At 67.0% G+C, this 115,343-nt stretch carries 104 protein-coding genes and 1 riboswitch (1 of these 105 running past the window's edge); of the genes, 50 read left to right on the top strand and 54 right to left on the bottom strand.

Going from position 1 to position 115,343, the window contains the following annotated elements; all coding sequences use genetic code 11:
• Together ABQE89_RS03570 and ABQE89_RS03575 are read right to left on the bottom strand one after the other, a co-directional pair.
• Positions 1–914: TIGR03564 family F420-dependent LLM class oxidoreductase (locus ABQE89_RS03570; RefSeq protein WP_448414219.1), on the bottom strand; the 914-nt coding region annotated here is incomplete at its 3' end.
• A 1,252-nt stretch (positions 915–2,166) separates the two neighbouring features.
• Positions 2,167–2,727 carry a hypothetical protein gene (locus tag ABQE89_RS03575; RefSeq protein WP_068199814.1) on the bottom strand — a complete coding sequence of 187 codons (561 nt, stop codon included), beginning with the start codon at positions 2,725–2,727 and terminating at the stop codon, positions 2,167–2,169.
• A gap of 88 nt (positions 2,728–2,815) precedes the next feature.
• Here ABQE89_RS03575 and ABQE89_RS03580 point away from each other — a divergent pair, with 88 nt between their 5' ends.
• The 8 genes from ABQE89_RS03580 (at position 2,816) to ABQE89_RS03615 (ending at position 10,375) form a co-directional block, all read left to right on the top strand.
• Positions 2,816–3,283: a GNAT family N-acetyltransferase gene (locus ABQE89_RS03580; protein WP_448414221.1), complete on the top strand. Its 468-nt coding sequence runs from the start codon at positions 2,816–2,818 to the stop codon at positions 3,281–3,283.
• The gene (locus tag ABQE89_RS03585; RefSeq protein ID WP_448414223.1) at positions 3,280–4,050 is read left to right on the top strand and encodes a hypothetical protein; all 771 of its coding nucleotides are present in this window, start codon (positions 3,280–3,282) and stop codon (positions 4,048–4,050) included. Before ABQE89_RS03580 ends, ABQE89_RS03585 begins: the two co-directional genes overlap by 4 nt.
• A 193-nt stretch (positions 4,051–4,243) precedes the next feature.
• On the top strand, positions 4,244–5,842 hold the full coding sequence (istA, locus tag ABQE89_RS03590; RefSeq protein ID WP_448414225.1) for an IS21 family transposase: 1,599 nt from the start codon (positions 4,244–4,246) through the stop codon (positions 5,840–5,842).
• Positions 5,839–6,639, top strand: coding sequence for an IS21-like element helper ATPase IstB (gene istB, locus ABQE89_RS03595; protein WP_448414227.1), 801 nt, complete (start codon positions 5,839–5,841; stop codon positions 6,637–6,639). Before istA ends, istB begins: the two co-directional genes overlap by 4 nt.
• A 38-nt stretch (positions 6,640–6,677) precedes the next feature.
• Positions 6,678–7,253: a hypothetical protein gene (locus tag ABQE89_RS03600; RefSeq protein ID WP_448414229.1), complete on the top strand. Its 576-nt coding sequence runs from the start codon at positions 6,678–6,680 to the stop codon at positions 7,251–7,253.
• A 687-nt stretch (positions 7,254–7,940) separates the two neighbouring features.
• Complete coding sequence (locus tag ABQE89_RS03605) at positions 7,941–8,891, top strand: hypothetical protein (protein ID WP_448414231.1); 951 nt, start codon at positions 7,941–7,943, stop codon at positions 8,889–8,891.
• A 97-nt stretch (positions 8,892–8,988) separates the two neighbouring features.
• Positions 8,989–9,252, top strand: coding sequence for a hypothetical protein (locus tag ABQE89_RS03610; RefSeq protein ID WP_448414233.1), 264 nt, complete (start codon positions 8,989–8,991; stop codon positions 9,250–9,252).
• 133 nt (positions 9,253–9,385) lie between these two features.
• Entirely contained in the window at positions 9,386–10,375 is a 990-nt protein-coding gene (locus tag ABQE89_RS03615; protein ID WP_448414234.1) for a hypothetical protein, read from the top strand.
• Positions 10,376–10,400: 25 nt separating this feature from the next.
• On the opposite strand, the gene ABQE89_RS03620 is transcribed toward ABQE89_RS03615, so the two are convergent.
• From ABQE89_RS03620 to ABQE89_RS03630, 3 genes are all read right to left on the bottom strand, one after another.
• A complete protein-coding gene (locus ABQE89_RS03620) occupies positions 10,401–10,607 on the bottom strand; it encodes a hypothetical protein (protein ID WP_068199820.1) in 207 nt (68 codons plus the stop codon).
• A gap of 417 nt (positions 10,608–11,024) precedes the next feature.
• Complete coding sequence (locus ABQE89_RS03625) at positions 11,025–11,675, bottom strand: 8-oxoguanine DNA glycosylase OGG fold protein (RefSeq protein ID WP_448414237.1); 651 nt, start codon at positions 11,673–11,675, stop codon at positions 11,025–11,027.
• 5 nt (positions 11,676–11,680) lie between these two features.
• Positions 11,681–12,322, bottom strand: coding sequence for a uracil-DNA glycosylase family protein (locus ABQE89_RS03630; protein ID WP_238886632.1), 642 nt, complete (start codon positions 12,320–12,322; stop codon positions 11,681–11,683).
• 306 nt (positions 12,323–12,628) lie between these two features.
• Between ABQE89_RS03630 and ABQE89_RS03635 the strand changes: the two genes are divergently transcribed.
• From ABQE89_RS03635 to ABQE89_RS03655, 5 genes are all read left to right on the top strand, one after another.
• The gene (locus ABQE89_RS03635; RefSeq protein ID WP_448414239.1) at positions 12,629–13,390 is read left to right on the top strand and encodes a TnsA-like heteromeric transposase endonuclease subunit; all 762 of its coding nucleotides are present in this window, start codon (positions 12,629–12,631) and stop codon (positions 13,388–13,390) included.
• Positions 13,387–15,453 (top strand): Mu transposase C-terminal domain-containing protein, encoded by a 2,067-nt coding sequence (locus ABQE89_RS03640; protein WP_448414241.1) that lies wholly within the window; start codon positions 13,387–13,389, stop codon positions 15,451–15,453. The genes ABQE89_RS03635 and ABQE89_RS03640 overlap by 4 nt, the downstream gene beginning before the upstream one ends.
• Positions 15,454–15,460: 7 nt before the next feature.
• Positions 15,461–16,492 (top strand): TniB family NTP-binding protein, encoded by a 1,032-nt coding sequence (locus tag ABQE89_RS03645; RefSeq protein WP_448414243.1) that lies wholly within the window; start codon positions 15,461–15,463, stop codon positions 16,490–16,492.
• A gap of 524 nt (positions 16,493–17,016) precedes the next feature.
• Positions 17,017–17,412, top strand: coding sequence for a hypothetical protein (locus ABQE89_RS03650; protein ID WP_448414245.1), 396 nt, complete (start codon positions 17,017–17,019; stop codon positions 17,410–17,412).
• Positions 17,409–17,723, top strand: a complete 315-nt coding sequence (locus ABQE89_RS03655) for a hypothetical protein (RefSeq protein WP_448414247.1) — start codon at positions 17,409–17,411, stop codon at positions 17,721–17,723. The genes ABQE89_RS03650 and ABQE89_RS03655 overlap by 4 nt, the downstream gene beginning before the upstream one ends.
• 10 nt (positions 17,724–17,733) lie before the next feature.
• Here the strand turns inward: ABQE89_RS03655 and ABQE89_RS03660 are convergent, their stop codons facing one another.
• Positions 17,734–21,288, bottom strand: coding sequence for a DEAD/DEAH box helicase (locus ABQE89_RS03660; RefSeq protein ID WP_448414249.1), 3,555 nt, complete (start codon positions 21,286–21,288; stop codon positions 17,734–17,736).
• A 126-nt stretch (positions 21,289–21,414) separates the two neighbouring features.
• Here ABQE89_RS03660 and ABQE89_RS03665 point away from each other — a divergent pair, with 126 nt between their 5' ends.
• The 7 genes from ABQE89_RS03665 to ABQE89_RS03695 all read left to right on the top strand — a co-directional run bounded on the left by ABQE89_RS03665 (position 21,415) and on the right by ABQE89_RS03695 (position 38,018).
• Entirely contained in the window at positions 21,415–24,825 is a 3,411-nt protein-coding gene (locus ABQE89_RS03665) for a helicase-related protein (RefSeq protein WP_448414251.1), read from the top strand.
• Positions 24,825–27,629 (top strand): DUF1156 domain-containing protein, encoded by a 2,805-nt coding sequence (locus tag ABQE89_RS03670; protein WP_448414253.1) that lies wholly within the window; start codon positions 24,825–24,827, stop codon positions 27,627–27,629. The genes ABQE89_RS03665 and ABQE89_RS03670 overlap by 1 nt, the downstream gene beginning before the upstream one ends.
• Positions 27,613–29,472, top strand: coding sequence for a GmrSD restriction endonuclease domain-containing protein (locus ABQE89_RS03675; protein WP_448414255.1), 1,860 nt, complete (start codon positions 27,613–27,615; stop codon positions 29,470–29,472). The genes ABQE89_RS03670 and ABQE89_RS03675 overlap by 17 nt, the downstream gene beginning before the upstream one ends.
• Positions 29,472–32,834 (top strand): Swt1 family HEPN domain-containing protein, encoded by a 3,363-nt coding sequence (locus ABQE89_RS03680; RefSeq protein WP_448414257.1) that lies wholly within the window; start codon positions 29,472–29,474, stop codon positions 32,832–32,834. Before ABQE89_RS03675 ends, ABQE89_RS03680 begins: the two co-directional genes overlap by 1 nt.
• Before the next feature lie 36 nt (positions 32,835–32,870).
• On the top strand, positions 32,871–33,680 hold the full coding sequence (locus ABQE89_RS03685; RefSeq protein WP_448414260.1) for a Hachiman antiphage defense system protein HamA: 810 nt from the start codon (positions 32,871–32,873) through the stop codon (positions 33,678–33,680).
• A complete protein-coding gene (locus tag ABQE89_RS03690; RefSeq protein WP_448414262.1) occupies positions 33,677–36,640 on the top strand; it encodes a DEAD/DEAH box helicase in 2,964 nt (987 codons plus the stop codon). Before ABQE89_RS03685 ends, ABQE89_RS03690 begins: the two co-directional genes overlap by 4 nt.
• 670 nt (positions 36,641–37,310) lie before the next feature.
• Entirely contained in the window at positions 37,311–38,018 is a 708-nt protein-coding gene (locus ABQE89_RS03695) for a cutinase family protein (protein WP_448414264.1), read from the top strand.
• Positions 38,019–38,105: 87 nt separating this feature from the next.
• Here the strand turns inward: ABQE89_RS03695 and ABQE89_RS03700 are convergent, their stop codons facing one another.
• The 3 genes from ABQE89_RS03700 to ABQE89_RS03710 are packed head-to-tail and all read right to left on the bottom strand — an operon-like array spanning position 38,106 to position 40,950.
• The gene (locus tag ABQE89_RS03700; protein WP_448414266.1) at positions 38,106–39,173 is read right to left on the bottom strand and encodes an ABC transporter substrate-binding protein; all 1,068 of its coding nucleotides are present in this window, start codon (positions 39,171–39,173) and stop codon (positions 38,106–38,108) included.
• Entirely contained in the window at positions 39,170–39,973 is an 804-nt protein-coding gene (locus ABQE89_RS03705; RefSeq protein WP_448414268.1) for an ABC transporter ATP-binding protein, read from the bottom strand. The genes ABQE89_RS03700 and ABQE89_RS03705 overlap by 4 nt, the downstream gene beginning before the upstream one ends.
• On the bottom strand, positions 39,970–40,950 hold the full coding sequence (locus ABQE89_RS03710) for a FecCD family ABC transporter permease (RefSeq protein ID WP_448414803.1): 981 nt from the start codon (positions 40,948–40,950) through the stop codon (positions 39,970–39,972). The genes ABQE89_RS03705 and ABQE89_RS03710 overlap by 4 nt, the downstream gene beginning before the upstream one ends.
• A 190-nt stretch (positions 40,951–41,140) precedes the next feature.
• Positions 41,141–41,334, bottom strand: a riboswitch (cobalamin riboswitch).
• A 92-nt stretch (positions 41,335–41,426) separates the two neighbouring features.
• Between ABQE89_RS03710 and ABQE89_RS03715 the strand changes: the two genes are divergently transcribed.
• Positions 41,427–41,774, top strand: coding sequence for a hypothetical protein (locus ABQE89_RS03715; protein WP_448414270.1), 348 nt, complete (start codon positions 41,427–41,429; stop codon positions 41,772–41,774).
• Here the strand turns inward: ABQE89_RS03715 and ABQE89_RS03720 are convergent.
• Positions 41,771–42,145: a nuclear transport factor 2 family protein gene (locus ABQE89_RS03720; protein ID WP_448414271.1), complete on the bottom strand. Its 375-nt coding sequence runs from the start codon at positions 42,143–42,145 to the stop codon at positions 41,771–41,773. The two genes, ABQE89_RS03715 and ABQE89_RS03720, sit on opposite strands and share 4 nt — an antisense overlap.
• 48 nt (positions 42,146–42,193) lie before the next feature.
• Here ABQE89_RS03720 and ABQE89_RS03725 point away from each other — a divergent pair, with 48 nt between their 5' ends.
• Positions 42,194–43,549 carry a flavin monoamine oxidase family protein gene (locus tag ABQE89_RS03725; protein ID WP_448414273.1) on the top strand — a complete coding sequence of 452 codons (1,356 nt, stop codon included), beginning with the start codon at positions 42,194–42,196 and terminating at the stop codon, positions 43,547–43,549.
• A gap of 12 nt (positions 43,550–43,561) precedes the next feature.
• On the opposite strand, the gene ABQE89_RS03730 is transcribed toward ABQE89_RS03725, so the two are convergent.
• The gene (locus tag ABQE89_RS03730) at positions 43,562–44,731 is read right to left on the bottom strand and encodes an MSMEG_1130 family ribosome hibernation factor (RefSeq protein WP_448414275.1); all 1,170 of its coding nucleotides are present in this window, start codon (positions 44,729–44,731) and stop codon (positions 43,562–43,564) included.
• 86 nt (positions 44,732–44,817) lie between these two features.
• Between ABQE89_RS03730 and ABQE89_RS03735 the strand changes: the two genes are divergently transcribed.
• Positions 44,818–45,597 (top strand): head GIN domain-containing protein, encoded by a 780-nt coding sequence (locus tag ABQE89_RS03735; protein WP_448414277.1) that lies wholly within the window; start codon positions 44,818–44,820, stop codon positions 45,595–45,597.
• Between the two features lie 34 nt (positions 45,598–45,631).
• Positions 45,632–46,300, top strand: a complete 669-nt coding sequence (locus ABQE89_RS03740; protein ID WP_448414279.1) for a hypothetical protein — start codon at positions 45,632–45,634, stop codon at positions 46,298–46,300.
• A gap of 11 nt (positions 46,301–46,311) precedes the next feature.
• On the opposite strand, the gene ABQE89_RS03745 is transcribed toward ABQE89_RS03740, so the two are convergent.
• The 3 genes from ABQE89_RS03745 to ABQE89_RS03755 are packed head-to-tail and all read right to left on the bottom strand — an operon-like array spanning position 46,312 to position 48,524.
• Positions 46,312–47,130 carry an acyl-CoA thioesterase domain-containing protein gene (locus ABQE89_RS03745; protein ID WP_448414281.1) on the bottom strand — a complete coding sequence of 273 codons (819 nt, stop codon included), beginning with the start codon at positions 47,128–47,130 and terminating at the stop codon, positions 46,312–46,314.
• A 38-nt stretch (positions 47,131–47,168) separates the two neighbouring features.
• Positions 47,169–47,801, bottom strand: a complete 633-nt coding sequence (locus ABQE89_RS03750) for a class I SAM-dependent methyltransferase (protein WP_448414283.1) — start codon at positions 47,799–47,801, stop codon at positions 47,169–47,171.
• Between the two features lie 33 nt (positions 47,802–47,834).
• Entirely contained in the window at positions 47,835–48,524 is a 690-nt protein-coding gene (locus tag ABQE89_RS03755) for a YwaF family protein (RefSeq protein WP_448414285.1), read from the bottom strand.
• A 78-nt stretch (positions 48,525–48,602) separates the two neighbouring features.
• On the opposite strand from ABQE89_RS03755, the gene ABQE89_RS03760 reads away from it, so the two are divergent.
• Positions 48,603–50,066: an MFS transporter gene (locus ABQE89_RS03760; protein ID WP_448414287.1), complete on the top strand. Its 1,464-nt coding sequence runs from the start codon at positions 48,603–48,605 to the stop codon at positions 50,064–50,066.
• On the opposite strand, the gene ABQE89_RS03765 is transcribed toward ABQE89_RS03760, so the two are convergent.
• Positions 50,063–50,491 carry a type II toxin-antitoxin system Rv0910 family toxin gene (locus tag ABQE89_RS03765; protein WP_448414289.1) on the bottom strand — a complete coding sequence of 143 codons (429 nt, stop codon included), beginning with the start codon at positions 50,489–50,491 and terminating at the stop codon, positions 50,063–50,065. The genes ABQE89_RS03760 and ABQE89_RS03765 overlap by 4 nt on opposite strands.
• Before the next feature lie 221 nt (positions 50,492–50,712).
• On the opposite strand from ABQE89_RS03765, the gene ABQE89_RS03770 reads away from it, so the two are divergent.
• The 4 genes from ABQE89_RS03770 to ABQE89_RS03785 are packed head-to-tail and all read left to right on the top strand — an operon-like array spanning position 50,713 to position 54,860.
• The gene (locus tag ABQE89_RS03770; RefSeq protein ID WP_448414291.1) at positions 50,713–51,894 is read left to right on the top strand and encodes an ABC transporter ATP-binding protein; all 1,182 of its coding nucleotides are present in this window, start codon (positions 50,713–50,715) and stop codon (positions 51,892–51,894) included.
• Positions 51,895–51,942: 48 nt separating this feature from the next.
• Entirely contained in the window at positions 51,943–53,130 is a 1,188-nt protein-coding gene (locus ABQE89_RS03775) for a polyamine ABC transporter substrate-binding protein (protein WP_448414292.1), read from the top strand.
• A 3-nt stretch (positions 53,131–53,133) separates the two neighbouring features.
• A complete protein-coding gene (locus ABQE89_RS03780; RefSeq protein ID WP_448414294.1) occupies positions 53,134–54,009 on the top strand; it encodes an ABC transporter permease in 876 nt (291 codons plus the stop codon).
• Positions 54,006–54,860 carry an ABC transporter permease gene (locus tag ABQE89_RS03785; protein ID WP_448414296.1) on the top strand — a complete coding sequence of 285 codons (855 nt, stop codon included), beginning with the start codon at positions 54,006–54,008 and terminating at the stop codon, positions 54,858–54,860. Before ABQE89_RS03780 ends, ABQE89_RS03785 begins: the two co-directional genes overlap by 4 nt.
• Before the next feature lie 10 nt (positions 54,861–54,870).
• On the opposite strand, the gene ABQE89_RS03790 is transcribed toward ABQE89_RS03785, so the two are convergent.
• The 3 genes from ABQE89_RS03790 to ABQE89_RS03800 all read right to left on the bottom strand — a co-directional run bounded on the left by ABQE89_RS03790 (position 54,871) and on the right by ABQE89_RS03800 (position 57,000).
• Complete coding sequence (locus tag ABQE89_RS03790; protein ID WP_448414298.1) at positions 54,871–55,737, bottom strand: EamA family transporter; 867 nt, start codon at positions 55,735–55,737, stop codon at positions 54,871–54,873.
• Between the two features lie 290 nt (positions 55,738–56,027).
• Positions 56,028–56,240, bottom strand: coding sequence for a DUF6400 family protein (locus ABQE89_RS03795; RefSeq protein ID WP_448414300.1), 213 nt, complete (start codon positions 56,238–56,240; stop codon positions 56,028–56,030).
• A 70-nt stretch (positions 56,241–56,310) separates the two neighbouring features.
• Complete coding sequence (locus tag ABQE89_RS03800; RefSeq protein WP_448414302.1) at positions 56,311–57,000, bottom strand: MBL fold metallo-hydrolase; 690 nt, start codon at positions 56,998–57,000, stop codon at positions 56,311–56,313.
• Between the two features lie 89 nt (positions 57,001–57,089).
• Between ABQE89_RS03800 and ABQE89_RS03805 the strand changes: the two genes are divergently transcribed.
• Entirely contained in the window at positions 57,090–57,593 is a 504-nt protein-coding gene (locus ABQE89_RS03805; RefSeq protein ID WP_448414304.1) for a DUF6328 family protein, read from the top strand.
• Between the two features lie 39 nt (positions 57,594–57,632).
• The gene (locus ABQE89_RS03810; RefSeq protein ID WP_448414306.1) at positions 57,633–58,490 is read left to right on the top strand and encodes a DoxX family protein; all 858 of its coding nucleotides are present in this window, start codon (positions 57,633–57,635) and stop codon (positions 58,488–58,490) included.
• Positions 58,491–58,514: 24 nt separating this feature from the next.
• Here ABQE89_RS03810 and ABQE89_RS03815 read toward each other — a convergent pair whose 3' ends face one another.
• Entirely contained in the window at positions 58,515–59,939 is a 1,425-nt protein-coding gene (locus ABQE89_RS03815; protein ID WP_448414308.1) for a GntP family permease, read from the bottom strand.
• A 28-nt stretch (positions 59,940–59,967) separates the two neighbouring features.
• Positions 59,968–60,492 (bottom strand): gluconokinase, encoded by a 525-nt coding sequence (locus ABQE89_RS03820; protein WP_448414310.1) that lies wholly within the window; start codon positions 60,490–60,492, stop codon positions 59,968–59,970.
• A gap of 198 nt (positions 60,493–60,690) precedes the next feature.
• Here ABQE89_RS03820 and ABQE89_RS03825 point away from each other — a divergent pair, with 198 nt between their 5' ends.
• The gene (locus ABQE89_RS03825; protein ID WP_448414312.1) at positions 60,691–61,587 is read left to right on the top strand and encodes an SCO6745 family protein; all 897 of its coding nucleotides are present in this window, start codon (positions 60,691–60,693) and stop codon (positions 61,585–61,587) included.
• Positions 61,584–61,913: a YnfA family protein gene (locus tag ABQE89_RS03830; protein ID WP_448414314.1), complete on the top strand. Its 330-nt coding sequence runs from the start codon at positions 61,584–61,586 to the stop codon at positions 61,911–61,913. The genes ABQE89_RS03825 and ABQE89_RS03830 overlap by 4 nt, the downstream gene beginning before the upstream one ends.
• A gap of 21 nt (positions 61,914–61,934) precedes the next feature.
• Here ABQE89_RS03830 and ABQE89_RS03835 read toward each other — a convergent pair whose 3' ends face one another.
• Complete coding sequence (locus tag ABQE89_RS03835) at positions 61,935–63,908, bottom strand: DUF7064 domain-containing protein (RefSeq protein ID WP_448414316.1); 1,974 nt, start codon at positions 63,906–63,908, stop codon at positions 61,935–61,937.
• Between the two features lie 90 nt (positions 63,909–63,998).
• Positions 63,999–65,507 (bottom strand): carboxylesterase/lipase family protein, encoded by a 1,509-nt coding sequence (locus ABQE89_RS03840; RefSeq protein WP_448414318.1) that lies wholly within the window; start codon positions 65,505–65,507, stop codon positions 63,999–64,001.
• 78 nt (positions 65,508–65,585) lie between these two features.
• Between ABQE89_RS03840 and ABQE89_RS03845 the strand changes: the two genes are divergently transcribed.
• The gene (locus tag ABQE89_RS03845; protein ID WP_448414320.1) at positions 65,586–66,269 is read left to right on the top strand and encodes a hypothetical protein; all 684 of its coding nucleotides are present in this window, start codon (positions 65,586–65,588) and stop codon (positions 66,267–66,269) included.
• Positions 66,270–66,286: 17 nt separating this feature from the next.
• On the opposite strand, the gene ABQE89_RS03850 is transcribed toward ABQE89_RS03845, so the two are convergent.
• Entirely contained in the window at positions 66,287–66,616 is a 330-nt protein-coding gene (locus ABQE89_RS03850) for a hypothetical protein (RefSeq protein WP_448414805.1), read from the bottom strand.
• Between the two features lie 135 nt (positions 66,617–66,751).
• Here ABQE89_RS03850 and ABQE89_RS03855 point away from each other — a divergent pair, with 135 nt between their 5' ends.
• On the top strand, positions 66,752–67,090 hold the full coding sequence (locus ABQE89_RS03855; RefSeq protein WP_448414321.1) for an RNA polymerase-binding protein RbpA: 339 nt from the start codon (positions 66,752–66,754) through the stop codon (positions 67,088–67,090).
• A gap of 34 nt (positions 67,091–67,124) precedes the next feature.
• Here the strand turns inward: ABQE89_RS03855 and ABQE89_RS03860 are convergent, their stop codons facing one another.
• From ABQE89_RS03860 to ABQE89_RS03875, 4 genes are read right to left on the bottom strand one after another with little or no spacing between them, the layout of a single operon-like run.
• Positions 67,125–67,898 carry a polyprenol monophosphomannose synthase gene (locus ABQE89_RS03860; protein ID WP_448414323.1) on the bottom strand — a complete coding sequence of 258 codons (774 nt, stop codon included), beginning with the start codon at positions 67,896–67,898 and terminating at the stop codon, positions 67,125–67,127.
• The gene (gene lnt, locus ABQE89_RS03865; RefSeq protein WP_448414325.1) at positions 67,895–69,538 is read right to left on the bottom strand and encodes an apolipoprotein N-acyltransferase; all 1,644 of its coding nucleotides are present in this window, start codon (positions 69,536–69,538) and stop codon (positions 67,895–67,897) included. Before lnt ends, ABQE89_RS03860 begins: the two co-directional genes overlap by 4 nt.
• A complete protein-coding gene (locus ABQE89_RS03870; RefSeq protein WP_448414327.1) occupies positions 69,531–71,117 on the bottom strand; it encodes an amidohydrolase in 1,587 nt (528 codons plus the stop codon). The genes lnt and ABQE89_RS03870 overlap by 8 nt, the downstream gene beginning before the upstream one ends.
• Positions 71,118–71,597, bottom strand: a complete 480-nt coding sequence (locus ABQE89_RS03875) for an FxsA family protein (RefSeq protein WP_448414329.1) — start codon at positions 71,595–71,597, stop codon at positions 71,118–71,120.
• 49 nt (positions 71,598–71,646) lie between these two features.
• Here ABQE89_RS03875 and ABQE89_RS03880 point away from each other — a divergent pair, with 49 nt between their 5' ends.
• Positions 71,647–72,348 (top strand): dienelactone hydrolase family protein, encoded by a 702-nt coding sequence (locus ABQE89_RS03880; RefSeq protein ID WP_448414331.1) that lies wholly within the window; start codon positions 71,647–71,649, stop codon positions 72,346–72,348.
• Between the two features lie 6 nt (positions 72,349–72,354).
• Here the strand turns inward: ABQE89_RS03880 and ABQE89_RS03885 are convergent, their stop codons facing one another.
• The 3 genes from ABQE89_RS03885 to cobN are packed head-to-tail and all read right to left on the bottom strand — an operon-like array spanning position 72,355 to position 76,752.
• Positions 72,355–72,747 carry a PPOX class F420-dependent oxidoreductase gene (locus tag ABQE89_RS03885; protein ID WP_448414333.1) on the bottom strand — a complete coding sequence of 131 codons (393 nt, stop codon included), beginning with the start codon at positions 72,745–72,747 and terminating at the stop codon, positions 72,355–72,357.
• Positions 72,744–73,142, bottom strand: a complete 399-nt coding sequence (locus ABQE89_RS03890) for a PPOX class F420-dependent oxidoreductase (protein WP_448414335.1) — start codon at positions 73,140–73,142, stop codon at positions 72,744–72,746. The genes ABQE89_RS03885 and ABQE89_RS03890 overlap by 4 nt, the downstream gene beginning before the upstream one ends.
• Positions 73,143–73,179: 37 nt before the next feature.
• Positions 73,180–76,752 (bottom strand): cobaltochelatase subunit CobN, encoded by a 3,573-nt coding sequence (gene cobN, locus ABQE89_RS03895; RefSeq protein WP_448414337.1) that lies wholly within the window; start codon positions 76,750–76,752, stop codon positions 73,180–73,182.
• Positions 76,753–76,845: 93 nt separating this feature from the next.
• On the opposite strand from cobN, the gene ABQE89_RS03900 reads away from it, so the two are divergent.
• Both ABQE89_RS03900 and ABQE89_RS03905 read left to right on the top strand, forming a co-directional pair.
• On the top strand, positions 76,846–77,673 hold the full coding sequence (locus ABQE89_RS03900; RefSeq protein WP_448414339.1) for a helix-turn-helix domain-containing protein: 828 nt from the start codon (positions 76,846–76,848) through the stop codon (positions 77,671–77,673).
• Between the two features lie 10 nt (positions 77,674–77,683).
• On the top strand, positions 77,684–78,085 hold the full coding sequence (locus tag ABQE89_RS03905) for a VOC family protein (RefSeq protein ID WP_448414341.1): 402 nt from the start codon (positions 77,684–77,686) through the stop codon (positions 78,083–78,085).
• A gap of 283 nt (positions 78,086–78,368) precedes the next feature.
• Here the strand turns inward: ABQE89_RS03905 and ABQE89_RS03910 are convergent, their stop codons facing one another.
• From ABQE89_RS03910 to ABQE89_RS03925, 4 genes are read right to left on the bottom strand one after another with little or no spacing between them, the layout of a single operon-like run.
• Positions 78,369–79,349 carry a glycine betaine ABC transporter substrate-binding protein gene (locus ABQE89_RS03910; protein ID WP_448414807.1) on the bottom strand — a complete coding sequence of 327 codons (981 nt, stop codon included), beginning with the start codon at positions 79,347–79,349 and terminating at the stop codon, positions 78,369–78,371.
• The gene (locus ABQE89_RS03915; protein WP_448414343.1) at positions 79,349–80,113 is read right to left on the bottom strand and encodes an ABC transporter permease; all 765 of its coding nucleotides are present in this window, start codon (positions 80,111–80,113) and stop codon (positions 79,349–79,351) included. Before ABQE89_RS03915 ends, ABQE89_RS03910 begins: the two co-directional genes overlap by 1 nt.
• Positions 80,110–81,300 carry an ATP-binding cassette domain-containing protein gene (locus tag ABQE89_RS03920; RefSeq protein ID WP_448414345.1) on the bottom strand — a complete coding sequence of 397 codons (1,191 nt, stop codon included), beginning with the start codon at positions 81,298–81,300 and terminating at the stop codon, positions 80,110–80,112. The genes ABQE89_RS03915 and ABQE89_RS03920 overlap by 4 nt, the downstream gene beginning before the upstream one ends.
• Positions 81,297–81,944, bottom strand: coding sequence for an ABC transporter permease (locus ABQE89_RS03925; protein WP_448414347.1), 648 nt, complete (start codon positions 81,942–81,944; stop codon positions 81,297–81,299). Before ABQE89_RS03925 ends, ABQE89_RS03920 begins: the two co-directional genes overlap by 4 nt.
• A gap of 123 nt (positions 81,945–82,067) precedes the next feature.
• On the opposite strand from ABQE89_RS03925, the gene ABQE89_RS03930 reads away from it, so the two are divergent.
• From ABQE89_RS03930 to ABQE89_RS03945, 4 genes are read left to right on the top strand one after another with little or no spacing between them, the layout of a single operon-like run.
• The gene (locus ABQE89_RS03930) at positions 82,068–82,991 is read left to right on the top strand and encodes a TauD/TfdA dioxygenase family protein (RefSeq protein WP_448414349.1); all 924 of its coding nucleotides are present in this window, start codon (positions 82,068–82,070) and stop codon (positions 82,989–82,991) included.
• A gap of 27 nt (positions 82,992–83,018) precedes the next feature.
• Positions 83,019–84,155, top strand: a complete 1,137-nt coding sequence (gene cobG / locus ABQE89_RS03935) for a precorrin-3B synthase (RefSeq protein WP_448414351.1) — start codon at positions 83,019–83,021, stop codon at positions 84,153–84,155.
• A 9-nt stretch (positions 84,156–84,164) separates the two neighbouring features.
• Complete coding sequence (locus ABQE89_RS03940) at positions 84,165–84,791, top strand: precorrin-8X methylmutase (RefSeq protein WP_448414353.1); 627 nt, start codon at positions 84,165–84,167, stop codon at positions 84,789–84,791.
• Positions 84,788–86,275, top strand: a complete 1,488-nt coding sequence (locus ABQE89_RS03945) for a precorrin-2 C(20)-methyltransferase (protein WP_448414355.1) — start codon at positions 84,788–84,790, stop codon at positions 86,273–86,275. Before ABQE89_RS03940 ends, ABQE89_RS03945 begins: the two co-directional genes overlap by 4 nt.
• 80 nt (positions 86,276–86,355) lie before the next feature.
• Here the strand turns inward: ABQE89_RS03945 and ABQE89_RS03950 are convergent, their stop codons facing one another.
• From ABQE89_RS03950 to ABQE89_RS03960, 3 genes are read right to left on the bottom strand one after another with little or no spacing between them, the layout of a single operon-like run.
• Positions 86,356–88,932, bottom strand: a complete 2,577-nt coding sequence (locus ABQE89_RS03950) for a multicopper oxidase domain-containing protein (protein ID WP_448414357.1) — start codon at positions 88,930–88,932, stop codon at positions 86,356–86,358.
• Positions 88,929–90,014, bottom strand: coding sequence for a DUF8744 domain-containing protein (locus ABQE89_RS03955; protein WP_448414359.1), 1,086 nt, complete (start codon positions 90,012–90,014; stop codon positions 88,929–88,931). The genes ABQE89_RS03950 and ABQE89_RS03955 overlap by 4 nt, the downstream gene beginning before the upstream one ends.
• Before the next feature lie 6 nt (positions 90,015–90,020).
• Entirely contained in the window at positions 90,021–90,716 is a 696-nt protein-coding gene (locus ABQE89_RS03960; RefSeq protein WP_448414361.1) for a helix-turn-helix transcriptional regulator, read from the bottom strand.
• Positions 90,717–90,776: 60 nt separating this feature from the next.
• On the opposite strand from ABQE89_RS03960, the gene ABQE89_RS03965 reads away from it, so the two are divergent.
• Both ABQE89_RS03965 and ABQE89_RS03970 read left to right on the top strand, forming a co-directional pair.
• Complete coding sequence (locus ABQE89_RS03965; RefSeq protein WP_448414363.1) at positions 90,777–91,538, top strand: DUF2249 domain-containing protein; 762 nt, start codon at positions 90,777–90,779, stop codon at positions 91,536–91,538.
• A 96-nt stretch (positions 91,539–91,634) separates the two neighbouring features.
• Complete coding sequence (locus ABQE89_RS03970) at positions 91,635–92,705, top strand: phosphotransferase family protein (protein ID WP_448414365.1); 1,071 nt, start codon at positions 91,635–91,637, stop codon at positions 92,703–92,705.
• On the opposite strand, the gene ABQE89_RS03975 is transcribed toward ABQE89_RS03970, so the two are convergent.
• Genes ABQE89_RS03975 through ABQE89_RS03990 form a run of 4 tightly spaced genes read right to left on the bottom strand, consistent with a single transcriptional unit; the run spans position 92,680 to position 96,093 of the window.
• Positions 92,680–93,414 (bottom strand): cobalt-precorrin-6A reductase, encoded by a 735-nt coding sequence (locus ABQE89_RS03975; RefSeq protein ID WP_448414367.1) that lies wholly within the window; start codon positions 93,412–93,414, stop codon positions 92,680–92,682. The two genes, ABQE89_RS03970 and ABQE89_RS03975, sit on opposite strands and share 26 nt — an antisense overlap.
• Positions 93,414–94,169, bottom strand: coding sequence for a precorrin-4 C(11)-methyltransferase (gene cobM, locus ABQE89_RS03980; RefSeq protein WP_448414369.1), 756 nt, complete (start codon positions 94,167–94,169; stop codon positions 93,414–93,416). The genes ABQE89_RS03975 and cobM overlap by 1 nt, the downstream gene beginning before the upstream one ends.
• Complete coding sequence (gene cbiE / locus ABQE89_RS03985; protein ID WP_448414371.1) at positions 94,166–95,344, bottom strand: precorrin-6y C5,15-methyltransferase (decarboxylating) subunit CbiE; 1,179 nt, start codon at positions 95,342–95,344, stop codon at positions 94,166–94,168. The genes cobM and cbiE overlap by 4 nt, the downstream gene beginning before the upstream one ends.
• Positions 95,341–96,093, bottom strand: a complete 753-nt coding sequence (locus ABQE89_RS03990; RefSeq protein WP_448414373.1) for an SDR family NAD(P)-dependent oxidoreductase — start codon at positions 96,091–96,093, stop codon at positions 95,341–95,343. Before ABQE89_RS03990 ends, cbiE begins: the two co-directional genes overlap by 4 nt.
• Before the next feature lie 34 nt (positions 96,094–96,127).
• Between ABQE89_RS03990 and ABQE89_RS03995 the strand changes: the two genes are divergently transcribed.
• Complete coding sequence (locus ABQE89_RS03995; protein ID WP_448414375.1) at positions 96,128–96,553, top strand: F420-dependent biliverdin reductase; 426 nt, start codon at positions 96,128–96,130, stop codon at positions 96,551–96,553.
• Positions 96,554–96,684: 131 nt separating this feature from the next.
• On the opposite strand, the gene ABQE89_RS04000 is transcribed toward ABQE89_RS03995, so the two are convergent.
• Positions 96,685–97,806 carry a M24 family metallopeptidase gene (locus ABQE89_RS04000; protein WP_448414377.1) on the bottom strand — a complete coding sequence of 374 codons (1,122 nt, stop codon included), beginning with the start codon at positions 97,804–97,806 and terminating at the stop codon, positions 96,685–96,687.
• A 39-nt stretch (positions 97,807–97,845) separates the two neighbouring features.
• On the opposite strand from ABQE89_RS04000, the gene ABQE89_RS04005 reads away from it, so the two are divergent.
• Positions 97,846–98,802: a 5'-3' exonuclease gene (locus tag ABQE89_RS04005; protein WP_448414379.1), complete on the top strand. Its 957-nt coding sequence runs from the start codon at positions 97,846–97,848 to the stop codon at positions 98,800–98,802.
• 3 nt (positions 98,803–98,805) lie between these two features.
• Here the strand turns inward: ABQE89_RS04005 and ABQE89_RS04010 are convergent, their stop codons facing one another.
• The 8 genes from ABQE89_RS04010 to pafA form a co-directional block, all read right to left on the bottom strand.
• Entirely contained in the window at positions 98,806–99,594 is a 789-nt protein-coding gene (locus tag ABQE89_RS04010; RefSeq protein WP_448414381.1) for a DUF4333 domain-containing protein, read from the bottom strand.
• Between the two features lie 58 nt (positions 99,595–99,652).
• Positions 99,653–102,412, bottom strand: coding sequence for a DEAD/DEAH box helicase (locus ABQE89_RS04015; RefSeq protein ID WP_448414382.1), 2,760 nt, complete (start codon positions 102,410–102,412; stop codon positions 99,653–99,655).
• Entirely contained in the window at positions 102,396–103,346 is a 951-nt protein-coding gene (tatC, locus tag ABQE89_RS04020; protein WP_448414384.1) for a twin-arginine translocase subunit TatC, read from the bottom strand. The genes ABQE89_RS04015 and tatC overlap by 17 nt, the downstream gene beginning before the upstream one ends.
• 49 nt (positions 103,347–103,395) lie before the next feature.
• The gene (gene tatA, locus ABQE89_RS04025; protein ID WP_448414385.1) at positions 103,396–103,644 is read right to left on the bottom strand and encodes a Sec-independent protein translocase subunit TatA; all 249 of its coding nucleotides are present in this window, start codon (positions 103,642–103,644) and stop codon (positions 103,396–103,398) included.
• Positions 103,645–103,673: 29 nt separating this feature from the next.
• Positions 103,674–104,639 carry a helix-turn-helix transcriptional regulator gene (locus tag ABQE89_RS04030; RefSeq protein ID WP_448414388.1) on the bottom strand — a complete coding sequence of 322 codons (966 nt, stop codon included), beginning with the start codon at positions 104,637–104,639 and terminating at the stop codon, positions 103,674–103,676.
• Positions 104,636–105,646, bottom strand: a complete 1,011-nt coding sequence (locus tag ABQE89_RS04035; protein ID WP_448414389.1) for a helix-turn-helix transcriptional regulator — start codon at positions 105,644–105,646, stop codon at positions 104,636–104,638. The genes ABQE89_RS04030 and ABQE89_RS04035 overlap by 4 nt, the downstream gene beginning before the upstream one ends.
• A gap of 89 nt (positions 105,647–105,735) precedes the next feature.
• The gene (locus tag ABQE89_RS04040) at positions 105,736–106,623 is read right to left on the bottom strand and encodes a type IV toxin-antitoxin system AbiEi family antitoxin (RefSeq protein WP_448414391.1); all 888 of its coding nucleotides are present in this window, start codon (positions 106,621–106,623) and stop codon (positions 105,736–105,738) included.
• Between the two features lie 154 nt (positions 106,624–106,777).
• The gene (gene pafA / locus ABQE89_RS04045; RefSeq protein ID WP_448414393.1) at positions 106,778–108,136 is read right to left on the bottom strand and encodes a Pup--protein ligase; all 1,359 of its coding nucleotides are present in this window, start codon (positions 108,134–108,136) and stop codon (positions 106,778–106,780) included.
• Positions 108,137–108,272: 136 nt separating this feature from the next.
• Between pafA and ABQE89_RS04050 the strand changes: the two genes are divergently transcribed.
• Genes ABQE89_RS04050 through ABQE89_RS04060 form a run of 3 tightly spaced genes read left to right on the top strand, consistent with a single transcriptional unit; the run spans position 108,273 to position 111,039 of the window.
• The gene (locus ABQE89_RS04050; protein WP_448414395.1) at positions 108,273–108,533 is read left to right on the top strand and encodes a hypothetical protein; all 261 of its coding nucleotides are present in this window, start codon (positions 108,273–108,275) and stop codon (positions 108,531–108,533) included.
• On the top strand, positions 108,530–110,134 hold the full coding sequence (locus tag ABQE89_RS04055) for an alpha/beta hydrolase (protein ID WP_448414397.1): 1,605 nt from the start codon (positions 108,530–108,532) through the stop codon (positions 110,132–110,134). The genes ABQE89_RS04050 and ABQE89_RS04055 overlap by 4 nt, the downstream gene beginning before the upstream one ends.
• Before the next feature lie 20 nt (positions 110,135–110,154).
• Complete coding sequence (locus ABQE89_RS04060) at positions 110,155–111,039, top strand: alpha/beta fold hydrolase (protein WP_448414399.1); 885 nt, start codon at positions 110,155–110,157, stop codon at positions 111,037–111,039.
• Positions 111,040–111,043: 4 nt separating this feature from the next.
• Here ABQE89_RS04060 and prcA read toward each other — a convergent pair whose 3' ends face one another.
• The 4 genes from prcA to dop all read right to left on the bottom strand — a co-directional run bounded on the left by prcA (position 111,044) and on the right by dop (position 114,509).
• Entirely contained in the window at positions 111,044–111,790 is a 747-nt protein-coding gene (gene prcA / locus ABQE89_RS04065) for a proteasome subunit alpha (protein ID WP_448414401.1), read from the bottom strand.
• Positions 111,787–112,695 carry a proteasome subunit beta gene (prcB, locus tag ABQE89_RS04070; RefSeq protein ID WP_448414403.1) on the bottom strand — a complete coding sequence of 303 codons (909 nt, stop codon included), beginning with the start codon at positions 112,693–112,695 and terminating at the stop codon, positions 111,787–111,789. Before prcB ends, prcA begins: the two co-directional genes overlap by 4 nt.
• Positions 112,692–112,886 (bottom strand): ubiquitin-like protein Pup, encoded by a 195-nt coding sequence (locus ABQE89_RS04075; RefSeq protein WP_192697877.1) that lies wholly within the window; start codon positions 112,884–112,886, stop codon positions 112,692–112,694. Before ABQE89_RS04075 ends, prcB begins: the two co-directional genes overlap by 4 nt.
• Before the next feature lie 114 nt (positions 112,887–113,000).
• Positions 113,001–114,509 carry a depupylase/deamidase Dop gene (gene dop, locus ABQE89_RS04080; RefSeq protein ID WP_448414405.1) on the bottom strand — a complete coding sequence of 503 codons (1,509 nt, stop codon included), beginning with the start codon at positions 114,507–114,509 and terminating at the stop codon, positions 113,001–113,003.
• A gap of 80 nt (positions 114,510–114,589) precedes the next feature.
• On the opposite strand from dop, the gene ABQE89_RS04085 reads away from it, so the two are divergent.
• On the top strand, positions 114,590–115,343 hold the 5' portion of the coding sequence (locus tag ABQE89_RS04085; RefSeq protein WP_448414407.1) for a hypothetical protein. 389 nt of this gene lie beyond the right edge of the window; 754 of the gene's 1,143 nt are visible here — the first part of the coding sequence; its start codon is at positions 114,590–114,592; its stop codon lies off the right edge, out of view.

Here is a 115,343-nt window from a genome sequence, read left to right on the forward strand (position 1 = left end):
AACGACGCCGCCACCTCCCGCAGGGCACTCAGAGTCGCGGCGTCGGATCGGCCGACCGGGGTGAGCACCACGTCGGCGGCACCCGCGTCCGCGTAGCGCCGCAGCTGCCGGACGACCACATCGGCGGGACCGATCGCCGCCAAGTCGACTGCCCCCGAGAGGTTTTCGCGCGCAATGATCTTCTGATACGACGGGATCGTCTCATAGAAGGCCAGTTCGGCGGCCACCTCGTCACGTGCTGCGTCCTCGTCGTCGGCGACCAGCACGGGCACCACGGCGATGATCCGCGGAGCCGGTCGGCCGGCATCGGCAGCGGCATTCGCGATGGTGGGTTCGATGAACTCGGCGATCGTGCGCGGGCCCGCCAGATACGGCAGCGTCCCGTCCGCGAGTTCGCCGGTCACCTGAAGTGCTTTGGGGCCCATGGCTGCGACGTAGACCGGTACGGGAGTGCCGCCGGGCACGGTGACCGACCACTCGGGGGCGGCGGACAGGTACTTACCGTGGTAGTCCACCGTCGCGGTGTCGAACACCGAACGCAGCACCGTCAGGTGTTCACGCAGCCTGCCGACCGGGTCGGGCCAGGTGGCCCCGAACGCCATCCGTTCCGGCTCATGTCCGCCGAGCCCAAGGCCCAGGCTGAAATTGCCGTGCGAGGCGGCCTGGGCAGTTTGCGCCGCCGAAGCCACCAGCAGCGGATGACGGGGATTGATCGGGACGACGGAGGTGCCGACACCCAGGCCGGGCACGGCCGCACCGATGAGTCCGGCCAGCGCGATCGCGTCGTGGTCGAAGCGCTGCGCCAGCCAGATCTGCCGGACACCGAGGTCATAGGCGGCGGCCGCCTGCGCGATCGCATCGTCAACCGCGTTGACGGCGTCCGGGCTTGGATGGATGACAAGACCTGTGGGCATGTCAGTGATCAACCGGCCGCGCTCGCGTACTGTTCCCGCTACTGAGACTTCGGCTGGATTCCGTCAGCCGCCAAATCCACCGTGAATCCGCCACTGAGACAGGGTGCCTGTCCGAACTCCGTGCACTGGTCGATACCGAAAGCCTAAGTTGACATAATGTAGCTTATCGGCAATTCCGTAGATCCAGTTGGTGCGGTTGGCCGACGCTTGGTACAGCGCTGTCGTTTTGCAGTTGATCTCCGACTTTTTCACTACTGCGCCGACCGAGCGCACACGGTTTTCAGTCATTCGCCTATCGGCCTGTGCATCTCGTGATGCTTCCGCGCTGGTCGTGTGATCGGACCTCTCGCGCCGAGTCCGCCAATCGAGCTCACTGGACGCACACTTGCCCCGCCTGCGCCACCCCGGCACCCCACCGTTTTTCGTCACTGTGACGTAATAAGGGCGTTGCGGGGGCCCTAAGGAACCCAACTGTCGCATGCGTTGAGTCGAATTAATCTGCTGAATCGGCTTCCCAGACAGCGTTCTCCGCGTCTGTTAGCGGTTCGTCAAAGTCTTCTGGAACATGCAGTTCTGGGAGCTGTCCAAATGTTCGCACCGGCAGCTTGGAGGCCGACACTGGCTCATCCATGGCTGCCCCGATCAGTGCAGAGTCGCCGAGATCCCGACAATGTTCGGCGGCACGGCGCGGATCATCCGTCCTCATCCCTTGGAATTCGGATGGGTCTGAGAATTCATGATTCATTGCCGGCGGTTGGCTGCACATCCGCGAAACCCGAGATTCTTTCCTATTTCATCGATGGGCCTTCAGCCTAACCCTTTTGTCACTGTGAGCTTTCGGCTCTGTGGCGTCCCCTCTCGTGGCTCCGACCCGCTTCCTTGATGCGGGTGGCCAGGACGTCGTGCGTTTCCAGGGAAACATGAGCGCCGCGCGTCACCGCGCCCGACGGGATGCAACAGCCCACCGGTGAAGTCTCCGCGACCGGCATCAACGCTGACCGAAGCCAGATACGTCGCCGCGACGGACTAACGAACGTAGCACAAGTGCCAAATAATCAGTGTTACAACGTCTTCCGGTGCGTTCATGGATAATCTTCGTTATCCATGAACTACCCATGTCAGTCTTCGATTCGCCAATACGGGCGAGAACGGACCTCAGCCCGGCGCGCGTGAGCTCTACCGGTCGCTCTTCGCTTGACGCGGGTGTGACCGTTTCGCTAAATCCCCGCCAGTTGCTTCCAGGCCTGCCACCTCATGCCTCGCCGAGCGCCGTCTGCCCGGGCATCCCATGCTCGACCTGTCGTGAGTTCGCGAAGTCGTAGGTGACGGTGCGGCTCCCCGCCCACCGCCGGCCAGCTAGCCGTGGCCACGCGGCGGTGACGGTCGGCTTAGATTGCGAGGGATCATGGCGCGCGACGACGCATACGTTTACGGATTCGCCGGGTTCGATTGCCGCGATGGTGTTGCTCCACAGTGGGTATTCGGCCTCGACCGGTTGCCCAGCGTATGGTTTCACACCAGAATCGCCGATCCACACCCGCGGCCGGCACCGCTGGCCGGTCAGCTTCACATCGTGCGCTATGCCGTCGCCGTGGTTGGTCAGACGCACCCACCCCAGCGGCATCCAGTCCATGCCGGTGAAGTTGCCCTCGTTCTTTCGTGTGACCCGTTCCATGTCTTCGACGAGTGCAGTCGACGAGGACAGTCGCAGGTCCGGCCTGGGCCCGACGACGAAGCGGTTCACAAGCACGGTCACGAGGGCGCCGGCCGCACCGGAGGTCAATATGGTGGCCCAGATCGGCAGCTGCGACATGGCGGGAGCTTATCGGCGCGGACGGACACTAAGGTGAGGGTTGCATCGCCAGGCCGGGGTGTCGGAGCCCGGTCGTAGGCTCCACGGCGTGACCCTGGAGTTCATCGACCTCCGTCGCGGGCCGGCGGACAAGTACTTGTGGGTGCCGCCCTTCGACTGGTCGGTCGGCTACGAGAACGACCAGTGGTGGGACGATGTCCGCTATCACTACGTAGACGAGCCGTGGTTCGTGCAGGTGCTCGAGGACGACGCCGAGGTGGCGCGGGTGGAACTCGATGACCCCGGCGGCATCAACCCGGAATACACAGGTGTGCCCGATCTCGCTGAAGACGAGCGCCTCGAGATCCAGTTGATCGAGCTGGCCACCACCGCGGCCCGCCGCGGGATCGGCACCCGGGTGGTGCAGGGTCTCGCGGAGCGGCACCGCGGGCGCAGGCTGTTCGCCTATAGCGAGGAGGCAGACGAGTTCTGGGCGTCGCTCGGATGGCACCGATTCGATCATCGGGACGGCAAGCCGCAGTTCCACCGGGCGTTGTTCATTCAGCCCCCCCGATGAGCGGCAACCTCGGCGGCGGAATCGAGCGGCCGGTCGACTTCTCCTACGACGCATGCTGGTTCGAGTGTCCGGTGTGCCGCGACCGCGTGGTCATGACGTTCGAGGACCGTGCCAACGGTAAATCCCGTACCTGCTCTTCTGGACACGACGTCTCGGCGCAAGAGGAGTATCCAGCGCTCACTGACCCGTCCGACGTCGCGACGGTTCCCGCCGAGATCGAACGCCTGGTCTGGTACCACACCAGCACCCGTGCGGACTGGCCGCCGATCGACGAGTCACCGACAGCGAGTGCGACGCACCTGGGCACCTTCGAGTCGGCGATCGAGAACATGTTCCGCCGCATGCACAACCAGTCGGACGCGGAGAGTCAGTTCTACTTGCACCGGGTCCGCATCGCGTGCCCACCCGCGGAGGTGTCCCCGCTGGGCCAGGAGCTCAGCGACTTCATGGGCAACGTGTGGCTCAGCAACCTGTACGACGCGGGGTTCCCGCTGGTGCGTTACGTCAACGTGCACGAGCACCCTGGGTCGATCTCCCTTGCAGTGGTGCCGTCGGCGATCACGCACCTGCAGACCCTCGCGGTCCCGCTCAGCCTAGACACGGAGGAATCGACGACGTCACGAGATGCCTTCACCTCCTACATCGCAGACCTCGACCGGGTGGAAGCCCGGCGGCCGTGCACAGACGGGCTCAGCCGCATAGACCTGCTAAAGCGGCGGACCCCGGAGATCACCGCGATCGCCGATGCGGTGGCTGTGACAGCCTGATTTGGCCCCGGGTGGACGGTTAGAAATGGCTCCACTCGTGTGGTCGCGGGTGTGCCCGTTGTGACGGTCTGATTCGGCCCCGTCTTCACGACACTCCGCGTCGGTTCTGACGACGTGAATTGGCCCCACCTGACAGTGATCACGTGTGGTTCGGACGGCCCGGACCGCTTGTGACGAGGGTGGTGGCTGGAGGGTGAGGTCAAAGGTGGAACAGTTCGCGGCGATCCGCCGGGATCATCGGGTCGAGGGCCTGTCGATCCTGGCGCTGGCCGACAAGCATCGGGTGCATCGACGCACGGTGCGCCAGGCGTTGGAATCGGCGGTGCCACCACCGCGCAAGACCGCGCCGCGGGTGGCGCCGCGCTTGGAGCCGTTTAAGGCAGCCATCGACGAGATGTTGCGGTCGGATCTGGAGGCTCCGAAGAAGCAACGCCACACCGCGCGAAGGGTTCTGGCGCGCCTGGTCGATGAGCATGGCGCCGCGGGTTTGTCGTACTCGACGGTGCGTGACCACGTCCGTAAACGTCGCCCGCAGATCGCGGCCGCGGCGGGCCAGGCGTTGGAGGCGGGGTTCGTGCCCCAGACGTATCGCCCGGGCGCGGAGGCTGAGGTCGACTTCCATGATCTGTGGGTGGTGCTGGCCGGGGTGAAGACCAAGACCGCGCTGTTCACGATGCGGTTGTCGTTCTCGGGGCGCGCAGCGCATCGGGCGTTCGCAACCCAAGGGCAGGAGGCGTTCCTGGAAGGCCACGTCTACGGGTTCGCCCGTCTGGGCGGGGTTCCGGTCGACAAGATCCGATACGACAACCTCAACAGCGCGGTCAAGCAGGTGCTGTTCGGACGCTCCCGTCAGGAGAACGAGCGCTGGATCGCCTTCCGGTCGCACTATGGCTTTGAGGCCTGGTACTGCCAGCCCGGTCACGAGGGCAGTCACGAGAAGGGCGGTGTGGAGGGTGAAGGCGGCCGGTTCCGCCGTAACCACTGCGTGCCGATGCCGGTGGTCGATTCAATCGACGAGCTCAACGCGATGCTAGCCGCTGCTGATGACGCCGATGATCATCGTCGGATCGCTAACCGCGCCACTAGTGTTGGTCAGGACTGGGATGTCGAGAGGCAGTTCCTGCAGCCGGTTGCCGAGGAGCCCTTTGATACGGCGTTGACGTTGACCCCGCGGGTGGATCGGTATGCCCAGATCATGGTGCGCTGCAATCAGTATTCGGTGCCGGCCCGGTTGATCGGTCATCGGGTTCGGGTGAAGCTGTCGGCCTCCCATGTCACCGTCTATGACCGCACCATCGAGGTGGCGCGGCATCCGCGGGCGGTCGGTAGGGGCACCAAAGTGCTGGAGCTCGACCACTATCTGGAGATCCTGGCCCGCAAGCCCGGTGCGCTGCCCGGGGCCACCGCGTTGGCTCAGGCCCGGGCAGCCAAGGTGTTCACCGCAGAGCATGACGCGTGGTGGGCGGCCGCTCGTCAGACTCATGGTGATGCCGCGGGCACCCGTGCCCTGGTGGAAGTGCTGCTGTTGCACCGCCATCTGGATCGCGCTGATGTGTTGGCCGGAATCAGTGCCGCGTTGTCGGTGGGCTCAGCCAATGCTGATGTGGTGGCGTTGGAGGCCCGCAAGGCTGCCGAACAGCGCCGCGGCGGCGCAGGACTTTCGGCCGGATCGGTCCACAGCGCAGAGCTGCTTCTTGTGGCCGAGCACCGTCTGGGGATAGTGGTCGTCGATGAGCGTCCGCTGCCGTCGGTGCTCGCCTACGACACCCTGTTGGGTCGGCAGAGCTCATGAGTCCGCAGCGTCGCACTGTCACCGATCAGGCCGCGGTCGCGGCGATCGAACAGGGCGCCCGCATGCTGCGGCTCCCCACGATCCGCGACCGGTTCGCCGAGATCGCCGCCGCGGCCGAACGTGAACAACAGTCCTATCTGGGGTTCTTATCGGAGCTGGTGATCGCCGAGTGCGAGGACCGCGACCGTCGCCGCGCTGAGCGCCGCGTGCGCGATGCCGGGTTCCCCCGGCCAAAGCGGCTCGACGAGTTCAGCTTTGAGGCCAACCCAGCGATCAGTCCGGCGGTGATCGGGACGCTGGCCAGCTGCGCCTGGGTCAAAGCTGGCGAACCGTTGTGTTTGATCGGTGACTCCGGGACCGGCAAAACCCACCTGCTGATCGGGCTGGGAACCCTGGCCGCCGAGACCGGCTACCGCGTGCGCTACACCCTGGCCAGCAAGCTGGTCAACGAGCTCGTCGAAGCCGCTGATGACGCCCAGCTGAGCAAGCTGATCACCCGCTACGGTCGGGTCGATCTGCTGCTGATCGATGAACTGGGCTACCTGCAGCTGGATCGCCGTGGCGCGGAGTTGTTGTTCCAGGTGCTCACCGAACGCGAAGAACGCTCCGCGGTGGCGATCGCCTCCAACGAACCCTTCTCGGCATGGACCAAAACCTTCACCGACCCACGACTGTGCGCGGCCATCGTCGACCGGTTGACCTTCGCCGGGCAGATCATCGAAACCGGCACCACCTCCTACCGGCTCGCCCACGCCCGCACCCGACGCAACTCCACTACCGAGCCCAGCAGTACCTGAACCCCACCACCGCAGGCGGCCGATACAGTGACCAGGTCATGTTGGTCGCCGATCTGCAGCACTTCCTCGACCTGGGCCCCGACACACCTGGGCCGGCACGCAAGCTCGCCGAGCACCTGGCCGGCATCGTCGCCGCAGCCAGCGCCGGCAACGCCCACACCCCATGGGAGACCGCCCTGCCCTGCCGGCGCCGACCTGCCAACCGCCGCTGCCCCGGCCGGATCATGGTGGTCTGCCCTGACCCTGATCAACCCATCGGCTGGCGCTGTAATCACTGCAGGGACGACGGCACCATCAGCAACTGGGCAGGATCGATCTACGACCAACGCAGACACGGGTTGACCGCGGCCCAACCGCTCCACGACATCATCATCGACGCCGACACCGCAACGATCCTGCGAACCCTGACATTCCTCGACAATGACTGCCAGAGAGCAGTTTTCGCGATCCGCGCCCACAACAACGAGCTTCACCTCGCGATAACTGAGACCGAACTCGACGAACTCATCGACACACTCGCCGCCGAGTCCAACCACGAACCCAACCGGCGCCGCCAACGCCAACTCGACACCGCCTACGAAGCGATCACTGCCGCCGCCAACCAACCTCGGTAACGGCCGCGATGGCCCTCCTCGATCCACACCGCACATCGAGGAACTTCTCGCCAAAGTCGACCGCAAACCCCACCGCCATCATCTAGGGCCAACGCCGAAACCACCCGCTACAGCCTGAACCCGCCCTATGTGGGGCCAAATCTCGCCGTCACACCGGGGCCAATTCAAGTTGACATTGCCAGATGCGGACCACGAGTGCGATCAGGCTCTGTGGGCGGCCCAAGATCGGTACTGGCAAACGATGGAGAAGGAGCACCTGCCGGCGGTCGGCTTCCGAACGCGTTGGAAGCTATTGGATGCGGTCCGCAGCATTCACGGCAGCGCCTCGCACGTGCACGATAAGTTCCGGTCGCTCGCGGAGCTGGTGCGGAACCCTGCCCGGACCCTCGCGGTGCTCCAGGCGCGGCAGGTGCGTGACGTCCGTAGGTTTGCCCCCTAGCGACTAGGGCACCAACCGCGCCAGCGCCTCTCACTCCACCGCCGTCACCCCTATGCCCCACGCACGAACCGTTGCCAGGCTCGCTCCTGGGTGAGGAACGCATCCGCATCACGCGGCGGCGCCGGCCCGGGACATCCTCCGCATGCTCGTAAACAACCTGGTTGGACGCACCGAGGCCACTATCGGTTCCACTGAGTTTCGTGCGACGCGCAGCGGCTCCTGCACCCTCGCGGTCTAGCGTCTGGCCCATGATGCTGAACATGACGAACCGCCCTCCCGGCGTCCCTGCTGCCGCCTACACGGCTCTGTCCGAAGTGGTCCTCCGATTCGCCGGCGCGGTGGAAAGCCTGATCACGGGCGAACTCCGCCAGCCCTTCTCCCGCATCCCCAGCGAGGCTGTGCGCGACCGCGCAGCTGATCGCGACCACCTCGGCACCCGGACCAAGACAGCCCTGACCAACCTGGCAATGAATCAGGGCTACGCCACTGCGGCGCAGTGCGACCTCCTCCGCGGGACGGCGGCAGCGCTGCCGGCGGAGAAAGTCTTCTTCTCGCCGTACCCGTTGGCGCGGACCTGCGTGGTGACAGCGGCGAAGGCGTGGTTCATCGTCAGTGGCCCTACCCGTGCGGAGCGCCTGCAGCGCTATCTGAACGAGGAGTTGGGCGCCATTTACGGCGCCGCGTGGGACTTCAACGATCCGGACAGGCTCGCCGACATCGCCGCTCTGACGGATGATCACCTGGCCGTCGGTGAAAGTGCCGGCCTGCGGGCCGTGCACAGGAAGAAGCTGAAGCCGGGGCTTGCGCCGTACCTCGTCCGTTCCGATCAGCAGGATGGGGACACGCCGCCGTCGGAGACCCTCATCGTCCGGGACATCTTCACGGCGTCCGGTCTTGGAGCAGATCAGGCGGGCAAGCCGTATACGTTGCTCTCCGCCGCGACGCACGGGCGCTTCACCCAGTCCGGTATCTCCGAGTCCATCCTCATTGGCCGAACCGAGTTCGGCGTGCGGATGCGGGCCCTACACTCGTCAGCCGAGACGTCGGCCAAGGTGACGGTGCTCGCCGCGATCGCGGCCCGGACCCATCTCCGAGCGCTGGCCCTGTACGCGAACGAGCCGCAGGAGCTTGTGGATGGCCGCCTGGGTGGCCCGCTCGCAGAGTGGTGCGCGGCAGGGGGAGTTGAGGTGCCGGACTGAGGGGGTGGGCGGATCTACATGTAGTTCCAGCCTCCTTAGGCCCCTAACAGAGGAAGGGCCGCAACATCAGGTGGCCCCGAACCTCTAGGAGGCCACCATGTCGCAGCTGTTCTGGGCGCTGGTAGGTGACAGGAACATCGACAGCGCTGAGTCGATGATCGTCCACGGCTGGGCGGCCAACACCTGTGACGGCGTCACGTACGAGATCTGGCCGTCGCGGCCGCAGGAGCACGTCGACGACGTGGTGACGCTGATCGTGATCCTGGACGACGAGGTGGCCGTCGAGATCGGCCGGTTCGGATCCTATGAGGCCGCGCAGGGGGCCGCCCAGGCATGTTTCGACCAGCACAGGATCGAGTAAGCCGAGCCGAGCCGTTCAGGTCGGGTTGCGATGCGGTTCGAGCCCGCCGGTGGCGGTGGTTAGGTTCCGCCGAGTTTCGGACCGCTCCGCAAGCCAGCCCGACCCTGTCGGGCCGGGTGCCTACCCTCAACTGATGACATCCCCGCCGCCCCTCACCGGCCGCCTGACGCCACCAGAGTTCGACTACTTCGCCGACGTGGTGATGCGGTTCGTGGACGCCGCGGAGAGCCTGCTCAAGGCGGAACTGTCGCACCCGTTCAACATCGGCAGCGAGGCCATGCGGGACAGAGCCGCGAGCGACGACCACCCCGGGACGGGGTCCAAACAGACCTTGCTGACCTTGGCGACACAGCAGGGCGCCGTCGGGCTTGAGCAGTGCGACCTGCTCCGCGGGATCGCCGCCATCCTGCGCACCGACCTCGTCACCTTGGCACCATTCCCGCTGGCACGCACGTCAGCCGTCATCGCGGCGAAAGCGTGGTACGTCCTCACCGCGGGGTCCAAAGAGGAGCGGCTGCGGCGCTTCTTGAACGAGGAGCTGGCGGCGCTCTTTGGCCTACCGTTCCCGTCAGGCGATGAAGAAGCGGTTGCCGAACGCGACGCCCGCGCCGCCGACTACCGGGCTGTCGGCGCCACGGCGGGACTCGAAGCTACCTACCGCAAGAAGCCCCGGCTGTGGGACGCCCCAATCCTCGCCCGCGCAGGTCGAGGGCTCGACGACGCGCCGCCGTCGGAGACACAGCTGGTGAAGGACTTCTACCGGGCGTCGGGGTTACAGGAGGACGAGCTGGCGGGACTGCCGTACTCGTTGCTGTCCGCGGCGACGCACGGGCGCTTCCGGCAGGCTGGGCTCGTCCGCTATGCGTCCGCCAGCCCGTCGGTGGGAGGTGTGTCGACAGCGGCGATGCACGTGACGCTGGGGGTCACAGCGCAGACGACGATGTACGCGGCGATCGCGATGCGTACCTATCTCTGCGCGCTCGCGCGGTACACCGCCGTGTCCGAGACGGTGGTGCTGACCCGCCTGCACGGACCGACCGAGGAGTGGTCGGCGATCGCGCAGCAGGAGACCGAGCAGCCAAAGCACGACGCGTTCCCGGACGCTCGCCGCCCGACCCTGTAGTGGAACCGCGACGAAATTACGTGTCCTAACCTCGGCGGTCGTCTTCCGCTTCGTTAGGCAGCTCATCGAGAGCCCAGAACACGCCGGCACGGAAGGCCTTTAGAAGAGCGTCGTAGTCGTTGCCAAGTTGGTAGTCGTCGGGGATCGGATCGGCCGGGTTCAGCTCAAGTACTTCCCTGACGTACGAATGGGCCTTGGCTTCAGCCGCGGCTGTGTGGTCGATGTAGCTCACCGTGATGCCTCCTATGCATGTGCGATCGCATCACGCTTTATTCAACGTGCGAGCAGCTACGTTCGGACGCCGTCAGCGCGACACGTGACATCGGCTCATGGATAACAGCAGTTATCCACCCCGCAGTGGGGGCCGGCGGCACGCACTGATGGAGCGAGACACTCCCGATCTCGGGGATAACTGTTGTTATCCATGAAACCGACGTGGGCACTGCTGGCGATCCTCTGGTGGGCGGATAAATACCGTCTCGGTAGCACGGACCGTGGTCGAAGTTGGCCGCGCTGTTCGATCGGCCATGGCCTACTTCTCCAGCTTCACTGGCTTCCTCTTCTTCGGCGACACCTTCGGCGGTGTTGTCGGCCTGCGCAGCGGTACGCATCCCGATCCGACTCAGCGGGCACGGAGTCGACGCCGCGGTCAACGACGGGCCGCGACCCTTCGGCCGTGGTTGAAGTAGGCCATCTCCACAGCGTCCGCGCGCACACCCTCGGCGGCTGCGACGCGGTGTGCGTGGTCGATCCACTTCGCATAGGTTGATGGGTCCCACGGGCCGTACCGCGAGATGCCCCAACCGTCAACAGCTTTCAGTGCCACGGCCACGAACTGGTCCAGGATCAGAGCTCGTCCGGGTTGACGGTCACAGGCGTCTGCAGCATAGAGGAACTTGGTGAAGAACGACGGTCCGAGGTGTTTGAGGTAGTGCTGGTGCCCCCGCAGCATCGCGGTGTAGGCCTCGACGGTGTGGCCACGCTGCAGCATATCGGCGACCGCGCGCAGGGCCTCGTCCACACGCTGCGAGTCGTTGTCCCGGAACACCCGTGCGCGGCGCCCGACGAGGAACGCCGAGCCACCGGTCCCCCAGACGTAACCAGCGAGCAGTGACTGTGGCAGACCGTGATGGGTCGCGGTGTCGAGCAGATCAGCCCTTGTGATTGTGCGGTAGCCGCGGTCGCCGGCAGGCAGCTGTTCGAGGAAGGTACCCCACCCCTCCGCGACCCGCGGAACCCACCATGTCGGCCGGAACTGGAAGCCGTGAGCGAGGACGTCATCATCGGCGGGGAATTTCACGTCGCCTATTCGGCTTCCTCGCGAGCGCCACCGAAGCTCCACCGGATGGCCGCGGCCAGATTGGACACGTACTCGTCTTCCAGTTCGTCGTCGTGCTGGCGCTGTATCCACGACGGGTGCTTCGCGTTGACGATGTACGGCACACCCTTAGGAAGCCGTCCAGTAGGAGCCTCGAAGGGCGGCACCGACACCCGCGCCCGCGGATAGAAGAACCTCAGCACGCGTTCGGCGTCCCGGCCCAGCGTGATCACCAGCCGCGGCCGGACGATCTCAAGTTCGCGGTGCAGGTACGAAGAGCAGTTGACGATCTCGTGCTGATGGGACGCGCGGTTCTTCGGCGGGTGGCAGTGTACCGCGTTGCTGATGAAGAGGTTCTTCTTCTCGCGGCCCGCGCGCTTAATGCCCTCGTCGACCAGGTCGCCACTGCCCTCGGTGAACGGAATCTGGGTTCCCATGCACTTCTCGCAGAGGCTCTGCCCGACCAGCGCCACCGGTGAGGTCAAGCAGCCGTAGCCGGGCGCCGACGCGGTGACGCCGTCGATATTCATCCCGTCGCAACGCCTACAACTTTTGATTTCGTCGTCGAGGGCGAGCTTGAGAAGCTGCCGCGAAGCGACGGTGTCGTGCTCTACGGTGTTCGAACCCACCGACGGAGTGTATTGGCCGGGGCTCGCGGCGTCGGGATCACGGGCCATTTCATCGGTCCCCGACGCAGACCTAATCGCGCCCACGGCCGAGGTGTCCGTAGACAGCCTCAAAGGCGTTGGTGGCATGATCCGGCGGCCCATGTTGCGCATACCAAGGTCGGACAACAACGACACAACACAGCCGCTCAAAGAGGTCACACCCATGGTGGCGCGGTTTTCCTTCTTCGCGTGGTTGCCAATGAGAGGGTGCTCGACTAGGCGCGACCGGGCGTGTCCAGCAGGGCCATCCCGGACAGCGGCCATACGATGAACAACGTGCCCCCTCACGGGCGCGCGACGGCGCAGATTCGTAACGGCGAGCTGATTGACTACCGGCCCGCTGAAGGCGAACTTGTCGCTCAAATTCCGGTCGATGAGCTGTGGTCAGTGCCGCTGGAGAAATGTGCACCTGTCCGCAAAGCGCCGTCGTACAAGGGCCAGAAGAACTTCACGGGCGAGTGGTGGTGCCTCACCACCCAATCGCACCTTCCCTTCGAATCGTGGGTCGAACGCGATTTCCTGATTGCTGCTGACTTCGACCCGCAGATCGTTGGAATATCAGTACAGCCCCTCACCTTTCGCTTCCCGTCGGCCGCAGGCAGGCAGCGTGAGCACACTCCCGACGTTTTTCTCCGGACGAGATCCGGCGACGGCGTACTTGTAGATGTTCGGCCGAACCGACTCGTCGATGATGATTCACGCGAGGCGTTCGAGGCAGCCGCTGAGCTATGCAGACAGGTTGGCTGGTCTTTCTGCCGGGCGGCGGAGCAGCCTCCGATCCGAGCCGCAAATCTCCGCTGGCTTGCTGGCTATCGGAACCAACGAAACCGAAGGCAAGACTTCGCTACCGAACTCACCGCACACCTGGCTTGCAAGGCGATGACAATTAGCGAGGCGGCCACCGCGGTCGGTGAGCCTCTTCTGGTCCTACCGACTCTGTATCACCTTCTATGGACGCACGAGATCGACGTTGATATCGAGTCGGCACCGATCGATGAACGTACTCTCGTCCGGTTGGCCAAACGATGAATGCTGAACCCGTCAAGATCATCATCGGCGATTTCTGTCGGTATGACGGCAGGCTCTGCGAGCTGGTAGCGATCGACGGACTGGTGGCGAAGCTACGGCGTGAGGACGGTCAGCTCGCCGCTGTGAAGATTGCGGACCTGTTCGCGGACAGTTCATTCGACGTCTTCTCCCCTAGTGTTCGTCGCCGCCCGATTCCGCCAGACTACTTTTCTACGCTGCCGAATCAGGTCCAAGAGCGTGTGCTGTGGCTCGAGCATCACATCTCCGAAGTAGTCGACGGCACACCGATCGGCTCTCCCCCACAAACAGAGCCGCGAAATGGGTACGACGTCCGAGCGACATCACTTGGGCAGCGCGAGCGCAACAAGTGCCTCGAACTCGAAGCTGCTGGAACGCCATTGGGACTGAAATACCTTCAGGAACTCCGCCGGCGCTACGAAAGGTCCGGTGTCGCCGGGCTCATCGACGGCCGTCTTCATCGCCGACGCTCGCCAACCCGACGCGTCGATGATCGATACGTGGGCGTGCTCTTGGAGGTCCTGAACGAGAACGAACTGCAATCGACCCGGACCGAAATCGCCTTGAAATGGCATGTGGACCGGCGAGTGGTCGAGAGGTTCAACAACCAAGTGAAACTCCCCTCCCACACCACTTTCCATCGACTGATGAAGCAACTCCCCCAGGCGCGCCACGCGACCGGATCCGCTCGAACCCGGCAGACGAGGAACCATCAGCCGGAAGGCATGTTCAGCAAGGTCGTCGCAAGCCGTCCAGGTGAGTGGATGCAGATCGACACGACACCCTTCGACGTGGGGATCCGACTCGACGAGTCCGTGAAGGGCCGAGTGGAGTTGACCGGACTCGTTGACGCTGCGACGCGCACCATCGTCGCGGCGGTGCTGCGACCAACAACGAAGGCGGTGGACGCATCACTACTTCTCGCCAAATCGATGACACCGGAACCGATGCGCCCCGGATGGGTCGATGCCGTCCGGATGTCGAACTCCGTCCTTCCCTACCACGCCATGCGGTCTGTCGACGACAGACTCGACCACGCTGCTGCGCGCCCCATCATTATTCCCGAGAACATCGTCTACGACAGCGGTGCGGTGTACCTCTCGACCACTTTCCGTTCCGCATGCAGATCGTTCGGGATTAGCATGCAGCCCGCTCACAAGGACGAGCCCACCGACAAGCCAATCATCGAACGCACCCTTGGATCGGTGAAAACCCTTTTCGCACAATACGTCACCGGCTACCTCGGGTCCTCGGTCGAGAACCGAGGTAAGCACGCAGAACAGAATGCCGTCTTCTCCCTGCAAGAGCTTCAGGACCTGCTGGACGAATGGATCGTCGTCGCTTGGCAGAACCGACCCCACGACGGACTACGCGACCCACTGAATCCGCAACGGAAGCTGACGCCGAACGAGAAGTACGCATCGATGCTCGCCGTCAGCGGCTATATCCCGGCGCCCCTGAGTTCCCACCAGTACGTCGCCCTGCTCCCCAGCCTGTACCGAACGGTGACGGCCGCGGGCATCACCATCGACTACCGGGTATACGACAGCGACGCCTTGGATCCGGCGCGCGGCGAAATCTCCGGGGTGCCAGGCAAGGGTGTTCAGTGGCAGGTTCACTACGACCCGTACGACGTTAGCCGCGTCTGGGTCCGCAACCACCACGGCGAGGGCTACCTGATGGCCCGCTGGACGCAGCTACAGACCGCACCACAACCGTTCGGATCAGCATTGTGGGACCATGCACGCCAACTCGAAACAAGTCGAGGTGAGCGACGAACGTCCCAAGAGGCGATCACCGCAGCAGTCGAGGACCTTCTGGGACGCGCGTCCGTCGCGCCGGAGTCTCCACGTCGGCGTCGCAGGACTGCGAAGGACCGCCGTGTTGTCGCGCGTACGCGGGCTGCAGCGGAGTTGCCACCGACTGTCCCCCCGACAGAAGAATCGCCTGCGCCCTTCCTGGCCTCAGTAGAAGACGTCGACGATATCGCCGATGTCATTCCGCTCCCTGTATTCGACGCCGAGAAAGAGTCCAACACATGGTGATTCGAAGATGACAGTTGATGATCAGTGCGCCGAACCTGACCTCGACCCGCGCCAGCTGCCGTCAGTCACGCTTGATGGCTGGCGTAGATTCGTCGACGCGAAACCAGCAAAGTTTGACTTGCTCAATCACGACACCTACAGCACGCTCACCGGTGCGGAGAAGCTCGCCTTCGATGACCGCCGAATGGCCTATCACTCGGAGTTGGTCATCATCGAGACCTCTACGGTCCGCCACATCACTCGCCAAGGACGCCTGCTGACCCTGCTCAATCAACGCGAATGCGGCGCTCGGCGGTCCATGATCGTGTCAGGGCCTTGGGCCAGTGGGAAGACCACCACCATCAAGCTGCTCGGGAAGATCCACGAGCAGAACGTACGTCGCCGGTATCCCGGCCAGGATCGCATACCAGTTGTCTACATCACGACGCCGCCGAAAGGGTCCCCTCGCAAGCTCGCATCGGAGTTCGCCAACTTCCTCGGGCTGCCGACGCGTCAACGCCACAACACAACCGACATCGCAGACGCCGTGTGCCATGTGCTCACCGAAGCCCGCACAGAACTCGTCATCGTCGACGAGATACACAACCTCAACCTTGCCAGCGCCGCAGGCGAGGACATGTCCGACCATTTGAAGTACTTCAGCGAGCACATGCCGGCCACTTTCGTCTACGCGGGCATCAACGTGGAGCGCTCCGGCCTGTTCACCGGAGTCCGCGGCCGACAGATTTCGGGGCGCTCGGTCCTCATAAAGACAGGCAACTTTCCATTCAACGATGAATGGAAATCCCTTGTGGCTTCGATGGAGTCAGCACTGCGCCTTTACAAGCACAGGGACGGGACGCTGACACGCAACTCCAAGTACCTGCATCAAAGAACGGGCGGGTCGATCAGCAGCCTGAGCCACCTTATTCGCGTAGCCGCGATCACGGCAATCCTCAGCGGAGAAGATGCGGTCAGCCGGGAGTCGCTCGACGCAGCCATCATCGACCATGCGGCAGAGTCCGCGACCAGTCACCCAAGCGCGCCGAAAGCCGGCTAGGCCGAACCATGCAGACGTTTACGACGAGCAGTCGCAATCAGACACTTCCGCGCCCCGTGAAGCCGCTCCCCAACGAGGTACTTGCCGAATATCTCGCTCGCCTAGCGAAAGCGAACGGCATCAGTAGGTCTCGCCTCGAAGCGCTGCTGACCCGCCGTGGACCAACGATGCGGGCTGCTTTGTGCAAGAGCGTGTCGATGAGTGACCGCGCTGTAGCCTTCGCACTGCCTGAACTGCGGGTCCCTGCCGATTGGACAATCTACCCGCAGCTGCACCGGCGCGAAGTTGAGTCCATCGGCCCAGGCTGTCCACACTGCGCGTCGAGGCATGGAGAACGAATCACATTCCCACAAGTCTGGTCCACGCACGACAAGGTGTTCTGCAGCGTACATAGTCTGTGGCTCAACGGAACTGCGTTCCGTGTGGACGCTACGCGGCCGGTCACGAAAGTCATTGGTGCTTCACGTGCGGACATACTGCATGCACACCGACGTCACCAACGGCTTATTTGCAGCCATGGCCGGGTGTCGATTCGTCAAGCGATCTCCGATGCCTACGAGGTAGTGGAGCACTGGAACTACTGGCAGCCGTTGGAAGCCGTCAGCTTCCGCTTGGCGGAGCTTGAACCCGACGAGACCCAGCGGGGTTCCGGCACTGCATGTCGCAACGCAGCCATGTACCCGGAGATCGTGCGCCTAGCAACTGCGTTGTCCGACCCTTCCTGGAAGTCTCGACTGCTTGCGGAGAGCAGAGCTGAGCGTGGCAAATCCCTGCTCGACCTGTTCGAGCTCGTCATTGACGGCCATGTGCCGTACCGCGCCGCGGATCCCCTCTACGAGTGGAGGCTTCGTCAGCTGGCCGCGCTGGATACCGATAGCCGAAGGGATGCAACTACCAAAGGAGAGGGAGGACCACGATGACGACCAATGATTGTGTGCCGGCGCTGCCGTGGGGCGCAGCGGGTTGCACTGAATGGGAGTTGGATGGTGATGAGCTGTACAGGATTGTTTACACCGACGAGCAGCGCGTGGACGGCTGCGAACATGGGGTGCATCTGTCTGCTCTCCAGCATCCGGATGGGACGCTCAGCCGAGATAATCCCACAGAAATCTACGTGTATATCGCTGGTGACGGCCCCTTGTCCGGTGCACAATCCCGTGCGCTGGCTCAGATGCTGCTCGACGCCGCCGAGCAAGCTGACGGATGGGCGGCGCTGGAATCGAGTGAGTAAGTGCAAGCGGTCATGCACACTCACCTGCATGGACTGTAAAGCACGAGGGACAGACGCTTTCTGATCTCTGGGAACCTTGACCGTTTGATCCTAAAGCCGACGCACGCGCGGGGCTCGTGACACGTTGTTCGCTGGCCTTCGCATCCCGGCGCAGCGCCGCGATGACGGCGTTCCGGAGCTCAGTTGGTACTTGCTTGGTACGGAGCAGCTTGCCCACCCGGTCAACCAATTCGTTTTCAGACAGCGTTTTACCGGCTGACGCATTCCGACAGTACTGCAGCACCTCGCTTGGGGGCACGATGTCAATGGTCCGGGGACCGAGTTCGCGTGCGACTGCTGAGGACTGGCTCGGTAGCCTGAAAGTCCTTGGCTTATTGCCGGTTTGGTTGAAAGGATTCTCCGAAACGATCCTCTCCCGGCGCTCAGCCGCTGAGATAGCCCTGTTGATTAGTCGAGAAAATTCGTCGTGAGACTCAGCGCTGCCCGCGCTCTTTCTGTACACCTGGTGTATCCGCCAGCCAGTCACGGGACCTTCGACTCCGACAATGCGAACAATGTTGTCGATGATGCGGTCGGCCGGTGTCTGCGAGATCGGTGACAACGCTTCGGAGAAAACAGGATAGGTCTTCAGTGCCGGAAGCCCAGGGCTGGTCGCCTGCGGCATAGCGCTCAAAGACGCGGGTGACTCTTTTTGTTGCGGAGCGACGCGGCGCGGCCGGTCAGCAAACGTACCCTCCCTAGTGCGGGCGGACTCCTGGTTCGAAGGCCCAGGCTCGGCCGCCGGGCTACGGGGCGTTGGCGGCGGATGAATGACAGGTACCGGTGTCGACGGCCCCCGCGAAGCTGGCGGACGCTCGCGGCGGGGTTGCTCGGAAGCGGCCGTGCTGTCTCCGATCTTCGTCTCGGCTGGGGTTCGGGCGGGCGCGGCCTGTGCCGGTTGGCCAAAGAGCCTTTCGCGCTCGGCGGCAATGATGTCGCGGGCGAGTTCCGCTTCCGTAATGTCGTAGGCTTCCGGAGCGCTTGCGGCCATATCGCTCTCGCGCGCGAAGCTTTCGAATAGCGCTTTCTTCGTTGCGAGGATTTCTCGGAGCCTTTGATCGACACCTTCTTCGGACAGCAGCCGATGGACCTGCACGGATTCCAGCTGTCCCATGCGGTGTGCACGGGCGATGGCTTGCCATTCGGTGGTGGGCTTGAGTTGTGGTTCGCAGATCACGACGACAGATGCCGCTTGGATGTTCAGGCCCACGCCGCCGGCGACGATCTGGGCGACCAGCACCGCACCCTTCTTGGCAGCGGAGAAGTCGTCCACCAGTACCTGTCGCTGGCTGGCTGCGACTGAACCGGTTAATGGGCCGAAGACCCTTCCGGGCATGTGCCGTGCGATGTCGCTCAGGACGTCGAGGAAGTGTGAGAAGACGACAACACGGCGTCCATTTGCTTCTGCCTCCTGAACGATCTCGACCAGGCGCTGCATTTTGGTCGACTTGAGGCCCTGCTTCATCGTGGCTTGCCGCATGGCCATGAAATTTCGCTGCTCTACGGCAGCGCGGTAGGCGGAGGTGTCCTCGCCCGACATTGGCATCCACTCGTCGACCTCGACGAGTTCGGGCAGCTCGGTGAGGACATCTTCTTGGTTGCGGCGCAGGTACGCTGGCGCCACCTGGCGACGAAACTTCTTCGGAGCGAACTCGTTTGCATCCAGTATTAGGTCGGGACGCAGGTAGCCGACGAGGTTGCGGAACTCGTCCAACCGATTCTCCAGCGGTGTGCCGGTGAGAAGAATCGCTCGTTCACAGGAGTCAATGAGCTGCGACGTTCGCTGCGTACGAAGCGCGTCGGGGTTCTTGATGTAGTGCGCTTCGTCGACGACCACGCAGCTGAGCGCTGGCGTGGAGACCTCGTCGTTGAGCCAACGCAGGGTCTCGAAGGTAGTGACGCCGACGCCGCCGTTGCGCTCCCAGTTCTTGGCCGCCCATTGTCGGTCGGGCCCGTGTAGGCGGTGCGCGGGCAGTTTCGATTTGGCGGTGACTTCGCGGACCCAGTTCGTCACTACTGCCGCGGGACAGACCACGAGGAAGTTGTGCTCGCCTTTCGCGCGAAGGTGCGCCAAAGCTGCGATGGCTTCGACGGTCTTGCCCAAGCCCATCTCGTCGCCGATGATGACTTTCCGCTGGACCAGAGCGAAGCGTGCAGCGAAGCTTTGATATCCGCGTAGCGACGCTGTGAGGTAGTCGTCTTTCAGCTCGAAATCACGTACCGCTTCAATTATTTCGGTGGGCAGGTCGCCGTGGGTCTTCTCGTCATCCTCGGTGATGAATCCCAGTTCGGCGAGGAGCGCGAAGTAGTCTGCAGGTCGGGTGAGGAAGTCCTCCCACGGGTCCCCGCTTGTTGCCGCGTCTTGCGCATCGGCGATCGCACGCGCGGACCGGGCCACAATCTGAATGGCGTCGCGGAAGTCCTCGGCGGTCGACAATGCGGTCGGAATGACGATGGCATGGGTGACCGTGTTATCGATGGCTGCCGCAACGGGTGCCAGTTCCTCGACGATCGCCATGTCCGCCGACGACGTGGAAGCACGACGTGCCGCATCCCAGGCGCGGAGGCGGCGCAGGAATTCAGTGTGTTCTGGGGTGCGGTTCTTAATGTCGATGCGCATCGGCATCTCATCGAAGGTGTTCTGTCTCAGTGTCCGAGCGGCAGCGCGGATGCGGGTGGCGGAGGTCTCCCCGATGCCGTCGAAGCACTCGAGTATGCCCTCGTTGTTCAGGACGGCGAGCACGTTGGTGATGCCGTTGTCCGTCAGAGCCCCGACGCGGATCTTGTCGCGGGTGGCTTCCCGGAGCCGTTCGACGGACATGTCTGCCAGCATCCGGTCGGTCTCTTTGTTTCGGACCTTGTTGCCGGCGTCAACTGCAGACCTGCGCAGCTTGGACTCTTCGGCGGCTGCGCGCCGGATGACAGCTGTGGCGTTCGGGAGGATCGCGAAGGTCGTCGAGTCTTCAAGCGTCGCGGTTTGGCCGTGGTCGGGTAGCTGCTGCTTGAACCCCACCCGGTCGGCCAGCGCGTCGTTCACGGTCAGGGCCCGAATCCGCGGATCGTCAACCGGCCTGGCCTGGTCGATAGCCTGGCCGATACCGCTGGTGTGGAACCAGCGGCGGTAGTCAGTGAGGAACTGTGCAGCCTGGTTGGCTTTGTCCCGTGTGCCGCCGAACATCAACAGGCGGCCGAACCCCGTGACCTTTCTCAAGTCCGCCGTCGCCGCAGCGACCTCGGTGGTGAGCCGGTCGAGTTCTCGTTGAACGTCGGGGTGCATAGGCGGGAGGCAGGCCGAACGCGCCGTGGCTTGAAAGACGGCTTGGTCGGTGGAGCGCAACGGGATGACGTGCCAGAGGTAGCGGTTGTTTCGTCGGGCCTTCACAGTCCGCGCTCGCAGTGCTGCGGACTGTGCGACGGCCGCTTTAGCAATCTCGTGGCGGGCCGCGGTCACTGCTGTGGCGGCGTCGACCCAGCCTCGTATTTCGTCACCAATTGCCGATGTCGACGGCTGTTCGTCGCTTCCCATGGTCCCCGTTGATCGACTCGCTCCCTTGCGGGAGATTAGCGGACCTAGCGACGATTCGCGGACTACCCCCGATACTGTCGGAGGGGTCGACTAGCGTGGGCCGGCTATCGACGGGGAGGACAAACAGTGCTGCTGGAAGAGCTGAAGCCTGGCTTGCGCATCGACGGGCTGATCCCGTCCCAGGTGATCACGGTGATCTTCGCCCAATGGCACGGCACCGACGCGCTGGAGCTGACTTACAAGACCAACGACGGCGCACTCGGTCAGCAGGTCGTGTTCCGCAAGGACCAGGACATCCTCACCGTCGCCCAGACCGGCAGCCGCGCGTTCGATGCCAACGCCACCGACTTCAAGATGGTCGCGGAGGCGCAGCGGATCACGCTGGCGGGCCTGTTTGACCCCATGCTGGCCGTGGCGACCAGCGATGTCCGGCCGCTCCCCCATCAGATCCGTGCGGTCTACGGCGAGCTTCTCCCCCGCACTCCGCTGCGCTTCCTACTCGCCGATGACCCCGGCGCCGGCAAGACCATCATGGCCGGCCTCTACATCAAGGAACTGCTGCTGCGCGACGACGTGCGTCAATGCCTCATCGTCGCCCCCGGCGGCTTGGTCGAGCAGTGGCAAGACGAGCTGTTCTTCAAGTTCGGGCTGCGGTTCGACCTGCTGACCAACCAGCTCATCGACGCCAACGTCAACTTGAACGTCTTCGAGACCAACCCGCTATTGATAGCGCGAATGGATCAGCTGTCGCGCAACGAGGAGCTACAGGCCCAACTCAAAGAAACCGAGTGGGATCTAATCATCGTCGACGAGGCCCACCGCATGGGCGCCCACTACTTCGGCGGCAAACTGGAGAAGACGAAACGGTTCCTGCTCGGTGAAATGCTCGGGCGCATCACCCGGCACCTGCTGCTGATGACCGCGACGCCGCACTCGGGCAAAGAAGAAGACTTCCAGCTCTTCCTCACGTTGCTCGACCGCGACCGCTTCGAGGGTAAGAACACCAAGACCGCCAACACCGACGGCATCATGCGTCGGATGGTCAAGGAAGACCTTCTGACGTTCGAGGGCAAAAAGCTGTTTCCCGAACGTCGCGCCGAAACCGTGCCCTACGAGCTCACCGAGCTGGAGTACTCGCTGTACGCAGAGGTCACCGACTACGTGCGCGAAGGCATGAACCGCGCCGACCGGGTGGGCGGCAAACGAAAGAACACCGTCGGGTTCGCATTGACCGTGCTGCAGCGTCGCCTGGCATCCAGCCCCGAAGCCATCTATAGGAGCTTGGTCCGGCGCACCGAGCGCCTGGAGCGCAAAAAGCTGGAAATCCTCAACGGCACCTACACCGATAAAGAACCCACCATCGACTTCGAGGGCCTGGACGCCGACGACTACAACTCCGAACAGATCGAAGAACTGGAAGAGGAACTGCTCGACGCTGCCACCGCTGCCCAAACCGTCGAGGAACTCGACGCCGAAATCCTCGAACTCGCAGACCTGACGACGGTTGCCAAGCAAGTCCGCGACTCCGGCACCGACCGCAAGTGGACCGAGCTCAGCAGAATCCTGCAAGACGAAGCGCTGACCGTCGACGCCAACGGGTGGCCGCGCAAGCTCATCATCTTCACCGAACACCGCGACACCCTCGACTACCTCGCCGGCCGCATCCGGACGTTGATCGGCAAGCCCAACGCCGTACAGGCCATCCACGGCGGGGTGCGCCGCAAGGAACGGCGCATGATCACCGAAGAGTTCACCAAGAACCGCGACTGCCAGATCCTGCTAGCCACCGACGCCGCCGGCGAAGGCCTCAACCTTCAAGCCGCCCACCTGATGGTCAACTACGACCTACCGTGGAACCCCAATCGCATCGAACAGCGCTTCGGCCGAATCCACCGCATCGGCCAAGAAGAAGTCTGCCGGCTATGGAATCTCGTCGCCAGCAACACCCGCGAAGGCGCAGTCTTCGAACGCCTGCTGGAAAAGATCGAAGAACAGCGAAAGGCTTACGGCGGCAAGGTCTTCGATGTTCTCGGCGAGGCTTTTGCCGATACACCTTTACGTGACCTGCTACTAGACGCGATCCGCTACGGTGAGCGCGACGACGTGAAGGCCAAGATGCACGAGGTCATCGACCACAAGGTGGCCGATGGACTGAAAGAGTTGCTCGACGAACGCGCGCTGGCGTCGGATCACCTCGCCGACGCGGATCTCGCCAAGCTTCGCGCCGCCATGGACGAAGCACGTGCCCGCCGTCTACAACCGCACTACATCGAACTCGCATTCAAGGCCGCGTTCACCCGGCTCGGTGGCCGCATCGCCAAACGCGAACGCGGCCGCTACGAGATCGCCAACGTCCCAGCACAAATCAGAGCCAGCAAGTACCAGCCGATCGCGACCAAGTACGACCGAGTCGCCTTCGATCTGGAACACGTGCACTCCGAGGAACTGGCGCGCGCCGACCTGCTCGCGCCAGGACACCCGCTTCATGACGCGGTGATGGACGAAGCTATCCGGCATTTCGGCGGCACTCTCAACAGCGGCACGGTGCTCGTGTCGGCGACGCTGGAGGAGCCCCATCTGCTGGTCGGTGTCGTCGAAGAGGTCGCCGACGCCACCGGTGCCGCAGTGTCCCGACGATTCGGCTACGCCTATGTCGACAGCCTCGGCACCGTGACGCCCGCCGGCCCGGCACCATACCTGGATTGCGTCGCCGCACCCGATACCCCAGCCGTTGCCGCGGCACGACAGTCTCCTTGGCTTACCGAAGCTGAAGATCGCGCAACCAGCTGGATCATCACCACCCAACTGCCCGAGTACCTCACCGAGGTGCAACCCCGCCGAGCGGCAGAACTTGCCAAGGCTCGGGAGCTTGTCGTGAAACGGCTTGAAGGAGAACGTGACCGGCTCCTTCTGGACGCTGCCGTCGCAGCCGAGAAGGAACGCGCGGGCGAGAAGCCGAAAGAGTCGGCTGAGAGCCTTAACCGGAAAGCAGTCGAGCTCGACGCTCGTCTACGCAAACGCCTTGACCTGCTCGACAAGCAGGCGCTGATGTCGACCAAGCCACCGCGCATCATGACGGCCGCACTTGTACTCCCGGTTTCCATGGTGGACGGCGAGTTGCCTGCGTCGGCACCTATGCATGCCAAAGAGACCAAAGAGATCGAGCGTCGAGGTGTCGACCTAGTGATGGCGACGGAACGAACGCTTGGCCGTAAACCGGTCGAACAGGCGTTCAATAACAAGGGGTTCGACATCCTGTCCTCCGATGCCAGCGGTGACACCTACCGCATCGAGGTCAAAGCCCGTCTGGACGGTGCCCCCGACTTCTTCGTTACGCACAACGAGGTGATGGTCGGCAAGAACGCAGCACCCCGCTACCGGCTGGCTTTGGTCAAGGTCGATCCGCGAGGCCCAGGCCATGACCAAGTCCGTTATCTAGACGACCCGTTCGCGTCGACGGATCTTGGCGACTTCGACGCCACCGGCGTCCGCGGTGACTGGAACAAAATGTGGAACAAGGGAACTGAGCCATTCTGATGACGTCCGAGAACCAAGCGCCCAAACGCAAACTGATCGAAGTCGCGCTGCCTTTGGAAGTGATCAACCGAGAGTCAGCTCGCGAAAAGTCGATCCGGCACGGCCACCCGTCCACTCTGCATCTGTGGTGGGCGCGTCGCCCGCTCGCCGCAGCCCGCGCGGTCCTGTTCGCCCAACTCGTCGACGACCCCTCCTCGCATCCCGAGGAATTCCCCACCGAGGAGCTGCAGCGCAAGGAACGCGAACGCCTCCACAAGCTAATCGAGCGCCTGGTCGTCTGGGAGAACATTCAGGACGAGAAGCTACTTGCTGAAGCCCACGCCGAGATCCTGAAGTCCACCGGTGGCAATCCCCCGCCGATCCTAGATCCGTTCGCCGGCGGCGGGACCATCCCTCTAGAGGCGCAGCGACTTGGGCTCGACGCACACGCATCTGACTTGAATCCGGTTGCAGTACTGATCAATAAGGCGCTCATAGAGATTCCGCCGAAATTCGCCGGACAGCCACCCATTCATCCCTATGTTGCCCGTGATCAGCTCGGACACCCGTGGCCCCGCGCCACTGGACTGGCAGAGGATGTACGCCGCTACGGCAAATGGATGCGCGACGAAGCCGACAAGCGCATCGGCCACCTATATCCAAAGGCCACGCTGCCGGACGGTTCGCAGGCGACGGTGATTGCGTGGATCTGGGCGCGGACTGTCACGTGCCCCAACCCCGCTTGTGGCATTGCCATGCCCTTGGTGCGCTCCTGGTGGCTCGCCAAGAAGAAGGGTAAAGAAGCTTTCGTCGTTCCGTCGGTCGCCGACGGCAAAGTGCACTTCAGCATTGGCCACGACCCGAAAAGCGCGCCTACCAGTGAGACCGACGGCACTGTCGGGCGCACGGGTGCGGTCTGCATCGGCTGCCAATCGGCGGTGGAGCTGAACTACATCCGTGCAGAGAGCCGAGCCGGCCGAATGGCTGCCCAGCTGATGGCGACTGTCGCGGAAGGCGGCCGCACCCGCTTGTACTTAGCACCTACGCCGGCGCACGAAGCTGCGGCAGCCGTTGCCGTTCCCGATGATGTGCCCGCGGGCGAGTTATTCGACTGGCCCGGGCGCATCAATGTCGTCCGCTACGGCCTTACATCGTTCTCCGATCTCTTTACTCCGCGACAGCTAACCGCGCTCACCACATTCAGCGACCTAGTGACCGAAGCCCGCGACCGTGTGCTGTCCGACGCACTCGCCACAGGCATGCCCGAAGGCGACCGCCTCGAAGCCGGCGGCACGGGGGCAGCCTCGTACGCCGACGCCGTAGCGACGTATCTTGGTTTCACACAAAGCAAGATGACAAATCTGTCCTCCTCAATCACCACTTGGATGAGCGACCGCGGAGCGTTCAGAGAAACATTTGCGCGTCAGGCGATACCGATGGCATGGGACTTCGCCGAGGCAAATACACTTTCCGATGCGGGCGGAGGGTGGAAAACCTTCCTCGATAAGCAAGCAAAGGCAATCCAATTTCTGCCTACTGGGAGCGGCGAGGCTCACCAAGCGGATGCAGCGCGGCGATCATTTTCCGGTTTGCTGATAAGCACTGACCCGCCCTACTACGACAACATCGGCTACTCCGATCTGTCTGACTTCTTTTACGTATGGTTGCGCCGATCACTTCGTCCCATTGCACCGCAGCTTCTCTCGACAATGCTCGTTCCCAAAGCTGAAGAACTCGTGGCGAACCCATATCGGCATGACGGAAAGGGTGGCGCCAAGAAATTCTTCGAGAGCGGCTTCAGTTCGGTGTTTCGTTCGGCGCGACAATCCGCTATCGCCAACTTCCCCATCACTGTGTACTACGCATTCCGGCAGAGCGAGGCCGACGAATCAGGCCAGGCTTCGACCGGTTGGGAAACGTTGTTGGAAAGCATGATTCGTTCTTCTTGGGAAGTAACCGCCACCTGGCCTATCCGAACTGAGGGAGCCGGACGGCTACTCGCGAAAGATACGAATGCACTAGCGTCCTCGATTGTATTGGCGCTGCGACCGCGACCCCAAGACGCACCACCGACAGACCGCCGTCAGTTTGTCGAGATGCTCAAGGCGGAACTCCCTGCCGCCCTGAAGGAACTTCAGCAAGGCGCGATTGCACCGGTCGATCTTCCGCAAGCCGCTATCGGTCCCGGTATGGCAGTGTTCTCCCGCTATTCGGCGGTGCTCGAACCCGACGGGTCCAAAATGTCGGTGCGCTCTGCGTTGGCCCGCATCAATGAGATACTCGACCAGGTACTCAATGAGCAGGAGGGCGACTTCGATTCGACCAGCCGGTTCGCGATCGCCTGGTATCGCCAGCATGGCTACGGCACTGGGACTTTCGGGGACGCGAACAACCTCGCCAACGCCCGTAATACCACCGTCGATGCAATGGACCGCGGCGGAATTCTGATCAGTCGGGCCGGCAAAGTCCAACTCATCAGGCCGTCAGAGCTGAGCACGGACTACGACATTCTCGGGGGCCTCCACACCAGCAACTGGGAGGCGCTGCACCACCTGATCAGGAAGCTCGAAGGCGAGGGTATCAGCGCGGCTGGTGATTTCTTGCGCACCGCATTGAGTCGCCCCGACGGCACCGTCGACGCCGACCTCATCAAAGAGCTGGCGCACCTCTTGTTCCGCATCGCAGAGAGCAATGCCTGGACCAAAGACGCGTTGAGCTTCAACACTCTGGTGACCAGTTGGCCCGAGATATCCGATGCCGCACGAACGGATACGCCTGCAAGCAGCTCGCAGAGTGCATTCGACTTCGATGAAGAGGACGACTGACATGGGATTCCTGACACCAATGTACGAGTTGGGGGAGTATCTGAAGTGGACTCGCTCCGGTGAGATCCAGTTACCGGACTTCCAGCGCGGATACAAATGGGAAGACGAACGCATCCGTCAGCTCTTGGTGACGGTGCTGCGCGGACATCCGATGGGTGCGGTCATGCTGCTGAAGACCGGCAACTCACAGGTGCGGTTCAAGCCGCGCGCCATCGAGGGTGTTCACCTCGCCCCAGGCACCGAGGCGAAGTACCTTCTGTTGGACGGGCAGCAGCGTCTGACATCGCTGACGCAAGCCCTCAGCGGGAACGGTGTGGTTGCAACGAAAGACAGCCGCGGACGATTGCTCGACCGACGCTACTTCGTCCACATGGAAACGGCGCTGAGCGACCCGAACCGCGTTGACGAGGCGGTGATCTCGGTACCGGCTGACGGCGTCGTTCGGTCGAACTTCGGCAAAGACGTGGAGCTCGATCTCAGCGACCAGGGCAAGCAACACGAGCACGGCTACTTCCCGCTGAACCTGCTCTACGGGGACTACATGAGCTGGATCCTGGAACTGCAGAACCCAGCGCTAGGCAAGCACTTTCATGACAAGTTCATCAAGCAGTCGACCACCTACGACATCCCCGCGATCATCTTGGACGAGGACACCGACAAGGCGGCCGTGGCCACCGTCTTCGAGAAGGTGAACATTGGTGGCCTGCCCCTCAACGTGTTCGAACTGCTCACCGCCGTCTTCGCCGGCGACGCCGACTACTACGGCAAGAGCGGCGAAGACTTCCGGCTCAACGACGACTGGCGGGAGACCCAACTCAAGTGGTCGTCATACCCGGTCTTGGCGGCCGTCGAGAACACCGACTTCCTACAAGCGGTCACCATGCTTACCACCCGCCAACGCCATCTCGCCGACACCTCCGACCGGCCGCCGGCCATCTCGGCCAAGCGCGAGGACGTCCTGAAGCTGACCTTGAGCGACTATCTACAATGGCGTGAACCTCTGCGCGAGGCATTCATCTGGGCATCAACATTCTTGGCTGACCGGCACATCTTTGCTCGACGAGACGTGCCCTACCCCAAACAACTGGTTCCGCTGGCCGCCATCAAGGTGGTGCTGGGCAAACAGGCAGATCTGATCAGTGTGAGTGAGCGTCTCGTCCGCTGGTTCTGGTGTGGCGTGCTCGGCGAACTCTACGGCTCTGCAATCGAATCACGGTTCGCCCGTGACATCGAGATGGTTCCGTCCTGGGCCACCGACGGCTCCGCGTCGGTGCCGAGGACCGTACAGGACGCCAGCTTCACCGAGTCCCGTCTGCACTCGCTGCGCACGCGCAATGCGGCAGCCTACAAAGGCATCGCGGCACTCATCCTGGCCGGAGGTGCGCGGGACTGGATGGAGGACAAAGCGCTCGACAAGGTTCAGTACGTCGACCTCGCGGTCGACATCCATCACATCTTCCCCCAGAAGTGGTGCGACACCAACGGCATCGATGCCGAGCACCGGGAGAGCATCGTCAACAAGACGACGATCAGCGCGCGAACCAACCGCACAATCGGCGGTGTCGCCCCGTCTGCGTACCTTCCGGTGATCGAGGCGCGAGCGCAGATTGACTCGACTCACCTCGACGGCCTTGTGGCCACTCACCTTATCCCGGCCGACTTCCTCCGCCAGGACCACTTCGAGAACTTCTTCCGTACGCGGCGCGAATCGCTGTGCGAGCTGGTCGAAAAGGCGATCGGTAAGGCCGTGCAGCGAGACATCGACTTGGGATTCGCCGACGAAGACTCGGCACAGTTTGAGCCCGAGGAGTTTCCCAACGACGCAGGCATGGAGAACGACTGATGGCGCTAAGCAACCGCGACCGCATCGACCGCATGTTTCAGACGATGGCACCGCCGCTGGATGACTTCATCGCTTCGGTGATCGGGCAGGGCGATCCAGCACTCGGAGCGGCCTGGACGAAACTGGTTCAACTCAAGGATGGGAAGAAGGGCGCGCCGTCGGACAAGACCTACAACCCGCTCGACCCTCAGGTCCAATTCCGCATCCTCACCGAAACGAACATCACCAACGGTTTCAAGCCGGGTTGGTACCCATTCAGCCAAACACTGGGCAAAGCCGGGGAGTCCTTCGCCATCGAACTCCGCGAAGTCCGCAACACGTGGGCCCACAACGGCACCTTCAGCGATGACGACGCCTACCGCGCGTTGGACACCGGCGAGCGACTGCTCAAGCTCATCGGAGCGGCCAAGGAGGCCGACGAGGTTCACGCCATCCGCCTCAACCTGCGCCGTGTCACCGCCGACAAAGACGACAAGAAGACACTCAGAGCCGCCGTCGACAACCCCGAGGCTGCGGGCCTCAAGCCCTGGCGCGAAGTGCTGCCACCCCACCACGACGTCGCTACCGGAAACTTCGCCGCCTCCGAATTTGCCGCCGACCTTTATAAAGTCGCCTTCGGCGGCGAGAAGGATTCCGGCTATGCCGACGCGGTTGAGTTCTTTCGCCGCACCTACCTCACCGAAGGCCTGACCGACCTCGTCGGCCGCGCAGTTCGCCGGCTCTCCGGCGACGACAACGCACCGCCTGTTATCAACCTGCAGACCAACTTCGGTGGCGGCAAGACACATTCGATGCTCGCACTGTGGCACGTCGCCGCAGGACTGCCCGTCGGGCAGTTCCCCCAGGACACCCAGGAACTGCTGACCAAGAACGGCTACACCGGTGCCAAGGTCAACCGGGTCGCCATCGTCGGCAACCACTTCAGCCCGGCCGGCACGACCAAGGACGACGGCACCCACGTCAACACCATCTGGGGCGAGCTCGCCTGGCAACTCGGAGGCGCCGAGGCCTACGCCCTGGTCGCCAAGGCCGACGGAGATCGCACCACACCCGGGGAGGCGCTCCACGACCTGCTCGCGAAGTACTCCCCCGCGGTCATCCTGATCGACGAATGGGTCGCCTACGCCCGCTCGCTCGTCGGCCGCGACGACCTGGCCGGCGGTACCTTCGACGACCAGTTCACCTTCGCACAATCGCTCACCGAGGCTGGCAAAGGTACTCGCGGTGTCCTGCTGGTCATTTCGATCCCCGCGTCGGAAACAGGTGACGATTCCGACAAGATCGTCGCCGGCAACGCCGAAGAAGTCGGTGGCGCGCACGGCCTCGAAGCACTCAAAAGGTTGCAGAATGTTGTGCGTCGCGTCGCCGAACAATGGCGCCCCGCCTCCTCAGCCGAGGCGTACCAGATCGTCAGGCAACGCCTCTTCGTCCAAGCTGATGGAGCTGCACTGGCGTCGATCGGAGCCACCGCGCGTGCCTACGTCGATATGTACCGCAAGTACACCGACGATTTCCCCCGCGAATCCCGTGACACCACCTACGAAGACCGGATCAAACGGACATACCCCATCCATCCGGAGTTGTTCGACCGGCTCTACGAAGAGTGGTCTTCGCTGGAGCGTTTCCAGCGCACCCGAGGCGTGCTGCGGTTAATGAGCACCGTCATTCACGCGCTGTGGACTGGTGAGGACGCCTCGCCCTTGATCATGCCCGGGTCCATCCCGCTGTCCACAGCCAACGTGAACGCCGAACTCACCCAGTACCTGCAGGATTCGTGGAAAGCTATTATCGACGCCGATGTCGACGGGCCAACCTCCGAACCTGCGCGCATCGATAAGGAGAAGCCCGTCTTCGGTCAGCGGTCGCTGACCAAGCGGCTGGCCCGCACGGTGTTCTTCGGTGCCGCCCCCACCATCGGGTCGGCTCATAAGGGCCTCGAAACCCAGCGGGTCTTCCTGGGTACAGCGGTCCCGGGTGATGTTCCTGGGAACTTCCATTCTGCGCTCACCCAACTTGGCGACCGAGCCACCTACTTCTACTCCGGGTCTGGCAAGTACTGGTACGACCTGCAGGCCAACATCACCCGCACCGCCAAGGACCAGGCGGAGCGACTGCATAAGGAAGATGTCTGGGCCGAAATCGCCCGTCGCCTGCAAGGGCAGGCCAAGACTCGTGGCGACTTCGCAGGTGTGCATGTGTGCCCCGAATCGAACGCGGATATCCCCGACACCGACGAAGCCCGACTGGTAATACTGCATCCGAAGGTGGCGCACAAACGCGGATCGGACTCACCTGCCAAGGCATTCGCCCAGAAGGCAACTGAGCAGCGTGGGACCGCCAATCGGACCAACCGCAACATGCTGGTGTTCTTGGCAGCCGACGACGCGCGACTTGAGGAACTCGATGCCGCTGCGCGCGACTACCTCGGGTGGTCACACGTGCTTACCAACGAGGCCGACCTGGATCTCACCCAGAACCAGAAAAATCAAGCGTCCACTCGGCAGGCGCAAGCCGACCAGACGGTGAAGTCGCGTCTGCTGCAGACATTTACGTGGGCACTGGTCCCGTCACAACCCGATGCGAGCGCTCCGTTCGTTGTGCGGGAAACAAAGGTCGAAGGCCAGGCGGAGTCGCTGGCTGAGCGGGTCTCCCGCCGGCTCGGAAACGACGGTGATCTTTCCGTCCGCCAAGCCGCGGTGACGATTCGCCTCGCGATCAATAAGGTGCCACAGATCTGGAAGGACGGTCACGTCGCCCTCGGCGCGCTGTGGGGGCTGTATTGCCAGTATCCGTACATGCCGCGCCTACGGGATCGGCGTGTTCTGGAGGAGGGCGTGCTCGACCTTCCGATGATCTGGGAAACCGACGCGTTTGCCCTGGCAACCGGCATCGACGCTGCCACAGGACGGTTTGTCGGACTCTGGATCCCCGGAGACACGAATTCAGCACCTAGTCCGGCGGACTCGCTGCTCTTGGTGCGTCCCGACGTCGCGATCCATCAGCGAGAGCACGAGAAACCAAATGAAACGGGTTCCGACACCGACACTGAAACCGGAGAGGGCACCGGGACGGGAACTGGGACTGGGACAAGCGCCGGAACTGGAACCGGCCCCGGCCCTATCGATATCGCGTTCACGCGGTTCTACGGAGTCAAGACGCTCAGCTCGGACAAGATCGCGATGGACTTCAAGAACATCGCCGATGAGGTGATCGCCAACCTTCGGGAACAGGGCATCAACCTGATCGTGAAGATCGAGATCGAAGCGGTCGACGCAACAGGCTTTGATGAGAACAAGATTCGTACGGTGTCGGAGAACGCGAAGACCTTGAAGTTTGACCAGTCGGGGTTCGAGTCGGCTTGATCGCGAATATGCAGGGAAACGGCACGGGAGCTCCTTATGCGTGACCTCGGCCTGGATCCAGATGCCTTCAAAAAGCTTCTTACTAACACGCAGCAGCCGCGCCACGTTCTCATCAACGTGTCAGCCCAGTTCGTAGCACAGCTCGGCCCAGAGCTTGGGATAGCGTTTCGACGCTGCTACATCACTGACGATGCCGTTTCCCGCCGGATAGCAGAGGCGAAGGTGACTCGGCGCGAAATTATCGCTGTGAAGCTACCTGATCGCGGAGCTGTCATGGCAGGCGATTTCGGTGAGATCCTCACGTCACTCGTCCAAGCCGTCGAAGATCACCCTACTGAAGTGCTGGACCCGCGAAAGTGGAGGCTTAAGAACGACCGGACCAAAGCCGCACCGCGGTCGGACGTCGTTCAGTTCGTATTGCCGACATGGCCAGATGCATCCTCAGAGGACCGTCTAATTTGTTCCGAAGTCAAGACCAAATCCACTTCCAGCAACAATTCTCCGATCCTGCAAGCGATAGCAGATTCCGAAAAGGATAGTGACGGCAGACTCGTCAAAACCCTTGTGTGGCTGCGTGAACGTGCGTTGGATACCGGGCTAGAAACTGTTTCTGTCGATCAACTGAATCGCTTCATTGAAGCGATCGACCATCCCCCAGCCGAGCGCGAGTTTCGCGCGGTGGCTGTTGTTTGCGGAGGTCTTGTTGAATCCGAGCTGGAGGGTCTTGACCTTCCGGATACAGAGGACCGAGCTGTCATTCTTATCGTCGTGCCCGACCTTAAGCAGAATTATGAAGCGGTATACGACTCGATTCTTGATGGTCTCGAGGATACCGATTCGGAATGAGACAAGTTCTACGACGCTGGATAGCTGATTCCGATACTCGCTTCGCCGTTGACGATTTCAGACTTCAACTGCAGCTAAGTGAGCTGACTTACCTCAACGACCGCACACTGGACCTCTATTATTCGTTGGTCGGCGAGCTATTCGACATGTTACGTGCAGATACAACTGACCGAGAAGCCTGGGCCACATTAGGGAGGGCGTTTGCATCCATAAGCCGAGAGCTTCGGCGGGATGGCCATCGGGACTCACTGTTCTTCGGCGCGGTTGCTTTCTACTGCGGAGGATTTCCCGCATCTGCCACTCTGACCATGCGTCAAACTCGCTCTGGCGACTGGGATGACGAAATCTACCTGGCCTGCTACGACATGCTGTCACGCCCGGCGGCGCCGAATTCCGAGAGTGTCAGAGACCTGATTGCGAGCGTCCGCAGCGGCGAAGTCGCGGTGATTTCCGCAGCTGTCGAAGAAGCAGAGCGGGAAGCACTTGCCGCACTGCAGGAAGGTCCTGACGAATGGGTCCCGCGACAGATCCGCGCTGCACTACTCCGCAACTTTCAGGAAACCAATCTCCGAGCAGTCTTGCCAGACGGTACCAACGCTCAGTGGAACCCGTTGGTGTCATCGTTTCTCGATCGGAGGCAAGCGGTTTGGGACTTTTTCCCATCGCAGATCGAAGCCATCGAAGCCGGCCTGCTGAGCACGTCTGATACCTACGCGCTTCAGATGCCTACTGGAGCCGGCAAGACTGCGCTTGCGGAGACACTCCTCTTCAGTCACCTCACCAGGAACGCGGAGGCCAAATCGGTTCTGCTGGTGCCCTATCGCGCGCTGGCGCGCGAACTGCGCCAGACGGTCGGTAGGAATCTGACTCGGATGGGCATGCAGACTCGGGCTGTTTACGGAGGCACCGTGCCCACCCCAGAAGAGGGCGAGGCGCTCGATTCTGTGCGCGTGATAATCGCCACACCTGAAGCGTTGATGGGTTTGCTTGGTGCACAACCGGAGATCGCTGCCGAGATATCACTCGTGGTGTGCGATGAAGGTCATCTGCTGGCTGACGACTCACGTGGTGTCAGTCTTGAACTACTACTGGCCCGTCTACGTGCGCGCACACCCAGCCCACGTACAGTGTTCGTGTCAGCCATCGTGCCAAATATTGAAGAGATCAACGCATGGCTCGGCGGGACGGACGCTACGGTAGTACGGAGCACCTACAGGCCAGCGATCGCCGAGTACGCCATACTTCGACCACAAGGCTCCGGTCGTCGGAGAACCGTTGCCCTTGAGTTTCAGGAACTCTCAGCTGCCGTGCCTGCGCATACATTGCCAGGATTTCTAGACCTCGCGGACTTTGAATTCACGAACACGTCGACAGGTCGGACGAACACTTACGACTACGGGTCAAAGAAGACTCAGGCGATCGCAGCGGCTCGCAAGGCACTCGCAATGGGCACCGTCGCTGTTTTCGCGGCAACCAAAACCGGCAACCAAGGCGTGATCGGGCTTGCCGACGAGCTCATTTCACAGGTCGGAAGCGATCTTCCTCTGCCCGAACCAGCTTCGTACACAAGCGATTCCGCGCTTGTCGCCGACGCCGTCCAATACATGAACCAAGAGTACGGATCTGATTGGACAGGGAGCCGAGCCCTCCAGGCTGGGGTGGTCGTTCACCACGGGGACCTGCCGCAAGAGACACGCGAGGTACTCGAAGAGCTTCTGTCGGAAGGCCACCTAGCAATGGTGCTTTGCACCAGCACACTCGCAGAAGGTGTCAACCTCCCAATCCGCACGCTGATCCTGTATTCGGTCACGCGTGGATCTGCATCTGGCGAATCCACTCCGATGCTGGCGCGCGATATTAAGAACCTTGTGGGCCGCGCGGGTCGCGCCGGAAGCTCGACACGTGGATTGGTGATCTGCGCTAATGAAGGTCAATGGCGTCATATCCGGCCGGTCGCCGAGAATGCGCCGGGCGAGCCGGTCGCGGGTGCACTCATCGAGCTCCTGCGGCGCCTAGAGAACGCACTGGCAAGACAACCCCAAGATCTAAATAATGACGCACTTGAAGAAACGCCCCAACTACTCTCTCTGGTAGATGGGATTGACGCTGCGTTGGTCGAGCTAATTCGTGAGGAGCTAGGAGACGAAGAGTTTCTAGCGATCGCGGCATCGCTTGCGGAGGAGACATTTGCAGCTCAACAGGCTGACGGCCCGCAGCACGATCTCCTGCTTGAAGTGTTCCGCATGCGCGCGACAAGGCTGCTAGGCATGCGTTCGTCTGGCCGACTTCAATGGGCCCAAGCCACAGGGGGCAGGCCTCGGTTGGTCGACTCCATTATCGACAATCTGTACCCGCAGTACAGCAACTGGCTCACAGTGGAGTCGCCTCTCGACGATGAACTACTGGACGCATTGCTCCAATGGTCTTTCGAACAGACAGGTTTCGCGGACGCTGCCGACGCGGCGTTCAGACAGACCAATGTCGCGGACCCCCGCGCCGCGCTGCGCGCTCTCATCAAGGCATGGCTCGAGGGGAGCACACACGTAGAGATCGCAGAGCGCGTGGGACTCACGGTTGATCAGCTGCTTAGGATTCATACACGCGTCGTTCTGTTCGACTTTGTTACCTTGGTGGAACAAGCAATCGCAGTGCTGGGGCAATACGTCGCACAGCAGGGCAGTGCGCTTTCCACCATCGCTGCGGCATTTGCCGATCACCTTCGGTACGGTGTGCCGAACGCCGTCGCACGAAACTTGATGGGCCAAGGCATGCGCCACAGACGAGCCGCCGTAGAAATGGGTGCACTGCCCGAATTCACCGACAATATCAATATTATGGTCCCACTCGAGTCAATTGCACGGGACGTTCTCCAGGACTCTGAAACGTGGTCATCGCGGTTAGGAACACTGGTCTACCAACGAACAGTCGTCGACGTACGTGTCGATCGCACACCGACCTGACCAGCCAAAGCGACAGTCCGCCCGGGTGACATCCGATTTAGGCGTCGACCGAATGGTGACGGTTTCGTTATCCGGTCCACCTGCAAATCACCAGTTCCTTGCAAATCCTCGCCAAGATACATTTCAATCTATCGCTTCCTACGATGTCAATAGATTCAGTCAGCAGCGATTATCTGAAAAGCGACAAACTCCACACGCCCAACCGTCAATCCGTCGCCTGCTGCTGGCGATGGATGCGCGCGTGCATGCCGCCCCCGTGGATTCGCAGCGACCTCAGTCGGCGGTACTCACGGCGCACTACCGAACCGACTGCCCCCACCGAACTCCCCGCCCTACCCTTAGGCATTACGTCACTGTGACGAAATAGTCGCCAGGCCACGCAGTCGGCGCCTTACCTGCCGTCGCCGCCGCCGGGCGGCCGGATGCCCGAGCGTCGTGTTCCCGACGCTCGGCAACGACACGAGTGCACCCGGCACAAACGGTCGATCCCCTGCCCTCGAGCGCTCCTTCGCTTTACGTCACAGTGACGAAACGCAGCGCTGCTCGTTCCTCCAAACATGTTGATACTCAGCAACTTCACTTGAACCTCTCGCTGACCGTGTCGTTCACAAGTGCGGCCGAACGTCATGTTTAGGATCAGCTCGTCGCGCCGATTGGCAAGGGGGCGGACATGATTTGGACTCTCGGATGGGTCGCCCGTCTCATTGTGTCCACCGCGCTGATGGTGTTTCCGCTGGGCGCGTTCCCGACGGTGACCGCCGAATCCTGCCCAGACGTCGGCGTGGTCTTCGCGAGAGGAACCGCCGAGCGACCGGGCCCCGGCGCCGCGGGCGAGCGATTCGTCAATTCGCTACGGACACAGGCTGCTCCTCGCACGGTGAGCGTGTACGCCGTCAACTATCCCGCCAGCAGTGACTACACCGCCGGTTCAGCGTTCACCAAGAACGTCGTCGACGGCGTCCGCGACGAAGCCAACCACGTCCGCCGCGTGGTGTCCGCGTGCCCGCGAACCGAGATGGTGCTGGGCGGATACTCCCAAGGAGCCGCCGTGACAGCGCTCGTCACGTCGGGCGTGGCGCCGGCCGGTGTGAGCTCGAACGCCATCCCCGCACCCCTGCCGGCGGACATCGCCGAGCACGTGGTCGCCGTGGTCCTCTTCGGCAAACCATCCGGTCCACGGCTACCGAAGTACCGCGTACCGGCTCTTGATGTCGGACCCGCATTCGCCAAGAAATCCCGGGAGCTGTGCGCGCCCGGTGACCAGGTGTGTTCGGGCGGTCGCGGCCCAGGGCCCGGCGTCGCGCACGGGCAGTATGCGGTCAACGGGTTGGCCGATGAAGGGGCAGTCTTTGCCGTGAGTCGGCTCGCGCCGCGATAGCTTGCCCACCCCGACGAGCGCGCACCTAGGTACGGTTTTGCCCGCAGATTCCGTACCAGGATGAGCGCTCGGCGCCGGTAAACCCGGTCACAGCCAGTCGTTGCCCGCGAGATTGAGCTGAGCCACATCGAGGCTGGGCGTAATCCCGGATTGCGGCGCGAGTCCGTGCTTTTCGAGCACGGACCGTAGGGTTTCCGCGGCGTCGATGTTCAGCGGACTGGACACCCACATCGCATACGGAAGGTTGACGAACCGGTTCTCGCGCACCGCCCTGAGGTTCTTGCTCGCCGGGTTGCTTCGCAGCGTCTCGATCTTCTCCTCGACCGACTGGCCCGGGTAGTCGACGAAGACAATGAGGTCCGGGTCCGCCGTCGCGAGCCGCTCCCAGCTCACCGTCGTCCAGGTGTCCCGCACGTCCTCGGTGGCGTTGCGTGCACCGGCCGCGTCGATGATGCCCTGCGGCCCACCGAACACGCCGGACGAAAAGATGGTGTCGGTACCACTGTCGAACAAGAACACCATCGGCTTGTGCTCGGGTTGCGGTGCGGCACGCAGCGCTTCCAGCCTTGCCGCGATGTCGTCGGCACCCCGCGCACCCTGCTCGGCGTCCCCGGTGATGGTCGCGATGTTGCGCAGATCGGTGTCGATGGCCACCCACGGGTCCATGGTGCCGCGGACGGCCTGGCCGTCGATCTGTCGGCACGCTTCAGACAATTGGTAGACGGCAATACCGTGCCCGGCGAGGACTTCCGGCGTGATTCCGCGTTCCTCCCCCATGCCGTAGTTGTAACCCGCGAACAGCACCTGCGGCTTGGCCCCGACGATGTTCTCCAGTGTTGGCTGCGCGGGCGCGACCTCCTTCAAGTCGTCCACCTGCGAACCGAATTCGAGGCGCAGCACATCGACGTCGCGGGCCATCGAGCTGACGGCCACCATCTGCTCCCGAGCCCCGGCGGCCAGGGCGATCGCGATCATGCCGCCGTCGTTGACGAACAGACGTTCGAGTGGCTGGTTAAACGTGACTTCCTCACCGCAGTTGGTGACGGTCACGGTGTCGGTCGCCGCGGCGGGTTCACTCTGCGAGGCGCAACCGGCAACCAGGGCCAGCACGAGGCCGAAGATCGCCGGTCCGGTAAGTCGATGTGTCACTGTCATATTCCTCGTCGTTGGTGGGATGTCGGGTCGGCGTGCGTGAGCAAGAGGTGGGAACGGCCCGTCATGGGGTGCGCGATCACATCGCCGGCGACGTCGAACACCCGCCACAGCAGGTCGGAGTCCAGGACGTCGGTGGGTGGCCCGTGGGCGAATATCCCGCCGTCGGCGACCACCGCCACGGCGTCGAAATGGCGTAGCACCAAGTCCAAGTCGTGCATCGCGGCGATGACCGTGCAGTCGAGGTCGTCGAGGATCTGCATGAACCTCAGCCGCCATGCAGCATCGAGGTGGTTGGTGGGTTCGTCGAGCACGAGTACCGACGTGCGCTGAGCCAACGCCCGCGCGAGCACGACGCGATGGCGCTCCCCACCCGACAACTGTGTGCAGGGCCGCTCACCCCACCCGCCCAGGCCGACGGCGCGCAGCGCGTCGTCGATGATGTCACGCTCCCCGACCACCGCCGCCGCCCACGGATTCCGGTACGGGGTGCGTCCCAGCCCCACCGCTTCAGCCACCGTCAGTTCACCCGACGGCCGCTCTTCCTGCCCGACCACGGCGATGCTGCGCGCCCGGCGGCGGGCGGGCATCCGGTGCAGGTCCGCACCGTCGATCCGGACCGTTCCGTCCGCCGGAACGTCGAGGCCCGAAAGCGCCCGCAGCAGCGTCGTTTTACCCGCGCCGTTCGGGCCGACCACCGCCAGCCGAGTCGCCGCGGGAACGATCAGGTCCACGCGGGACACGATGGTTCTGGCGCCGCGGCGACACTCGACGCCGTGGGCGCTGAGCGAGCCCGCGCTCATGAGTTGTTTCCGAATTCGTAACGGCGACGGCCCATCAGGAACAGGAACACCGGTGCGCCGATCAGTCCGGTGACGATGCCCAACGGCATCTCCCGCGGCGCCGCCATCTCCCGCGAGACCACATCCACCCACACCAGAAACAGCGCCCCGGCGCACACGGTCACCGGCAGCATCGCACGATGAGTGGCGCCCACGATCAGCCGCGCCGCATGCGGCACGATCAGCCCGACGAACCCGATGCCGCCGGAAACAGCCACCAGCACACCCACCAGCACGCCCTGAATCATGAACAGCGCGTTGCGAAGCCCTCGCACCGGCACACCCAGCGAGATGGCGGTGTCCGAGCCCGCCGCATAGGCGTCCAGCCACGAATGGATCAGCATCGCCCCGACCAGGGAGATCAGCACCACCGCGCCCGCGAGGGGGACCTTGGCCCAGGTGGCTCCTGCAACGCTGCCGAGCATCCAGAACATCACGCTTTCGGCGGCGTGCGGGTCACCGGCGGTGAACACCAGCAGCGACGACAACGCCATGAACGCCGAGGACAGCACCACCCCCGACAGGATCAGCCGCAGTGCGGTGAGCCCACCTTGGGCACGGGCCACCCAGTACACGGTCAGCGTCGCCACGACCGCACCCAGCAGGGCCCCTCCCGACAACGCCCAGATTCCCAGCGCGGAAAGCACACCCAGCGTCATCACCGCCGTGGCGCCCACCGCCGCACCGGCCGACACGCCCAGAAGATACGGTTCGGCCAGCGGGTTGCGCACCAGTGCCTGCATCAGAGCGCCGGCCAGCGCCAGACCCGCCCCCACGATCGCCGCCAGTATCGAGCGCGGCAGCCGCAGGTCCCAGATGATGACGTCGAAACCCGCATCGCGTTCGGCTCCGGTGAAGCGGCCGACTACCGTGCGCCAGACGTCATCGAGCGGAATGTCTTCGGCCCCAAAAGCGACCGAGACCACGATGCTCACCATCGTGAGCAGCCCGAGCACCACGGTCAACGGAAGAAACGGCACGCGTCGAACGGTGGGTACGGGCGAGTCGGCTGCGCGGCGTGATGTCGTCTCGGTGACGGTCACGGGCACCGCATCCGAAATTCACACCTTGGCCAGGTGATCAGCAAGTCTGCCTCTTATGCCGGGGTATCTGTGCGCGAGACACCTGTGGACTCAACCGAGAACGGCAGGTCTTCGGACTCGGGATGTGCCGAACTCGACGCCTTCCCGGACGCCTGTAGTGGCGTCCAGTGACCTATGTCGAGCCCATCTCCCATACCGCTGCGCGCCAGTCCCGGAGTCTCACCGGGTTCCCTGACACCCGCACATAGCACGGATGCGACCGCTCTCAACGGCCGAGACTACCAAGCACGACCTCGCACCTGAGCGCATACCCATTTGCTGGCGCCAACATTTCGCGCCAGCTAACCTTTGAACTGTCCTGAGGAGACCGCATGTTCAAGCTCTTCGCGATCGTTGCCGCGTCCGCGGCGCTGACGTTCGGCGAGGCCCCGACCGCCACGGCCCAACCCGACCCGAAGGTGCCCAACGGAGAGGCCAACTGGTGCCCGGGCGGTCAGAAGTCGGGATACGGCGGGCAGCGCTACTGCCTCGGAGAACCGTTCCCCGACGGATCGTTCTATTCCCAGACCTGGAGCTTCGGCGCGGGCGGTCCTTTCGCGCCGGGCTCATGGCACCGCACCGCCTCGTGCAGCGCGTGGGTCAACGGTCAGATCCAGGGCGGTCTGCCCTACGGCGGTGTTCCCGAATGCGGCGGCGGTCCGCGGGTCATCCACTTCTAGTTGTCGGGAATCGGTGTCTGCTGATACAGCACCAGCCGCCATCCGTTCTCGGTGCGGTGATACGTGCTCGCCATCGCAGCCACGAAAGGCGGTGCGTCGTCGCGGCGGGCGCTTCCCGTGTACACCAGGATCGCGGTGTCGGCGTCGACCTCGACAAGCCGGACGTCGCTGATGTCGTAGGAGTGCCACGGCGGCGACTGCGACAGCGACGACACCACCGCCGCGCGGTCGAGCACCATGCCGTTCGCCACCACCATCAACGCGTCGGGCAACATGACCGCGCCGTAGAACTCCGACCCGGTGGAGTTGCACAGCGACTCCCAGCCGGCGCGCTCCAGTTCCAGCAGGATGCTCTGCAGTTGTTCAGCCATGCCCAACCGGATACCCGCTTCGCCTAGATTCGTCGCCAGGAGGCACCAATGGGCATCGAGACCGACGTGGCGGTGATCGGCGCCGGGCTCGCCGGGCTGACCGCCGCACGCAAATTGCACCGCGCCGGGGTCGGCGTCGTCGTACTGGAGGCCCGCGACCGAGTCGGCGGGCGGACGTTGAATCATCACCTCGGTGACCGGTTCGGCGACGCGGTCGTCGAGGTCGGTGGCCAGTGGATCGGTCCCGGCCACCACCGCGTTCGCGCGTTGATCGACGAGTTGGGTCTCACCACGTTCGACACCCACGACGAGGGCGCCAAGTTGTGGGAGTACGACGGCCGCGTGCGCCGCTACCGCGGCGAGGTGCCCAAGGCCGGGCCGCTGGAACTGGCCGACGTGCAGCTCGCCCTGACCCGGCTGGAACGGATGGCGCGCCGGGTCGATCCGGCCGCCCCCTGGCGCGCCGAACGTGCCGCCGACTGGGACCGTCAGACCGTGGCCTCGTGGGTGCGGCGCCACGTGCGAACGTCGCTGGGCCGGGCCTTCATCGGGTTGGCGTGTGAAGCCGTCTGGGCCGCGGACGCCGCCGACCTGTCACTTCTGCACCTGTTGACCTATACCAGTTCGAACAACGGTCTGACCCAACTCATCTCGACGCGCGGCGGAGCTCAACAGACCCGCATCGTGGGCGGGTCGCAGCAGATTTCCTCGACGATGGCCGCCGAGCTCGGCGACGCGGTCCGATTGGACTGCGCGGTGCGCGAAGTCAGCCGACGCGACGCCGTCGAGGTGGTCACCGACACGGCGACGGTGCGGGCCAGGCGGGTCATCGTGGCGATGAGCCCGACGCTGGCTGGACGCCTCGCCTACCGTGAACCGCTGCCCGCCGACCGTGACCAGCTCACCCAGCGCATGCCGAACGGCTCGGTGATCAAATGCATGGCGGTGTACGACGAACCGTTCTGGCGCACCGACGGCCTGTCCGGACAAGGGGTTTCGCTCAGCGGGCCGGTGAAGGTGTTCTTCGACAACTCGCCGCCGTCCGGTACCCCCGGTGTGCTGCTGGGGTTCCTCGAGGGCAACCAGGCTCGGACGTTCGCTCGCCTCGATGCGGTCGCCCGCCGCCGGGCCGTGGTCGATTCCTTCATCCGGATGTTCGGCGCGCGGGCCGCCGACCCCGTCGACTACGTCGAAAAGGTATGGGCCGCCGACGAATGGACGCGCGGATGTTACGGCGCCGTCATGCCCCCCAACACCTGGACCACGCACGGGCAGGCGCTGCGTCCACCCGTCGGCCCCATCCACTGGGCCGGTGCGGAAGTCGCGGTGCAGTCGATGGGCTACATGGACGGCGCGGTGTCCTCGGGCGAACGTGCGGCCGCCGAGGTGCTCGCCACGCTCTGATGCGCGAGCACATCACCAGCGCAGTAGCGCGGCGACTCCGCTGGCGTCGCCGAGGATTCCGGTGGCCGCGCCTTCGACAGGGCTGATCCGGGCCCTGGTCTCCAGCGCTCGCTCGATCAACCGCTCGGTGAAGCGCGGGTCAGCCGTGCCATCCTCCGGCCCGACCTCCTCACCGCCGTACAACGCACCGTCGCCGCCGACGGTACCGGCGTATCTGACCTCCGGGTCGTACACCAGGTGCGCGACCCGCCCAGCGTTCAACGCGGCGGCCACCTCCGACAACCCCACCGCTGCGGCACCCGTCCCGGCCGCGTCGCGCACTCGACTCAACAGCCCTCTCTCCCGCTCGGCGTGCTGGTCGTGCGCCCATTTCGTGACGGTCGTCGCCAACGCCGCGTCATCCAGGCCACTGAGCACGCGACTATCGGCAAACACTTTGTCGCGCAGCGGTTGCGGGAACTTCGATGTCGCCGACTCGGTCAACCGGTCACCGCCGCTGACCAGGATGCGCTCCCAACGACGCTCGTCGGCCAACTTCGCGGCCGCCTCGATGACCTCATCGACGAACCGCTCGGTCTGAACCCGCTCACGGGACTGACGCTGTTCACGTTTGGGTGAGTTGAACTGGCCTGCCGGCCCGCCGCCGAGGTGTCCCGCGCGCTCGTGCGGCGCCTGCACGTAGTCCTGCTCCAACGTGGATAGCGAGTGCAGCGAGCCCAGCCGCCATTCGGATATCCGGGCCTGGTCCGCGCCGACGACGACAACGCCGGCCGGGCGGCCTTCGTCGAGCATTTCGAGCAACGGGTGCAGGAACGGGCCGTCACCCAGGACCAGCCGGTTGGACACCGGCATCGCGCTGTGCAACTGCAGTGTCCAGTCGCTGTCCAGCGCCACGAACGCCATGCGGCTACGGCCGGACCCGAAGGGCGCCGTCAGATGCTCCATGTGCGGCCATAGCCGCTCGAGCGCGGCCACCACCGCGCCGCTGTGGTCGGATTCGGACTCACCCAACCGCCGTTGCAGTTCGCGATACCGATTCTTCAGATCGATTGCGGTGCCACGCAGATTGGGATCGTCTCTGGCATCGGTGTCCAGATAGACCGACAACACGCCGAGCTCGTCGGTCTGGCGCGAGAGATCGCGCAAACTGTCTTCGTCGAGTCGTTCGAGGGATTCCACCATGCACCGCCTTACTCGGTCGCTTTGAATCACACGTCCTTCAGTCCTACCCGATTCCGAGCGCTCCCATTCCGTGACAGAATCGCGGTGTGAATCCGCTGGGACGTCACCGGGTGATGCTGTTCGCCGTGTTCGCCGCGGCCGTGGCCATCGCGGGTTGCACCACCGACTCGTCGACCGTCACTACGTCGACGGTCACGGTCACCGAGCCGCCGTCCACCTCCACATCCATGTCCGTACCCGCCGAAACCACGCGCGACTTCCCGGTCGGCCCGTTCAGCGCGGTGCGCCTGCAGGCCCACTACGACCTCGTCGTCGACATCGGCAGCCCGGCATCGGTGCGCGCAGAAGGCGATCCGGAAGCGCTGGACCTGCTCGACATCCACACCGAGGGTGACACGCTGGTCGCCGCGGTCAAGCCGAATGTCTCGTGGCCGGACAACGCTCGCGTCACCGTCACCGCGACCACCCCGACGCTGAGCGCCGCCGCCCTCGACGGCTCGGGCGATCTGCGGATCGGCGCGGTCTCCGCCGAGACCCTGACGCTCGAACACGGCGGCTCGGGTCGACTCGAGGCACCGGATCTGACCGTCGGCGAGATCCGTATCTCGTCGTCGGGTTCCGGCGCCGTTCGCGCGGGCGGAAGCGCCGACGACGCCGACATCCGCCTCGCGGGTAGCGGCAAGGCGGAGTTGGGCACGCTCACGGTCAAGCGCGCCGAAGTATCGCTCTCCGGCAGCGGCAGCCTGAACCTCGAAGCCACCGAACGCGTCAACGGAAGCCTGTCCGGTTCCGGCGGGGCGCAAATCACCGGCGGGGCGCAATGTTCCATCGCGAGTACCGGGTCCGGCTCGGCCACCTGCACCTAGCCTCCACGACACAGCGCACCGCTAGCATCGATGGATGGCCGAGCGCGAAACCCTTTGGGGGTGGGACCTCGAACAGCCGACGGCCGATCCCGCCGAGGGCCACCTCGGCAACGAATCCGACGAGCCGACCACCGATCCGCTTCCTGTCGTCGTCCCCGATCAAGACACCCAGCAGCGAAACCTCGAGACACCCGCCCCACAGTTCAGTTACTCCGACGCGTTCATCAATCAGCGTCCCGGCTCCCCGATCAGTTCACTGACGTTCAAGGCCCCGCCGCCGCCCTGGTACCGCAAGAAGCCGGCGATGATCGCCATGCTGGTTGTCCTGATCGCCGCCGTGACGCTGGTCGTCGTGCCGCTGTGGCCGCGTGGCGCCGCCCCGGGTGCCGACGACTCTGTGGGCGTGGCGCCGACGACGCCGCAGCCCGCCCCGACCGGCCAGCCGACGCTGACCAGCGCGCCCGCTCCGCCACCACCCCCGCCACCAGCGCCGCCTCCCCCGCCTCCGCCCCCGGCGGACGAGGGCGCACCGGCGGTCACGCGCCAATATCCGGTGTCCCCACCCGCGGCGGGCCCCGAGGTCGGCAGCAGACCCGAGCTGGGAGTGACCCGGCCGCCGATCAGCGTGGCCCCCGAGTCGCGCACACCACCGACCTCGGCGACGGTGGGCGACGGCCGCAGAAAACGTGGCGGCTTCTGGTGATCCGCCCGTGCCTAGTCGGAGTTGAGATGGTCCGGGAACGGGCGGTTCGTGAAGTCGATCTGCGCGTCGGGGTTGGCGATCGCGGTCGTCGTCGCGGAACCGAACGCCCCTTGGTGGTCGAACAGCGACGCGGTGCCCACGGCGACTCCGTCAGACGCCCAGTGCGAGTCGCCCTGCACGCAGATCCAGTCGTCGAGCGGCAACCGTGACAGCGCCACCGTCAGATCCCCGTTGATGTAACCCATGCCCTCGGTGCCGAGATTGGTCACCAGGCTGGTCCCCTCGGCGACCATGACCGCCTGAACGAAGGGCGAGTTCTTCTCTCCTGCAACGACATTGATGGGGTTTTGGTGAAACCGCTTGCGGGACTGGTTTTGGTGCGCGGCCGGGCTACGCGTCCAGCCCGCGTCGTCGCTGCCCACGAACGGAAGCGGCGAATCGTCCGGCAGTGGCGGAGTCGGCGCGGAGGTCGGCGCCGTCCACGGGCGCCCGGGCGGCGCCGTCGAGCGTCGATACTGGACCAGCGTCGCACGCGCCACCGCGCGTCCGTCCTGCAGGACGTCGCATTCGGCGTTGCGTATCCGGCGGCCGTCACGCACCAGTCGCACGTCGATGGTGGTGGCCACCCGACGCGCCGCGCGAAACAGGTCCACCGTCAGCCGGGCGGGGATGAACTCCTCAGACCCGCAGTCGTTCTCGAGCGCCCAGGCCGCCAGACCGACCACCGCGGGCCCGTTGAGGTGGTCGTCGCCCCATTGGCTCAGCGCAAACCGTGTCGGGGCGAACACACCCGGCTCGACCTGGGTGAAATGCGTGGGTTCTTCGTGCACCAGCGCATCCTCGCACAGCGGCTGCCGCGCACTGCGACTCAGACGCGTACGGCGCGCACCGCCCACACCGCGTGGCGTCGCTTTCCGTGCCCGCTGACCGCGGCCTCGCCGAACCCGGCCTCCCGGCAGTGCGCCGCAAACGACTCCGCCTGCTGGCGAGTCCATCCGTGGCTGGCCATCCCGGTGGCTCCGACGGGAACCTGACGCTCGATGGCGACCAGTCGGCCACCCGGCTTCAACACCCGGCGCGCCTCGGCCAGACCGCGCTCGACGTCCTGCCAGTGGTGCACCGTGGCCAGCGACCACCACACGGTGGCGAACCCGTCGGCCACCGGCACTTCCTCGGCGGTGCCGACGCGCCACTCCACGTCGCCGTGCCGAGCACGGGTGAAGATCCGGGCCAGTTTCAACATCACCGGAGCAGGGTCGACGCCGACGGCGTGGGCACCGCGGCGGGCCGCCTCTCTGACCGCGCCGCCCGGTCCGCTCCCGACGTCAACCACCACATCGCCCTGCCCGACGCCTGCGAGGTCGGCGGCCAGCCGTGCGTTGGCGCGGCCCATCATCAGCAGAACCAGGCCGATGACGGTGCCGGCGACACCCGAGAACCCGGGGTGGTCGGCGTGATGGTTGACCGGTAGTGCTTCTGATCCACCCGTTGATTCGCCCATCACCCGAGCTTGCCGGGTGACACCGGGGCGGCGTCAAGAGTCGGTGTCTGTGGCACGGCGGACCCACGGCCATGTCATCGCCGCCCACACCGACACCACCAGCGCGCCGGCCACCAACAGATACCACGGCCACGGCCCCATCACGTCCAGCAGCGATGCGGTGGCGGGTTTGCCGTTGAGGAAGCCGTAGTTGGCGCCCGCGACACTGTTGAACGTCATCGTGACCGCCACCCACGACAACGTCGCCGCCACCACGAAGCCGTAGCTGCGCCACCCCGGCCGCATGCCCCGCCCCCACGTCAGGTAGATCGCCGCCCACACGACGAGCAGGTGGATCGACCAGAACGCCAGAAACCGGTAGTGCGGGAAGTCCGGTCCGGTCAGCGCCGGGGAGATCAGCGCCTGCACGCTGAGCACCAGGCCCCAGTAGTAGGTCAGCGCGTACGCCCACCGCTTCTGCGACCACCAGGCGTAGGCGGTGACCATCGTGGCGAAATCCGTCAGGTGCAGCGGCATCGACCACCGCACGTCGAACGGAAACAGCGCGTAGAGGAACACCCCGGCGTAGATCGCCGCGGTCAGCGCGCCCACGATGCGCCCGAAGCGCCGCGCCTGCGCCGGGGTCTGCCGACGCCCGCGTCGCACCAGCCACACCGCACCGGCCGCGAACAGCACGAGCATCGCCCAGTGCGACGGGCCATACGCCGTGAAGTCTGTATGCATGGTGGTGTCATCATTCTGACGATCCACCCGCAGGCATAATCGGGAAGAACCAAGATGTACTAACGATCGGAGGGGTGCGTGGTCGAGACCGAGGCGGAACGGTCGACCACTCCCCGTCCCGGACTGCTGATCGCCTGCCTGAGCATCGTCGTGCTCACCGTCGCCGTTCTGCAGACCGCGGTGGTCCCGGTGCTGGCGATCATCGCCCAGCAGCTCGACGTGTCGATCGTGGGCGCCAGTTGGGCGGTCACCGGCAACCTGCTGGCCGCGGTGGCCGCGACCCCGTTGATCGGCAGGCTCGCCGATCTGCACAGCAAGAAGAAGATCCTGCTCATCGTGCTGGTCATCGTGTTGGCCGGTTCGCTGCTGGCCGCCACCACGACGTCGTTGCCGCTGCTGATCGTCGGCCGCGTCCTTCAGGCGGTGTCCTTCGCGTTGTATCCGGTGTGCATCGCGATCCTTCGCCAGGAGCTTCCCCCCGAGCGGCTGCTGTCGGCGATGGCGGTGCTGTCCGGGACGTTGGGCTTCGGCGGCGGCACCGGGCTGGTCGTGGTCGGGCTGCTGATGAGCGGCGATGCCCACTATCACCGGGTGTTCTGGCTGTGCACGGGCTTCACGCTGCTCGTGATCGCCATCGTGGTGGCCGCGGTCCCCGACCGGCCGCGCAGCGCCAGTGGAACCATCGACTGGCTCGGCGCCGCCGGACTCGCCGCCGGGCTGTCGGCGGTGCTGTTGGCGATCAGCCAGGGTGAGGAGTGGGGCTGGAGCTCACCGGCCACCCTGGGCAGCGCGGCGGGCGGGGCGGCGATGCTGGTCGGGTGGTGGCGCTGGGAGCGGCGGGTCAGGCAGCCGCTGGTCTCCATAGCGATGTTGACCAAGCGGCCGATCCTGCTGACCAATCTCGCGACCATCTTCGTCGGGATGGGCCTGTACTTCGCCTTCCTGGGACTCACGCTGTTCGTGCAGATTCCGAGCGGCGCCGCGGGATACGGCTTCACCGCGACGGTGCTGGAAGCCAGTGTCGTCTACCTGTTGCCCGGCGCGTTCGCCGGCTTCGTGATCGCGATCGTCAGCGGGCGGTTCATCGACCGATTCGGCGCGCGGCCGGTTCTTCTCGTCGCCACCACCGCGGGAATCGCCGGCTTCCTGTTCATCGCGTTCGCGCATTCGGCCACCTGGCAGATCATCATCGCGAGCATCCTGGCCAACGGCTACATCAGCCTGGGCTACGGCGCGCTGCCCGCGCTGGTGGTCAGCGAGGTCGACGCGGGTGAGACCGGGGTGGCCACCGGGATGAACGCGATCGCGCGCACGATCGGCAGTTCGGTGTCGGCCGCGCTCGTCGCGATGCTGCTCAGCCGCTACATCGCGGGCACCATGGTGCCGTTGGAGAGCAGCTTCTTCGCGATCTTCATCGGCGGTGCGGTGACCGCCGCGCTGGCGATGGTGCTGGTCGCGTTCTCCCGGCCCAGCACCGACCGACCCGACGAGTCGGTGGAGGCACGCGTCGAGACCCGTGCCATGAACCACGAGTGGGGCTAGTAAAGCGCCGCGAGGTTGGACACCGACCTGCGCACGTCGGACTCCAGCACCTTGGCGACCAGTCGGCCCACCGGGGTGCTGAGCAACCCGCCTGACAGGTCAGCGATGACCTGAAAAGTGCTGCCCCGCGGGTCATCACGAACACACAGCGTCAACGAGATCCGGATTCCGGGCCGGCCCCTGCCGACCATCTCGATCAGCTTCGGTTCGTCGTAGCGAGTCACCCGCCAGTGAATGACGTTGCGGAAGCCCTTGACCTTGATGCACGAGGACACGCAGGTCCCCGGTTCCAGTTCGCTGGGGACCTCGCTGCGCCAGCCGTCGAAGATCGTCAACCACTCGTCGAAGCGGCGCAGATCCGAAGCCAGCGACCAGGCCTGCTCCGGGCTCAGCTCCGATGAGACCGCCACGTCTACTTTCGCCATGGCACAGCACTACCCCGCCGGGCCCGCCCGGTAAACGACGACGGCCTGCCGCTTCGCGGAATCTCGCGGTTTCGCCGGAAACAGGCGAGGGATTCCATTGTGGAAATGTAAATTCGTCACGGAATCGCTTGCGAAGGCGGAGCTGATCAGCGATTGTTTTACCCACAGCTTCGACGCTGCAGGTGAGGAGGACCGCCCTGACCGGCTCACACACCACCGCCGTGCCACATCAGGCGGCTCAGCACGAGGCACCCCGTCCCAGGGGCAGACCTGTCATCGAGATCGATCACGTCACCAAGCGCTTCGCCGACTGCGTGGCGGTCACCGAGGCGGACTTCTCCATCGGCTCGGGCGAGTTCTTCTCGCTGCTCGGCCCGTCCGGTTGCGGCAAGACGACAACGCTGCGGATGATCGCCGGGTTCGAGAGCCCGACTGAGGGCGCCATCCGCCTCGAAGGCGTCGACGTGTCGCGGGTCCCGCCGCACAAGCGCAACGTGAACACGGTGTTTCAGCACTACGCGCTGTTCCCGCACATGACGGTGTGGGACAACGTGGCCTACGGTCCGCGCAGCAAGAAGAAGGACAAGGGCGAGATCCGCCGACGGGTCGACGAGTTGCTCGACATCGTGCGGCTCACCGATTTCGCCGAGCGCCGGCCGGCCCAATTGTCCGGCGGCCAACAGCAGCGGGTCGCACTGGCGCGCGCGCTGGTGAACTATCCGAGTGCCCTGCTGCTCGACGAACCGTTGGGCGCACTGGATCTCAAGCTGCGCCAGGTGATGCAGTTCGAGCTCAAACGCATCCAGCGCGAGGTCGGGATCACGTTCGTCTACGTGACCCACGACCAGGAGGAAGCGTTGACGATGAGTGACCGGATCGCGGTGATGAACGCGGGCAACGTCGACCAGATCGGCACGCCGACCGAGATCTACGACCGCCCCTCGACGGTGTTCGTCGCCGGGTTCATCGGGCAGGCCAACCTGTGGTCGGGGCGGCAGACCGGCCGCGCCAACCGTGACTTCGTCGAGGTCGAGGTGCTCGGCACGACGTTGAAGGCCCGCCCCGGCGACATCACGATCGAACCGGGTGGCCAGGCCACGCTGATGGTGCGGCCCGAACGGGTGCAGGTCTCTGTGCTGTCCTCGGGCCCGCCGACCGGCGACGTCGCGGCGGTGCGGGCCACGGTGACGGATCTGACGTTTCAAGGCCCGGTGGTGCGACTGTCGCTGGCCGCCGCCGACGAGTCCACGATTGTGGCGCACATCGGTCCCGAGCAGCACCTTCCGCTGTTGCGGCCCGGCGACGAGGTGTATGTCAGCTGGGCGCCCGACGCGTCACTGGTGCTACCCGCCGCCGACATTCCCACCGCCGAGGACCTCCAAGAGATGCTCGACGACTCCTGACCGTCGACGACCGCAATTCCCTTCTCGCACATCGACGAAAGGCTCGCGATGCCCCCCAACACCCCGGAAGCCCTCGCCCGACTCGCGGCCAACCGGACGTCGCGCCGTCGGTTCATCGGCGGCAGCGCGACCGCGGCGGCCGCGTTCGCGCTCGGCTCGTCGGTGCTCGCGGCCTGCGGGTCCGAGCAGGGCAGCGCGCCGAGTCCGTCGGCTCCGCCCGACGAGGGCGGTGCGGCCAGCGGCGAACTGCGGGTGTCGAACTGGCCGCTCTACATGGCCGACGGGTTCATCGCGGCGTTCCAGACCGCCTCCGGCATCACGGTGGACTACAAAGAGGACTTCAACGACAACGAGCAGTGGTTCGCCAAGAACAAGGAACCGTTGTCGCGCAAGCAGGACATCGGCGCGGACCTGGTGGTGCCCACCGAGTTCATGGCGGCGCGGATTCACAATCTCGGCTGGCTCAACGAGATTCGTGACGCCCGGGTGCCCAACAAGAAGAACCTGCGCCAAGACCTGCTCGACTCGAAGGTCGATCCCGGCCGCAAGGTGACCGCCCCCTACATGACCGGCATGGTCGGGCTGGCCTACAACAGGGCCGCCACCGGACGCCCGATCACCAAGATCGAGGACCTGTGGGATCCCGCGTTTCGGGCTCGGGTCAGCCTGCTCTCAGACACCCAGGACGGGTTGGGCATGGTCATGCTCTCGCAGGGCAATTCGCCTGAGGACCCGACGACCGAAGCCGTGCAACAGGCCGTCGATCTGATCCGCGAGCAGAAGGACAGCGGGCAGATTCGCAGGTTCACCGGCAACGATTACGCCGACGATCTCGCTGCGGGCAACATCGCTGTGGCCCAGGCATATTCGGGCGACGTCGTCCAACTCAAGGCGGACAATCCCGACCTGGACTTCATCGTCCCCGAAGCCGGTGGCACCTGGTTCATCGACACGATGGTCATCCCCTACACCACGCAGAACCAGGCGGCCGCCGAGGCGTGGATCGACTACATCTACGACCGGGCCAACTACGCGAAACTCATTGCGTACACGCAGTTCGTGCCGGTGTTGTCCGAGATGACCGACGAGCTCAAGAAGGTCGACCCCAACGCGGCGAGCAACCCGCTGATCAACCCGCCGGATTCGATGCTGAACAACCTGAAGTCCTGGGCGGCGCTCACCGACGAGCAGACACAGGAGTACAACACGGCCTATGCCGCGGTGACCGGCGGCTGAGCCATGGCCGGCGTCGCGGGCAGCACCCGGGAGCGGAGCAAGGTCGCCCCGTACTTGATGATCCTGCCCGCGCTGGCCTATCTCGCGGTCTTCTTCGTCATTCCGTTCGTGTCGTTGGCGGGTACGTCGCTGTCGACGTCGGGCGGATCGGTGTACCTACCGACGCTGACGTTCGCCTGGGACTTCGGCAACTATCTCGACGCGTTCAGCACCTACCGCGAACAGATCATCCGGTCGTTCACCTACGCGCTGGCGGCGACCGTGCTGTGCCTGCTGCTCGCGTTCCCGCTGGCCTACGTCATCGCGTTCAAGGCGGGCCGGTTCAAGAACCTTCTTCTGGGTTTGGTGATCCTGCCGTTCTTCGTGACGTTCTTGATCCGGACCATCGCGTGGAAGACGATTCTGGCCGACGAGGGCTGGGTGGTCAGCACGCTCGGGGCGGTCGGGTTGCTCCCCGAAGAGGGCCGGTTGCTGTCCACGAGCTGGGCCGTCATCGGCGGGCTGACCTACAACTGGATCATCTTCATGATCCTGCCGCTCTACGTCAGCCTGGAGAAGATCGATCCCCGGTTGATCGAGGCGTCGAAGGATCTGTACTCGTCGAATGTGCGCAGCTTCCGCAAAGTCATTCTGCCGCTTGCCATGCCGGGCGTGCTGGCGGGCAGTCTGCTGGTGTTCATCCCCGCGGTCGGTGATTTCATCAACGCCGACTACCTCGGCAGCACGCAGACCAAGATGATCGGCAACGTCATCCAGAAGCAGTTCCTGGTGGTCAAGGACTACCCCGCCGCGGCCGCGCTGAGCTTGGTGCTGATGCTCACCATTCTCGCCGGCGTCCTGCTCTACACCCGCGCACTCGGCACGGAGGACCTGGTATGACGACACAGGCTCTGGATTCCGCGACCAGCCCGGCTGCGGCCAACTCTGTTCGGGGACACCCTAAATGGGGTGATCTGCTGCTACGGGTCGTCGCGGGTCTGGTTTTGCTGTACCTGTTCGTTCCGATCTTCGTGATCATCCTGTTCTCGTTCAACCAACCGGCGGGCAAGTTCAACTACACCTGGCAGGGATTCACCCTCGACAATTGGGCCGACCCGTTCAAGTACCCGGCGCTGACCGAAGCGCTCAAGCTCAGCCTGAACGTCGCGGCGGTGTCCACCGCCGTCGCGCTGGTGCTGGGCACGTTGGTGGCGATCGCCCTTGTCCGGCAGCGGTGGCGCGGCAAACGGGCGGTCGACACGTTCCTGGTGCTGCCGCTGACGGCGCCCGAGGTGGTGATGGGCGCCGCCCTGCTGACCCTGTTCCTCGACCTCGGCTGGGCCACCGGCTACACGACGATCGTCATCGCGCACATCGCGTTCGAGGTGAGCTTCATCGCCATGACCGTGCGCGCGCGGGTGCGTGGGTTCGACTGGACGCTCGAAGACGCGTCGATGGATCTGGGCGCCAGCCCGACCCGCACGTTCTTCAAGGTGACGCTGCCGCTGATCGTGCCGGGCATCGTCGCCGCGGCCATGTTGTCGTTCGCGCTGTCGCTCGACGACTTCATCATCACCTATTTTGTCAGCGGGTCCACGGTGACCTATCCGCTGTATGTGAACGCGGCGGTGAAGGCGGCGGTGCCGCCTCAGATCAACGTGCTCGCCACGGCGATCCTGGTGGTCAGCCTGACCCTGCTGGTCACCGGTACGCTATACCGTCGCAAGTCCTCTGGGAGCGGGCGGGTCTGAGGGCGACCACTCAGCCGACCTCGACGGGCACCGCGGGCGGACGTGCACCGCTGCGGGCGGCGCCGATTCCGGCGAGCACCACGAAGCAGATTCCGACGACGGCGGCGACGCCGGGCACCTGGCGCAGGACGATGAGACCGACGATCATCGCGAAGGCCGGTTCCATGGCCATCAACGTGCCGAACGCCGCGGTGGTCAGCCGGCGTAACGCCAGAAGCTCCAACGCGAACGGCACCATGGGCAGCAGGATCGCCAGACCGACGCCGATCAGCAGAATCTCCGGCGTCATCCGCGGCAGCACGGCGGGGCCGACGGTCGCGGTGGCCACCAGCGCGGCCACCGGCATCGAGACCGCCAGCGCGTTGATCCCCGCCACCTCGTCACCGACGCGCTGTGTGAGCAAGATGTAGCAGGCCCAGCACACCGCCGCGGCGAGCGCGAACAGCACGCCGACCGGATCGACGGCCCCGCTCCACGGCTGCGTCAGCAGCAGCACCCCGGCCGCCGCGATCCCCGGCCACACGAACCGTTGTCTGCCCCGGCCCAGGGCCACCGCGACGCCGAGCGGGCCGAGATACTCCAGGGCGCTGGCGGTGCCCAGTTCAATCCTGTCCAGTGCCGCCATGAACAGCAGCGTGATGGCCGCGGTGACCACGCCGAGCACCACGCACATCGTGAAACTCCTGCGGGTGAACGCCGACGGCCTGGGCCGCACGATCACCAGCAGCAACAGCCCGGCCCATGCCAGCCGCAGCCAGGCCGCTCCCTCCACGCCGATCCTGTCGATCAGCGTCACCGCGATCGCCAGGCCGACCTGGACGCACAACATCGCCGTCATCGCCATGGCGGCGCCGGTGCGCGCCTGGCTCGCGGTCATCACAGCATTGAACGGCACCGCAACCCGCGGCGTCCACGCGATTTGAACGGCGAGCCTCGGTCAGGCAGCTGGCCTGGGGCGGGCGCGTCGGTGCGTGTCGGCCGACCACAGATGGCCACAGTCCGAGCACTGCAGGTGCACGAGCGCGCCCCGGTTGCTCAGCAGGTACTGCCAGTGCGTGTCGCAGTTCTTGCGGACCCGGCAGTCCCCGCAGCCGGCGGCATGGTCGCAGCGGGGGCACGGCAGCCACGCCCGTCGGGCCCGGTCAGCGGTGGGATCGATCGGGAACATCACGACCGGTCCGGCAGCATGCCCGCGCGGACCAGGTCGTCGTAGATCCGCTGCTGCTCGTCGTCGAGATCGGAATACAACATGTCGTAGGCCTGCTGCTCGGCCGCGAGCACCGCGACCGGATCCCAGCGGTCACCGATTGCCTCGACCACCGCGGCACGTCTGCGCACCTCATCACGGGTGAGGTCGTACGCGAAGTCGAGGTCAGACATAAGCGGCGAGGATGCCGTGCGAAGGCCCGGCCACGCAATGAATGAGGTCACACTAATGCCGCGAAATTCGTCACAGCCTTCGAAGCCATTGCTGCTGGCGACGCACGAACTCGGCGTCCACCACCGCGCCGTGGCCGGGAACGTAGCGGGCGTCGTCGCCGCCGGCCTCCAGCAGACGCGTCAATGTCGCGGGCCACGCGGCGGCGTCGGAGCCGGTCTGCACGACCGGATCACCGGACTCCTCGACCAGATCGCCGCAGAACACCACACGGACCTCGGTCCCGGCCACGATCGCGATGAGGTCGTGGTCGGTGTGGCCGCGGCCGGGGTGCCTGATCGCCACGGTGCGGCCCCCGAGGTCGATGTCGGCCGCCCAGACCTCGTGCTGGGGCGGACGCAGCGCGGCGAGTGCGGCGTCGACCTCGCCCGGATCTGCGCCGTGCCGCAGGGCGTCGGCCCGTAACGCGGTGGCTTCTCGGGTCATCGTGGTCGCGACCGGCGGAGCGCAATAGACGGCGGCAGCGAATGCCGACGCCCCGAGAATGTGGTCGAAATCGTTGTGGGTCAACAGGATATGGCTGACATCGCGGCCGCTCAGAGCCTGCGCATCGGCCCTGAGCGCACGGCCTTCGGTGAGTGTGGTGCCAGTGTCGATGAGAAGCGCGCCGGTGCCGCCCCACACCAGCCCGATCGTGACGTCCAGGAAAGGCAGGCGGCAGCGAAACACCCCGTCATCCAGTTGTTCCCATTCGAAGTTCACGACCTTCATCCTTACGACGGCCACGGTTGCTCGGCAACCACGTCCCCAATCCGGCACGCCGGATGAATGTGGCTGGGACAATCGCACATGTGGACAGCGAAGGTCCGGGCGCCGAAAAGCGTTGGGACAACGACCGCAACGAAACCCCGGCCCAGCGGCTCGACCGCAACTGGTCACACCTGCTGCAGGAGTTGCGGGTAGCACAGACCGGGGTCCAGTTGCTGACCGGCTTTCTGCTCATCCTGCCGTTCACCGATCATTTCGATCAGCTCGACGCCGTCATGCGGGTCGTCTACCTGGCGACGGTGGCGTGCCTGATCGGCGCGACGGTGTTGCTCATCGCGCCGGTCAACATGCATCGGATGCTGTTTCGGCGCCGCCGCCTGAAGACGGTGGTGGCCACCTCGCACGCCTTGGCCGTCACCGGCACGCTGTTGCTGGGCATCGCGCTGGCCGGCGTCGCCGCGATCGTGTTCGACACCGTCGCGGGTCGGCCCGCGGCGTGGGTGGCCATGGCGGGCACCCTGGCCGCTCTCAGTACCTTCTGGTATGTCCTGCCGCTGCGGGGACGAGCCACGCGAGACCCGTACTGACGACGTTTGTCACCACACCGGCGGGGGAACCCATGGCCCATGTTGATCCGACGTATAGCCCGTCCGATGTTGTCAGCGGTTTTCGTGGCCCGGGGCGTCGACGCCCTGCGCAGCCCGAAACCGGCCGCCGACGCAGCGCGTCCGACCCTCGAGGGACTCAGCAAATTGCCCGACCCCGTGGGCACCAACGTTCCCGCGGACGCGGAAACGGTGGCCCGGGTCAACGCGGCGGTGCAGATCGGCGGCGGGCTGCTGCTTGCGACCGGCAAGTTGCCGCGGCTGGCCTCCGCCGCGCTCGCATTGAGCGTGGTGCCCGGCAGCCTTGGCGGGCATGCGTTCTGGAGCGAGAGCGATCCGCATCGCAAGGCCGAGGAGCGCCGCGCATTCGTCACCGACGTCAGCCTCATCGGCGGGCTGATCATCGCCGCGGTCGACACCGAGGGCAAGCCGTCGCTGGGCTGGCGAGGACGCCGCGCCGCGCACAAGGTTTCCGAAGCGGTGACCGCGGCGCTTCCGGCGGGTGCGGCCGCCGGGGCCGGTCTGGCCGACAGTCCACTCGCCGAGAAGGTCAGCCACGGGTTGCAGGTCGGCGCCGAACGCGGGCGGGAACTTGCGCACGTCGCACGTGAACGCGCACCGGAGCTGGCCGAGGTCGCCCGCAAGCGGAGCGGCGAACTCGCCGAGGTCGCGCGCGAGCGCGGACCCGTGGTGGCCGAAGAGGTGCGTAAGCGCGGCACGAAGTTCGCCGAAGTCGCCCGTGAACGCGGCGCGGAACTGGCCGAAGTCGCGCGCGAACGCGGGCCCGAGTTCGCCGAGACGGCGCGTGCACAGGCCACCGACCTCGCCGACACCGCACGCAAGCAGGCCAAGCGCAACCGCCGCCGGGTGCGTTCCTGACAGCGGCGGTGGGCTACCGCGGCGTCACGCGATCATCCACAATCCCAGGCTGAGCACGAAGGCCGTCAGCCCGAGCGTGGTCTCCATGACCGTCCACGTCTTGAGGGTCGTCTTCACATCCATGCCGAAGAACCGACTCACCAGCCAGAACCCCGAGTCGTTGACGTGGGACAGCACGGTGGACCCGGCCGCGATGGCGATCACCAGCAAGGTGAGCTGAAGACCGCTCAGATCGGCTTGTGAGGCGGCCGCGCCGAGCAGACCGGCCGTCGTGGTCAACGCCACCGTTGCCGAACCCTGCGCCACGCGAAGCAACGTCGCGACGATGAAAGCCTGCACGATGAGCGAGATTCCCAGGTTTGACAGGGAATCGCTCAGCGCGTCGCCGATACCGCTCAACTCCAGCACGCCGCCGAACATCCCGCCGGCGCCGGTGATCAGGATGATCGAGCAGATCGGCCCCAGCGCGTTGTCGAGAATGGTGCCGACATCGGCCATCGAGTGGTCGCGCAGACCCAGCACCAGGATCGCCACGATCACCGTGATGAGCAGCGCGACCGTCGTGTTGCCCAGCAACATCAGATACTGCGCCCACACCGCGTCGGAGGCGATGGCACCGGCGGTGATCAGCGTGTTCAGCACGGTGTTGAACGAGATCAGCACCAACGGCAGAAGCAACAGCCCCATCACCGTCGCGAAGCTAGGCGGCGTCCGGGTCCGCGTCACCGTTGCGCCGCTCGCGTCGGTGTCATCGGGATTCTCGTCGCGGCCGCCGTTGATGGGCCCGAGCAACGCCTCCGGAACGTCGACATGCACCCGATGGCCAAGTACGCGAGAGACCAGCAGCACGCCGAAATACCATGACACGACCGCGATCGGGATGCCGACGAGAAGAGTGAGCCCGATGTCGGCGTTGAGCGCCTCGGCGGCGGCGACCGGTCCCGGGTGCGGCGGCACCAACGCGTGCATCGCGGCGAAGGCGCCCGCGGCAGGCAGCGCATAGAGCAACAGCGAGCCGCCGAACCGTCGGGCCACGGTCAAGATGATCGGCAGGAAGACGACCAGACCGGCATCGAAGAAGATCGGGAATCCGAACAGCAGCGCCGCGACGCCAAGCGCGGCGGGCGCGCGCTTCTCACCGAACCGGCCGATGAGCGTGTCGGCGAGCACCTGGGCGCCGCCGGTGATCTCGAGAAGCCGTCCGATCATGATGCCGAAACCCACAAGCAGGGCGACAGAACCGATGGTGTCGGCGAAACCGAAGGCGATGGCGTCGGGGATGTCCCCCACCGGGATGCCGGCGGCCAACGCCGTCACCACGCTCACCAGCACCAGTGCCACGAAGGCGTGCAGCTTCACCTTCATGATCAGGAACAGCAGGACGGCGACCGCCGCAGCGGCGATCAGCAGTAGAGCGGTGGCGCCGTATGCCGGCTCGATTGCTTCCACGAGGCCTCCTGACCGGTGGGTGCCTGGATCACTCCGGACGCTTCACGTCTTCTGCTGTGCGCCTGCCGCTTTCGGTGACATAGGCGTCGACGATGGCGTCGACGCTCTGGTCGACGTCGATCTCGACACCGCGCTCGTCGGGTTCGAGCGGTTCGAGCGTCTGGAACTGGGATGCCAACAGTGACGCGGGCATGAAGTGGCCTGGTCGGCTGGCCTGACGCTTGCCGATGACTTCCGGTGTGCCGGCGAGATAGACGAACTCGACATCGGCACAGTGATGGCGCAACTGGTCACGGTACTTGCGCTTCAGCGCCGAGCACGCCATCACGCCGCCGTCGTCGCAGCGGGCGGCCAGCCACTCCCCGATCGCCTCCAGCCACGGATACCGGTCGTCGTCGTTGAGGGCCTCCCCCGACGACATCTTGGCGATGTTGGCCGCCGGGTGGAAATCGTCGGCGTCGGCGAACGGCACCCGCAGCCGCTGCGCCAAGGCGGCCGCGACGGTGGACTTCCCGGACCCCGAGACCCCCATGACGACCAGGGGTGACACCAATTTTCTCACCTACCTGTCGCGGTCCCGTCACATTTCGCCGAACCAATGGCCATAGTCAAGCACGTGGACCGCACCCACCGCGTGCCTTTTCACGCTTCAGGTATGCCTGCCCGTCGAGACCTTTTGTCCGTTCCCAACTCTCGCGATCACGTTGCGGGCCGTCGTCACGGTTGGTTGGCCGGATGGTTAACTGCCACCGTGGACAGGACACCCGATCTCGCGCGCCGATTCTTCAACCGTCTGGAGCCGGTACACGCCGTCACATACTTCGCACCCGAGGCCAGGGCCGGCCTGGACGGGTTGGGCTTCCGTGGCTTCTGGATGGGCTACCTCGCTGCCCGCTCGGCGCCGTTCGGTGTCGTGCCGGCCGAGGTGGTGACCGCAGCGTTCTACAACTTCGCCCCGCACCGGGTGGCGAAGGGATTGCCGGCGGCGTGGGAATTCGCCTCCCCCGCCGATGCATTGCGGGTCCGCGAGCAGACCGCCGTCGCGACGTTGCGCCGCTATGGCGTCGAGGACGACGAGAACACCAGGGCCGCCGCGGACCTCGCCGCCAATGCGGCCCGCAGTGCGTCTCTGGACGGCCGTGCTTTGTTCGCCGCGAATCTCGCGCTGGATTGGCCCGACGAGCCGCTGGCCAAGCTGTGGCATGCCGTCACCCTGCTGCGGGAACACCGCGGCGACGGACACGTGTCACTGCTGGTCGCACATGGCATCTCCGGACGGGAGAGCAATGTCTTTCATGCCGCCTCGGGTCGGGTGCCCAAAGAGATGCTCATGCGCAGCCGCGATTACGACGAGGACCAGTGGAGCCACCATCGCGGTCGTCTCACGCGGCGGGGGCTGGTCACCGAGGGCGACGAACTCACCGATGCGGGGCGAGAACTCAAGCAACGTCTCGAGGACGCCACCGATGCGCTGGCGCTGTCCGCGCTCGATGCGTTGAGTGACGACGAGGTAGAGACGCTGTTTCGGTGTCTCACCCCGATCACCCGCAAGGTGGTCGCCGGCGGCGACGTTCCCGTTGTCACGCCGATGGGCCTGAGCCGCGACGATCTCGACGACGACAGCGCTCGTGGCAGGCCCAGAACATGACGGTGCTCAAATCGATCGGGTTGTTCGTTCTCGCCGCGGTGTTGGAAATCGGCGGGGCGTGGTTGGTGTGGCAGGGCGTGCGCGAACATCGCGGTTGGCTGTGGATGGGTTGCGGCATGATCGCGCTGGGCGCATACGGTTTCGTCGCCGCATTCCAACCCGACGCGCACTTCGGTCGGGTGCTCGCCGCCTACGGCGGTGTCTTCGTCGCCGGGTCGTTGCTGTGGGGAATGGTGGCCGACGGTTTCCGGCCGGACCGGTGGGACGTGACGGGCGCCGGCGTGTGTCTGGCAGGCGTGGCGCTGATCATGTACGCCCCTCGGTGAGCCTGCGCCGACGACGGAACTCTAGGGTTGGCGGTTCCATTCCAGCCAGCCGACACCGGTGCGGCCGTCAGAAGTGGTGACCGCGGCCCAGGCACGCGGAAACTGGCTGGCCCGGCCGTCGGGGGCGGTCAGCAGCACAGGTGCGTGACCACGGACATCGATGGTCACGGTGAGGTCGCTGGGCGTCAACGCCAGCGTTGTCGACAGGGGCAACCCGTTGTCGTCGAATGTCGCCTCGGCGGTGACGGCCCGTAGTTCGACGAGGGGCTCGTTCGGCGGCTGCAGGTAGCCGATGCCGAGCGGGGGCGCACCGGGAATGCGGATGTCGACGCCGTGGATGTGGGTGCCGTCGTCGAGATGCAGAGCGCTCCATACCCATTCCATCGACCACCAATCGCGCACCCCCCAGGAGTGGTCGCGCTGTCCGGGCATACCGGACACGGCAATCTCGCGCCCGTCAATGGTCACTGAACCCGTTACAGTGCAAGGGATCTCGTAGCGCGGCGTGATGCGGTACTGATATCCGACGCCCACCGTCGTCCAGACCAGGTCCATCGCCAGCTGGACGGGGCGGCCCGATTCTCCGCGGAGCAGCCCCGACGGGTCGTCGAAGGCCTGGCCGGTGCCGCGCGCGGTCACGCGGTAGGTCTGCAGTGGCGTGGTGGCATCGAGGGTCAACTCGATGTCGCCGCCGTCGTGCCAGTCGAGAAGGGCGACGGTGGGCATGTCCGGCCCGCACAGCAACACATTCGTCCACCTGATGTCCTCGTTGGGCATCAGGCCCAACCGCACCCATCCGCCGACGCCCTGGCCCGGGTCGACGAAATCGAAGTACCAGCTTTCGTTCCACAATGGCTCGTCGGTGGGCGGATGCGCTGCCTCATCGGCGGCTTGCGGGGCAAGAGGTTGCAGCGCAACGGGTTCCGGCAGTATCGCCAACGCGTCGGTGTCCAGTACGTGCTGACAGTGCCGTTTCAGCAGGGTCATGAACAACTCGTCGCCGCGCTCGGTGCGCTCGACGAGCATCGAGGACACGATCGCCATCAGCACACCAAAGAAGCTCTGCCGGCGTACCCCGTCGCGCACGTCGTCGAGGCGCAGCGGTGCGTCCACCCCCAGGCCGGAGTGATAGGCCGCCAGCAGCGCCTCGTAATTGTCGCGGCGCAACGGATCCGGCAACGCGCAGCCCAGGAAGTACGCGACGTCGGTCATCGCGGGCCCCCAGGTGACGGTCTGCCAGTCCACCACCGTCAGGGGCCGGTCGGCGCCCGCCTGGCCGAACAGCATGTTGTCCAACCGGTAGTCGCCGTGCACCAGACCCTTGGGCCGATCGCTCGCGCTCTCCGCGGCCAGGTATCCGTCGAAGCTCTCGACCAGGCGTTCGCACACGATGCGGTGCTCGGGGGCGATCTGGTCTTGGTAGCGCTCGAGGAAGGCCGCGTACAACTGCGTGACGAGCGCCTGGTCCACCGGGTTGTCGCGGTTGAGCCAGTCCGCCTGCGCCATCGAGTCGTTGCCGAGCGCCGGAGCATGCAGCCGGGCCAACTCGGTCAGTGCCAGCGTGGCCTGCTCGACGGTGGCACCACGAAGTTCGTCGCCGACCACGGCGGGACCCGCATCGCTGATCAACAGGTGAAAGGCGCCGGTGTCGGCGTTGAAGCCGGCGTGGTGGCACGTCGCGATCGGACCCCCGTCCAGGGTCGGCGCGATGTCGGTGTAGAAGCGCACCTCGCGTTCGTAGAGGCCGAGCGACAGGCCCGTCTGCCTGCTCACCGGATCGGTCGCGGCCACCTTCAGCACCACCGAGGACGGCCCCGCGCCGCCGTCGGAGTAGTCCAGGTCGACGCGATAGCACTCGCTCATCTGACCGGTGCCGATGCGCTGATAGTCGAACTTCGAAACGGGCGCGCCGATCGCGGACGTCAACCACTCGACCGACAGGTCAGACGGCCGTTCCACGACGGCAGTGGTGAAAAACGAGGTCACGTCATCCACGCAATCACATCGCTCGTGCGGAAAGCAAAAATATCGGCATCGACAATAATCGCGGAGGACAGCGCAGCAAACGACCGGCGTTTCCGGGCGTCAGCGACCGGCCAGCGAGAAGCCTTCCCAGGCCAGGCGGCGTTCGGCATGCGGGTCGTATTCCACCCGCGGGTTGCGGTCGAAGACCCGCACCGCGCGGTCGTCGTCGGTGTAGGCGGGCCAGTCGTCCGCGGGCGCACCGGTGCGGGCAAAGGTGTGCCAATGTGACTGCACGTCGTTGCTGACCCGCAGCGCGGCACGCCGGTCGCCGGCGGCGGTGAGCAGTCTCCCCAGGCCGCTTCGATAGACATCGAACACGGCCAACAACTCGGTGGCGTGGGTGGCTCCCATCCCCGACCACCGCAGAGTGCGTGGCGCGTAGTCGTAGCGGTACAGATACGTCGGAACGTGGCGGCTGTGGGCCTCGGCGATCTGCCACACCGCGGAACCGAACGCGAAGTCACCGCCGAACTGGATGCACGCCGCGGGATCCGGATAACCCGGGTATGCCGATGTAATGCGTGCCCGCACATCGGGTTCCGCGTCGGCGAGCAAGCGTTCGATCATCGGTTCGGTCATCGGCAGCAGCTTGAGGAACCGGCCGAACAGCCTGGCCTCCTCGGCGTTGCTGCCGACGATCAACGGCACCCGGTGCGCCTTGCCGGCACGCATCGCGTCCACCGGGTCCAGCGGCAGGTACTCGGTGTCCGAGGTGGGGCCCGCCGCAAACGCGCCGAGCATCTCGCGTTGCCCCAGTTTGAGCAGCCGTTCGAAAGCCGACACCAGTTCGGAGGGACGCGCCGCCATCACCGCGTTCGCGCCGTCGTCCTTGCCGGCGCCGAGCAGTCCGGCGAACTTTTCGGCGTATTCGGCCGCGATCGCTGGGGTACGCACCATACCGGCCGCCGGGCTCTCCGAAATCGCCTGAGCGAACAGTCCTTCGGCGGCAGGGACCGCCACCAGCGTGGCCACCGCATGCGCACCGGCGCTCTCGCCGAAGATGGTGACGTTGTCGGGGTCACCGCCGAACACCGCGATGTTCTTGCGCACCCATTGCAGCGCCATCACCAGATCGCGCAGATACAGGTTGTCGTCGAAGGTGTGGTCGGCGTTGGACAGCGTCGACAGGTCCAGGCATCCCAGCGCGCCCAAACGGTAGTTCACCGAGACGTACACACAGCCCTGCCGGGCCAACGCCGCCCCGTCGTAGATCGGGGTGGCCGAACTGCCCATGAAGTAGCCGCCGCCGTGGATGAACACCATCACCGGCAGCGCCCGGTCGGCACCGCCTTCGGGGGCGACGACGTTGAGCGTCAGGCAGTCCTCACTCATCGGCTGGTACTTGCCGGGCGCGAGCAGCGTGTATCTGCGCTGTTGCGGTGCGCAGTTGCCCACGCTGTGGCAGTAGCGCACGCCCGGCCACGGCTGGACCGGCTGTGGAGCGCGCAGTCGCAGGGCGCCTACCGGCGGGTGGGCGTAGGGAATCGCCCGCCAACGACTCACCCCGTCGCGGGTGAATCCCTCGACGGTGCCGGACGCGATCGTCGCGCGGACCGTGTTTTCGTGCATGGGATCTGACCGTAGCGAATGACCGTGCGCGGCCGCGCCTCGACGGCACACCCGGATCGGCCCGCTAGCCTGGCCGGTATGCGAATGGCTGCGCTGATCGCCGTTTCTCTGCTCCTCGCAGGATGTTCACAGTCGGTCGGCGGCCAAGCCGAACGCATCGAACCGATCCCGCCGAGCTCGAGCCGATCCGACACCACCACGACGTCGCCCACCACGACGACCCAGCAGGTCAGGCCCCCCGGGCCCGCCGCGCCCGTCGGCGACGTCATCGCCTTCATCGAAGCGGGTGAGCAGGCCGACCCCGCCGACTATCACACCGCGACACGCGAGGGTGTGACCACAGATCTGGGCGAGGACGTCGCGTTCGCCACCCCGTCGGGCAAGACGAACTGCATGACCGACAGCACGCACAGCGACGGCGCGCTGGCCTGTCTGGTGGATCTGGTCGACCCGCCGCCGCGGCCCGAGGACGCCTACGGCGAATGGAAGGGCGGGTGGGTCGACTACGACGGCACCAGCGTCACGGTCGGTTCGGTGCACGGAGATCCGGGCCGGTTCATCGCCGGGCTGGGACCCGATCTGTCCTACGGCCAGACGCTGAGGTTCGGCGACTACGGATGCCGCGCCGACCCCGCCGGGCTGTTCTGTGCCAATTACGCGCACAGGTCGGCGGTGAAGTTCAGCGACGCGGGCGTCGAACCGTTCGGCTGCCTGCAACCGGTCCCCGCCCCGCCGCAGATCGGCGAGAAGTTCAGCTGCTGAGCCAGGGCCCAGCAGGTTCAGCGCCAGCCGTCGGCCGCCTTGGCCGCCCGCAGCAGGGCGTCGCACAACTTTCGCAACTCGGCGCCGTCCGCTCCTTCGTCGACGGCGGTCGCGACGTCCTCGGCCGCGCATCGGACCTGGTAGATGCGGTCGGACAACTGCGAGGCCTCCTCGGCGCTCAGCACCACCGCGTCGGGGGCCAACTCGGTGCCCTTGACCAGGGCACGCTGCTCGTAGGCGCGCTGACGGCAGGACTGCCTGCAGTACTGCCGCCGCCTGCCCAGCCCGGCGTCGCCGACTTCGCGACCACACCAGCGGCAGGACTGCGGACGACGCCGGGAGCGAATCAGGGTTGTCACGGACCAGACTGTAAACCGACGCGGCTGCGGATCCCGGTATCATCGTCGGTCGAGTCGGGAACTGCGCGCCGTGTCGTTGCGTTGACTATCCAGACAAGACGCGTGGATTGAGGAGTGTTGACGATGGCTGATCGTGTCCTGAGGGGCAGCCGGCTCGGAGCTGTGAGCTACGAGACCGACCGCAACCATGATCTGGCGCCGCGTCAGGTCGCCCGCTACCGCACGGAGAATGGTGAGGAGTTCGACGTCCCGTTCGCCGACGACGCCGAGATTCCACACACCTGGCTGTGCCGCAACGGCCTGGAAGGCACCCTGATCGAGGGTGAGGCGCCGGAGCCCAAGAAGGTCAAGCCGCCGCGCACCCACTGGGACATGCTGCTGGAGCGCCGGTCGATCGAGGAGCTCGACGAACTGCTCAAGGAGCGCCTCGACATCATCAAGGCCAAGCGCCGCGGCAGCTGACGCCGCGGTCGCTCGCGCATCTCGGGTAGGTCGATCAGCGGGTGACGCCGACCCCGCGGGCCCGGTCGAGGCGCCCGCGCAGCCCCCATTCTGCAACCTTGAACAAGGCCTCACGAATGTTGGAGCCGCTCATCTTGGACTGCCCGAACTCGCGTTCGGTGAACGTGATCGGCACCTCCACGACGACGAAGCCGTTGTTGATGGTGCGCCAGGTCAGATCGATCTGGAAGCAGTAGCCCTTGGAGTCCACCGCGGCCAGGTCGATCTTCTCCAGCACTTCGCGCCGGTAGGCGCGGTAGCCGGCCGTGATGTCGTGGATGTCCACGCCCAGCAGCACGCGTGAGTAGCCGTTGGCCGTGCGCGACAGCACCAGTCGCCGCCGCGGCCAGTTACGCACTTCGCCACCCTTGATGTAGCGCGACCCGATGACCAGGTCCGCGCCGCCGTCGATGGCCTCGAGCAGGCGGTGCAGCTGCTCGGGCGGATGGCTGCCGTCGGCGTCCATCTCGACCAGCACCGAGTACTCCCGTTTCAGCCCCCACGCGAATCCGGCCAGGTAGGCCGCGCCCAGACCCGCTTTGGCGGTTCGGTGCATGACGTGCATGCGGTCCGGGTCGCCGAGCGCCAGTTCGTCGGCGAGCATCCCGGTGCCGTCGGGGCTGCCGTCGTCGACGATCAGGATGTGCACCTCCGGGCAGGCGGCGTGGATGCGCCCGACGATCAGCGGAAGGTTCTCCCGCTCGTTGTAGGTGGGGATGATGACCAGAGTGCGTTCACTCGGCCGTGGGGTCCCCTGGCCCGTAGTCATTCGGCTCCTTTGTGGTCGCCGCTGTCGGTCACCGGTCGGCGACGACGCGCGAAAGTCTCATTGTGCAGTATCGCGACGACCGCGGCGCCGACGCCAAGGCCGATGAGCAGTGCCTCGATCAGCGGAGCCCACCGCGTGGCGGCGGTGAGCTGGGTTTTCAGCCGCACCTGCGAATCGAGGTAGGCGGGTTCGAAGAATGCCGTACGGGCCAGTTCGCGGCCGTCGGGCGCGATGACCGCGCTGATCCCGGTGGTGCCGGCGACGACGACGTAGCGGTCGTGCTCGACGGCGCGCAGCTTGCCGAACGCCAGTTGCTGCTCGCTCATCGCCTCGTCGAACGTGGCGTTGTTGGTGGGTACGGCCAGCAGCTCGGCGCCGTTGCGCACCGACTCGCGTGGCGCGCGGTCGAAGATCACCTCCCAGCAGGTGGCCACCCCGATCGGCACGCCGGCGGCGTGTACCACGCCGCTGCCCTGGCCTGGGATGAAGTAGCCGGCGCGGTCGGCGTAGGGCGACAGCAGGCGGAAGAAACCGCGCCAGGGCAGGTATTCGCCGAACGGCTGCACGATCTGCTTGTCGTGGCGGTCGGCGGGCCCGGTCCCGGGGTTCCACACGATCACCGAGTTCGTCGCCGCCGGGTTCTCCGGCGTGTGGCTCGGCGCCGCGACCACCCCACCGACCAGGATCGGGGCGTTGATCGCGGTGGCGGCAGCCGAAATCTGTTGGCTGGCATCGGCATTGGCCAACGGATCGATATCCGAGGAGTTCTCCGGCCAGATCACGAACGCCGGTTGCTGCGCGCGTCCGGCCCGAACGTCGGCGGCCAGACGCATCGTCTCGCGGACGTGGTTGTCGAGCACCGCCCGGCGCTGGGCGTTGAACTCCAGGCCGAGGCGCGGCACGTTACCCTGCACGGCGGCCACGCTGATCGGCGGGTTCTCCCCCGCCCCCACCCCGGACTGCCGCACGTGAGGCCAGGTCAGCGCCGTGACCAGCAGCACGAGGCTGATGCAGATCCCGGGCACGACGACGGCGGGCGGCGGTGCGTGTTCGGTGCCGCCGCGCCGCAACCATCGCGTCACCTCCAGTGTGAGCGCGGTGAGACTGAACCCGGTCACCGCGACCGCGAAGGACAGCAGCGGGGCGCCGCCGAGTTGCGCCAGCGAGAGCAGCGGGCTGTCGGTCTGGCTGAAAGCCACCACGCCCCAGGGGAAACCGCCGAACGGCAGTGTGCACTTCAGCCACTCCTGGGCCGACCACAGACCCGCCAGCCACAGCGGCCAGCCCGGCAACCGCCGCACCACGACCGCGGCCAGACCGAACATGGCCGGAAACAGCGCCTGCACCGCCGAGAGCGCGATCCACGGCACCGCCCCGACCAGCCCGCTGATCCACGGCAGAAGCGGGAGATAAAACACCAGCCCGAACAGGTAGCCGTACCCGAATCCGCCTGCCAGCGTGGTGGATTCACGGGTCAGCACCCAGGCCAACGCGGCCATGGCGAACACCGCCGCAAACCACCAGCCGACCGGCGGGAAGCTCAGGCACAGCAGCACGCCGCCCACGATCGCGGTGATCAGCTGCGGCAACCGGGCCGCCACCGCGCGACCGAACCGCTGCAGGCGCGACGGTTTATCCATGGATGACGACGCCTCGGTGGACCGTCTGCACGCAGCGCGGCAGCGGATCGTCGAGCGTTGGCAGCGCGGGCACTCGTGAGCGCCGATCGGTCGACCAGCGCTGGACGGCGTCGTCGGGGGCGTGTACCTCCAAGTCGCCGGTTTCCCACACCGCGTAGGAGGCCGGCGCACCGGGGACCAGGGTGCCGGCGATCCCGTCGCGAACGCCGGCTGCGCGCCAGGCGCCACGCGTGGCCGCGGCGAATGCGGCGCGGGCCGAAAGCGCGCTGCCTGCCGTCTTGTGCCGGGCGGCCGCGCGCACGGTCTCCCACGGATTCATGGTCGTCACCGGGCTGTCGGAGCCGAAGGCAAGTGGCACGCCTTGGGATGCTAACAGCGCCAACGGGTTCAGCGTCTTCGCCCGGTCGGGGCCGAGGCGTCGGGCGTACATGCCGTCGGCGCCGCCCCACAGCGCGTCGAAATTGGGCTGCACGCTGGCGAACACGCCCCACGACGCCAGCAGGGCCGCCTGATCCTCGGTGACCATCTCGAGGTGCTCGAGCCGATGTCCACACCGGGCGAGCGCGGGTCCGCCGAACTCGGCGGCGACCTGTCTCAGCGCCTCCACGACGGCGGTGACCGCCGCGTCGCCGATCACGTGGAATCCGGCCGCGATACCCGCTTCGGTGCACGCGCGAAGGTGGCCGGTGACGGTCTCGGTGTCGAGGTAGCGGTTTCCGCAGTGGTCGGGGGCGTCGGCGTAGGGCTGGTGCAGCCAGGCGGTGCGCGAGCCCAGCGCACCGTCGACGAACAGGTCGCCTGCCAACCCCCGCGCGCCGGTGCGTTCGAGCAGCTGCCGGGCGTGCCCGGCGTCGGCCGCCGGCTCACCCCAGTAGCCGATCACCTCGACGCCGTGGGAAATGGCGCGGATCTCGTCCCAGTCGGCGACACCGCCGATCTGCGGGCCCGCGCACTCGTGTACGGCGACGATCCCGCACCCGGCGGCGGCGTCCAGGGCGGCGTGCCTGGCCCGGGTCCGCTGCTCGGCGGTCAGCCCGTCGCGGGCGGCCGCGCGCACCAGGTGATGCGCATCGCTGGTCAGCGGCCGTTGCGGGGCATATCCGGCGGCCTCGGCCAGGTTCGGCGCCAGCCGGCGCAGCCCCGTCGAGGCGGCCGCCGAGTGCACGTCGATGCGAGCCAGGTAGGCCGGTCGCTCCCCGACGACCGCGTCGACGTCGTCGGTGCTCAACGGGGTGCGGTCGGGCCAGTCCGACTCGTCCCAGCCGTGCCCCCAGATCGGGCCGTCGGGATTGGCGTGTGAGTACTCGGCGAGCAGTTGCAGGCAGTGCCGGCGCGAGGTGGCCGCCCGCAGATCCAGGCCGGTGAGGCTCAGCCCGGTGGCGGTGAGGTGGACGTGGCTGTCGACGAACGCGGGCGCCACGAACGCGCCGTCGAGGTCGACGGTGCGTGCGTCGGGGAACTGGGCCCGCCCGACGCCGTCGGCGCCCAGCCAGGCGACGACGCCGTCGCGCACCGCGAGCGCGGTGGCGTCGGGCATGGCCGGGCTGTGCACCCGACCGTTGAGCAGGAGGGTGGTCACTTACTCTGGTCTGCGCTCCACGGCCTTGAATTCGACGGGGTCGTCAGGGTCTACGACGTCGACGACCTCGCCGTCAATGTAGTCGCCGTGTCGGGCCCGGTGGGTTGCGGCCGACCCGACGATGAACAGCGGCATCCGGCGCGCGGCCACGGCCGTGGCCAACGGGCGCGCGACAGCGCGGGTGGGTGGCAGCAGCAGCAAGGCACCGACGACCGAACTGGCCAGGCCGGGGATGACGACCAGCACCGTTCCGAGCGCGACGAGTAGGCCGTCGGCCGCCGCTCCGTGCAGCGTCGTGGCGTCGAGGCCCGATCGCAACCGGCGAATCTGGCGTCTGAGCTGCGAACCAGCCAGCGCCACGCCGAGCGCGAACGACGCGAGCAGCAGCACCACCGTCCAGCCGAAGCCGATCGTCGAGGTCAGGACCACCAGAACCGCAAGCTCGATGATCGCGTAGAGGGCCACCAGTCGCATCGCCATATGTGGAGAACGTCCGGACTGTGCGGTGAGGTTCCGTAGATTGGCCCACGTGCCCACGATCAACGTTGAGACGCCCGGAGGTCCGATCGATGCGCTGCTGAGTGTGCCCGACGGCGCGGGGCCGTGGCCGGGTGTGGTGGTGGTACACGATGCCATCGGCTACGGCCCGGACAACGAAGCCACCTCGGCGCGCATCGCCGCCGCGGGTTTTGTCTCGGTGACCCCGAACCTGTATTCGCGTGGCGGCCGTGCCCGATGCATCACCCGGGTGTTTCGCGAACTGCTCAGCCAGCGCGGCCGCGCCGTCGATGACATCCTGGCCGCCCGGGATCATCTGCAGGCCATGACCGAATGCACCGGCGCGGTCGGACTGGTCGGTTTCTGCATGGGCGGCCAGTTCGCATTGGTTCTGGCCGCCAAGGGCTTTGGCGCTTCGGCCCCGTTCTACGGCACACCGCTGCCGCGCAGGCTCAGCGAGACACTCGACGGCGCATGCCCGATCGTCGCGAGTTTCGGCCGCCGCGACCCGTTGGGCATCGGTGCGCCGGACCGGCTGCGCAAGATCACCGCCGACAAAGGCATCCCGGCCGACATCAAGGTCTACCCGGACGCCGGTCACAGCTTCGCCAACCAACTACCTGCTCAACCGCTGATGAAGATCACCGGTTTCGGCTACCACGAGGCGGCGACCGAGGACGCGTACCGTCGCGTCTTCGCGTTCTTCGACGAGCACCTGAGGCCGTCGGGATGAGGCAGGTCAGGCGGCGGCGCGCACCTCGATGGCCGAGTGCACCTTGTCGATACCGCCACGGATGATCGCCTGCGGTATCCACCACCACGCGTGATACCAGTAGCGCCTGGTCACCTTGTCGAACACGCGGCGGGTCTGGTCGCTCGGCAGGTTCCGCGCGACCGCTTCGACCGGCTCACCCTTGGGTTTGCCCAGTGGACCGGCCTTCTGGATGGTGACCCGCGGAGTGTTGTTGATCCGCTTGGTCTTCCACGACCCGTCATCGGTGATGATCAGCAGTTTGTCCCCCTCGGCGACACCCCACACCGGCGTCGGTTTGGGCCGGCCGTCCTTGGTGAACGTCGTCAACAACAGGTATTCGGAGTCGGCGACATCGGCGAACGTGGCGGTCGGGCTCATACCGTGTTTGTTACCGGCCTGATTTCGATCGAAACATTGTTCTTCATTCCGCCGCGCAGCTTGGAGAACAGGTTGAATGTCTTACCGATCAGGCCGTACCGCTTGCCGATGGCGTCGTAGGTCGCGGCGTTGGCCGACTTGTCGAGGATGGCCGCGACCGCCTCGACCGCCTCACTTTTGGGGTTGCCGCGCATGTCACACACCGCCAATGTGACCCGCGGGGTGTTGCGGATCCGCTTGACCTTCCACGACTTCTCCTGGGTGATGACCAGAAGTCGGTCACCGTCGGGCGCGGCCCAGACCGCGGTCGGCTTGGGCCTGCCGTCCTTGGTGAACGTGGTCAGCAGGATGTAGTCGGCCTTGGCGACGTCGGAGAAGGTGACAGAGTCAGACACGTCATCAAACCTACCGGCGCGCCCGTGACCGGCACGCTCAGCCCTCCAGGTCGCCCTCGGCCTCCAGCAGCACCTGTTGCAGACCGTCGATGGTGGCCTTCTCGGGGGCGGCCCACATCCCCCGTCCGGCGGCTTCCAGCAGACGTTCGGCCATCCCGTGCAGCGCCCACGGATTGGACTCGGCCATGAACTTGCGGTTCTCGTCGTCGAGCACGTACTCCCCCGCCAACCGCTCATACATCCAGTCGGCCATCACACCCGCCGTCGCGTCGTAGCCGAACAGGTAGTCGACCGTGGCGGCCATCTCGAAGGCGCCCTTGTAGCCGTGTCTGCGCATCGCGTTGATCCACCGCGGATTCACCACCCGTGCACGAAACACCCGGGTGGTCTCCTCCGACAGTGTGCGGGTGCGCACCGCGTCGGGTCGGGTGTTGTCGCCGATGTAGGCGGCCGGGTCCTTTCCGGTCAGCGCGCGCACGGTGGCGACCATGCCGCCGTGGTACTGGAAGTAGTCGTCGGAATCGGCGATGTCGTGCTCGCGGGTGTCGGTGTTCTTGGCGGCCACCATGATTCGACGGTACTGCCGGTTCATGTCGTCGGAAGCCGCCCTGCCGTCCAGGCCGCGGCCGTAGGCGAAACCGCCCCACGCGGTGTAGACCTCCGCGAGGTCGGCATCGTCACGCCAGTTGCGGCTGTCGATCAGCTGCAGCAGGCCGGCCCCGTAGGTGCCCGGTTTGGAGCCGAAAATCCTTGTCGTGGCGCGGCGTTGGTCACCGTGTTCGGCGAGGTCGGCCTGCGCGTGGGCGCGCACGTAGTTGTCATCGGCCGACTCGTCGAGGCCCGCCGCCAGTTGCACGGCGTCGTCGAGCATTGTCACCACATGCGGGAAAGCGTCCCGGAAGAAGCCCGAGATCCGCACCGTGACATCGATGCGCGGTCTGCCCAATTCGTCGAGCGCGATGGGCTCGAGGTCGACCACGCGGCGTGACGCGTCGTCCCACACCGGCCGGACACCGAGCAGCGCGAGCACTTCGGCGATGTCGTCGCCCGAGGTGCGCATGGCCGACGTGCCCCACACCGACAGGCCCACCGACCGCGGCCATTCGCCGTAGTCGTCGCGGTAACGCCCCAGCAGCGAATCGGCCATCGCCACCCCGGTCTCCCACGCCAGCCGCGACGGCACCGCCTTGGGATCCACCGAGTAGAAGTTGCGCCCGGTGGGCAACACGTTGACCAGACCGCGCAGCGGCGACCCCGAGGGCCCCGACTCGATGAAGCGGCCGTCCAGTGCGCGCAGGATCTGGTTGATCTCGTCGGCGGTCCCCGCCAGCCTCGGGATCACCTCGGTGGCCGCGAACCGCAGGATGGCCGCCACCTGGGCGTCGTCGGTGAGGGTGTCGACGATACCCGCGTCCCAACCCGATTCCTGCAGGGCGGCAACGAGTTTACGGGCGGCGTCCTCGGCCGCGTCGACCTCGGCGCGGTCGTCGCTGCCATCCTCGGTGAGGCCGAGCGCCTGGCGCAGTCCCGGCACGGTCTGCTCGCCGCCGAACAACTGGCGGGCACGCAGGATGGCCAGCACCAGATCCAGTTCGGCCTCGCCGGTGGGCTTTTCGCCGAGCACGTGCAGGCCGTCGCGGATCTGGACATCCTTGATCTCGCACAGCCATCCGTCGACGTGCAGCAGCATGTCGTCGAACGAGTCCTCCTCGGGGCGTTCCTCCAGTCCGAGGTCGTGATCCATCTTCGCCGCGCGCATCAACGTCCAGATCTGCTGGCGGATGGCGGGCAGCTTGCCCGGGTCCAGCGCCGAGACGTTGGCGTGCTCGTCGAGCAGTTGTTCCAATCGGGCGATGTCGCCGTAGGTTTCGGCACGCGCCATCGGCGGGATGAGGTGGTCGACGAGGGTGGCGTGCGCGCGCCGCTTGGCTTGAGTGCCCTCCCCCGGGTCGTTGACCAGGAACGGGTAGACCAGCGGCAGGTCGCCCAGTGCGGCGTCGGGTGCGCACGCCGCCGACATCCCCAGCGTCTTACCGGGCAGCCATTCGAGGTTTCCGTGCTTGCCGAGGTGGATGACCACATCGGCGCCGAACACCGACTCGATCCACCGGTAGGCGGCCAGATAGTGGTGGCTGGGCGGCAGGTCGGGGTCGTGGTAGATCGCGACGGGGTTCTCCCCGAAACCTCGTGGCGGCTGGACCATCAGTACCACGTTGCCCGCCTGCAGGGCGGCGATCACGATCTCGCCGTCGGGGTCGGCGCTGCGGTCGACGAACACGTCGCCCGGCGGCGGTCCCCAGTGCTCGACGACGGCGTCGGTGAACTCGGCGGGCAGGGTCGCGAACCACTCGCGGTACTCGGCGGCGCGCACCCGGATCGGGTTGCCCTCCAGCTGGGTCTCGGTGAGCCAGTCGCGGTCCTGCCCGCCGCGTTCGATCAACGCGTGGATCAGCGCGTCACCATCGCCCGCGTCGACGCCCGGGACGTCGTCGATGACATATCCGGCGGCGCGCATCGCGCGCAGCAACGCGACGGCGCTGGCCGGGGTGTCCAGGCCGACGGCGTTGCCGATGCGGGCGTGTTTGGTCGGATAGGCCGAGAACACCACCGCCACCCGCTTGTGCTCGGCGGGTATGCCGCGCAGTCGCGCGTGCCGCACCGCGAGTCCGGCGACCCGCGCGCACCGCTCCGGATCGGCCACATAGGAGATCAGCCCCTCGTCGTCGATCTCCTTGAACGAGAACGGGACCGTAATGATGCGACCGTCGAATTCCGGCACGGCCACCTGGCTGGCGACATCGAGCGGCGACAACCCGTCGTCGTTGCCCTGCCACTGGGCGCGGGAGCTGGTCAGGCACAGACCCTGCAGGATCGGGATGTCCAGGGCGGCCAGATGCGCCACGTTCCAGGCGTCGTCGTTGCCGCCCGCGGTGACGTCCGCCGGGGTGGCGGCCCCTGCCGCGAGCACCGTGGTCACCAACGCGTCGGCGGTGCCGAGCAGCTCGAGCAGGTCAGCGTCCGCGGTGCGCAGCGACGCGCAGAACACGGGAAGCGCCCGCCCGCCGGCATCCTCGATCGCGTCACAGAGCGCCTCGACGTAGGCGGTGTTGCCGGCAAGGTGTTGGGCCCGGTAGTAGAGCACCGCGACGGTCGGGCCGTCGCCGTCGGAGGCCGCCCGCTCGAGCACGCCCCAGGTCGGGGTCGTCGCCGGTGGCGCGAAACCGAACCCCGTCATCAACAACGTGTCGCACAGGAAGGCATGCAACTGGCGCAGGTTCTCCACCCCACCCTGGGCCAGGTAGACGTGCGTCTGCACGGCGACCCCGGCAGGCGTCGTCGAATGCTCCATCAGCTCGGCGTCGGGCGTCTGCTCGCCGCTGACCACCACGGTCGGCACCCCACTGGCCACCACCGCGTCGATGCCCTCCTGCCAGTACCGGTAACCGCCCAGGATGCGGACCACGGCGACATCGGCACCGTCCAGCAGCTCGTCGAGTTCACCGTCGACCAGCCGCGACGGGTTGGCCCAGCGGAATTCGGCCCCGCAGGCGCGGGCCGCGATCAGGTCGGTGTCCGAGGTCGAGAGCAGAAGCACGGTGGGATCTGGCACGCACCATTACTACCCCATCCGGTCTCGTGGGCCCCCACTGCTTCCACCGTTTCCTCGGTGGTCTTCTCGGTGGTAAGCACTACCGTGGGTGCGGTGAGCGCGACGTTCGAGACGGGCACACCGCATCCGTCGCTGCGCGGTGTGGTGCTGCGCTACGAGGGTTACGCGCAGCGGACGCCGGGGCCGGTCACCTTCCGCGAGCTGCCCTGCACGTTCGTACCGATCATCATCGACCTCGACGCGGGTTGGACCGTGGCGCACCGCGAGCATGCCGCAGGCGATCCGCTTCGACTCGGCTCGTTCGTCGCCGGGGTCACCGACGGTCCGGTGCTCGTCGGCCATGCCGGCTCGGCGCAGTGTCTTCAGGTGGACCTGACGCCGCTGGGGGCGCGCCGGCTGATCGGCATCCCGATGAGCGAACTGGCCAACTCCTCGGTGCCCATCGACGCGGTGTTCGGCCGGTTCGGCGGCGAACTGGTGCAGCGGGTGGGCGAGGCCCCGACCTGGGCCACGCGTTTCGCGATCATCGACGACGTGATCCGCGCTCGCCTCGCCGACGCCGACCCGGTCGACCCGGGCGTCGAGTGGTCGCTTCACCGCATCGTCACCAGCGGCGGCGCGTCGTCGATCGGAGAACTCGCCGGCGAGTTGGGCTGGAGCCACCGGCGGCTGATCGCGCGCTACCGCGACGCCGTGGGCCTGCCGCCGAAGCTGGTGGCACGGATCGTGCGGTTCGAGCGGCTGACAGCGCTGCTCGCCACCGACCCGCACGCCGACTGGGCGAGTGCCGCCGCGGCGTGTGGATACTTCGACCAGGCCCATCTGGCCCGCGAGGTGCGTGACCTGGCCGACCTGACCCCGACCGAACTGCGCGCGCAGACCGTAAATTTCGTCCAAGACACCAGCCCACTGCCCGCCTAGCATCGGGTGCATGACTGACACACTGACGATAAACGGGGCGGTGCCCATCGTCCCGTTCAGCGACCCTCGCGCCGGAATCCGTTGGCTTGAGCAGGCATTCGGCGCCATCCCCGCCCTGCTGGTGCCACCGGAGGACGACCAGCCTCTGCAGCACGCCGAGGTCAGGGTCGGCACCGGGATCGTGATGATCAACGACGCCGACCGCGCCGACAGCCCGTTCGCCGAGCCCGGGCCGGTGGTGACCTACGTCGTCGTCGAGGATCCCGATGCCTTGCACGACCGCGCGGTGGCGGCCGGCGCCGAAATCATCATGGGGCTCACCGACCAGGAGTACGTCTCACGCGAATTCGCCGCACGTGACCCCCACGGCAACGTCTGGAGCTTCGGCACCTACCGGCCCCGCCTCGGTTAGCGGGGCGGGTACCAGCGCCGGTACCACATGTCCGGATAGGGCAGCACGAGCGCGGCAACGAGCAGGACCAGTAAGCCGCCGAAGGTGATGATTTCGAACATCGTTGTTCCTCCCTGACAACCCCTCACCGCACCTGCGTGCAGTGATTGAAAGGTAGAGCCGGTCAGGGCCGAAACGGAATGACGTGTGTGGGACAGATCACTACGCCCTCTAATGTGACGACCGTCACCTTCGGTACTGAGATATTGTCTGTTGCAACAAGTTTGACCGACGCGCGGTGGGCCTACCGTTCGGTGACGAAGCCCTCTGTGACCATCCAGTCACGGGCGACCACCGCGGGCTCGCGGCCCTCGACATCGACCTGCTTGTTCATCTCGATGATCGCGTCGTTGGTCAGCGCGGCGGTCACCGGCGCGGTGACCTCGGCGATCTGCGGATGCGCCTGGAAGAACTCGCGCTTCATCGTCACCGACGGGTTGTAGTGCGCGAAGAACTGTTTGTCGTCGGTGAGCACGACGAGGTCGAGGGCGGCGATGCGGCCGTCGGTGGTGAACACCTCGCCGAAATCGCACTGGTCCGCGTCGGCGGTCGCCTGGTAGATGATGCCGACCTGAAGGATCGGCGTCTGCGCGCGCACCGGGTCGAAACCGTATGCGGCGGCCATCCCCGGGTAGCCGTCCTGACGGGCCCGAAATTCGGTGTCCACGCAGGTTTTCGCCGCCGCCGGGTCGGTCCGGACCAGATCGGCGTACTGAGAAAGAGTGTGTACTCCGGTGCGCTCCACCACTTTTCTGCTCGCGGCCAGCGCGTAAGTGTCGTCCATCGGCCCCGGCGGCAACCACACCATGTCGTTGCGCTCGAGATCCTCGTCGCGTACCGCCTCGTACTGTCGGCGGCTGTCGGGGATCGGCTTCTCGTGGTCGAGGTAGTTGATCCAGGCGTTGCCGGTGAATTCGTATGCGACGTCGACCTGCCCGCGCAGTTGGGCCTCGCGGGTGCTGCGCGATCCGACGATGCCGGTCAGGTCCCGGACGTCGGCGCCCGCGGCGGCCAGCGTGTATTCCAGGATGTAGCCCATGATGACCTGCTCGGTGTATTCCTTGGAGCCCACGGTGATCTTCACTCCCTCGAGCCCCGCAGTGGGCTGCACCGAACCGGGTCCCACCCCCAGTGGCACGGTGCTCCCCGACCCCAGCCCGCAGCCGGCCAGTGCCACCGCGCACACCGCGACGGTGACGGCTGCCCAGTCGCGCACGGCGCGCATCACCGAAGGCCCTTAGGATTGAGGAAGAATTCGGCGAGCCCACCGAGCCAGTCGACCATCAGCGCCAAACACACTGCGAGCACACTGCCCAGAATCAGGGTGACGTTGTCCTGCAGCTTGTAGCCGGTGTCGATCAGGATGCCCAGCCCGCCGGCGTTGACCAGAAACGACAGCGTCGCGGTGCCGACAGCGATCACCAGCGACGTGCGCAGACCGCCGAGGATGTACGGAACCGCCAGCGGCAGTTCGACTCTGAACAGCAGCGCGCTACGGGACATGCCCTGCCCCAGACCCGCGTCGATCAGCGACCGGTCCACCTGGTCGAGACCGAGGATGGTGCTGGCCAGCACGGGCAGCAACGAGTACAGCGCGATGGGCAGCACCCCGATCCAGAAGCCGGTCTTGGCCGTCCACAAGAAGAACAGCACCAGCAGACCGATCGCGGGGGCGGCCTGACCGATGTTGGCGATCCCGACGATCAGCGGCCGCAACGTCTTCGCGCCGGGCCGGGTCACCAACGCCCCGAGTGGAACACCGACCGCCACCACAATCGCGGTCACCGCGAACGTGATGAGCAGATGCTGCCAGATCAGCGTCGTGACGTTGCCGACGTTGATGTTCTCCTGCTGGGTGGCGGTCAGGGTCCGGTTGAACGCCCAGAACGTCACCACGGCCCCGACGACGATCACCAGCACCGGTTGGGCCCACAGCCGAATGCGTTCGGCGGCGCTCACCTTCGGCGCAGCGGCCTCGACAGAGTTCACGGGTCGTCCTGGTCCTCGGAGTCGGCATCGGCCTCGGCGCGCAGTCGGGTGATGGTGTCGATCAGCGTGTCCAAGGTGACGACGCCGGCATATCTGCTGCCGGGTCCGGTCACCACCGCCGAGGCGTGCTGCTCGGCCAGGATGGCTTCGAGCGCGTCCTCGAGCGTGGACTGCGTGCTGATGACGTCGAGTGGCTCGGACACGTCGCTCAGCGAGTCGGCATTGCGCAGTCGGCTCTCGCGCACCCAACTCACCGGGCGGTCACGGTCGTCGAGTACCACCGCCCAGTCGAATTCGCTGCCGGCCAGTAGGTTTCGCACGGCGTCGATGCTGTCGCCGCGCCGCACGCTCGGGTGGGCACGTAGCGTCACGTCCTTGACCCGCACCAGGCTCAGCTGGCGCAGCGACGCACCGGACCCGACGAAACCCGCCACCGTCTCGTCGGCCGGGCTGGCCAGGATCGCCTGCGGGGTGTCGTACTGCAGCACCTTGGACTGCTGGCCCAGCACGGCGATCCGGTCGCCGAGTTTGACGGCCTCACCGAAGTCGTGCGTGACGAACACGATGGTCTTGCGCAGATCGTTCTGCAGCCGCAACAACTCGTCCTGCAAGGTGCTTCGGGTGATCGGGTCGACGGCCCCGAACGGCTCGTCCATCAACAACACCGGCGGATCGGCCGCCAACGCACGAGCCACCCCGACGCGCTGCTGCTGGCCGCCCGACAGTTGGCGCGGGTAGCGGTCCGCGTACTGCCCCGGCTCGAGCCCCACCATGTCGAGCAGTTCGTCGACGCGGTAGGCGATCCGCTTTCGGTCCCACTTGAGCAGGCCGGGCACCAGGCCGACGTTCTGGCGGATCGTCATATGCGGGAACAGGCCGGCCTGCTGGATCGCGTACCCGACCGAGCGCCGCAACCTGGTCGGCTTGATCGACAACGCGTCCCGCTCCCCGATCAGGATGCGCCCCGACGTCGGCTCGCTGAGCCGGTTGATCATCCGCATCATCGTCGTCTTCCCGCATCCCGACGGTCCGACGAAGATCACGATCTCGCCCGCGGGAATGTCCAGCGAGGTGTCATCGACCGCGGGGTGCTCGGCGCCGGGATAGACCTTCGATACGTGGTCCAGCACGATGCGCTCGCCGCTGGATTGTGCCGCGTCCGCCTTGGCTTCGGATTGTATTGTCACCGAATACCTTTCGATGTGGTCAGCCGGCCGGTCAGCACCAGGATCGCGTCGAGGAGCAGCGCCAGGATGACGATGAGCAGTGTTCCGGTGAGTGCCATCGGAATCGCCGTCGGGCTGCCCACCCGGGCCAATCCGGCGAAGATGAGGTTGCCCAACCCCGGGCCCTTGACATAGGCCGCGATCGCGAGCACACCCATCGACATCTGCGTGCTCACCCGCATCGCCGACAGGATCGACGGCCATACCAGCCGCAGTTCCACCCGGCCCAAGGTGCCCAGCCCGCCCATGCCGATTCCGCGTGCCGCGTCGGTCAGCGCCGGGTCGACGGCGTTGAGCCCCACGATCGTGTTCCGCACGATCGGCAGCAGCGAGTACAGCACCAGCGCCGCCACACTGGGGACCACACCCAACCCGAACAATGGGATGAGCAGGCCCAGCAGGGCGAACGCGGGGACGGTCAGGATGACACTCGAACTCGCCGTCGCCAGGTTCGCGGCCAGCGGCCTGCGGTAGGTGAGCACACCGACGGCCACTCCGACGACGGTGGCGATCAGCACGCTCTGCACCACGGCGCTGACATGTTGGAACGAGTCGAACAGCAATTGCGAACGGTGGGCGGTGGCGTACTCCCACAGCGGCCTCACGGCGCAGACCCTACCCAGAACCGACGGCCGCCAAACCCGAGTCATTCGATTCGTGCTGAGCAGAAACATGGTTTACGGGCGGTGGAAACGACAGTGTTCCTCTGACAGACGGGGGTGGTCGCGTTGGCCTGGCCGGTACGGGTGGTGAAACTCGGCGCGCACATCGGCGCGCGCATCGACGGTGTCGATCTGGGCACGGATGTCGATGCCGCGACCGCGTCGCTGATCAACGCCGCGCTGCTCGAGCACAAGGTGCTCTTCTTTCGCGACCAGCAGGGCCTCGACGAGGACGGCCAACTCGCACTCGCTGCGCGACTGGGCGTCCCGACCGGCGCGCATCCGACGGTGAGGTCTCACGGAACCCGGTCGCTGGCGATCGATTCCCGCTACGACAAGGCCGACGCCTGGCACAGCGACGTCACGTTCGTCGACCGGATCCCGAAAGCCTCGCTGTTGCGGGCGGTTTCCCTTCCCGCCTACGGGGGCAGCACCACGTGGGCCAACACCGAGACCGCATACGACGCGCTGCCCGGCCCGCTGCGTGCGCTCGCCGACAACCTCTGGGCGGTGCACACCAACGCCTACGACTACGCCGCGGACATCGACAGTCGACGCGAACCGCTGCCCGACACCGTCGGTCAATACCGTCGCGAGTTCGTCTCCGAGTATTACGAGACCGAACACCCCGTGGTGCGGATACATCCGGAGACCGGCCGACGGGTGCTGCTGCTCGGCCAGTTCGTCAAGCAGTTCGTCGGCCTGGGCCGCACCGAGTCAGCCACGCTGTTCGCACTGCTGCAGGCGCGGATCACCAAGCTGGAGAACACCATCCGATGGAACTGGGCGGCCGGCGACCTGGCGATCTGGGACAACCGGGCCACCCAGCACTACGCCGTGTCCGACTACGACGACCAGTATCGCCGGCTCACCCGTGTCACCCTGGCCGGCGACATCCCGGTCGACGTGCACGGCAGGCGCAGCCGCAGTGTCGCCGGCGACGCGTCGGCCTACTCGGACGTGGTGAGCCCGGTACCGTTGGCGGGCTGACCAGCACCGCGGGCGTACCGTGGGTGGATGGCCAGAACGCGCGACCAGGACGCCTGCCCGGGTGCATTGCAGTTGCATCCGGCCGCCGACGGCGCCCTGGCGCGGGTACGGCTGCCCGGCGGGGTGATCACTCCCACGCAGCTCGAGGCGCTGGCGCGGGCGGCCACCGACTGGGGTTCGCAGGCAATGGAACTCACCTCCCGCGCAAACATCCAGATCCGCGGCATCAGGGATCCGGCGGGCACGGCGGCGGTCGCCGAAGCGGTCGCCGCGGCGGGCCTGCTGCCGTCCGAGACCCACGAGCGGGTCCGCAACATCGTCGCCTCCCCCCTGTCCGGGCGTGTCGGCCCGCACGTCGACGTGCGCCGGCTGGTCGAGGAGTTGGACCGGGCGATCCAGGCGCGCAGCGAACTGGTCGAGCTTCCCGGCCGGGTGCTGTTCGGCGTCGACGACGGCCGCGGTGACATCTCCGGACTGGGCGCCGACGTCGGCGTGCACGTTCTCGGCGACGGCGACGACGGTCCGGCCGCCCTGCTGCTCGCCGGCCGTGACACCGGTGTGCGGGTCGACCTGGCCGACGCGGTGCCCGCCGTCGTCGAGATCGCATGCCGGTTCGCCGGGCTTCGAGGCACGGCCTGGCGGATCGGCGAGCTCACCGACACCGGCGCACTGCTGGCCGGGTTCACCGCGACCGCGCCCCCCGGCGCCGGACACGAACCGGTCACCCGCCCGCCGGTGGGCTGGATCCCGCAGAACGACGGCCGCGTCACGCTCGGCGCGGCGGTACCGCTGGGCGTGCTGCGGGCCCGGGTGGCCGAGTACCTCGCCGCGGTCAGCGCACCGCTGGCCGTCACCCCGTGGCGCTCGGTGCTGATCTTCGACCTGTCCGAAGACGCGGCCGACGTCGCGCTGCGGGTGCTGGCGCCGATGGGTCTGGTGTTCGACGAGACCTCACCGTGGCTGGCGGTCAGCGCGTGTACCGGCCGCCCCGGGTGTGCGCACTCGGCGGCCGACGTGCGCGCCGACGCCGAGGCGGCCGTGGCCGAACCCGCCGTCGGCCATCGTCACTTCGTCGGCTGTGACCGTGCCTGCGGCAGCCCCCTGGGCGCGCAGGTGCTGGTGGCAACCGGAGACGGATACCGGCTGCGCAGCGCGTCCCCGTAGGGTGATCGCGTGCTCGACTACATCCGCGACGCCGCCGAGATCTATCGGCAGTCGTTCGCGACGATCCGCGCCGAGGCCGATCTGTCGGCGTTTCCGGACGACGTCGCGCGGGCGGTGGTACGGCTGATCCACACCTGTGGGCAGGTGGATCTGACCCGGCACATCGCCTTCAGTGAGGACGTCGTCGCCAAGACCCACGCCGCGCTGGCCGCAGGAGCCCCGGTGTTGTGTGACTCCTCGATGGTGGCCGCGGGCATCACCCGGTCGCGGCTGCCCGCGGACAACGAGGTGGTCTCGCTGGTCGCCGACCCGCGCGCACCGGAGGTGGCCGACCGCATGGGCACCACCCGTTCGGCGGCCGCGGTCGACGTGTGGGCCGACCGGCTCGGCGGCGCCGTGCTGGCCATCGGTAACGCGCCGACCGCGCTGTTCCGCCTTCTCGAGCTGATCGACGAGGGTGCGCCCACCCCGGCCGCGGTGCTGGGCGGGCCGGTCGGGTTCGTCGGCTCCGCGCAGTCCAAGCAGGAACTGATCGAGCGGCCACGCGGCATGTCCTACCTGGTGGTGACCGGTCGCCGCGGCGGCAGCGCGATGGCGGCCGCGGCGGTGAACGCGATGGCATCCGAGCGCGAATGAGCAGTAACCGAGGGACCCTCTTCGGCGTCGGCCTGGGACCGGGCGACCCCGAACTCGTCACGGTCAAGGCCGCCCGGGTGATCGGCGAGGCCGACGTCGTGGCCTACCACAGCGCGCGGCACGGCCGCAGCATCGCGCGCGGCATCGCCGACCGGTACCTGCGGCCCGGCCAGCTCGAGGAGCACCTGGTCTACCCGGTCACCACCGAGACCACCGACCATCCCGGCGGCTACGCGGGCGCGATGGAGGACTTCTACCGCGACTCCGCCGAGCGGATCGCCGCACACCTCGACGCCGGCCGCGACGTGGCGCTGCTCGCGGAGGGCGACCCGCTGTTCTACAGCTCCTACATGCACATGCACACCCGGCTGACGCAGCGCTTCGACGCGGTGATCGTTCCGGGCGTCACGTCGGTGAGCGCCGCGTCGGCGGCCACCGGCACCCCGCTGGTGCAGGGCGACGAGGTGCTGTCGATCCTGCCGGGGACGTTGCCGATCGAGGAACTCCGGCGGCGGGTCGCCGACGCCGACGCCGCCGTCGTCCTCAAGCTCGGCCGGTCCTACCCCGCGGTGCGCGAAGCACTTTCGTCGACCGGCCGTCTCGAGGACGCCTTCTATGTCGAACGGGCGAGCACCGACGCGCAGCGGGTGTCACCCGCCGCCGAGGTCGACGAGGCGTCGGTGCCGTACTTCTCGTTGGTGATGCTGCCCGGATCGGCGTCGCGGTTGCCGACCGCGGGCAGCGCGCCCGATCACGCCGTCGGCAGCGTCGCGGTCGTCGGCCTCGGGCCCGGTGACCCCGACTGGATGACCCCACAGAGCCGCCGTGAACTGGCCGCGGCGACCGATCTCATCGGCTACGGCCCCTACCTCGACCGCATCGGCGCTCGGGCCGGTCAGCGCCGCCACCCCAGCGACAACACCGACGAACCGGCCCGCGCCCGACTGGCCTGCACGCTGGCCGAGCAGGGCCGCGCGGTCGCGGTGGTGTCCTCCGGGGACCCCGGCGTGTTCGCGATGGCCACCGCGGTGCTCGAAGAGGCCAAGCAGTGGCCGGGTGTGCAGGTGCGGGTGATTCCGGCGATGACCGCGGCGCAGGCCGTCGCGAGCCGGGTCGGCGCGCCGCTGGGCCACGACTATGCCGTGATCTCGCTGTCCGACCGGCTCAAACCGTGGGAGGTGATTGCGAATCGGTTGACCGCCGCGGCCACGTCCGATCTGGTGCTCGCGATCTACAACCCGGCGTCGAAGACCCGCACCTGGCAGGTGGGGGCGATGCGCGACCTGCTGCTCGAGCATCGCGATCCCGGTACGCCGGTGGTGATCGGCCGCGACGTGTCGGGCCCACGCGAACAGGTCGACGTGGTGCGACTCGGCGACCTGGATCCCGCCGAGGTCGATATGCGCTGCCTGCTGATCGTCGGATCCTCGCAGACGCAGTGGTACGGCGACCGGGTGTACACGCCGCGCCGCTACCCCGGCTGAGGCTGTCGCTTCTCTGGCGAGCGCTCATCCAGGTACGGTTTGGACCCCGTATTTCGTACCTCAGTGCGCGCTCGCGGCAGTTACTCGGCAGCAGTGACCTCGATGACGCCGTGTGCGCCGCGCTCGGCGTCGACCATCGCGTGCGACACGAACGGGTAGCGTCCCGGCTCGGCGAAGCCCAGTTCGACGAATCCACCTTGGGCCGCGGACAATCCGAGGCTCTGGGCGCCGCCGGGGCCCGGCCGCAGCCGGTAGTCGCCTTCTGACCACACGGTGTCGAACTGGCCGCCGACGACATGGAAGGAGCTGCCACGGTTGGGTCCGGCCGCCAGCACCCAGACCCGCACCCGCTCCCCCACCACCGCGGTCAGCGGCGCGTGGTCGTACTGGTTGGCGTATCCGTTGAACACCACCAGATCGGGTTTCTCGGCGAGGACTTTCCCGGCGTCGGCCTCACCACCGGGCGGGCCGAGGTAGAACTCGGACTGCACCAGCAGGTACTCACGATCGACGCGCGGCAGGTCCGGCGGGTCGATGATCACCGCGCCGAACATGCCGTTGGCGATGTGCAGCGACATCGGCATCGTCGAGCAGTGATACAGCCATACCCCGGCGCGCGTCGCGGTGAAGCGATAGACCAGGCGTTCGCCGGGTTGGATGGTGCGCATCGGCACGTCGGGGGCCAGCGCGCCGGCATGGAAGTCGATCGAATGCCCGATGCTGCCGTCGTTGACGAGGGTGACCTCGAAGACATCGCCGATCCTGCCTCGCAGCGTCGGACCAGGCGCCGAGCCGCCGAATGTCCACAGCCGCTGGGTGATTCCCGGCGACACCTCCTGTTCGGTTTCGGTGACCGCCAAGGTGATGCGGTGATCGGGTGTCGCTGCCGGTAGCGCAGCGTTGTACGGTACGAATTTTTGGTTTGGCTGCGCGGCGAGGCTACGCGCGAGCTCGTCGGCGGAAACCGATGCGGCGCCGTCCGATTGGTGATGTCCGGAATGCGGTCCGGGCGCGGCAGCACCGATCGCCCGCACCGACATCGTCATGCCCATCTGCCGGTGACCGGCCACCGAGCACCACCCGTCGAGATCGGCCCCGACCACCCCGGCGTCGAGCACGGCCGTCTCGCCCGGCGCGAGGCGCCCGGTGCTGGTCCCGTTGGCCAGCACCAGGTCGTGACGGTCGGAGCCGGTGTTGACGAACGTGACCACCAACCGGTTTCCCGCAGGCACCTCGATGGTGTCGGGCACATAGCGCATGCCTTCGACGCGAACCTCGACCTCGGTGGTCTGCCCGGTGGCGACAACGGAATTCGTTGGTGCAGTGCCGATCCCGACGGCGGCGGGATCGGCCGCCACCGCTCCCGCGACCGCCAGCACCACCACACCGGCACCTGCGGCCGCGACCGCGAGCTGCCGTCGCAGCGGCGGCCCCGACGGCGGCGGGCCGACCGGTGACGGTGTGTCGCGCTTCTTCCACGCCTGCCACACCGCCCGCGCCAGCAGCGGCAGGAACGCCGCGAACGCCGCCAGCACCAGCACCGACGCCACCACGCGAACCAGGCTCGGCGTCGGCAGCACACACAGCAGCAGCGCGAGGTTGGCGACCGCCAGCCGCCACGGCGCACCGCGTTCCAGTTCGGCTGAGGCCGCCAGCGCGGACGCCCGGGCCCCCACCACCACGGTCGTCAGAAACGTCAGCGAGCCCAACAGCACCTGCACCAGAAAGCCCGCGAGCACCGCGACGGTCAGCGCGCCCGCACGGTCGAGCACCACGGTCCACGACGGCGCGGTGGCAAAGGCGACGACGGCGTAGGTCAGGGACCCGAGCAGCCACATCACGCCCGCCAGCACCGACAGTGTCGGGAAGTCACGCGGCCGCTTGCGGCGGACCTCGTCGATGTGGGGTCGGAGCACGAAACCGGCGGCGACCAGGTAGCCGAGCGCACCCGCGGCGCTGACCAGCGGTGATCCAGCCGTCGCACCGACTGCCGTGAGGGCCAGCGCAGCCACCAGGGCTGGCAGCCCGCGGCGGGCCGCGACCTCGACGCCGTCGGCCATGCGGGTGCGCAACATGGTCGGCCACAGCGTGACGAGCGTGCCGAGCACCGAGAGCCCGACGAACCCGAACACGTTCACCGCAGCGTGGGCGACGACGAACCGCTCGTGCAGCGTCCCGGGCAGATCCGCGTTGGCCATCGCCGCGCCGAGTCCCGCGCCGATCGACAGCATCACCGCCGCGGCGACGTAGTAGCGGACGGTGTCGCCGAACCGTGACGGCAGCGCGCTGCGCATCTGCCGGATCAGCGTGACGGCATGACTGAGGGCGACGGCAGCGACCAGCGTTGCGCCGATGCCCGCCACCGGCCACCAGCCACCGACCATGCCGGTGACCACGGCCAGCGCTCCCGCGTTGAAGACCGCGATGTGCCAGGCCTGCCCCACCCGCGACGCGTCGGCCGGCCTGCGCAGCAACGCATCGGTGAAATGTCGGCTCCAGATCAGGATCGCGTTGCCCGCGGCACCCAGACCGAGCAGATGAATCAGCAGCCACCCGGAGATCGGCACCGATCGATGCACCAGGGCCACCACGACAAGCGCTGCCAGCCAACCGAATACCACCGACCCGACGCGCAGATGCCACCGACTGCGATTCATGCCGACACCTCGATTCGACGGCGCACCGCGGCATGCACGGCGATCGCGAGGAAGGCAAGCACGGCCGAGACGTTGAGCACGCCGCCGGCCTGCACCGCCACGTCGGGGCCTCGCACGTCGGCGACCACTCGCAACAGCAGCGACGCATGCAGAAGCGCGACCGGGACATACATCGCGGGCGTGTATGGCAGCGGCCGGCGCAGCACCGCGGGCAGAATGACCGGTGCGTGCGCCATGATCATCGACAGCACGAAACCGAGCATCACCGCGTGGGTGATCGCGTCGTAGCCGCCGCCGGAGCGCACCGGACCGGCCAGCAACCAGACCAGCCCGGGGACCGCCAGCCAGACGTAGCCGGCCAGCAGGCACACCGCCATGTACCGCGGCAGGCCCGTCGCATGCACGGTGCGCCGGGCCACGTCGAACCGCACGAGCCAGCACACCACCGCCAGCACGCCCGTGCCCAGCAGCATGTAACCGGTTGTCGGCCAGAGCAGTTGCGCGAGCGCACCCGCGACCACCATCGCCGCCGCGGCCCCGAGCAGCGCCTCGGCGCGGGTGCCTGCCATCGTCACCCGGGCCAGTTCGAGGCGCTCCCCCGCGATGGTCAGGATCAGGAACCCGGCCAGCCAGCCCATCAGGTCGGGCACCGGCACCCCCGCCGCCCACAGCAGCGCCGCGCCCGTCGCCAGCACCGCCCCCGCCGCCTGTACCACCACCGCCGGATCGAAGTTTCGTCGCCACAGCGGCACGTACACCGCCACCAGCAGCGCCGCACCGGCCAGCAGGGCGAGGTCGGCGACCCGCCGCGGCGCGGGCGTGGTCAGCGCCACCCCGCCCAGCCCCAGCAGCGCCGGCGCGAGGTAACACCACCGCTGGCCCGAGGCCACGGCGCGTTCGACCGCGACGACGGTGCCGACGAAGCCGAGTACCAACACGACGCCGTGCACCTCGGCCAGCCGCGTCGTCTCGACGGGTGCGGGTAGCCCCAGCCGTAGCAGACCGGCGTCCAGCCCGGCCAGCAGCGCGACCCCGCCCGGAACCAGCAACACGGCTCTGGGGGGAATGGGACTGTCAGCCATCACCTTTCACGCGCCTTTTACGATCGGGTCCGGCAGGAACAGCCGGCAGGCGCCGGGTTCGGCGAAGGCGATCAGGTCCAGGCCCGGACCGGTGGGCGCGGCGACGCTTTCGAGCAGACCCTCGACGATGCCGAGATGGACGCGGCAGACGACGCTGGGGTAGCGCCGCGCGGCGTCGAGCAGCGGACACCGTCGCAGCGCCACCCCGCGCGCGGGGTCGTCCTCGTCGGGGGCGAAACCCAATCGGGTCAACACGTCGAGCACAGTCCGTCGTGGATCGCCGCCCACGCCCGCCGCTCCGTCGGCGAGTTCGCGTCCCCACTCGGCGCCTGCGGCACGGGCGTCGCGTTCCGGGTCGGCGCTGTTGCGGGCGAGGTGGCCGGCCAGTGCGGTGGCCAGACCCGCGTAGTCGCGCGCGGGAACGGCCGGATCGGCGGCCGACGGTCGATACAGCGCTGCCGGTCGCCCCCGACCGGTCGCCGCCTCGGTGGTGCGCTCCACCAGGCCGAGGTCCACCAGCGCGTCGAGGTGTTCGCGGACGGTGTTCTGGTGCAGGCCCAGTGCGCGGGCCGCGTCGGGGGTCCGGGCCGGTGCGTGGGTGCGGACGTGCTCGAGTACCCGCAGTCGCTGCCCGGATAGCGGCACCTGACCTGCGCCGGAAGCCGCGGGCGCGGGGCCGAGGGGCGGAGCGGTATTTTCCACGGAATTTATTGTAGTAAATTGGCGGGCGTCGGACCAGAACACTCGAGGAAGGAACCGGCCATGACACTCAACGAGGTGATCGTCGCGTCCACACCGGCCGACGCCGAGGCGGCCGAGACGATCAAAGACCATCACGCCCAGTTGGCCGGACGCATCCAGGCCCTCACCGATGCGATGCTGGCGGCCGCCGAACGCGGCGCCGACATCACCGCCGCCCGCACCGCGGCCGCCGAGTTCCTCACGGGTGAGCTGATGCCGCACGCCGCGGCCGAAGAAGCCGCCCTGTACCCCGCCGCCGCCCGCACCGAACGGGCGCGCCCGCTGCTCGAGTCGATGATCGCCGTGCACCGCATCATCGGCGACCTCGTCGAGCGGGTCCGTTCGGAGAAGTCACCGGTGCGCGCCGCGGCGGCGGCCCACGCGCTGCGTGTGCTGTTCGAGGCGCACCTCGACGACGAGAACGAGCGGATCCTGCCGATCGTGGCCGCCGACGGCGACGTCTCGCTGGCCGAGGTCACCCACGGCATGCACGAGCTGTTGGGCGACCACCAGCACGCCGAGGCGGGCCATCAGTGCGGCTGCGGCGAATCCGACGGCCCTGAACCGGTGCTCGACGCGCGCGAAGTGCCGCACGCGATCCGCCACGCGACGGTGTTCGGCGCATTCGACGCCGTCCCGGTCGGCGGCACGCTGGTGCTCATCGCGCCCCACGACCCGGTGCCCCTGCTGCGCCAACTGCACGACCGCACGGCGGGCCGGGTCGCGGTCGAATACGTCGAACGCGGACCGGAGGCCTGGCGGCTGCGGCTCACCCGGCTCTGATCGCCGCCCCGCGAGCGCTCATTCCGGTACGGAATCTGTGCTCCGTTCCGTACGTGGGTGAGCGCTCGTGACGACTGGCGGTGTTATGTTCGGCGCGTGACCGGCATTCCACGCGGACCCAAAGATGTAACGCCCGACTGGCTGGCTGCGGCGCTGGGCGTGGGCATCGACGGCACCGATGTGGTGCCGATCGGCACCGGGCAGACCGGCGCGACCTACCGGGTGACGGCGACCTACACCGATCAACAAGCCGAGCTGCCAACCACGTTCGCGCTCAAGCTGTCCTCCCAGGACGAAGCCGTCCGTGAGCGCGTCGCGCTCGGGTACCGCTCCGAGGTGGAGTTCTACGACGCCATCGCCGACCAGATGGCCGTGCCCGTCCCCGCCTGCTTCTACAGCGACATCTCGGCCGACGGCGCCGATTTCGTGCTGCTGCTGGCCGATATGGCCCCCGCCGTGCAGGGCGACCAGATCGCGGGCTGCTCACCGGCCGAGGCGCGCCTCGCGGTCGAGGCCCTCGCGGGCCTGCACGGCCCCAGTTGGTGTGCGCCCGAGTGGATGGGCCTCTCGGCGATCGCCATGCCGAAACCGGGTGACGACGACGGGGCACGCGGGCTCGGCGACGTGTCGAAGATGGCCGCCGACATCGTGATCGACCGGCTGGGCGACCGCATCAGCGCAGCGGATCAGGACACCCTCGTCGCGGCGATGGCGTCGGTGACGCCGTGGTTGATGGCCGAGCCGAACCGGTACGCGTTGATGCATGGCGACTACCGGCTGGACAACATGTTGTTCGACCCCGACCGCACCTGCATCACCGTGGTGGACTGGCAGACCGTCGGAATCGGCCTTCCCGCACGCGATCTCGCCTACTTCACCGCGACCAGCCTCGACTCCGGCGTCCGGGCCGACCTCGAGCGCGACCTCGTCGCGTGCTATCACCGCGCGCTGCTGGGCTATGGCATCGACGGTTACGACCTGGAGGCGTGCTGGCGCGACTACCGGCTCGGCGTGGTACAGGCGCCGCTGTTGGTGGCACTGGGAACCGCGTTCGCGGCGACCACCGAGCGTGGCGACGAGATGATGCTGGCGATGCTGAGCCGGGGCTGCCGGGCCATCCGCGACCTGGACACCCTCGAACTCATCGCCGAGTATCAGTCGACCTGACCCACTCGACGGCCGCGTCGACGGTGCCGACGGTGTGCACACCGGCGGGCAGCGGCGGTCGCTCGACCATGACCACCGCGACATCGAGCGCGGCGGCGGCGTCGAGTTTGGCCCTGGTCATCGACCCACCGCTGTTCTTGGTCACCAGCGCCTCGATGCGGTGCTCGCGCAGCAGCCGCAGTTCGTCGTTGTAGTGATACGGCCCGCGGGAGAGCACCAGCCGGTGGCGGGCGGGCAGATCGCCCGCATCGGGCGCGGTGACCGTGCGGATGAGAAACCACGCGTCGACACCGGCGAACGCCGCGCTGCCCGAGCGGCCGGTGGTGAGAAACACCCGCGAATAGCCGCTGTTTTCCACGGCTTGCGCGGCCTGCGCATCGGAACTGACCACAATGGCGTCACCGGTCGGCCAGGCGGGCCGGGCCAACACGAGGTGCGCCAACCCCAACTCGGCGCACACCGCCGCGGCGGTCGCGGTCATCGTGGCGGCGAACGGATGGGTGGCGTCGACGACGGCGTCGACCTCGGCGTCCAGCAGCCAGCGCCGCAGCCCGTCGGGCCCGCCGAAGCCGCCGACACGCACCTGTCCGACCGGCAGCGCGGGGTTGGGCACGCGACCGGCCAACGAACTGATCACCTCGACGTCCGGATGTAGCCGAGCCGCCAGCGCGCGCCCCTCGGATGTCCCGCCCAGCAACAGGATCCGCATCAGTGCCGTCCCCGCCGCACCCGGCCTGACGAGTACAGGTAGCTGTCGGTGAACCCCTCCGCGGCGAGCACCTCCCCGACCACGATGACGGCGGTGCGGGTGATCCCCGCGGCGCGCACCTGTTCGGCGAGCTCGGCCAGCTCGCAGCGCAGCACCTGCTGTTCGGGCCAGCTCGCGAACGCGACGACGGCACATGGGGTTTCGGGACGATAGCCCCCGGCCAGCAGCTCCGGGACGATCGCGTCGACCTGGGCGGCCGCCAGGTGCAGCACCATCGTGGCGCCGGGCGCCGAAAGGGTCCTCAGGTCCTCGCCCTGCGGCATCGCGGTGGACAGCGTCGCCACCCGGGTCAGCGTGACGCTCTGCGCGACACCGGGAACGGTGAGCTCGCGACCCAGCACGGCGGCCGCCGCGGCGAAAGCCGGTACGCCGGGCACGATCTCGTACTCGATACCGAGAGCGTCGAGGCGCCTGCACTGTTCGGCCAGCGCGCTGTAGATCGACGGGTCACCGGAGTGCAGGCGCGCCACGTCGTGGCCGGCGGCGTTGGCGTCGGCGAGTTCGGTGACGATCTGGTCCAGGGTCAGTGGCCCGGTGTCGATCACCCGGGCTCCCGGTGGGCACAGCGCCAGCAGTTCGTCGGGCATGATGGACCCGGCGTACAGACACACCGGACAGCGACTCAACAGACGCTGACCCCGCACGGTGATCAGGTCGGCGGCGCCGGGTCCCGCACCGATGAAGTAGACGGTCACGGCTTGGTCACCGCCCACTGGCTGACCGGCATCGCAGGCCGCCAACCGGTGAACGAGCCGAGCGGCTCGCCGCGGTAGTGTTGATAGCGGCGCAGCTCGCCACCGAGACGCGAATACCACTGCATCAGAACCGCTTCCGATTCCGCAGTCACCGCGTTGGCCACCAGCCGGCCACCCGCGGCCAAGTGCTGATAGCAGGCGTCGATCAGACCGTGGCGAGTGAGCCCGCCACCGACGAAGACCGCCGCGGGCGCCGCGAGGCCGTCGAACTCGTCCGGGGCGTCACCGTGCACCTCGACCGCGGCGCCGAAGGTCACGGCGTTGTCGACGATCCGCTTGCGGCGCTGCTCGTCACGTTCGAACGCCACCGCGCGACAACCGGCACCGCTGCGGCACCATTCGATCGCGATGCTTCCCGACCCGGCGCCCACGTCCCACAGCAGTTCACCGGGCCGCGGAGCCAGCGCCGCCATCGTCACCGCCCGCATCGGCTGCTTGGTGAGCTGACCGTCATGGGCCAGCGCGTCGTCGGGCAGCACCGCGCACACCCGGTCGTCGGGCAGGTACCGCACCGCCACGACGTTGAGGGCGTCGACGTCGCCGGGTGGGCGCGCGGCCCACTGCGCGGCGGTGACCGATCGTCGGCGTTCGGCCGGTCCGCCGAGCTGTTCGAACACCGTGAACTGCGAGTCGCCCCGCCCGGTTTCGGCCAGTAGCCGGGCCAGCGTCGCGGGGGTGTTCGCGTCGCGAGACAGCACCACCGCCTGTCCGCCCCGTCGCACCGCGGTGTGGGCGTCGGCGGTGACCAGGCTGATCACCTCGGTGTCCTGCACCGGCCACCCGAGCCGTGCACACGCCAACGTCACCGACGACACGTGCGGCAGCACGGCGACGCGGTCGGCACCGTATAGGCGCATCAGCGTTCCGCCGATGCCGTGCAGCAGCGGATCGCCGCTGGCCACCACGTGCACGTCACCCTCGGCATCGTCGAACAGGGTGCGCAATGCGGGCAGCATCGGCGACGGCCAGGCGCGCCGCACGGCGGTGACCGTGTCGTCGAGCAGGGCGAGCTGACGTGGTGAGCCGTAAATGACTGTGGCCCTTGTCAGCTCGGAACGAGAAGCGGGCGCCAGCCCCGCCATACCGTCGGCCCCGATGCCCACGACGGTGATCATCGCGGCATCCTCCGCCACACGAACTGCGGAAGCAACCGCATACCGGCGAACACCGGCCGCAGGATCGCGGGCACCCACACCGTGCGGCGGCCCTTGGCCAGCGCCCGTGCTGTGGCCGCGGCCACCTGGGCAGGCGTGCTGGAGAACGGTGCGGGGGCCATGCCCTCGGTCATCCGGCCCACCACGAACCCCGGCCGCACCGTCAGCAGCGACACCCCCGATCCGTGCAACGCGTCGGCCAGGCCGCTGCAGAACCCGTCGAGGCCGGCCTTGGCCGAGCCGTAGACATAGTTGGCGCGCCGCACGCGCACCCCCGCCACCGAGGAGAACACCACGATGCGGCCGCGGTCGGCCTGCCGCATGAGGTTGGTCAGCGCGGTGAGCAACGCGGCCTGCGCGACGAAGTCGGTGTGCAGGATCTGGGCGGTATGCGCCGGGTCCTTCTCGGCGCGCGCCTGGTCGCCGAGGATGCCGAAGGCCAGCACTGCGGTGCCGATCGGCCCGTGCTCGGCGACGATCGACGCGAGCAGAGGTTCGTGAGACTCCAGCAGGTCGGCGTCGAATTCGCGGGTGTGGACGGCCGCGGCGCCCGCGGCCCGCACCGCAGCGACCTGGCCGGCCAGCTCGTCGGCCCGGCGCGCGGCCAGCACCACGGTCGCGCCCGGCGCCAGACGCGTCGCAAGCTCGATGCCGATCTCGCTTCGCCCGCCGAAGATCACGACAAGCCCGGTCGCCTCCGTGTCCCTCACGGCTGTGATTATCACCTGCGCTAGGTTGGGCTGGATGGCCCAGTCCAGCCGCCGGGCAACGACCCGGCTGACCAACGACGCGATCGCGTTCCTCACCGAGCGCCATCTCGCGATGTTGACGACGCTGCGTTCGGACAACTCGCCGCACGTCGTCGCCGTCGGGTTCACCTTCGACCCGGCTACGCACATCGCCCGGGTGATCACCTCCGGGGGTTCGCAGAAGGCACTCAACGCTGAGCACCGCGGCATCGCGGTGCTCAGCCAGGTCGACGGCGCGCGCTGGCTGTCGCTGGAAGGCAAGTCCGTCGTCAACTCCGAGCCCGACGCGGTGCGTGACGCCGAACTGCGCTACGCCCAGCGCTACCGCACCCCGCGGCCCAACCCCAAGCGGGTGGTGATCGAGGTGCGCGTCGAGCGGGTGCTCGGCTCCTCGGACCTGCTCATCCGCGGCGACGCCTGACCCTGACCCGCCGCTCGCGGGCGTTATCTCTTGGCGAACAGACGCAAATTGTGCCGACACGCCGTGAAAATGGCGTACTTTGCGTCTGCTCGCCGGGTGAGGTGGGGCGAGGTGGGTGAGGTGGGGCGAGGCTAGGTCACCACGATCAGGTCGTGGGGGCGGTTGTTGACCGGCTGGGCGCCGTCGGCGGTGACGATGACGATGTCCTCGATGCGGGCGCCCCACTGTCCGGGAAAGTAGATGCCCGGCTCGACGGAGAACGCCATGCCCTCCTCGAGCGGCAGGTCGTTGCCGGCGACGATGTAGGGCTCCTCGTGCACCGACAACCCGATGCCGTGGCCGGTGCGGTGCACGAACGCGTCGGCCAACCCCTCGGCGGCCAGCAGATCGCGCGCGATGGCGTCGACCTGCTCGGCGGTCACCCCGGGGCGCACTGCCTCCACCGCGGCCCGCTGGGCGCGCTGCAGCACGGCGTAGCGTCGCGCCACCTCTGGGTCGGGTTCGCCGATGCTGTAGGTGCGCGTCGAGTCCGAGTGGTAGCCGGGTTCGTAGGGGCCGCCGATGTCCACGACGACGATGTCGCCGTCGCGTAGTTCGCGCTCCGAGCACTCGTGATGCGGGTCGGCGCCGTTCGGGCCCGATCCGACGATGATGAAAGCGACATCGGAATGGCCTTCGGCGACAATGGCTTCGGCGATACCGGCGGCGACGTCGGCCTCGGTGCGGCCGGGCACCAGAAACTGCGGAACCCGGGCGTGCACCCGGTCGATCGCGGCGCCCGCTTTGCGCAGCGCGTCGATCTCGGCGGGGTCCTTGATCATCCGCAACCGTCGCAGCACGTCGGTGGCCAGCACCGGCACCTCGCCGAGCACGTCGGCCAGCGGCAGCAGGTGCAGCGCCGGCATGGCGTCGGTGACCGCCGTTTTGCGCGGCGCCCCGCCCAGCGCCTCGGCGACCATCGCGTACGGGTCCTCGCCGTCGACCCAGTCCCGCACCGACACCCCGAGTTCGGGCACCGCGGATTCGCGCAGCGCGGCGAGTTCGAGCCGCGGCACCACCACCGCCGCCTCACCGGCGGCCGAAAGCACCAGCGCCGTCAGCCGTTCGAAGGTCTGCGCGCGTGAGCCGACGAGGTAGCGCAGGTCGTAACCGGGCGAGATGACCAGACCGGCCAGCCCCGCCTCGGCGGTGGCGTCGGCGGCCGCCCGCAGTCGCCGGGCATACACGTCGGAGTCGAATCGGCTCGCTGCCATACCGTCGAGGCTAGTGGTCGCACGCTACTGTCAGTGACCGTGGCCGCTCCCCTGTTACTGCTCGACGGCGCCAGCATGTGGTTTCGCTCGTACTTCGGTGTGCCGTCGTCGATCACGGCCCCCGACGGGCGGCCCGTCAACGCGCTGCGCGGATTCCTCGACGCCGTCGCCACGGTGATCACCCGCGAACGCCCGACGCGGCTGGTGGTGTGCCGCGACGACGACTGGCGCCCGCAGTGGCGGGTGGACCTGATCCCGTCGTACAAGGCACATCGCGTGGAGGAGCCACAACCGCAGGGGCAGCCCGACATCGAGGAGGTGCCCGACGACCTCACCCCGCAGGTCGACATGATCATGGAGATCCTCGACGCGTTCGGCATCCCCACGGCGGGCGCGGCGGGCTACGAAGCCGACGACGTGCTCGGCACACTGGCCGCCCGCGAGACCCGCGACCCGGTGGTGGTGGTCAGCGGGGATCGCGACCTGCTGCAGTTGGTGCGCGACGAACCGGTGCCGGTTCGGGTCCTCTACCTGGGCCGTGGCCTGGCCAAGGCCACCAAGTGGGGCCCGCAGGAGGTGGCCGAAACCTACGGGGTGCCGGTGGATCGGGCAGGGCCGGCCTACGCCGAACTGGCGCTGCTGCGCGGTGACCCGTCCGACGGGTTGCCCGGCGTGCCGGGGGTCGGCGAGAAGACCGCGGCCACGCTGCTGGCCCAGCACGGCTCACTGGAAGCGGTGCTGACCGCCGCCCACGACCCCACGTCGAAGATGTCGAAGGCCTACCGCAAGAAGCTGCTCGCGGCCACCGACTACATCGACAGGGCCGCCCCGGTGGTGCGGGTCGCCACCGATGTCGAGGTGGACTGGTCCACCTCCGACGACACCCTGCCGCTGGCCGCCGAAAAGCCGCGCAAGGTGGCCGAACTGGCCGAACGGTACGGCGTGACGTCGTCGATCGGCAGGCTGCAGAAGGCGCTCGACGGCCTGCCCGGCTGACCGCTACTTGGGCCGACCGACCTCATAGGTGCCGTTGTCGTCCTGGAAGGTCACCGTCACCTGGCGTTTGGTGCCGTCGATGCTGACCTCGCAGTCGAACGTGGAGCCCTTCTCGACCGTCGGGTTCTGCCCGTCGTTGCACTTGACGTCCTGCACGTTCTTGGCGCCGTAACCGTTGGCCTCGTCGGTCAGGATCTGCTGCACGCCGTCCTGGGCGGCGTCGATGTCGAGCTTGGTGGTCACGAAGAAGCCGGGCTTCCAGAAGCCGAGAACCAGCACCACCGCGACGATGATCGCCGCCAGCAGGCCGATCACCCCGCCGATCACCGCCAACGAGCGCTTGGAGCCCTCCTCGGTGCCCTGCGGGGGGTAGCCGGGATATTGCCCGTACTGACCCGGCGGCTGCCCGTACGGCTGTCCGTACGGCGGCTGGCCCGGCTGCCCGGGCTGGCCCGGTTGGCCGTAGGGCGGCTGGCCCGGCTGTCCATACGCACCCGGCGGCGGATACGCCTGCGGGGGGTACTCGGCGGGCTGCTGACCGTAGTGTTCGGCCGTCGGATACTGCTGTTGATACGGCTGCTGATAGGGCTGCTGCGGATACTGCTGCTGTTGCTGCGGGTCATAGGCGGGCGGCTGCTGCCAGGCCGGCGCCGCCGGCGTGGGCTCGCCGCCGGTGGTCGGCGGCTGCCACGGCTGATCAGCCGACGGCTGGTCCGATGGCTGATCAGCCCCGGGCTCCGGCTGCTGACCGGGCCACGGCTGCGTCGGATCAGATCCCTGCGGTCCGCTCATCTCTCTCCTCGATCGCCACGGCCGTGCCGCGTCATGGTCAAAGTCTGCTGGCAACACACTACCCGGCATCAACAGCGACGACCCCGCGTCGAACGTCGCCGATCGCACGTTTCGCGGCGGCCCGTAACGCCGGGTCTTCGGCAGCGTTACGCACCTGGTCGAGCAGGTCAAGCACCTGGCGGCACCAGCGTACGAAATCGCCTGCCGACAGCAGTGATCCAGAACCCGTCACGTCGCTGGCATCCAGCGCGGTGGTCAGATCGCCGGTGGTCGACCAGCGATAGATGGCCGCGACGAATCCCTCGTCGGGTTCCCGGCTTCCGCTGAGCCGGTGTCGCTGCTCGTCGGCGCGCAACTCGGTCCACAGCCGCCGGGTCTGGTTGAGCGCCCGGCGCAGCTTGCCGGTCGGCGCGTCGACACTGCCCGGCGGGACCGGGGTGTCCCCGCGCGATTCGAACACCACCGACGACACCACCGCGGCCAGTTCGGCCGCCTGTAGCCCCTCCCAGATGCCCGCGCGCAGTGACTCGGCGACCAGCAGGTCGCTTTCGCTGTAGATGCGGGCCAACAACCGGCCGTCGTCGGTGACCGTCGGATCGCCCTCGCCGGAGTCGTCGATGAAGCCGCGTTCGGTCAGCAGCACCACGATGCGGTCGAAGGTGCGTGCCAGCGAGTTGGTGGCCGCCGACACCTTGCGGCGGATCTGCTCGTTGTCGCGCTCGATGCGCAGGAACCGCTCGGCCAGCCGGGCTTTTTCCTCGCGGTCGGGCAGCCGGTGGGCCGGGTGGCGGCGCAATTGCTCACGCAGCGAAGCCAATTCGGGGTCGACGTCGGGTTCCTTCGGAGCGCCGCTGCGCTTGCGTTTCGCCGAGTGGACGTCGAGTTTGGCCGCCGCCGACCGCAGCGCCGACGCGAGGTCGCGGCGGGCCTTTGGGTTGCGGTGCTCGACGCGCTTGGGCAGCGACATCGAGCCCAAAGGCGGCGAGGCCCCCGGGTAGTCGGCCGAGGAGATCCGGCCCGCCCACCGGTCCTCGGTCAGCACCAGCGGGCGCGGATCGTCGCTGTCGCGCGCCGCCTCCAGCACCACCGCCAGACCGCCGCGCCTGCCGTGGGTGATCGCGATGATGTCGCCTCGGCGCAACGCGGTCAGCGCGTCGTTGGCGGCCCTGCGGCGCTGCAGCCGCGACGCCCGCGACTGTGCCCGTTCGCGTTCGGAGATCTGCAACCGCAGCCGGACGTAGTCCAGAATGGGGGCGTCTCGACCGCCGAGTTCGCCGGCGATCTCGTCGAGCATGCGCTCCCCGCGCTCGATACCGCGAACCAACCCGACCACCGACCGGTCGGCCTGGTACTGGGCGAACGAACTCTCCAGCAACCGGTGTGCCTGCTCTGGGCTCATCTGCGCGACCAGGTTGATCGTCATGTTGTAGGACGGCGCAAACGAACTGCGCAGCGGGAACGTGCGGGTGGAGGCCAGGCCCGCCACCTCGGCGGGGTCCACGTCGGGGGTCCACAACACCACGGCGTGGCCCTCCACGTCGATGCCGCGCCGCCCGGCACGCCCCGTCAACTGCGTGTACTCGCCCGGTGTCAGCGCCACGTGCTGCTCGCCGTTGAACTTCACCAGCCGCTCCAGCACCACCGTCCGGGCGGGCATGTTGATGCCCAACGCCAATGTCTCGGTGGCGAATACGGCCTTCACCAGCCCGGCGGTGAACAGTTCCTCGACGGTGTGGCGGAACGCGGGCAGCATGCCCGCGTGGTGGGCCGCCAGGCCACGCAGCAGCCCCTCGCGCCACTCGTGGTAGTCCAGCACGATCAGGTCGGCCTCGGGCAGGTCGCCGCAGCGCCGGTCGATGATCTCGGCGATGCGTCGGCGCTCGTCCTGATCGGTCAATCGCAGCGGTGAGCGCAGGCACTGCTTGACCGCGGCGTCACAGCCCGCGCGCGAGAAGATGAACGTGATCGCGGGCAGCAGCCCCTCGCGGTCGAGGATGGCGATCACCTCCGGTCGACTCGGCGGCCGGAAGATGGTCGGGCGGCCGCGGTGGCCCTGCCTGCCCCGGCCGCGGGGCTGCCAGTCGGTCAACCGGTCGGCCTCCCGGCGATGCGCGATGTGGCGGGTCAACTCCTGGTCGACGGTCAACTCCCGCGCGGAACCGTCCCGACGCTTCGCGCGATAGTCGAACAGGTCGAACAACCGCTTGCCCACCAGGACGTGCTGCCACAGCGGGACCGGGCGGTGCTCGTCGACGACGACGGTGGTGTCGCCGCGCACGGTCTGGATCCAGCCGCCGAACTCCTCGGCGTTGCTCACGGTGGCCGACAGGCTCACCAGCAGCACCTTGTCGGGCAGATGCAGAATCACCTCCTCCCACACCGCGCCGCGCATCCGGTCGGCGAGGAAGTGCACCTCGTCCATGACGACGTAGGAAAGACCGTGCAGCGTCGAGGAATTCGCGTACAGCATGTTGCGCAGCACTTCGGTGGTCATCACCACCACGTCGGCATCACCATTGATGGACTGGTCGCCGGTGAGCAGACCGATCTTCTCGGCGCCGTAGCGTTGCACCAGGTCGGTGTGCTTCTGATTGCTGAGCGCCTTGATCGGGGTGGTGTAGAAGCACTTTCCACCCGAGGCCAGCGCCATATGCACGGCGAACTCGCCGACCACCGTCTTCCCTGCACCGGTGGGCGCGCAGACCAGCACCCCGTGCCCGCGTTCGAGCGCCTCGCATGCCCGCTGCTGAAATGGATCCAGCCGGAACGGCAGCTGCTCGGCGAACAGCGCCAGCTGGCCGTCAGGTGGCGTCGTCATCGACCACCGGCCGCGCCGAGGACGGCACGACGTCCTGCTCCTCGATCTGATCGGGGTGTCCGATCGGTGCCGCCTGGTCGTCGGGAATCTCCTGCTGCGCCTCGCGACGGGCCTTGCGCTTGTCGTGCAACCGGGCCAGTTGGATCGCGAACTCCAGCAGCAGCGTCAGCGCCAACGCCAACGCCAACATCGAGAACGGGTCCGACCCCGGCGTGAAGATCGCCGCGAAGACGAACAGGCCGAAGATCAGGCCCCGCCGCCACGCCTTCAGCCGCTCGTAGGTGAGGATTCCGACCAGGTTGAGCATCACGATCAACAGTGGGAACTCGAAGCTGAAGCCGAACACCAGCAGCAGGTTGATGAGGAAGCCGAAGTACTGGTCACCGGACAGCGCGGTCACCTGCACGTCGCTGCCGACCGTCAGCAGGAAGCCCAATGCGGTCGAGAGCACCAGGTAGGCCAGCACCGCGCCGGCGATGAACAGTGCGGCGCCCACGGTGACGAACGCGATGCCGAAGCGCCGCTCCCTGCGGTAGAGGCCCGGGGTGATGAACGCCCACATCTGGTACAGCCAGACCGGGCACGCCAGCACGATTCCGGCGGTCAGCGCGACCTTGAGGCGCAGCATGAACTGGTCGAACGGCGAGGTGGCCAGCAGCCGGCAGGCCCCGTCGGCGGTGATGTCGGCGCGCGACGACGGCGGCAGTTCGCAGTACGGTCCGCGCAGCCAGTCGCCGAGGCTGGGCAACCCGAACACCCCGTGGCTGTACCAGAGGAACCCCAGGATCGTCGTCAGCACGATCGCCGCCACGGCGATCAACAACCGGTTGCGCAGTTCCTGCAGATGCTCGACCAGCGACATCGTGCCGTCGGGGTTCACCCTCGAGCGACGCCGTCGCACATCGAGTTTCTTCAGGAATGCGGGGGTCTGCACGCAGTGCCTACTAACGCGGCGTCACGCCGCGGTCACGTGGACGCGTCAATCAGGCCGGTCGCTGGTCCGAGCGTTGCTCGGTTGCAGGTGGCGGCGCAGGGGTGTCGGCCCGTTCCGAAGCGATGGGGGTAGCGGGCGTGTCCTGCTTGGAGTCGGCCTGCATCTCCTTGATCTCGGACTTGAAGATTCGCATCGACTTGCCGAGCGAGCGCGCCGCGTCCGGGAGCTTCTTGGCGCCGAAGAGCAGTACGAACACGGCGATGACGATGACCCAGTGCCAGGGTTGTAGTCCGCCCAATTTGGTTACCTCCAGACGTCGCGGCCAGTCTACCCGCCGACGGTGTAGGCGTTCAGCGCCGCAGCGGCCGATTCTCGCACCCTGGCGGCCAGCTCTGCGGGTTCGAGCACGCGTACCGCCGACCCGAACCCGAGCACGAACCGGGTCATCCAGTCGTCGGAGGCATACGTCATCGCCGCTTCGCAGGAACCGTCGGGCAATTCGTCGAGAACCCGCAACGGGTAGTAGTCGAACATCCACGCCGCCGACGGTTCGATGAGCAGCTTGGCCGACGGCAGCGACGGGTCGGCGTCGAACAGCGAGGTGTCGGGTTCGGCGGCCACGGCGGGCTGCGGCGGCGCGGACGGTTCGTCGAGCACGGTGGCGTCGACGATCCGGTCGAACCGGAACAACCGCACCCCCTCGGCCGAGCGGCACCACGCCTCCAGATAACTGTGGTCGGCGACCAGCACCACCCGGATCGGGTCGACGACCCGGCTGGTCAGCACGTCGCGGGAAGCCGAGTAGTACTCGATGGTCAACGCGCGGTCGTCGCGCACGGCCGAGCGCACCGCCGCGGCGGCATCGCTTTCGGCAGGCGCCGGATCGTCGACGGCCGCCACCGCGCCGGTGTCGGGGCCGACGGTGCCCGCGGCGGATTCGATCTTCGCGATCGCGCTGCGCGCCGCCTCCGGGTCGACCATGCCCGGTACGTCGGCGAGCGCCCGCAGCGCCACCAGCACGCCGGTCGCCTCGGGCGAGGTCAGCCGCAGCGGGTGGTCGATCCCCGCCGAGAACGTCACTTCGATTGTGTCGCCGGAGAATTCGAAGTCGATCAGATCACCGGGGCCATAGCCGGGCAGCCCGCACATCCACAGTTGGTTCAGGTCGTCGCGTAGCTGTTTGACGCTGACACCGAGGGCCGAGGCCGCCTCGGTCTCGGTGATCTTCGGGTTGGCCTGGAAATACGGGACCATGTTGAGCAGCCGCACCAGCCGCGCGGAAACGGCGGTCATGTCCGCGCCCTCTCCTGCTGGCCGGCGTGCGCGCGCAGACGCCCCAGCACGTCCGCACGCAGGGATTCGGGTTCCAGCGCCACGGCGTCGGCACCGTAGCTGGCGATCTCGCGGGCCAGGCGGTCGAGCATGTCGACCTCCACGGTGATCTCCTCACCGTCGCGCCCATCCAGCGTGCGGGGCCCGATCACGGTCGCGCGGCGGCGCAGCGCGGTGGCGCGGCCGTCGGCCACCCACACCTTGGCCGAACCGGTCGCCGGCCATTCGCCCACCGCGCGATCGACGATCTCGCGAAGGTTGACCCCGTCCGGGCGGGTCACCGCACCCGCCTCGCCCAGCGGCCGCACGTCCAATCCGATCCGGGACAGCCGAAAGGTGCGGGTGGCGTCGCGGTCGCGGTCGTGTCCGACCAGATACCAGCGGCCCTTGTAGGTGACCACGCCCCACGGCTCGACGGTGCGGGTGGTGAAGGGCTCGCTGCGGGTGGAGCGGTGCGGAAACTGCACCGCGCGCCCGGTGTCGATGGCCGCCAGCAGCGTGCCCAGCACCTCCTCCGAACCGCGAAGGCCCGGCAGGGCCGCGGTCGAGCTGATCGCGACATCGGCGTGCGGCGCGTCGACCTCGATGTCGATGCCGGCCGCGCGCAACTTCAGCAACGCGCCTTGGGTGGCGGTGATCAGTTCCGGGGACTCCCACAGCTGGGTGGCCACCGCGACGGCGGCGGCCTCGTCGGCGGTCAGGTCCACCTCGGGAAGCGCATAGGCATCCCGATTGATGCGATAGCCCTCGGTCGGGTCGAAGTGCGACGCCCGGCCGGTCTCCAGCGGGATGCCGAGGTCGCGCAGTTCGTTCTTGTCGCGTTCGAACATGCGCGCAAACGCCTCGTCGCTGGGGCTGTCGGAGTAGCCGGACACGGTCTCGCGGATCCGCTCCGCGGTGATGAAGCCACGGGTCGACAGCAGCGCGATGACGAGGTTCATCAATCGTTCGACTTTGGAGATCGCCACTCGACTCAGCTTAGGCTGTGCCCTTCTGCCGGCGAGCGCTCACTGCGGTACGCCAATGTCGCGTCGAAACCGTGTACCCAGGCGCGCGCTCACGCGGCCGCGGTCCGCGTCAGCAGGGTGTCGATGCGGCGCACCATCGCATCCGGGTGCCGTCGGACGTCGTCACTGACGACGCTCATCACCCGCCAGCCGATCTCCTCCAGCGCGGCGCGCTTCTGCCGGTCGTTGCGCAGGGCCTCCGGCGAACTGTGCCAGTCGAATCCGTCGTACTCGACGGCGACCTTCTCATCCGGCCACGCGAAGTCGACGCGCCACACTCGCCCGTCCCGGTCGACGATCTCGAGCTGCAGACACGGTTCCGGCAATCCGCCGTCAAGCATGACGAGTCGGGTTTCGCTCTCCATCGGCGACTCCGCCTCCGGCCGGGACAGCGGAATGAGTTCACGTACGACCACGATCCCGCGCCGACCGCTCTGGGCCAGCGCGGCCAGCCAAAGTTCATCACGGTCGCAGGTCCCGCTGCGCAAAGCTGCGTCGAGTGTCGCCAGTACGCGGGGCCGACGCAGGCCGCGGGCGACCTCGACAGCTGTCCACGCCGGAGCGGTGACGGGTCGACCGCGTAAGCCGATCAGCGGCGCCCCGTCCCGTCGGTGCACTTTCAAACCCGCTTGGTCACGTAGTAGATGACCATCCGGGTTGAGGACGTGCAGATCCTGTACGCCCTCGGTGTCGAAGCCGAAAAGCGCCGCAGCCGTGCCCAGGCAGACCGGAACGGGCCGACCGCAACGCAGGTCAAGCCCGCGCAGGCGGGTCCAGTGGTCGGTTGCGCCGGCACTGTAGATGCCGGGCAGGATCTTCACCAGCTCGCCGGTGCGCAATCCGCGCTGCAACCCACGACGGGTGAGGTGCTGCAGGATCTGCACAAAGGTCGCGACTCCGCCCTGGGCCGCGAACAGAGCGCAGAGCTGCGGCGGCATCCCGGAATTGTCGGACGAACCGCGGCCCGAGGGCTAATAGCGCCTGTGGATAACTGCCGAGCGCTCACCGAGGTACGGATTTCGGCGGGAAAACTGTACGTGAGTGAGCGCTCGCGCCGAAGGGGCCAGGCGCCCAGGGGGCCCGGGCGCGGAGCTACATGCTGGCGATCAGCCGTTTGACCCGTTCGTCGACCGACCGGAACGGGTCCTTGCACAACACCGTGCGCTGCGCCTGATCGTTGAGCTTGAGATGCACCCAGTCGACGGTGAAGTCGCGGCCGGCCTCCTGCGCCGCGCTGATGAACTCACCGCGCAGCTTGGCCCTGGTGGTCTGCGGCGGAGTGTTGACCGCGGCCTCGATGTCCTCGTCGGTGGTGATCCGCGAGGCCAACCCTTTGCGCTGCAGCAGGTCGAACACCCCGCGGCCGCGCTTGATGTCGTGGTAGGCCAGGTCGAGCTGGGCGATCTTGGGATCGGACAGCTCCATGTCGTAGCGGTCCTGGTAGCGCTGGAACAGCTTGCGCTTGATCACCCAGTCGATCTCGGTGTCGACCTTGGCGAAGTCCTGGCTTTCGACCGCGTCGAGTTGGCGGCCCCACAGGTCGACCACCTGCTGGATCTGGGTGTCGGGCTCCCGGCTCTGCAGGTACTCCACGGCGCGGGCGTAGTACTCGCGCTGAATGTCGAGTGCGCTGGCCTGCCTGCCGCCGGCAAGCCGCACCGGACGCCGGCCGGTGAGGTCGTGGCTGACCTCACGAATCGCCCGGATCGGATTGTCCAGCGAGAAGTCGCGGAACGCGATGCCCGCCTCGATCATCTCCAGCACCAGCGAGGCGGTGCCCACCTTGAGCATCGTGCTGGATTCGCACATGTTGGAGTCGCCGACGATGACGTGCAGCCTGCGGTACTTCTCGGCGTCGGCGTGCGGTTCGTCGCGGGTGTTGATGATCGGCCGCGACCGGGTGGTGGCCGACGACACGCCCTCCCAGATGTGCTCGGCGCGCTGGGACAGACAGAACGTCGCCGCCTTCGGAGTCTGCAGCACTTTGCCTGCGCCGCAGATCAATTGGCGGGTGACCAGGAACGGCAACAGCACATCGGAGATCCGGGAGAACTCGCCCGCGCGCACGATCAGATAGTTCTCGTGGCAGCCGTAGGAGTTGCCCGCCGAGTCGGTGTTGTTCTTGAACAGGTAGATGTCACCGCCGATGCCCTCGTCGGCCAGCCGCTGCTCGGCGTCGATCAGCAGATCTTCGAGGACCCGTTCGCCCGCGCGGTCATGGGTGACCAGCTGAGTGAGGTTGTCGCATTCGGCGGTGGCGTATTCGGGGTGGGAGCCCACATCCAGATACAACCGCGCGCCGTTGCGTAGGAACACGTTGGAACTGCGGCCCCACGACACCACCCGCCGGAACAGATACCGGGCGACCTCATCGGGGCTGAGCCGACGGTGGCCGTGGAACGTGCAGGTGACACCGAATTCGGTCTCGATGCCCATGATTCGTCGCTGCACGTCTTCGAGCCTACTGGTTACCGGCCGGGCAGGGCGCGCAAGCCGCGCCGAACGTCGAGGTCCGGTTAGCCGGACCGCGCCCGCTGGCCTGTGGATAACCGCGGCGGGCCTGTTCGGCAATCTGCCAGCATGAGGCATGGGGGAGATCATCCGAGTCGACGCGTTCGCGATGGAAGCCGTCGCCGAGTGCCTGGAGAACGCGGCGTCCGACATTTTGCTGACGGACCTCAACTGGCCGCGAAAACCGCCGGAATCGGTGCTCACGGCGCTCGACGTGCACGTCGAGAGCGCGCGGCTGTGGACGGAGTCCGTCGTCGAACGGCTGCAGGTCTGGGCGTCGCGGGCCGGGGTGATCGCCCTGGCCCTGGAGCGCCACCAGGCTCGCCGACCGCGGTGAGCCGCCCGACCCTTCGGCAGGCCCGGGAGTGGCGCCCGGACTGGCTGCGTGAGACCGCGGCCAACTGGGACACCGCCGCCGCCGATATACACGCCAGGCTCGACACCGCGGTGCACGGCGTCGAGGCCACCCGCGAGTTCTGGACCGGCTCGGCCGCCGAGGCCGCACGCCGTGAATCGCTCGTGACGGGCCGAGCCTCCGCGGCGTTGGCGCGGGCGGTGGTGCTGGCCGCGGTCGCCGCGCGTGACGGCGCCGACCAGATCGAGGCGGCGCGGGCCGAGGTGCTGGCCCTGGTGGGCACCGCCGAAACCGAGGGCCTGTCGGTCGACGACGACGGCACGGTGTCGGTTCGGGCCGACCCGGAAAAGTTGCTGATCGCGCTGTCCGGCGGCGACAGCGCGGTCGCGCGCGAGATGCTGGTGGTGCGGGCGGGCGAACTGACCCGGCTGATCCATCAGGCGCTGGATCGCCTGGGCGCCGCCGACGCCGACGCGGCGGCCGACATAGAGGAAGCGCTCGCCACACCCGTCGCCCTGCCTCCGCCCACGCTGCCGGCCGGCGCCTGGCCGGTGGTGGCCGGCGATGTCGTCGCCGGGTGGCAGGCGATGAGCCAGGACCGAATCGCCGAGCAGGTCGCCGCGATGAGCCCGGAGCAGCGGCAGCGGCTCATCACCGAGTTTCCCCGCCAGGTCGGCAACACCGACGGCGTGCCATGGGAAATGCGCATCGCCGCCAACCGCACCAACATCGCCCAGGCCATCCTCGACGAGCAGGACCCGCAGCGGATCGCGTTCTACCGGACGCTGCTCGCCGAGGTCGACGACCCGACGGGCAGCGGGCGCCGCATCGACCGCCAGATCGTGGCGTTCGACCCCGGCCGCTTTTCGCTCGTCGAACTCAACGGCTCGCTGTCGCAGGCCAAAAGCGTCGCGGTGCTGGTGCCCGGGATGAACACGACGCTGACCGGATCGGCGGCCAACACCGCCACCGCGCGGCGGTTCGTCACAGCCACCCGCGGCGACGTCGCCGTCATTACCTACCTGGGCGGGCCGTTCCCGCAAGGCAACCCGGTCACCGGCCTGCTCGACGCCGCCGATCCCCGCTACGCGCTGCAGATGGCGCCGCGGCTGGTGGCGTTCAGCGAGGACGTCGACCGCACCGTCAGCGCACAGACCGCACAAACTGCCCGGCCGGTGCCGGTGACCTACATCGGTCACTCCTACGGGGGTTCGATCCTCGGCACGGCCGAGGCGCAGGGCCTGACCGCCGACCGCACGCTCTACGCGGCGGCGGCCGGTGCGGGCGTCGGCGTCGACGATCCCGGCGACTGGCACAACCGCAATCCGCACGTGCTGCGCTTCTCGATGACCGCTCCCGGCGATTTCATCGAGGCTGTCCAGGGGCTGCCCGGCGGGCCGCACGGCGCCGACCCCGACGAGATGCCGGGGGTGATCCGGCTGCGCACAGGCCATTACGACGACGGCCGGTTGATGGCGGGCTGGCGGGCGCACACCGACATGCTCAACTCGCCGTCGGACTCCTGGCGCACCGTGCTCGCGGTGATCACCGGGGATTCCGAAACCCTGCACCGAGCGGGCTGATCGACCGCCAAAATAGGCCGATGTGGTCACGCAGCGCGCCCGTGGACGGGTTCCGGCTGGCGTTCGACCGCTTCGGTCCCCGCGGCGCCCCACCGGTGGTGTTGTTGCACGGCTGGCCCGGCAACCGTCATGACTACCGCGACGTCGTCCCCCTGCTCAGCGGGGCGGCCGACGTCGTCGTCCCCGACCTGCGCGGCTTCGGCGGCTCCGACAAACACGCCGTCGCGGTGCGCCACTTCTACAGCGCCACCGCCCAGGCCGACAGCATCATCGGCCTGATCAGGGAGTTGGAGCTCGGCCCGGTGGTGCTCGCCGGCTACGACGTCGGCAGCCGCATCGCGCAGAGCGTGGCGCGCATGCAACCCGACCTCGTCGCCGCGCTGGTGCTCTCTCCCCCGCTGCCCGGCGCCGGGGACCGGGTGCTGACCGCGCAGGCGCAGAGCGAATTCTGGTATCAGGCGTTTCACCAGTTGCCCATCGCGGGCCAACTGATCGACGGCAACCCCGACGCGGTCCGAAGCTATCTGCAGCACTTCTGGACTCACTGGTCCGGACCTAACTTCGCGCTCTCGGACAGCGACCTGGACCGACTCGTCGCCGACTACGCGTTGCCGGGGGCGTTCATGGCGTCCATCGCCTGGTATCGCGCGGGCGCCGGGATGATCGCCCAGTCGCTCACCGAACTACCGCCCCAGCGCGCCATCAAGATCCACGTACCCACCGATGTGCTGTGGCCCCACCACGATCCGCTGTTCCCGTCCGCATGGTCCGACCAACTCGAGCACTACTTCACCGACGTGGCGTTGCACGTCGCCTTCGACGCCGGCCATTTCACGCCGTTGGAGTGTCCGGCGCAGTTCGCCGAGCTGATCCTGATCCGCGCCCAACCCGACGCCTGCGGGTAGGACGTCAGTCGCCGGGATTCTCGGGCTGCGGCGCAGGCTGGTCTTCGGGCAGCAGCGCCTCCAACGCGGGCCCGGTGATGCGCCGGAAGGCGCGGCGCGGACGGTTGGCGTCCAGAATCGCCACCTCCAGCGTCGACGGCCCCAGGGTGCGCGGTTCGGCCCCCGCGGCGCCGTTGACCTCGGCCCTCAACGCGTCGACGGCGATCTTCACCGCGTCGGACAGCGGGGCGTTCTCGACGTATGACTCCTTGAGCGCGGCGGTGATCGGGTCGGTCGTGCCGCCCATCACCACGAAATGCGGCTCGTCGGCGATGGAGCCGTCGTAGGTGATGCGGTACATCTCCGGCGGTTTGGTCTCGCCGTGGTGTGCGACCTCGGCCACGCACAACTCCACCTCGTAGGGCTTGGCCTGTTCGGTGAAGATGGTGCCGAGGGTCTGCGCGTACACGTTGGCCAGCTGCCGACCGGTCACATCGCGACGGGCATAGGCGTAGCCGCGGGTGTCGGCGAACTGGATGCCGCCGCGACGCAGATTGTCGAACTCGTTGAACCGGCCGACGGCGGCGAAGCCCACCCGGTCGTAGAGCTCACTGACCTTCTGCAGCGACCGCGACGGGTTCTCGGCGACGAACAGCACCCCGTCCGCGTAGGCCAGCGCGACGACGCTGCGACCGCGTGCGATGCCTTTGCGTGCGAGCTCGGAACGCTCGCGCATCGCCTGCTCGGGCGAGATGAAATAGGGAAAGCTCACGAGTCTCCCCGCGCGTCAGTGGAACGGTGGACTGCATCCGGGCCGAATGTGTCGGCGCGGGAACGGTTTTCGATCACCTGGCGGGCGATCTCGGCGATGCGCTCTTCGGCCACTTCCTCTGCGCCGTCGACGCCGATGGCCACCGCGGTCGGATAGATGCCGCGCACCAGGTCCGGGCCGCCGGTCGCCGAATCGTCGTCGGCGGCGTCGTAGAGCGCCTCCACGGCCACCCGCAGCGCCGAATCCGCGTCGGACACCTGCGAATACAGCTTCTTCATCGACGACTTGGCGAAGATCGAGCCCGACCCCACCGACTGGTAGCCCTCTTCCTCGTAATTCCAGCCGCCCGCAGCGTCGAACGACACGATGCGACCGGCGGCCACCGGATTGGGATCGTCGAGGTCGTAGCCGGCCAGCAACGGCAACGCGACGAAACCCTGCAGCGCGGCGCCCAGGTTGCCGCGCACCATGGTGGCCAACCGGTTCACCTTGCCCGCAAACGTCAGCGCGACACCCTCGAGCTTCTCGTAGTGTTCGAGCTCCACGGCGTAGAGGCGGGCGAACTCCACCGCGATCGCCGCGGTGCCCGCGATGCCGGTGGCCGTGTAATCGTCGGTGATGTACACCTTCTGCACGTCGCGGCCGGCGATCATGTTGCCCTGCGTCGACCGGCGGTCACCGGCCATCACCACGCCGCCGGGATACTTCAGCGCGACGATCGTCGTGCCGTGCGGCAGCGCGTCCGACGCGGCGTCCGGCGGGCCGGCGGCGTGCCGGTTCACCGGCAGCAGTTCGGGCGCCTGGCGGCGCAACAGTTCAGAGAAAGAGGAAAGATCCACAGGGAGGGAGGGCGCTCCTGGTAGGGGTGACGGAAAGGCCAACTGTTCGCGGTTTGGCCAGGTCACTGTCCACCCTTCTGGACGTATGCGCGCACGAAGTCCTCGGCGTTCTCCTCCAGCACGTCGTCGATTTCGTCCAGCAGATCGTCGGTGTCCTCGGCCAGCTTCTCGCGCCGCTCCTGACCGGCGGCCGTGCTGCCGGTGACATCGTCCTCGTCGCCGCCACCACCGCCACGTTTGGTCTGCTCCTGCGCCATCGCCGCCTCCTGCTAAGTCCAAACCTGTCGCGGGCGGGCTCACTTGTGCCCGCCGCTGGCTCTACCCTACCGTTTTACCGCCGATTCGCCCCGGATAGCGCGCCGCGGCGGTGGTCAGGTGGTGAGCTGTTCCACCAGTTCGGCCGCGCTGTCCACCGAATCCAGCAACTCCCCGACGTGCGCCTTGCTGCCGCGCAGCGGTTCCAGGGTCGGGATGCGTACCAGCGAATCGCCGCCCAGATCGAAGATCACCGAATCCCAGCTGGCCGCCGCGATGTCCGCGCCGAACCGCCGCAGGCATTCGCCGCGGAAGTACGCGCGGGTGTCGGCCGGCGGATTGTCCACCGCGTCGAGCACCTGCTGTTCGGTGACCAGCCGCTTCATCGACCCCCGTGCGACCAGCCGGTTGTACAACCCCTTGTCGAGGCGCACATCCGAGTATTGAAGATCCACCAGATGCAGCCGCGGCGCCGACCAGGCCAGGTTCTCCCGGTTGCGGAACCCCTCGAGCAGCCGCAGTTTGGCCGGCCAGTCCAGCAGCTCGGCGCACTCCATCGGATCGCGCTCGAGCAGGTCCAGGACGTTGGCCCAGGTTTCGATGATGTGGGAAGCGCGCGGATCCGGATCGCGGCTGTCCACCAGTTTGGCCGCCCGGTCCAGGTAAATGCGTTGCAGCGCAAGGCCGGTCAGTTCCCGACCGTCGGCCAGGGCGACGGTGGCCCGAAGCGACGGGTCTCGGCTGATGACGTGCACCGCGTGCACTGGCCGGGCCAGCGCGAGGTCGCTGAGGTCGATGTTGAAGTGCGGGCCCTCTTCGATGAGGTCCAGCGCCAGCGCGGTGGTGCCGAGCTTGAGATAGGTCGACGTCTCCGACAGGTTCGCGTCACCGATGATGACGTGCAGCCGGCGGTACTTGTCGGCGTCGGCGTGCGGTTCGTCGCGGGTGTTGATGATCCCGCGCTTGAGCGTGGTCTCCAGGCCGACCTCGACCTCGATGTAGTCGGCGCGCTGGGAGAGCTGGAAACCCGGTTCGTCACCCGACGGGCCGATACCGACCCGACCCGATCCGGTGATCACCTGCCGGGACACCAGAAACGGCGTCAACCCGGCGATGACCGCCGAGAACGGGGTCTGGCGCGACATCAGGTAGTTCTCGTGGGAACCGTAGGAGGCGCCCTTACCGTCCACGTTGTTCTTGTAGAGCTGCAGCTTGACCGCGCCGGGAACGCTCGCGACGTGCCGCGCGGCGGCCTCCATCACCCGTTCGCCGGCCTTGTCCCAGATCACCGCGTCCATCGGGTCGGTGGTCTCCGGTGCCGAGTACTCGGGGTGGGCGTGGTCGACGTAGAGCCGCGCGCCGTTGGTGAGGATCATGTTGGCCGCGCCGACCTCGTCGGCGTCCACCACCGGCGGTGGGCCCGCCGAGCGGCTCAAGTCGAATCCGCGGGCGTCGCGCAGCGGGGACTCCACCTCGTAATCCCAGCGGGTGCGCTTGGCGCGCTGGATCCCGGCGGCCGCCGCGTACGCCAGCACTGCCTGCGTCGACGTCAGGATCGGATTCGCGGTCGGATCGGACGGCGACGAGATGCCGTACTCGACCTCGGTTCCGATAATCCTTTGCATGACCCCAAGCCTAGGTGACGCCGCGCAGTAGCCTGCGACCGTGCCAACGCAGCAGCACCGACACCGACAGAGGGCCGTTGATGATTGACGTCGAAGTTCGCCGCGCGGCCGACGGGTGGTTCCTGCAGCGAGGGCTGCCCGCGGTGCTGCGGCCCGGCCGGTTGGTCCGGCGGCTGTGGCCGCGCTCGGCGCCCGCGCTGGCCGCGTTCGCGGTGACGATGGCCAACTCGGTGTTGGTGGTCGCGCTGACCGGCGAACACACCATCGCCATCGACGGCCAGCCGACCCGCAACGAGTGGTTCGTGCTTCTTCTGCTGATCCTGGTGTTGCCCGTCGCATCGCTCGCCGGCTGGCTGGTGTCGCGGATTCCGCGGCTGGGTGGGCGCACCGCCGCGGCCGCGGTGTCGGTGGTCGTAGTGGGGCTCGGCGCGATCTTCGGCGGCCCGAGCTCACGGCTGCTGGTCAACCTGGTAGCCGTGGCGGCGATGACCGCGATCATCCTGGCGCTCACCGCATCCGGGGCGGGCTCGATCGCGGGCTGGGCGGTGCACATGACGCTGTCCCGCCTGGCCGCGGCGGGATCGCTGGTGCTGCGCGCACTGCCGGTGCTGTTGCTGACCTTTTTGGTGTTCTTCAACTCCCCCGTGTGGCTGATGGCCGCGACGATCTCACGGACGCGGCTGTGGCTGGCGCTGCTGTTCCTCGGCCTGGTCGCCGGGGCGTTCGTGGTGTCGGTCACCGTCGACCGGGTGCGCCCGATGATCGCGGCCGCCGAACCCGTCCCGGACAGCGCGGAGCGCCTGGCCGGCACCCCGTTCGCCGCCATGCCCGAAC

This window comes from Mycolicibacterium sp. XJ1819, from assembly GCF_053483675.1.

Excerpts from the sequence above, each read along its gene's own strand:
- ABQE89_RS03720 (WP_448414271.1), bottom strand. The coding sequence starts at position 42,145 with ATGGCTGAACAACTGCAGAGCATCCTGCTGGAACTGGAGCGCGCCGGC.
- ABQE89_RS03775 (WP_448414292.1), top strand. The coding sequence starts at position 51,943 with ATGCCCCCCAACACCCCGGAAGCCCTCGCCCGACTCGCGGCCAACCGG.
- ABQE89_RS03635 (WP_448414239.1), top strand. The coding sequence starts at position 12,629 with ATGAACAACGTGCCCCCTCACGGGCGCGCGACGGCGCAGATTCGTAAC.
- ABQE89_RS03715 (WP_448414270.1), top strand. The coding sequence starts at position 41,427 with ATGTTCAAGCTCTTCGCGATCGTTGCCGCGTCCGCGGCGCTGACGTTC.
- ABQE89_RS03750 (WP_448414283.1), bottom strand. The coding sequence starts at position 47,801 with ATGGGCGAATCAACGGGTGGATCAGAAGCACTACCGGTCAACCATCAC.
- ABQE89_RS03910 (WP_448414807.1), bottom strand. The coding sequence starts at position 79,349 with ATGCGCGCCGTGCGCGACTGGGCAGCCGTCACCGTCGCGGTGTGCGCG.
- ABQE89_RS03705 (WP_448414268.1), bottom strand. The coding sequence starts at position 39,973 with ATGAGCGCGGGCTCGCTCAGCGCCCACGGCGTCGAGTGTCGCCGCGGC.
- ABQE89_RS03810 (WP_448414306.1), top strand. The coding sequence starts at position 57,633 with ATGTTGATCCGACGTATAGCCCGTCCGATGTTGTCAGCGGTTTTCGTG.
- ABQE89_RS03680 (WP_448414257.1), top strand. The coding sequence starts at position 29,472 with ATGGCGCTAAGCAACCGCGACCGCATCGACCGCATGTTTCAGACGATG.
- ABQE89_RS03600 (WP_448414229.1), top strand. The coding sequence starts at position 6,678 with ATGTTGGTCGCCGATCTGCAGCACTTCCTCGACCTGGGCCCCGACACA.
- ABQE89_RS04060 (WP_448414399.1), top strand. The coding sequence starts at position 110,155 with ATGTGGTCACGCAGCGCGCCCGTGGACGGGTTCCGGCTGGCGTTCGAC.
- ABQE89_RS03945 (WP_448414355.1), top strand. The coding sequence starts at position 84,788 with ATGAGCAGTAACCGAGGGACCCTCTTCGGCGTCGGCCTGGGACCGGGC.
- ABQE89_RS03700 (WP_448414266.1), bottom strand. The coding sequence starts at position 39,173 with ATGACAGTGACACATCGACTTACCGGACCGGCGATCTTCGGCCTCGTG.
- ABQE89_RS04010 (WP_448414381.1), bottom strand. The coding sequence starts at position 99,594 with ATGAGCGGACCGCAGGGATCTGATCCGACGCAGCCGTGGCCCGGTCAG.
- ABQE89_RS03690 (WP_448414262.1), top strand. The coding sequence starts at position 33,677 with ATGAGACAAGTTCTACGACGCTGGATAGCTGATTCCGATACTCGCTTC.
- ABQE89_RS03885 (WP_448414333.1), bottom strand. The coding sequence starts at position 72,747 with ATGAGCCCGACCGCCACGTTCGCCGATGTCGCCGACTCCGAATACCTG.
- cobG (WP_448414351.1), top strand. The coding sequence starts at position 83,019 with ATGGCCAGAACGCGCGACCAGGACGCCTGCCCGGGTGCATTGCAGTTG.
- ABQE89_RS03585 (WP_448414223.1), top strand. The coding sequence starts at position 3,280 with ATGAGCGGCAACCTCGGCGGCGGAATCGAGCGGCCGGTCGACTTCTCC.
- ABQE89_RS03830 (WP_448414314.1), top strand. The coding sequence starts at position 61,584 with ATGACGGTGCTCAAATCGATCGGGTTGTTCGTTCTCGCCGCGGTGTTG.
- ABQE89_RS04050 (WP_448414395.1), top strand. The coding sequence starts at position 108,273 with ATGGGGGAGATCATCCGAGTCGACGCGTTCGCGATGGAAGCCGTCGCC.
- ABQE89_RS03660 (WP_448414249.1), bottom strand. The coding sequence starts at position 21,288 with ATGGGAAGCGACGAACAGCCGTCGACATCGGCAATTGGTGACGAAATA.
- ABQE89_RS03785 (WP_448414296.1), top strand. The coding sequence starts at position 54,006 with ATGACGACACAGGCTCTGGATTCCGCGACCAGCCCGGCTGCGGCCAAC.
- ABQE89_RS03640 (WP_448414241.1), top strand. The coding sequence starts at position 13,387 with ATGAATGCTGAACCCGTCAAGATCATCATCGGCGATTTCTGTCGGTAT.
- ABQE89_RS03655 (WP_448414247.1), top strand. The coding sequence starts at position 17,409 with ATGACGACCAATGATTGTGTGCCGGCGCTGCCGTGGGGCGCAGCGGGT.
- ABQE89_RS03875 (WP_448414329.1), bottom strand. The coding sequence starts at position 71,597 with ATGGCGATGCGACTGGTGGCCCTCTACGCGATCATCGAGCTTGCGGTT.
- ABQE89_RS03790 (WP_448414298.1), bottom strand. The coding sequence starts at position 55,737 with ATGACCGCGAGCCAGGCGCGCACCGGCGCCGCCATGGCGATGACGGCG.
- ABQE89_RS04000 (WP_448414377.1), bottom strand. The coding sequence starts at position 97,806 with ATGGCAGCGAGCCGATTCGACTCCGACGTGTATGCCCGGCGACTGCGG.
- ABQE89_RS03975 (WP_448414367.1), bottom strand. The coding sequence starts at position 93,414 with ATGCGGATCCTGTTGCTGGGCGGGACATCCGAGGGGCGCGCGCTGGCG.
- ABQE89_RS03840 (WP_448414318.1), bottom strand. The coding sequence starts at position 65,507 with ATGCACGAAAACACGGTCCGCGCGACGATCGCGTCCGGCACCGTCGAG.
- ABQE89_RS03860 (WP_448414323.1), bottom strand. The coding sequence starts at position 67,898 with ATGACTACGGGCCAGGGGACCCCACGGCCGAGTGAACGCACTCTGGTC.
- ABQE89_RS03965 (WP_448414363.1), top strand. The coding sequence starts at position 90,777 with ATGACACTCAACGAGGTGATCGTCGCGTCCACACCGGCCGACGCCGAG.
- ABQE89_RS03575 (WP_068199814.1), bottom strand. The coding sequence starts at position 2,727 with ATGTCGCAGCTGCCGATCTGGGCCACCATATTGACCTCCGGTGCGGCC.
- ABQE89_RS04015 (WP_448414382.1), bottom strand. The coding sequence starts at position 102,412 with ATGACGACGCCACCTGACGGCCAGCTGGCGCTGTTCGCCGAGCAGCTG.
- ABQE89_RS03795 (WP_448414300.1), bottom strand. The coding sequence starts at position 56,240 with ATGTCTGACCTCGACTTCGCGTACGACCTCACCCGTGATGAGGTGCGC.
- ABQE89_RS03730 (WP_448414275.1), bottom strand. The coding sequence starts at position 44,731 with ATGGTGGAATCCCTCGAACGACTCGACGAAGACAGTTTGCGCGATCTC.
- ABQE89_RS03645 (WP_448414243.1), top strand. The coding sequence starts at position 15,461 with ATGACAGTTGATGATCAGTGCGCCGAACCTGACCTCGACCCGCGCCAG.
- ABQE89_RS03950 (WP_448414357.1), bottom strand. The coding sequence starts at position 88,932 with ATGAATCGCAGTCGGTGGCATCTGCGCGTCGGGTCGGTGGTATTCGGT.
- ABQE89_RS03995 (WP_448414375.1), top strand. The coding sequence starts at position 96,128 with ATGGCCCAGTCCAGCCGCCGGGCAACGACCCGGCTGACCAACGACGCG.
- cbiE (WP_448414371.1), bottom strand. The coding sequence starts at position 95,344 with ATGATCACCGTCGTGGGCATCGGGGCCGACGGTATGGCGGGGCTGGCG.
- ABQE89_RS03845 (WP_448414320.1), top strand. The coding sequence starts at position 65,586 with ATGCGAATGGCTGCGCTGATCGCCGTTTCTCTGCTCCTCGCAGGATGT.
- ABQE89_RS03955 (WP_448414359.1), bottom strand. The coding sequence starts at position 90,014 with ATGGCTGACAGTCCCATTCCCCCCAGAGCCGTGTTGCTGGTTCCGGGC.
- ABQE89_RS04040 (WP_448414391.1), bottom strand. The coding sequence starts at position 106,623 with ATGCCGCCGCAGCTCTGCGCTCTGTTCGCGGCCCAGGGCGGAGTCGCG.
- lnt (WP_448414325.1), bottom strand. The coding sequence starts at position 69,538 with ATGGATAAACCGTCGCGCCTGCAGCGGTTCGGTCGCGCGGTGGCGGCC.
- ABQE89_RS03605 (WP_448414231.1), top strand. The coding sequence starts at position 7,941 with ATGATGCTGAACATGACGAACCGCCCTCCCGGCGTCCCTGCTGCCGCC.
- dop (WP_448414405.1), bottom strand. The coding sequence starts at position 114,509 with ATGCAAAGGATTATCGGAACCGAGGTCGAGTACGGCATCTCGTCGCCG.
- ABQE89_RS03725 (WP_448414273.1), top strand. The coding sequence starts at position 42,194 with ATGGGCATCGAGACCGACGTGGCGGTGATCGGCGCCGGGCTCGCCGGG.
- ABQE89_RS03695 (WP_448414264.1), top strand. The coding sequence starts at position 37,311 with ATGATTTGGACTCTCGGATGGGTCGCCCGTCTCATTGTGTCCACCGCG.
- istB (WP_448414227.1), top strand. The coding sequence starts at position 5,839 with ATGAGTCCGCAGCGTCGCACTGTCACCGATCAGGCCGCGGTCGCGGCG.
- ABQE89_RS03780 (WP_448414294.1), top strand. The coding sequence starts at position 53,134 with ATGGCCGGCGTCGCGGGCAGCACCCGGGAGCGGAGCAAGGTCGCCCCG.
- ABQE89_RS03710 (WP_448414803.1), bottom strand. The coding sequence starts at position 40,950 with ATGGTGAGCATCGTGGTCTCGGTCGCTTTTGGGGCCGAAGACATTCCG.
- ABQE89_RS03740 (WP_448414279.1), top strand. The coding sequence starts at position 45,632 with ATGGCCGAGCGCGAAACCCTTTGGGGGTGGGACCTCGAACAGCCGACG.
- ABQE89_RS03685 (WP_448414260.1), top strand. The coding sequence starts at position 32,871 with ATGCGTGACCTCGGCCTGGATCCAGATGCCTTCAAAAAGCTTCTTACT.
- ABQE89_RS03765 (WP_448414289.1), bottom strand. The coding sequence starts at position 50,491 with ATGGCGAAAGTAGACGTGGCGGTCTCATCGGAGCTGAGCCCGGAGCAG.
- ABQE89_RS03610 (WP_448414233.1), top strand. The coding sequence starts at position 8,989 with ATGTCGCAGCTGTTCTGGGCGCTGGTAGGTGACAGGAACATCGACAGC.
- ABQE89_RS04075 (WP_192697877.1), bottom strand. The coding sequence starts at position 112,886 with ATGGCGCAGGAGCAGACCAAACGTGGCGGTGGTGGCGGCGACGAGGAC.
- ABQE89_RS03855 (WP_448414321.1), top strand. The coding sequence starts at position 66,752 with ATGGCTGATCGTGTCCTGAGGGGCAGCCGGCTCGGAGCTGTGAGCTAC.
- ABQE89_RS03615 (WP_448414234.1), top strand. The coding sequence starts at position 9,386 with ATGACATCCCCGCCGCCCCTCACCGGCCGCCTGACGCCACCAGAGTTC.
- ABQE89_RS03905 (WP_448414341.1), top strand. The coding sequence starts at position 77,684 with ATGACTGACACACTGACGATAAACGGGGCGGTGCCCATCGTCCCGTTC.
- ABQE89_RS03755 (WP_448414285.1), bottom strand. The coding sequence starts at position 48,524 with ATGCATACAGACTTCACGGCGTATGGCCCGTCGCACTGGGCGATGCTC.
- ABQE89_RS03670 (WP_448414253.1), top strand. The coding sequence starts at position 24,825 with ATGACGTCCGAGAACCAAGCGCCCAAACGCAAACTGATCGAAGTCGCG.
- ABQE89_RS03675 (WP_448414255.1), top strand. The coding sequence starts at position 27,613 with ATGAAGAGGACGACTGACATGGGATTCCTGACACCAATGTACGAGTTG.
- ABQE89_RS04030 (WP_448414388.1), bottom strand. The coding sequence starts at position 104,639 with ATGACCGCCGTTTCCGCGCGGCTGGTGCGGCTGCTCAACATGGTCCCG.